The sequence below is a fragment of the Burkholderia sp. BCC1985 genome, from assembly GCF_905339915.1.
Classification (GTDB): domain Bacteria; phylum Pseudomonadota; class Gammaproteobacteria; order Burkholderiales; family Burkholderiaceae; genus Burkholderia.
On the sequence record NZ_CAJPGY010000022.1, the window covers coordinates 1 to 112,555 of the forward strand.

107 protein-coding genes, 1 tRNA gene and 1 pseudogene (1 of these 109 cut by a window edge) are annotated in these 112,555 nt (G+C 67.4%); 66 read left to right on the forward strand and 43 right to left on the reverse strand.

All coding sequences use genetic code 11. The features are described 5' to 3' along the window. The first annotated feature begins 286 nt into the window (after nt 1–286). From tauA to U4Z31_RS22310, 3 genes are read left to right on the forward strand one after another with little or no spacing between them, the layout of a single operon-like run. Complete coding sequence (gene tauA / locus U4Z31_RS22300) at nt 287–1,303, forward strand: taurine ABC transporter substrate-binding protein (RefSeq protein ID WP_321811393.1); 1,017 nt, start codon at nt 287–289, stop codon at nt 1,301–1,303. Nucleotides 1,304–1,331: 28 nt separating this feature from the next. Next, complete coding sequence (locus U4Z31_RS22305; RefSeq protein WP_044846750.1) at nt 1,332–2,129, forward strand: taurine ABC transporter ATP-binding protein; 798 nt, start codon at nt 1,332–1,334, stop codon at nt 2,127–2,129. Next, nucleotides 2,129–3,094 carry an ABC transporter permease subunit gene (locus U4Z31_RS22310; RefSeq protein ID WP_044846749.1) on the forward strand — a complete coding sequence of 322 codons (966 nt, stop codon included), beginning with the start codon at nt 2,129–2,131 and terminating at the stop codon, nt 3,092–3,094. The genes U4Z31_RS22305 and U4Z31_RS22310 overlap by 1 nt, the downstream gene beginning before the upstream one ends. Before the next feature lie 50 nt (nt 3,095–3,144). Here U4Z31_RS22310 and ggt read toward each other — a convergent pair whose 3' ends face one another. Further along, nucleotides 3,145–5,028, reverse strand: a complete 1,884-nt coding sequence (ggt, locus tag U4Z31_RS22315; RefSeq protein ID WP_321811394.1) for a gamma-glutamyltransferase — start codon at nt 5,026–5,028, stop codon at nt 3,145–3,147. Between the two features lie 71 nt (nt 5,029–5,099). Further along, nucleotides 5,100–6,062 carry a LysR family transcriptional regulator gene (locus U4Z31_RS22320; protein WP_124486547.1) on the reverse strand — a complete coding sequence of 321 codons (963 nt, stop codon included), beginning with the start codon at nt 6,060–6,062 and terminating at the stop codon, nt 5,100–5,102. Nucleotides 6,063–6,306: 244 nt separating this feature from the next. On the opposite strand from U4Z31_RS22320, the gene U4Z31_RS22325 reads away from it, so the two are divergent. From U4Z31_RS22325 to U4Z31_RS22365, 9 genes are all read left to right on the forward strand, one after another. After that, nucleotides 6,307–8,442 (forward strand): 3-hydroxyacyl-CoA dehydrogenase NAD-binding domain-containing protein, encoded by a 2,136-nt coding sequence (locus U4Z31_RS22325; protein WP_321811395.1) that lies wholly within the window; start codon nt 6,307–6,309, stop codon nt 8,440–8,442. A 29-nt stretch (nt 8,443–8,471) separates the two neighbouring features. Further along, nucleotides 8,472–9,668, forward strand: a complete 1,197-nt coding sequence (locus tag U4Z31_RS22330; protein WP_321811396.1) for an acyl-CoA dehydrogenase family protein — start codon at nt 8,472–8,474, stop codon at nt 9,666–9,668. Between the two features lie 14 nt (nt 9,669–9,682). Further along, the gene (locus tag U4Z31_RS22335) at nt 9,683–10,828 is read left to right on the forward strand and encodes an acyl-CoA dehydrogenase (RefSeq protein WP_321800692.1); all 1,146 of its coding nucleotides are present in this window, start codon (nt 9,683–9,685) and stop codon (nt 10,826–10,828) included. 30 nt (nt 10,829–10,858) lie between these two features. Beyond that, complete coding sequence (locus tag U4Z31_RS22340; protein WP_321811397.1) at nt 10,859–12,064, forward strand: CaiB/BaiF CoA-transferase family protein; 1,206 nt, start codon at nt 10,859–10,861, stop codon at nt 12,062–12,064. A gap of 97 nt (nt 12,065–12,161) precedes the next feature. Continuing rightward, complete coding sequence (locus tag U4Z31_RS22345) at nt 12,162–12,467, forward strand: DUF485 domain-containing protein (RefSeq protein ID WP_014895931.1); 306 nt, start codon at nt 12,162–12,164, stop codon at nt 12,465–12,467. An 11-nt stretch (nt 12,468–12,478) separates the two neighbouring features. Continuing rightward, nucleotides 12,479–14,164, forward strand: coding sequence for a cation/acetate symporter ActP (actP, locus tag U4Z31_RS22350; RefSeq protein ID WP_321811398.1), 1,686 nt, complete (start codon nt 12,479–12,481; stop codon nt 14,162–14,164). 355 nt (nt 14,165–14,519) lie between these two features. Further along, nucleotides 14,520–15,809 carry a dicarboxylate/amino acid:cation symporter gene (locus tag U4Z31_RS22355; protein WP_044846742.1) on the forward strand — a complete coding sequence of 430 codons (1,290 nt, stop codon included), beginning with the start codon at nt 14,520–14,522 and terminating at the stop codon, nt 15,807–15,809. A 4-nt stretch (nt 15,810–15,813) separates the two neighbouring features. Further along, complete coding sequence (locus U4Z31_RS22360) at nt 15,814–17,838, forward strand: sensor histidine kinase (protein WP_321811399.1); 2,025 nt, start codon at nt 15,814–15,816, stop codon at nt 17,836–17,838. A 72-nt stretch (nt 17,839–17,910) separates the two neighbouring features. After that, entirely contained in the window at nt 17,911–19,266 is a 1,356-nt protein-coding gene (locus tag U4Z31_RS22365) for a sigma-54 dependent transcriptional regulator (protein WP_321811400.1), read from the forward strand. A gap of 103 nt (nt 19,267–19,369) precedes the next feature. Here U4Z31_RS22365 and U4Z31_RS22370 read toward each other — a convergent pair whose 3' ends face one another. Next, nucleotides 19,370–19,906 (reverse strand): peroxiredoxin family protein, encoded by a 537-nt coding sequence (locus U4Z31_RS22370; RefSeq protein WP_044846739.1) that lies wholly within the window; start codon nt 19,904–19,906, stop codon nt 19,370–19,372. 163 nt (nt 19,907–20,069) lie between these two features. Here U4Z31_RS22370 and U4Z31_RS22375 point away from each other — a divergent pair, with 163 nt between their 5' ends. Next, entirely contained in the window at nt 20,070–20,642 is a 573-nt protein-coding gene (locus U4Z31_RS22375; RefSeq protein WP_044846738.1) for a hypothetical protein, read from the forward strand. 334 nt (nt 20,643–20,976) lie between these two features. Here U4Z31_RS22375 and U4Z31_RS22380 read toward each other — a convergent pair whose 3' ends face one another. Beyond that, nucleotides 20,977–22,641 carry a YifB family Mg chelatase-like AAA ATPase gene (locus U4Z31_RS22380; RefSeq protein ID WP_321811401.1) on the reverse strand — a complete coding sequence of 555 codons (1,665 nt, stop codon included), beginning with the start codon at nt 22,639–22,641 and terminating at the stop codon, nt 20,977–20,979. A 320-nt stretch (nt 22,642–22,961) separates the two neighbouring features. Continuing rightward, the gene (locus U4Z31_RS22385; RefSeq protein WP_006398174.1) at nt 22,962–23,213 is read right to left on the reverse strand and encodes an accessory factor UbiK family protein; all 252 of its coding nucleotides are present in this window, start codon (nt 23,211–23,213) and stop codon (nt 22,962–22,964) included. Nucleotides 23,214–23,578: 365 nt separating this feature from the next. On the opposite strand from U4Z31_RS22385, the gene U4Z31_RS22390 reads away from it, so the two are divergent. From U4Z31_RS22390 to ptsP (U4Z31_RS22420), 7 genes are all read left to right on the forward strand, one after another. Then, the gene (locus U4Z31_RS22390; protein ID WP_006398175.1) at nt 23,579–23,917 is read left to right on the forward strand and encodes a P-II family nitrogen regulator; all 339 of its coding nucleotides are present in this window, start codon (nt 23,579–23,581) and stop codon (nt 23,915–23,917) included. Nucleotides 23,918–23,950: 33 nt separating this feature from the next. Then, complete coding sequence (locus tag U4Z31_RS22395; RefSeq protein WP_124486541.1) at nt 23,951–25,468, forward strand: ammonium transporter; 1,518 nt, start codon at nt 23,951–23,953, stop codon at nt 25,466–25,468. Between the two features lie 241 nt (nt 25,469–25,709). Beyond that, nucleotides 25,710–26,999 (forward strand): glutamate--cysteine ligase, encoded by a 1,290-nt coding sequence (gene gshA / locus U4Z31_RS22400; protein WP_044848231.1) that lies wholly within the window; start codon nt 25,710–25,712, stop codon nt 26,997–26,999. 25 nt (nt 27,000–27,024) lie between these two features. Next, nucleotides 27,025–27,981, forward strand: coding sequence for a glutathione synthase (gshB, locus tag U4Z31_RS22405; RefSeq protein WP_321811402.1), 957 nt, complete (start codon nt 27,025–27,027; stop codon nt 27,979–27,981). 231 nt (nt 27,982–28,212) lie between these two features. Beyond that, entirely contained in the window at nt 28,213–28,683 is a 471-nt protein-coding gene (locus tag U4Z31_RS22410; protein ID WP_044848229.1) for a PTS sugar transporter subunit IIA, read from the forward strand. A 74-nt stretch (nt 28,684–28,757) separates the two neighbouring features. Next, a complete protein-coding gene (locus U4Z31_RS22415) occupies nt 28,758–29,027 on the forward strand; it encodes an HPr family phosphocarrier protein (protein WP_006752075.1) in 270 nt (89 codons plus the stop codon). A 208-nt stretch (nt 29,028–29,235) separates the two neighbouring features. Then, on the forward strand, nt 29,236–31,008 hold the full coding sequence (gene ptsP, locus U4Z31_RS22420) for a phosphoenolpyruvate--protein phosphotransferase (protein WP_044848237.1): 1,773 nt from the start codon (nt 29,236–29,238) through the stop codon (nt 31,006–31,008). Nucleotides 31,009–31,108: 100 nt separating this feature from the next. On the opposite strand, the gene U4Z31_RS22425 is transcribed toward ptsP (U4Z31_RS22420), so the two are convergent. The 3 genes from U4Z31_RS22425 to gpmA all read right to left on the reverse strand — a co-directional run bounded on the left by U4Z31_RS22425 (nt 31,109) and on the right by gpmA (nt 34,526). Continuing rightward, the gene (locus tag U4Z31_RS22425) at nt 31,109–31,861 is read right to left on the reverse strand and encodes a HesA/MoeB/ThiF family protein (protein WP_044848228.1); all 753 of its coding nucleotides are present in this window, start codon (nt 31,859–31,861) and stop codon (nt 31,109–31,111) included. Between the two features lie 132 nt (nt 31,862–31,993). Continuing rightward, a complete protein-coding gene (locus U4Z31_RS22430; RefSeq protein WP_321800708.1) occupies nt 31,994–33,535 on the reverse strand; it encodes a S41 family peptidase in 1,542 nt (513 codons plus the stop codon). Nucleotides 33,536–33,779: 244 nt separating this feature from the next. Next, the gene (gene gpmA / locus U4Z31_RS22435; RefSeq protein ID WP_044848226.1) at nt 33,780–34,526 is read right to left on the reverse strand and encodes a 2,3-diphosphoglycerate-dependent phosphoglycerate mutase; all 747 of its coding nucleotides are present in this window, start codon (nt 34,524–34,526) and stop codon (nt 33,780–33,782) included. Nucleotides 34,527–34,662: 136 nt separating this feature from the next. On the opposite strand from gpmA, the gene U4Z31_RS22440 reads away from it, so the two are divergent. The 5 genes from U4Z31_RS22440 to U4Z31_RS22460 all read left to right on the forward strand — a co-directional run bounded on the left by U4Z31_RS22440 (nt 34,663) and on the right by U4Z31_RS22460 (nt 37,598). Continuing rightward, nucleotides 34,663–35,085 (forward strand): rhodanese-like domain-containing protein, encoded by a 423-nt coding sequence (locus tag U4Z31_RS22440; RefSeq protein ID WP_044848225.1) that lies wholly within the window; start codon nt 34,663–34,665, stop codon nt 35,083–35,085. Then, a complete protein-coding gene (gene grxC, locus U4Z31_RS22445; RefSeq protein ID WP_044848224.1) occupies nt 35,082–35,342 on the forward strand; it encodes a glutaredoxin 3 in 261 nt (86 codons plus the stop codon). The genes U4Z31_RS22440 and grxC overlap by 4 nt, the downstream gene beginning before the upstream one ends. 107 nt (nt 35,343–35,449) lie before the next feature. Further along, a complete protein-coding gene (secB, locus tag U4Z31_RS22450; RefSeq protein WP_011658008.1) occupies nt 35,450–35,929 on the forward strand; it encodes a protein-export chaperone SecB in 480 nt (159 codons plus the stop codon). 26 nt (nt 35,930–35,955) lie between these two features. Beyond that, complete coding sequence (locus tag U4Z31_RS22455; RefSeq protein ID WP_321811403.1) at nt 35,956–36,954, forward strand: NAD(P)H-dependent glycerol-3-phosphate dehydrogenase; 999 nt, start codon at nt 35,956–35,958, stop codon at nt 36,952–36,954. 119 nt (nt 36,955–37,073) lie between these two features. Next, nucleotides 37,074–37,598, forward strand: coding sequence for an O-acetyl-ADP-ribose deacetylase (locus U4Z31_RS22460; protein WP_321811404.1), 525 nt, complete (start codon nt 37,074–37,076; stop codon nt 37,596–37,598). Nucleotides 37,599–37,628: 30 nt separating this feature from the next. Here U4Z31_RS22460 and trmL read toward each other — a convergent pair whose 3' ends face one another. Both trmL and U4Z31_RS22470 read right to left on the reverse strand, forming a co-directional pair. Beyond that, entirely contained in the window at nt 37,629–38,099 is a 471-nt protein-coding gene (trmL, locus tag U4Z31_RS22465) for a tRNA (uridine(34)/cytosine(34)/5-carboxymethylaminomethyluridine(34)-2'-O)-methyltransferase TrmL (RefSeq protein WP_321806818.1), read from the reverse strand. 107 nt (nt 38,100–38,206) lie between these two features. Continuing rightward, nucleotides 38,207–39,019, reverse strand: a complete 813-nt coding sequence (locus U4Z31_RS22470) for a ComF family protein (RefSeq protein WP_321811405.1) — start codon at nt 39,017–39,019, stop codon at nt 38,207–38,209. Between the two features lie 83 nt (nt 39,020–39,102). Here U4Z31_RS22470 and U4Z31_RS22475 point away from each other — a divergent pair, with 83 nt between their 5' ends. The 8 genes from U4Z31_RS22475 to U4Z31_RS22510 all read left to right on the forward strand — a co-directional run bounded on the left by U4Z31_RS22475 (nt 39,103) and on the right by U4Z31_RS22510 (nt 46,177). Then, nucleotides 39,103–40,068, forward strand: coding sequence for a methyltransferase domain-containing protein (locus tag U4Z31_RS22475; protein ID WP_044848220.1), 966 nt, complete (start codon nt 39,103–39,105; stop codon nt 40,066–40,068). Between the two features lie 195 nt (nt 40,069–40,263). Beyond that, nucleotides 40,264–40,785: a DUF2244 domain-containing protein gene (locus U4Z31_RS22480; RefSeq protein WP_044848219.1), complete on the forward strand. Its 522-nt coding sequence runs from the start codon at nt 40,264–40,266 to the stop codon at nt 40,783–40,785. A 56-nt stretch (nt 40,786–40,841) separates the two neighbouring features. Continuing rightward, nucleotides 40,842–42,437 carry a cytochrome c oxidase subunit II gene (coxB, locus tag U4Z31_RS22485; RefSeq protein WP_124486532.1) on the forward strand — a complete coding sequence of 532 codons (1,596 nt, stop codon included), beginning with the start codon at nt 40,842–40,844 and terminating at the stop codon, nt 42,435–42,437. A 43-nt stretch (nt 42,438–42,480) separates the two neighbouring features. Continuing rightward, nucleotides 42,481–44,088, forward strand: a complete 1,608-nt coding sequence (ctaD, locus tag U4Z31_RS22490) for a cytochrome c oxidase subunit I (protein ID WP_044848217.1) — start codon at nt 42,481–42,483, stop codon at nt 44,086–44,088. A gap of 91 nt (nt 44,089–44,179) precedes the next feature. Continuing rightward, nucleotides 44,180–44,320: a cytochrome oxidase small assembly protein gene (locus U4Z31_RS22495; RefSeq protein ID WP_027789063.1), complete on the forward strand. Its 141-nt coding sequence runs from the start codon at nt 44,180–44,182 to the stop codon at nt 44,318–44,320. Between the two features lie 37 nt (nt 44,321–44,357). After that, nucleotides 44,358–44,966, forward strand: coding sequence for a cytochrome c oxidase assembly protein (locus U4Z31_RS22500; RefSeq protein WP_044848216.1), 609 nt, complete (start codon nt 44,358–44,360; stop codon nt 44,964–44,966). Beyond that, complete coding sequence (locus U4Z31_RS22505; protein ID WP_321811406.1) at nt 44,963–45,181, forward strand: DUF2970 domain-containing protein; 219 nt, start codon at nt 44,963–44,965, stop codon at nt 45,179–45,181. Before U4Z31_RS22500 ends, U4Z31_RS22505 begins: the two co-directional genes overlap by 4 nt. Nucleotides 45,182–45,319: 138 nt before the next feature. Next, nucleotides 45,320–46,177: a cytochrome c oxidase subunit 3 gene (locus tag U4Z31_RS22510; RefSeq protein WP_044848214.1), complete on the forward strand. Its 858-nt coding sequence runs from the start codon at nt 45,320–45,322 to the stop codon at nt 46,175–46,177. Between the two features lie 185 nt (nt 46,178–46,362). Here U4Z31_RS22510 and U4Z31_RS22515 read toward each other — a convergent pair whose 3' ends face one another. Further along, on the reverse strand, nt 46,363–46,572 hold the full coding sequence (locus tag U4Z31_RS22515; RefSeq protein WP_044848213.1) for a twin transmembrane helix small protein: 210 nt from the start codon (nt 46,570–46,572) through the stop codon (nt 46,363–46,365). A gap of 84 nt (nt 46,573–46,656) precedes the next feature. Between U4Z31_RS22515 and U4Z31_RS22520 the strand changes: the two genes are divergently transcribed. The 5 genes from U4Z31_RS22520 to U4Z31_RS22540 are packed head-to-tail and all read left to right on the forward strand — an operon-like array spanning nt 46,657 to nt 50,739. Further along, nucleotides 46,657–47,367, forward strand: coding sequence for an SURF1 family protein (locus U4Z31_RS22520; protein ID WP_321811407.1), 711 nt, complete (start codon nt 46,657–46,659; stop codon nt 47,365–47,367). 60 nt (nt 47,368–47,427) lie between these two features. Further along, nucleotides 47,428–48,054 carry an SCO family protein gene (locus U4Z31_RS22525; RefSeq protein ID WP_124486530.1) on the forward strand — a complete coding sequence of 209 codons (627 nt, stop codon included), beginning with the start codon at nt 47,428–47,430 and terminating at the stop codon, nt 48,052–48,054. A 25-nt stretch (nt 48,055–48,079) separates the two neighbouring features. Further along, nucleotides 48,080–49,192, forward strand: coding sequence for a COX15/CtaA family protein (locus tag U4Z31_RS22530; RefSeq protein WP_321811408.1), 1,113 nt, complete (start codon nt 48,080–48,082; stop codon nt 49,190–49,192). A gap of 8 nt (nt 49,193–49,200) precedes the next feature. Further along, a complete protein-coding gene (gene cyoE, locus U4Z31_RS22535; RefSeq protein ID WP_006477738.1) occupies nt 49,201–50,103 on the forward strand; it encodes a heme o synthase in 903 nt (300 codons plus the stop codon). Between the two features lie 18 nt (nt 50,104–50,121). Beyond that, nucleotides 50,122–50,739, forward strand: coding sequence for an SCO family protein (locus U4Z31_RS22540; RefSeq protein ID WP_321811409.1), 618 nt, complete (start codon nt 50,122–50,124; stop codon nt 50,737–50,739). A gap of 158 nt (nt 50,740–50,897) precedes the next feature. Here the strand turns inward: U4Z31_RS22540 and U4Z31_RS22545 are convergent, their stop codons facing one another. Beyond that, nucleotides 50,898–51,188 (reverse strand): YciI family protein, encoded by a 291-nt coding sequence (locus tag U4Z31_RS22545; RefSeq protein WP_044848209.1) that lies wholly within the window; start codon nt 51,186–51,188, stop codon nt 50,898–50,900. A 245-nt stretch (nt 51,189–51,433) separates the two neighbouring features. On the opposite strand from U4Z31_RS22545, the gene U4Z31_RS22550 reads away from it, so the two are divergent. Continuing rightward, nucleotides 51,434–52,249: a MetQ/NlpA family ABC transporter substrate-binding protein gene (locus U4Z31_RS22550; protein WP_044848208.1), complete on the forward strand. Its 816-nt coding sequence runs from the start codon at nt 51,434–51,436 to the stop codon at nt 52,247–52,249. Between the two features lie 109 nt (nt 52,250–52,358). Here U4Z31_RS22550 and U4Z31_RS22555 read toward each other — a convergent pair whose 3' ends face one another. Then, the gene (locus U4Z31_RS22555; protein ID WP_321800731.1) at nt 52,359–52,667 is read right to left on the reverse strand and encodes a VF_A0006 family four-cysteine protein; all 309 of its coding nucleotides are present in this window, start codon (nt 52,665–52,667) and stop codon (nt 52,359–52,361) included. A gap of 128 nt (nt 52,668–52,795) precedes the next feature. Here U4Z31_RS22555 and U4Z31_RS22560 point away from each other — a divergent pair. Further along, a pseudogene (locus U4Z31_RS22560) lies at nt 52,796–53,104 on the forward strand (ABC transporter ATP-binding protein); the annotation flags it as partial. A gap of 79 nt (nt 53,105–53,183) precedes the next feature. On the opposite strand, the gene U4Z31_RS22565 reads toward U4Z31_RS22560, so the two are convergent. Further along, entirely contained in the window at nt 53,184–54,563 is a 1,380-nt protein-coding gene (locus tag U4Z31_RS22565; RefSeq protein ID WP_321811410.1) for an FAD-binding oxidoreductase, read from the reverse strand. A 385-nt stretch (nt 54,564–54,948) separates the two neighbouring features. On the opposite strand from U4Z31_RS22565, the gene U4Z31_RS22570 reads away from it, so the two are divergent. From U4Z31_RS22570 to nagE, 13 genes are all read left to right on the forward strand, one after another. Further along, entirely contained in the window at nt 54,949–55,809 is an 861-nt protein-coding gene (locus tag U4Z31_RS22570; protein ID WP_044848205.1) for a substrate-binding periplasmic protein, read from the forward strand. 9 nt (nt 55,810–55,818) lie between these two features. Beyond that, the gene (locus U4Z31_RS22575; RefSeq protein ID WP_063927872.1) at nt 55,819–56,571 is read left to right on the forward strand and encodes an amino acid ABC transporter permease; all 753 of its coding nucleotides are present in this window, start codon (nt 55,819–55,821) and stop codon (nt 56,569–56,571) included. Beyond that, nucleotides 56,564–57,352, forward strand: coding sequence for an amino acid ABC transporter ATP-binding protein (locus tag U4Z31_RS22580; RefSeq protein WP_321811411.1), 789 nt, complete (start codon nt 56,564–56,566; stop codon nt 57,350–57,352). Before U4Z31_RS22575 ends, U4Z31_RS22580 begins: the two co-directional genes overlap by 8 nt. 134 nt (nt 57,353–57,486) lie before the next feature. Further along, entirely contained in the window at nt 57,487–58,623 is a 1,137-nt protein-coding gene (gene hisC / locus U4Z31_RS22585) for a histidinol-phosphate transaminase (protein WP_321811412.1), read from the forward strand. Nucleotides 58,624–58,707: 84 nt separating this feature from the next. After that, a complete protein-coding gene (gene hutC, locus U4Z31_RS22590; protein WP_321811429.1) occupies nt 58,708–59,475 on the forward strand; it encodes a histidine utilization repressor in 768 nt (255 codons plus the stop codon). Between the two features lie 252 nt (nt 59,476–59,727). Further along, the gene (gene imuA, locus U4Z31_RS22595; RefSeq protein ID WP_321811413.1) at nt 59,728–60,435 is read left to right on the forward strand and encodes a translesion DNA synthesis-associated protein ImuA; all 708 of its coding nucleotides are present in this window, start codon (nt 59,728–59,730) and stop codon (nt 60,433–60,435) included. Further along, entirely contained in the window at nt 60,368–61,876 is a 1,509-nt protein-coding gene (locus tag U4Z31_RS22600) for a DNA polymerase Y family protein (RefSeq protein ID WP_321811414.1), read from the forward strand. The genes imuA and U4Z31_RS22600 overlap by 68 nt, the downstream gene beginning before the upstream one ends. A gap of 6 nt (nt 61,877–61,882) precedes the next feature. After that, entirely contained in the window at nt 61,883–65,098 is a 3,216-nt protein-coding gene (locus tag U4Z31_RS22605) for an error-prone DNA polymerase (protein ID WP_321811415.1), read from the forward strand. Nucleotides 65,099–65,404: 306 nt separating this feature from the next. After that, entirely contained in the window at nt 65,405–66,139 is a 735-nt protein-coding gene (locus U4Z31_RS22610; RefSeq protein ID WP_321800738.1) for a GntR family transcriptional regulator, read from the forward strand. A 97-nt stretch (nt 66,140–66,236) separates the two neighbouring features. Next, the gene (gene nagA, locus U4Z31_RS22615; protein WP_321811416.1) at nt 66,237–67,340 is read left to right on the forward strand and encodes an N-acetylglucosamine-6-phosphate deacetylase; all 1,104 of its coding nucleotides are present in this window, start codon (nt 66,237–66,239) and stop codon (nt 67,338–67,340) included. After that, nucleotides 67,333–68,340 (forward strand): SIS domain-containing protein, encoded by a 1,008-nt coding sequence (locus tag U4Z31_RS22620; protein WP_124486632.1) that lies wholly within the window; start codon nt 67,333–67,335, stop codon nt 68,338–68,340. Before nagA ends, U4Z31_RS22620 begins: the two co-directional genes overlap by 8 nt. Before the next feature lie 15 nt (nt 68,341–68,355). Then, nucleotides 68,356–70,938 carry a phosphoenolpyruvate--protein phosphotransferase gene (gene ptsP / locus U4Z31_RS22625; RefSeq protein WP_321811417.1) on the forward strand — a complete coding sequence of 861 codons (2,583 nt, stop codon included), beginning with the start codon at nt 68,356–68,358 and terminating at the stop codon, nt 70,936–70,938. 87 nt (nt 70,939–71,025) lie between these two features. Then, on the forward strand, nt 71,026–72,789 hold the full coding sequence (nagE, locus tag U4Z31_RS22630; protein ID WP_321811418.1) for an N-acetylglucosamine-specific PTS transporter subunit IIBC: 1,764 nt from the start codon (nt 71,026–71,028) through the stop codon (nt 72,787–72,789). Nucleotides 72,790–73,033: 244 nt separating this feature from the next. Here the strand turns inward: nagE and cydX are convergent, their stop codons facing one another. From cydX to rpoH, 5 genes are all read right to left on the reverse strand, one after another. Then, entirely contained in the window at nt 73,034–73,156 is a 123-nt protein-coding gene (gene cydX, locus U4Z31_RS22635; protein ID WP_006483737.1) for a cytochrome bd-I oxidase subunit CydX, read from the reverse strand. 54 nt (nt 73,157–73,210) lie between these two features. After that, nucleotides 73,211–74,347 (reverse strand): cytochrome d ubiquinol oxidase subunit II, encoded by a 1,137-nt coding sequence (cydB, locus tag U4Z31_RS22640; RefSeq protein WP_321811419.1) that lies wholly within the window; start codon nt 74,345–74,347, stop codon nt 73,211–73,213. Between the two features lie 31 nt (nt 74,348–74,378). Next, the gene (locus U4Z31_RS22645) at nt 74,379–75,959 is read right to left on the reverse strand and encodes a cytochrome ubiquinol oxidase subunit I (RefSeq protein WP_321811420.1); all 1,581 of its coding nucleotides are present in this window, start codon (nt 75,957–75,959) and stop codon (nt 74,379–74,381) included. Further along, nucleotides 75,949–76,224, reverse strand: coding sequence for a cytochrome oxidase putative small subunit CydP (cydP, locus tag U4Z31_RS22650; protein ID WP_044847485.1), 276 nt, complete (start codon nt 76,222–76,224; stop codon nt 75,949–75,951). The genes U4Z31_RS22645 and cydP overlap by 11 nt, the downstream gene beginning before the upstream one ends. Nucleotides 76,225–76,554: 330 nt before the next feature. Next, complete coding sequence (rpoH, locus tag U4Z31_RS22655; RefSeq protein ID WP_044847484.1) at nt 76,555–77,490, reverse strand: RNA polymerase sigma factor RpoH; 936 nt, start codon at nt 77,488–77,490, stop codon at nt 76,555–76,557. A gap of 361 nt (nt 77,491–77,851) precedes the next feature. Here rpoH and U4Z31_RS22660 point away from each other — a divergent pair, with 361 nt between their 5' ends. Both U4Z31_RS22660 and U4Z31_RS22665 read left to right on the forward strand, forming a co-directional pair. After that, complete coding sequence (locus U4Z31_RS22660; protein ID WP_124520732.1) at nt 77,852–78,421, forward strand: acyloxyacyl hydrolase; 570 nt, start codon at nt 77,852–77,854, stop codon at nt 78,419–78,421. 45 nt (nt 78,422–78,466) lie between these two features. After that, nucleotides 78,467–78,850 carry a nuclear transport factor 2 family protein gene (locus tag U4Z31_RS22665; protein ID WP_044847482.1) on the forward strand — a complete coding sequence of 128 codons (384 nt, stop codon included), beginning with the start codon at nt 78,467–78,469 and terminating at the stop codon, nt 78,848–78,850. A 142-nt stretch (nt 78,851–78,992) separates the two neighbouring features. On the opposite strand, the gene leuA is transcribed toward U4Z31_RS22665, so the two are convergent. Both leuA and ybiB read right to left on the reverse strand, forming a co-directional pair. Further along, on the reverse strand, nt 78,993–80,639 hold the full coding sequence (gene leuA / locus U4Z31_RS22670) for a 2-isopropylmalate synthase (RefSeq protein WP_321811421.1): 1,647 nt from the start codon (nt 80,637–80,639) through the stop codon (nt 78,993–78,995). 400 nt (nt 80,640–81,039) lie between these two features. Next, nucleotides 81,040–82,023: a DNA-binding protein YbiB gene (gene ybiB / locus U4Z31_RS22675; protein ID WP_321811422.1), complete on the reverse strand. Its 984-nt coding sequence runs from the start codon at nt 82,021–82,023 to the stop codon at nt 81,040–81,042. A gap of 197 nt (nt 82,024–82,220) precedes the next feature. Here ybiB and maiA point away from each other — a divergent pair, with 197 nt between their 5' ends. Then, on the forward strand, nt 82,221–82,865 hold the full coding sequence (gene maiA / locus U4Z31_RS22680; RefSeq protein ID WP_257773578.1) for a maleylacetoacetate isomerase: 645 nt from the start codon (nt 82,221–82,223) through the stop codon (nt 82,863–82,865). A 90-nt stretch (nt 82,866–82,955) separates the two neighbouring features. Here the strand turns inward: maiA and ftsY are convergent, their stop codons facing one another. Continuing rightward, nucleotides 82,956–84,122 (reverse strand): signal recognition particle-docking protein FtsY, encoded by a 1,167-nt coding sequence (ftsY, locus tag U4Z31_RS22685; RefSeq protein ID WP_124486514.1) that lies wholly within the window; start codon nt 84,120–84,122, stop codon nt 82,956–82,958. A gap of 202 nt (nt 84,123–84,324) precedes the next feature. On the opposite strand from ftsY, the gene rsmD reads away from it, so the two are divergent. From rsmD to U4Z31_RS22700, 3 genes are all read left to right on the forward strand, one after another. Beyond that, nucleotides 84,325–84,939 (forward strand): 16S rRNA (guanine(966)-N(2))-methyltransferase RsmD, encoded by a 615-nt coding sequence (rsmD, locus tag U4Z31_RS22690; RefSeq protein WP_044847477.1) that lies wholly within the window; start codon nt 84,325–84,327, stop codon nt 84,937–84,939. 111 nt (nt 84,940–85,050) lie between these two features. Next, complete coding sequence (gene coaD, locus U4Z31_RS22695) at nt 85,051–85,548, forward strand: pantetheine-phosphate adenylyltransferase (RefSeq protein ID WP_044847476.1); 498 nt, start codon at nt 85,051–85,053, stop codon at nt 85,546–85,548. A gap of 59 nt (nt 85,549–85,607) precedes the next feature. Then, nucleotides 85,608–85,874, forward strand: coding sequence for a YfhL family 4Fe-4S dicluster ferredoxin (locus tag U4Z31_RS22700; protein WP_044847475.1), 267 nt, complete (start codon nt 85,608–85,610; stop codon nt 85,872–85,874). Between the two features lie 91 nt (nt 85,875–85,965). Here the strand turns inward: U4Z31_RS22700 and hisC (U4Z31_RS22705) are convergent, their stop codons facing one another. The 8 genes from hisC (U4Z31_RS22705) to U4Z31_RS22740 form a co-directional block, all read right to left on the reverse strand. Next, nucleotides 85,966–87,033, reverse strand: coding sequence for a histidinol-phosphate transaminase (hisC, locus tag U4Z31_RS22705; protein WP_321811423.1), 1,068 nt, complete (start codon nt 87,031–87,033; stop codon nt 85,966–85,968). Between the two features lie 129 nt (nt 87,034–87,162). After that, nucleotides 87,163–87,762 (reverse strand): aminoacyl-tRNA hydrolase, encoded by a 600-nt coding sequence (gene pth, locus U4Z31_RS22710; RefSeq protein WP_044847473.1) that lies wholly within the window; start codon nt 87,760–87,762, stop codon nt 87,163–87,165. Between the two features lie 119 nt (nt 87,763–87,881). Then, nucleotides 87,882–88,490 (reverse strand): 50S ribosomal protein L25/general stress protein Ctc, encoded by a 609-nt coding sequence (locus U4Z31_RS22715; RefSeq protein WP_044847489.1) that lies wholly within the window; start codon nt 88,488–88,490, stop codon nt 87,882–87,884. Between the two features lie 162 nt (nt 88,491–88,652). Then, nucleotides 88,653–89,615, reverse strand: coding sequence for a ribose-phosphate pyrophosphokinase (locus U4Z31_RS22720; protein ID WP_044847472.1), 963 nt, complete (start codon nt 89,613–89,615; stop codon nt 88,653–88,655). Nucleotides 89,616–89,659: 44 nt separating this feature from the next. Next, nucleotides 89,660–89,736, reverse strand: a tRNA-Gln gene (locus tag U4Z31_RS22725). 53 nt (nt 89,737–89,789) lie between these two features. Next, nucleotides 89,790–90,671, reverse strand: a complete 882-nt coding sequence (gene ispE / locus U4Z31_RS22730; protein WP_321811424.1) for a 4-(cytidine 5'-diphospho)-2-C-methyl-D-erythritol kinase — start codon at nt 90,669–90,671, stop codon at nt 89,790–89,792. 27 nt (nt 90,672–90,698) lie between these two features. Next, nucleotides 90,699–91,319: a lipoprotein insertase outer membrane protein LolB gene (gene lolB / locus U4Z31_RS22735; RefSeq protein ID WP_124894136.1), complete on the reverse strand. Its 621-nt coding sequence runs from the start codon at nt 91,317–91,319 to the stop codon at nt 90,699–90,701. Next, on the reverse strand, nt 91,319–93,142 hold the full coding sequence (locus U4Z31_RS22740; protein WP_321811425.1) for a tetratricopeptide repeat protein: 1,824 nt from the start codon (nt 93,140–93,142) through the stop codon (nt 91,319–91,321). Before U4Z31_RS22740 ends, lolB begins: the two co-directional genes overlap by 1 nt. Nucleotides 93,143–93,228: 86 nt before the next feature. On the opposite strand from U4Z31_RS22740, the gene mutM reads away from it, so the two are divergent. Both mutM and mutY read left to right on the forward strand, forming a co-directional pair. Next, nucleotides 93,229–94,056 carry a bifunctional DNA-formamidopyrimidine glycosylase/DNA-(apurinic or apyrimidinic site) lyase gene (gene mutM, locus U4Z31_RS22745; RefSeq protein WP_044847468.1) on the forward strand — a complete coding sequence of 276 codons (828 nt, stop codon included), beginning with the start codon at nt 93,229–93,231 and terminating at the stop codon, nt 94,054–94,056. Between the two features lie 37 nt (nt 94,057–94,093). Next, nucleotides 94,094–95,200 (forward strand): A/G-specific adenine glycosylase, encoded by a 1,107-nt coding sequence (gene mutY, locus U4Z31_RS22750; RefSeq protein WP_321811426.1) that lies wholly within the window; start codon nt 94,094–94,096, stop codon nt 95,198–95,200. A gap of 114 nt (nt 95,201–95,314) precedes the next feature. Here mutY and U4Z31_RS22755 read toward each other — a convergent pair whose 3' ends face one another. From U4Z31_RS22755 to kdsD, 11 genes are all read right to left on the reverse strand, one after another. After that, entirely contained in the window at nt 95,315–95,950 is a 636-nt protein-coding gene (locus tag U4Z31_RS22755) for an LON peptidase substrate-binding domain-containing protein (RefSeq protein WP_321811427.1), read from the reverse strand. Nucleotides 95,951–95,976: 26 nt separating this feature from the next. Then, entirely contained in the window at nt 95,977–96,885 is a 909-nt protein-coding gene (rapZ, locus tag U4Z31_RS22760; protein ID WP_044847465.1) for an RNase adapter RapZ, read from the reverse strand. A gap of 75 nt (nt 96,886–96,960) precedes the next feature. After that, a complete protein-coding gene (hprK, locus tag U4Z31_RS22765) occupies nt 96,961–97,929 on the reverse strand; it encodes an HPr(Ser) kinase/phosphatase (protein ID WP_006483133.1) in 969 nt (322 codons plus the stop codon). Nucleotides 97,930–98,058: 129 nt separating this feature from the next. Continuing rightward, nucleotides 98,059–98,598, reverse strand: coding sequence for a PTS sugar transporter subunit IIA (locus U4Z31_RS22770; protein ID WP_044847464.1), 540 nt, complete (start codon nt 98,596–98,598; stop codon nt 98,059–98,061). Nucleotides 98,599–98,767: 169 nt separating this feature from the next. Continuing rightward, nucleotides 98,768–99,127, reverse strand: a complete 360-nt coding sequence (gene hpf, locus U4Z31_RS22775) for a ribosome hibernation-promoting factor, HPF/YfiA family (protein WP_006477786.1) — start codon at nt 99,125–99,127, stop codon at nt 98,768–98,770. Between the two features lie 159 nt (nt 99,128–99,286). After that, the gene (locus U4Z31_RS22780) at nt 99,287–100,792 is read right to left on the reverse strand and encodes an RNA polymerase factor sigma-54 (protein ID WP_321811428.1); all 1,506 of its coding nucleotides are present in this window, start codon (nt 100,790–100,792) and stop codon (nt 99,287–99,289) included. A 157-nt stretch (nt 100,793–100,949) separates the two neighbouring features. Continuing rightward, on the reverse strand, nt 100,950–101,726 hold the full coding sequence (gene lptB / locus U4Z31_RS22785) for an LPS export ABC transporter ATP-binding protein (protein ID WP_044847462.1): 777 nt from the start codon (nt 101,724–101,726) through the stop codon (nt 100,950–100,952). Next, the gene (gene lptA, locus U4Z31_RS22790; RefSeq protein WP_044847461.1) at nt 101,723–102,388 is read right to left on the reverse strand and encodes a lipopolysaccharide transport periplasmic protein LptA; all 666 of its coding nucleotides are present in this window, start codon (nt 102,386–102,388) and stop codon (nt 101,723–101,725) included. Before lptA ends, lptB begins: the two co-directional genes overlap by 4 nt. 20 nt (nt 102,389–102,408) lie before the next feature. Then, nucleotides 102,409–103,023, reverse strand: coding sequence for an LPS export ABC transporter periplasmic protein LptC (gene lptC, locus U4Z31_RS22795; RefSeq protein WP_044847460.1), 615 nt, complete (start codon nt 103,021–103,023; stop codon nt 102,409–102,411). A gap of 3 nt (nt 103,024–103,026) precedes the next feature. Beyond that, nucleotides 103,027–103,563, reverse strand: a complete 537-nt coding sequence (locus tag U4Z31_RS22800) for a KdsC family phosphatase (RefSeq protein ID WP_044847459.1) — start codon at nt 103,561–103,563, stop codon at nt 103,027–103,029. Continuing rightward, the gene (gene kdsD / locus U4Z31_RS22805) at nt 103,563–104,546 is read right to left on the reverse strand and encodes an arabinose 5-phosphate isomerase KdsD (RefSeq protein WP_124486503.1); all 984 of its coding nucleotides are present in this window, start codon (nt 104,544–104,546) and stop codon (nt 103,563–103,565) included. Before kdsD ends, U4Z31_RS22800 begins: the two co-directional genes overlap by 1 nt. 125 nt (nt 104,547–104,671) lie before the next feature. Here kdsD and U4Z31_RS22810 point away from each other — a divergent pair, with 125 nt between their 5' ends. The 5 genes from U4Z31_RS22810 (at nt 104,672) to purU (ending at nt 109,834) form a co-directional block, all read left to right on the forward strand. Next, nucleotides 104,672–106,678: a monovalent cation:proton antiporter family protein gene (locus U4Z31_RS22810; RefSeq protein ID WP_044847457.1), complete on the forward strand. Its 2,007-nt coding sequence runs from the start codon at nt 104,672–104,674 to the stop codon at nt 106,676–106,678. Nucleotides 106,679–106,756: 78 nt separating this feature from the next. Beyond that, complete coding sequence (locus tag U4Z31_RS22815) at nt 106,757–107,323, forward strand: adenine phosphoribosyltransferase (protein ID WP_011657958.1); 567 nt, start codon at nt 106,757–106,759, stop codon at nt 107,321–107,323. Between the two features lie 33 nt (nt 107,324–107,356). After that, nucleotides 107,357–107,971, forward strand: coding sequence for a LysE family translocator (locus U4Z31_RS22820; RefSeq protein WP_257773592.1), 615 nt, complete (start codon nt 107,357–107,359; stop codon nt 107,969–107,971). 5 nt (nt 107,972–107,976) lie between these two features. After that, nucleotides 107,977–108,834, forward strand: coding sequence for an NUDIX hydrolase (locus tag U4Z31_RS22825; RefSeq protein ID WP_044847455.1), 858 nt, complete (start codon nt 107,977–107,979; stop codon nt 108,832–108,834). 115 nt (nt 108,835–108,949) lie between these two features. Beyond that, nucleotides 108,950–109,834: a formyltetrahydrofolate deformylase gene (gene purU / locus U4Z31_RS22830; protein ID WP_044847454.1), complete on the forward strand. Its 885-nt coding sequence runs from the start codon at nt 108,950–108,952 to the stop codon at nt 109,832–109,834. 137 nt (nt 109,835–109,971) lie between these two features. On the opposite strand, the gene U4Z31_RS22835 is transcribed toward purU, so the two are convergent. After that, nucleotides 109,972–111,054: an AI-2E family transporter gene (locus tag U4Z31_RS22835; protein WP_185640882.1), complete on the reverse strand. Its 1,083-nt coding sequence runs from the start codon at nt 111,052–111,054 to the stop codon at nt 109,972–109,974. Between the two features lie 255 nt (nt 111,055–111,309). Next, nucleotides 111,310–112,555, reverse strand: the 3' end of a protein-coding gene (gene uvrA, locus U4Z31_RS22840) for an excinuclease ABC subunit UvrA (RefSeq protein ID WP_044847452.1). The gene runs 1,640 nt beyond the window's last position; 1,246 of the gene's 2,886 nt are visible here — the last part of the coding sequence; its start codon lies off the right edge, out of view — the gene reads right to left on this strand; it ends in the stop codon at nt 111,310–111,312.

Below are 112,555 nucleotides of genomic sequence, written 5' to 3' on the forward strand. Positions count from 1 at the left end.
CGATCTGCAGGCGCATGGGGCCGGGGTGGTCTGAGCGTCGCGATGCCGCGATTGTCTCGCGCAGTCGAAAAAAGCCCGCAGCGATGCGGGCTTTTTCGTTGGCGCGGCGGCCATCCGCGCATGCGCACGGCAATCGTCACCCGACCGGACACGCAATCCGGTCGAGCATGGAAAGCAAAGCTGAAACGGCATCGATAGCTTCGCAGGATAAGTTCGCTCCCGCCGCGCGCAAAGCTCGTAAAGTCGGCTCTCCCGCAGCAATGTCCGCATTCCGAAGGAGAGCCGCATGTCCCGTTTCAGCTTCGTCCGCCGCGCCGTCGTCGCGCTGACCGCCTTTGCCGCGCTGGGCGCGGCGCACGCCGAATCGCGCGAGGTCGTGATCGCGTACCAGGACATGGTCGTGCCGTGGCGCTATGCGCAGGCGAGCGGTGAAGTCGAAAAGGCGACCGGCTACAAGGTCACGTTCCGCAAGCTCGACAGCGGCGCCGACGTGATCCGCGCGCTCGCGTCGGGCTCCGTGCAGCTCGGCGAGGCCGGTTCCAGCCCGATCGCGGCCGGCCTGTCGCAGGGGCTCGACATCTCGCTGTTCTGGGTGCTCGACAACATCAACGACGCCGAGGCGCTCGTCGCGCGCAACGGTTCGGGCGTGACCAGCGTCGCCGCGCTGAAGGGCAGGAAGATCGGCGTGCCGTTCGTGTCGACGTCGCATTTCCATACGCTCGTCGCGCTGCAGGCCGCCGGCGTGAACCCGAACGACGTGAAGATCGTCAACCTGCGTCCGCCCGAGGTCGCGGCCGCGTGGACGCGCGGCGACATCGACGCGACCTACATCTGGGATCCGGTGCTCGCGAAGGTCAAGCAGTCGGGCACCGTGCTGACGACGTCCGGCAAGGTTGCGAAAGAAAGTGGCAAGGCGACCTTCGACGGCTTCGTCGTGAGCCGCAAGTTCGCGCGCGAAAACCCCGAGTTCGTCGCGCGCTTCGTGAAGGTGCTCGCGGCCGCCGACGCCGACTACCGCGCGCATGCGGCGGCGTGGAAGGTCGGCTCGCCGCAGGTCGCGGCGGTCGCGAAGGTATCGGGCGCGGACGCGCAGGACGTGCCCGCGAGCCTCGCGCTCTACGCGTTTCCGACGCCGGCCGAGCAGGCGTCGCCGACGTGGCTCGGCGGCGGTGCGCAGTCCGGCGCCGCGAAGTCGCTCGCGGCCACCGCCGCGTTCCTGAAATCGCAGGGCACGATCCAGACGGTGCTCGCCGACTATTCGGTCGGCGTCGATCCGCAGTTCGTGCAGAAGGCCGCGCGCTGAACGCGGCGATCATCGCGGAGTCCCGAGCATGAGCACGCTGGAAGTCCGTCAGGTATCGGTCGACTATCCCGGCGAACGCGGCCGGCCGACGACGCAGGCGCTCGCGCGCGTCGACCTGCGCATCGAAGCCGGTGAATTCGTCGTCGCGCTCGGCGCGTCCGGGTGCGGAAAGACGACGCTGCTGAACTGCATGGCCGGCTTCGTCGCGCCGACGACCGGCGACGTGCGCGTCGACGGCGTGCCGGTCACGGGCCCCGGCGCCGATCGCGGCGTCGTGTTCCAGAAATACGCGTTGCTGCCGTGGCTCGACGTGCTCGAGAACGTCGCGCTCGGGCTGCGCTTCGCACGCGTGTCGAAGGCCGAACGCGAAGCGCGGGCGCGGGAGATGCTCGCGCTGGTCGGGCTCGACAAGCATGCGCACGCGCGCGTGTACGAGCTGTCGGGCGGGATGCAGCAGCGCGTCGGCATCGCGCGTGCGCTCGCGAGCGATCCGCGCGTGCTGCTGATGGACGAGCCGATGGGCGCGCTCGACGCGATGACGCGCGGCACGATGCAGGCGCTCGTGCTCGACGTGTGGGCACGCACCGGCAAGACGGTGTTCTTCATCACGCACGACGTCGAGGAGGCGCTGTTCCTCGCGACGCGTCTCGTCGTGATGACGCCCGGCCCCGGCCGCATCGCGGAAACGTTCGAACTGCCGTTCGCGCGGCGCTACGTCGAATCGCGCGATGCGCGTGCGGTGAAGTCGTCGCCGGAATTCATCGCGTGGCGCGAGCGGCTGATCGCGTATCTGCATCGCGACGAGGCGGTGGCGGAGCGCGCGTGATGCATGAGTTCGCGCGACAGGGCGCGTCCGTCGGGCGCGGCCGGATCAGTACTTTGCACAGGCAGGACGACATGAGCACGCAGGATTCGTTGGCAGCCGATCGAGCGGCCGCGGAGGTCGGGCAGGATCAACGCGCGACGCAACGGCGTCACGCGGTGCGTCCGGCTCGCGCATCGCATCGTTACCGGTTGCCGGGGCAGGGCAGGACGGCCGCGCTCAGCGCGGCGACGGTCGCGGCGCTGGCCGTGCTGTGGTGGGTCGCGACGCACCGGCAGTGGCTGCCGCCGCTGTTCCTGCCGGCGCCGGAAGCGGTATGGGCCGCGTTCGTCGACGCGTGGCATGGCCGCATCCAGGGCGGCCTGCCGTTGTCGGAGCATTTGTTGTGGAGCGCCGCGCGCGTGTTCGGCGCCTTCGTGTTCGCCACTGCGATCGGCGTGCCGGCCGGCATCCTGATGGGCGTGAGCCGCATCGCGCGCGGCGTGCTCGATCCGCTGCTGGAGTTCTACCGGCCGCTGCCGCCGCTCGCGTATCTGCCGCTCGTCGTGATCTGGTTCGGCATCGACGAGACGGCGAAGCTCGTCGTGATCTTCCTCGCATGCTTCGCGCCGATCGCGATGGCCGCCCGTGCCGGCGTGCGCGCGGCAACCGTCGAGCAGATCAACGCCGCGTATTCGCTCGGCGGCAGCTTCGCGCAGATCGTGCGGCATGTCGTGCTGCCGGCCGCGCTGCCGGAAATCCTCACCGGGTTGCGGATCGCGATCGGGTTCGGCTGGACGACGCTGGTCGCGGCCGAAATGGTCGCCGCGACGGCCGGGCTCGGGCAGATGGTGCTCAACGCGTCGAGCTTCCTGCGTACCGATCTCGTCGTGATGGGGATCCTGATCATCGGCGCGATCGCGTGGCTGTTCGATCTCGCAATGCGGTGGGTCGAGCGGCGGGTAGTGCCGTGGAAGGGCCGCGGGTGATGCCCGGATGAGGCCCGCGGGCGGCATGCGCGCCGCCCGTGCCGGTCGTGTCATTCGCCCATCGCGACGCCTTCCCGCCGCGGGTCGGCCCCGCCGAACCACACCGTCTGCCCCTGCACGTTCAGCCGCTGGATCCCCTGCAGTCCCGAATTCATCTCGACGACCCGCACGTCGTGCCCGCGCCCTTTCAACCCGTCGACGAGCGCGTCCGACACGCGGCCGCGTTCGAGCTGCGTCGGCCCGTTCATCGACCCGACGTTCGGCAGCGCGATCGCCTGCTGCATCGTCATCCCCCAGTCGAGCACGCCGATCATCGTCTTCGCGACGTGATTGATGATCGCGGGGCCGCCGGCCGAGCCGACGATCATCGTCACCTGCTTCGTCTTCTGGTCGAACACGAGCTCGGGCGACATCGCCGAGCGCGGCCGCTTGCCCGGCTGCACGCGGTTCGCGACCGGCCGCCCGTTCTCGTTCGACACGAACGAGAAATCGGTCAACTGGTTGTTCAACATGAACCCGCGCACCATCAGCCGCGAACCGAACGCGTCCTCGACGCTGGTCGTCATCGACAGCGCCTGGCCGTAGCGGTCGACGATCGCGATGTCGGACGTCGACGGCAATTCGGGGCTGCGGTCGTCGGCCAGCGCGAGCGTCGCGCCCTGCGGCGTGCCGGCCTGCGCGACGCCCATGCTCGTGTCGCCGATCAGGCGCGCGCGCTGCGCGAGATAGGCCCGGTCGACGAGGCTCGCCCAGCTGCCGCCCGGCAGCGGCGCGAAATCCGGATCGGCGACGTAGCGCGCACGGTCCGCATACGCGAGGCGTCCCGCTTCGCTGAACAGGTGCGCGGCGAACGGCGTCGGCTCGTAGCCGACTTCGTTGCGCACCGGCTTCTGCGCGCCGATCTGCTGCCAGTCGGGCATCGCCTCGAGAATGCCGAGCATCTGCGCGATCGCGAGGCCGCCCGATGACGGCGGCGGCATCCCGCACACCACCGAGCGCCGGTAGTCGGTGCACAGCGGCGCGCGCACCTTCGCCTTGTAGCGCGCGAGATCCTGCAGCGACAGCAGGCCCGGATTGGTCGGGTGCTTGCGCACCTTCGTGACGATGTCGCGCGCGATCGCGCCGGTGTAGAACGCATTCGCGCCGCGATCGGCGACCTGGCGCAGCACGGTCGCGAGCGCGGGGTTCTTCAGCACCGTGCCGGCCGCCTTCGGCGTGCCGTCCTTGTTGTAGAAGTACGCACGCGCGGCCGGGTCGTTCATCAGGTACTTGTCGTTCGCGATCAGCATCGCGAGGCGCGGGCTGATCGTGAAGCCGTGCTCGGCGAGCCGGATCGCGGGCTGGAACAGCCGGCGCCACGGCAGCTTGCCGTGCGCGCGGTGCGCGGCGTCGAGCATCCGCAGCACGCCCGGCGTGCCGACCGAACGGCCGCCCACGACACCTTCGTAGAAGCCCATCGGCTGGCCGGTCGGGCCGTAGAACAGCCGGTCGGTCGCGGCGGCCGGCGCGGTCTCGCGGCCGTCGTACGCCTGCGTCGCACGGCCGTCGAAGTACAGCATGAACGCGCCGCCGCCGAGCCCCGACGATTGCGGCTCGACGAGCGCGAGCACCATCTGCGTGGCGATTGCCGCGTCGATCGCGGTGCCGCCGGCCTTCAGCATCTCGTAGCCGGCCTGCGTGGCGAGCGGGTTCGCGGCCGCGATCATGAAGCGCTGCGAGGTCCAGCCCGGCTTGTCGGTCCAGCCGGACGACAGTTCGGGTGCGTGAACGCCGGGCAGCGGCACCGCGGCGCCCGATGCGGCAGCGACCGGGACGACGGCGCCCGACGGCGCGGACGGCGATGTGCAGCCGGCGCCGAACGTGGCGAGCGCGACAAGCGCGAGCGTGGCGACGAGCGTCCGGGGACGCGAATGCGGACGGATCCGGTCGAACATTGAAACCCTCGGCAACAGTGAATTCGAAGGAGGCGGCGTGTGCGCGGCACGCGCTCCGCACGGACGGCGCGCTATTGTCGCCGTGCGGCCGGCGGATTGTCATCCGACAGGAAACCCTGACGCATCCCGCCGGGCCCGCCCCGGCCGGCCTTTCCGGCCTGTTCGAGGATGAACTCTATGAACGTCGCGGTCGCGCGCGTGTGGTGCCGGTTCGGCATGTAGAGCATGTACATGTGCGTGCCGAAGATGCTGAGACGATACGCGTCGAGCGACGTGACGACCGTGCCGCGCCGCATGTCGTCCTGCATCACGTAGTCGGGCACGATGCCGACGCCGATCCCGGCGAGGATCGCCTGGCGCAAGAACAGGAAGTTCTCCGAAATCAGCGTGGGCTCGAGCAGCACCTCGTGGCGTTCGTCGCCGAGGTACGCCGCGATCCGCAGCTGCCGGCCCAGTACCGTCGCAGTGACGACCGGCGCGGCGGCCAGCGCGCCGAGGCTCGCGGGCATCCCGTGCGCGGCCGCGAACGCGGGCGACGCGCACGCGACGTAGCGCACCGCGCCCATGTCGCGCGCGACGAGGTTCTGCGGCGGCTCGGACATCACGCGGATCGCGATGTCGACTTCGTCGCGCATCAGGTCCTCCACGCGATTCTCGAACACCACGTCGAGCACGATGCCCGGATGCAGCCGCTTGAACGCGAGCAGCCAGTCGGACATCACCATCTGCCCGTAGCCGCTCGGCACCGACAGCCGCACGCGGCCCTGCAGGTCCTGGCCGAGCGTCGTCACCGATTCCTGCGCGGCGAGCAGCTCGTTGCGGATGCGCCGGCCGTGCTCGTACAGCTTCAGCCCGATTTCGGTCGGCTCGATGCGGCGCGTCGTGCGGCGCACGAGCTGCTGGCCGATCGAGCGCTCGAGCTGGTTCAGCCGGTAGCTGACGTTCGCGCGGCTCATCTTAAGCCGCTGCGCGGCCTTGCTCAGGTTGCCCGCGTCGAGGATCTCGACGAGCAGCGTCAGCGCGTTCAGGTCCATGCCCGGTGTCTCCTGATCCGTCCCGCTTAAGGACCCGAAGCGGTCCGAAAGCATTCAATGTCAAGTCAGACTTGACAGCTTGTAAAGTCGAGCGGGAATTGTCAATGAATCTCGATCAATCGAGAATCGAGTCATGCCCGGCACATGCGCCGGATCGTTTCCCGCCGCGCGGGATCGGGAAGCGGCGCCGCTCGCCGGCCCGGCGACCGGTCCCGCCCGCATGGCGCACCGCAATGGAGACACGATGAATTCAACCGCTTCCCCCGAACCCGCCCAGACCGGCACCGTCACGCGCGAACGGCGCGACAAGGTGCTCGTCGTCACGATCGACCATCCGCCCGTCAACGCGCTGTCCGCCGACGTGCGGCGCGGCCTCGCCGACGCGCTCGACGCCGCGCAGACCGACGCCGCGATCCGCGCGGTGCTGATCGTCGGCGCCGGCCGCAACTTCATCGCGGGCGCCGACATCCGCGAATTCGGCAAGCCGCCCGTGCCGCCGTCGCTGCCCGACGTCTGCGAGCGGATCGAGTCGAGCGCGAAGCCGGTCGTGGTGGCGCTGCACGGCGCGACGCTCGGCGGCGGCCTCGAAGTCGCGCTCGCCGCGCATTACCGGCTCGCGGTGCCCGGCGCGAAGCTCGGGTTGCCCGAAGTCACGCTCGGCCTGCTGCCCGGCGCGGGCGGCACGCAGCGCGCGCCGCGTCTGATCGGCGCGCAGGCCGCGCTCGACCTGATGCTGACGGGGCGTCACGCGAGCGCCGACGAAGCGCTCGCGCTCGGCCTCGTCGATCGCGTCGCGCACAGCGACGACACGCTCGCCGAAGGTCTCGCCTATGCGCAGGAACTCGTGTCGCTCGGCGCGCCGGCTCGGCGCACCCGCGATGCGCAGGGCCTCGCCGACCGCGCGGCCGCGCAGGCCGCGATCGACGCGGCGCGCGCCGAGTTGCCGAAGAAGTCGCGCGGCCTGTTCTCGCCGGCGAAGATCGTCGACGCGGTCGAGGCCGCGCTCACGCTGTCGTTCGACGCGGGGATGAAGCTCGAACGCAGCCTGTTCCTGCAATGCCTCGACAGCCCGCAGCGCGCGGGCCTCGTGCACGCGTTCTTCGCGGAACGCGAGGCCGCGAAGGCGCCCGAGGCGCGCCGCGCGAGCGCGCGCCCGGTCGAGCGGATCGGCGTGGTCGGCGGCGGCACGATGGGCGCGGGCATCGCGGTCGCGGCACTCGACGCCGGGTTGCCGGTGACGATGATCGAACGCGACGAAGCGTCGCTCGCGCGCGGCCGCGCGCATGTCGAGAAGGTGTACGACGGGCTCGTCGCGAAGGGGCGGATGACGCCGGCCGCGCACGCGGCGCGTCTCGCGCGCTTCAAGGGCAGCACGTCGTACGACGCGCTCGCGCAGGCCGACGTCGTGATCGAGGCGGTGTTCGAGGACATGGCCGTGAAAAAGGCGGTGTTCGCCGAGCTCGCGCGCGCGTGCAAGCCGGGCGCGGTGCTCGCGACCAACACGTCGTATCTCGACATCGACGAGCTGGCGGCCGGCATCGACCGGCCGGCCGACGTGATCGGCCTGCATTTCTTCTCGCCGGCGAACGTGATGAAGCTGCTCGAGATCGTCGTGCCGGCGCGCGTCGCCGATGACGTCGTTGCGACCGCATTCGCGCTGGCCAAACAGCTGAAAAAGACACCGGTGCGCGCCGGCGTGTGCGACGGCTTCATCGGCAACCGGATCCTCGCCGTCTATCGCACCGCGGCCGACTACCTGATGGAAGACGGCGCGTCGCCGTACCAGATCGATCGCGCGGTGCGCGAATTCGGCTTCCCGATGGGGCCGTTCCAGGTCGTCGACCTCGCGGGCGGCGACATCGGCTGGGCGACCCGCAAGCGCCGTGCGGCCACGCGCGACCCGCGCGCGCGCTACGTGGAGATTTCCGACCGGCTGTGCGAGCGCGGCTGGTTCGGCCAGAAGACGGGGCGCGGCTACTACCTGTATCCGGACGGCGCGCGGGTCGGCGCGCCGGACCCGGAAGTCGAGGCGATCGTCGCGCAGGAGCGTGCGAAGAAGGGCATCACGCCGCGCGCGTTCACCGACGACGAAATCCTGCGCCGCTACCTTGCCGCGATGATCAACGAAGGCGCGAACGTCGTGCACGAGAAGATCGCGCTGCGCCCGCTCGACGTCGACGCGGTGTTCCTGTACGGCTACGGCTTCCCGCGCCATCGCGGCGGCCCGATGCACTACGCGGACACCGTCGGCCTCGCGAACGTGCTCGCCGACATCCGCGCGTTCGCGCAGGAGGATCCGCTGTTCTGGAAACCGTCGCCGCTGCTCGTCGAGCTGGTCGGGCGCGGCGCGGATTTCGCGAGCCTGAACCGTATCGACTGAACGCCCACCGCATTCGCAACGGACCCACGATGGACCTCAATTTCACTCCCGAAGAGGAAGCGTTCCGCACCGAAGTGCAGCGCTTCCTCGCCGCCGAACTGCCCGCGCGCACCGCGCGCAAGGTGAAGGGCGGCCTGCACCTGACGCGCGACGACATGCGCGAATGGCACGCAATCCTGAACGCCCGCGGCTGGCTCGCGAGCCACTGGCCGCGCGAATACGGCGGCCCCGGCTGGAGCGTCGCGCAGAAGTTCCTGTTCGACAACGAATGCGCGCTCGCCGGCGCGCCGCGCATCGTGCCGTTCGGCGTCAACATGCTTGGGCCCGTGCTGATCAAGTACGGCAGCGAAGCGCAGCAGCGCCACTGGCTGCCGCGCATTCTCGACGGCACCGACTGGTGGTGCCAGGGCTATTCGGAGCCGGGCGCCGGTTCCGACCTCGCATCGGTGAAGACGAGCGCGGTGCGCGATGGCGATCTCTACGTCGTGAACGGCCAGAAGACGTGGACCACGCTCGGCCACTACGCGAACATGATCTTCTGCCTCGTGCGCACCGCAACCGACGTGCGCAAGCAGGAGGGCATCAGCTTCCTGCTGATCGACATGAACACGCCGGGCGTCGAGGTGCGCCCGATCATCACGCTCGACGGCGAGCACGAAGTGAACGAAGTGTTCTTCACCGACGTGCGCGTGCCCGTGGCGAACCTCGTCGGCGAAGAGAACCGCGGCTGGACCTGCGCGAAATACCTGCTCACGTACGAGCGCACCAACATCGCCGGGATCGGCTTCTCGACGGCCGCGCTCGAGCGGCTGCGCGCGGTGGCCGCGAAGGTCACGAAGAACGGCCGGCCGCTCGCCGACGATCCGTTCTTCGCGGCGCGCATCGCCCGCGTCGAGATCGAACTCGAGAACATGCGCACGACCAACCTGCGCGTGCTGGCGGCGGTCGCGGGCGGCGGCGTGCCGGGCGCGGAAAGCTCGATGCTGAAGATCCGCGGCACGCAGATCCGCCAGGAGATCACCGCGCTGATGCGCCGCGCGATGGGGCCGTACGCGCAGCCGTTCGTCGACGCAGCGCTCGATGCCGATTACGACGGCGAGCCGGTCGGCCCGGACGAAGCCGCGAGCGCCGCGCAGCAGTACTTCAACAACCGCAAGCTGTCGATCTTCGGCGGCTCGAACGAGATCCAGAAGAACATCATCGCGAAGATGATGCTCGGGCTGTAACGAGGGACGCGACGATGGATTTCCAGCACACAGAAGACCGCCGGATGCTGGCGGACACGTTGAACCGCTTCATCGCCGAACGGTACGCGTTCCCGGTGCGCGACCGCATCGCGCAATCGGCCGAAGGCTTCGATCGCGCGATGTGGCGGCGCTTCGCCGAGCTCGGCGCGGTCGGCGCGCTGTTTGCCGAAGCCGATGGCGGCTTCGGCGGCGCGGGTTTCGACATCGCCGTGGTGTTCGAATGCCTCGGCCGCGGGCTCGTGGTCGAGCCGTTCCTCGGCACGCTGCTCGCGGGTCGCGCGCTGGCGCTGGCCGGCGGCGACGCGCATCGCGCGCGGCTGGCCGCGCTGATCGACGGCAGCGCGAGCGCCGCGTTCGCGCACGACGAGCCGGGCTCGCACTACGAACTGACGACCGTGCGCACGCGCGCCGAGCGTGCCGGCGACGGCTGGGTGCTGACGGGCGCGAAGGGCGTCGTCGACCAGGCCGCGCAGGCGGCGTTCTTCGTCGTCAGCGCGCGCGTGTCCGGTCAGGACGACGACGCGGCCGGCATCGGCCTGTTCGTCGTGCCGGCCGACGCGCCGGGCGTGTCGCTGCGGGACTACAAGAAGATCGACGGCGGCCGCGCGGCCGAGGTGCGCTTCGAGCGCGTCGTGCTGCCGGGCGATGCGGCGCTCGGCGTGCCGGAAACGCAAGACGACGAAGCAGGCGCCGCATTGCTCGAACGCGTGCTCGGCTACGGGCTGCTCGCGCTGTCGGCGGAGGCGCTCGGCGCGATGGACGTCGCGAAGGAAGCGACGCTCGACTACCTGCGCACGCGCAAGCAGTTCGGCATGCCGATCGGCAGCTTCCAGGCGCTGCAGCACCGGATGGCCGACCTGCTGCTCGAAGTCGAGCAGGCGCGCTCGGCGGTGATCAACGCGGCCGCGCAGCTCGATGCGCCGCGCGCGGTGCGCGAACGCGCGCTCGCGGCGGCCAAGTACACCATCGGCCGGATCGGCACGCTGGTCGCCGAGGAGAGCATCCAGCTGCACGGCGGGATCGGGATGACGTGGGAGCTGCCGCTGTCGCATTACGCGAAGCGGCTCGTGATGATCGATCACCAGCTCGGCGACGAGGATCACCATCTCGCGCGCTACATCGCGCTGTCGAAACAATAAAGACGAACGACGCGAATGGAGGAGACAAGGATGACGAACGAATCGCGCGCGTTGCCGCTGGCCGGCGTGAAGGTGCTCGATTTCTCGCGCGTGCTGGCAGGCCCGTGGTGCGCGATGGTGCTTGCCGATTTCGGCGCGGAAGTGATCAAGGTCGAGCATCCGGCGCGCGGCGACGACACGCGCGACTGGGGCTTGCGGATCGGCGACACCGAAACGACCTACTTCAACAGCGTGAACCGAAGCAAGCGCTCGATCTGTCTCGACCTGCAGACCGACGAAGGGCGGCGGCTCGCGCGCGAGCTGGCCGCGCAGGCCGACGTGGTGCTGCACAACTTCAAGTTCGGCGGCGCGGAAAAACTCGGGCTCGGCTACGACGCGCTGGCCGCGCTCAATCCGCGGCTCGTGCATTGCGCGATTTCCGGCTACGACCGCTCGGGCCCGGAAGCCGCGCGGCCCGGCTACGACCTCGTCGTGCAGGGCGAGGCCGGGCTGATGGCGCTGAACGGCGAGGCCGGCCAGCCGCCGCTGAAATTCGGTGTCGCGGCGGTCGACCTGTTCACCGGCATGTATTCGGCGCAGGCGGTCCTCGCCGCGCTGTACGAGCGTCATGCGACGGGGCGCGGGCGGCGCATCGAGATGGCGCTGTTCGACTGCGGGCTGATGATCACCGCGTACTACGGGCTCGATGCACTGCTGATGGGCGAGGATCCGCCGCGCTACGGCAATGCGCATCCGTCGATCGTGCCGTACGGCGTGTTCGACGCGGCCGACGGCCCGCTCGTGATCACGGTCGGCAACAACCCGCAGTTCGCGCGTTTCTGCGAGGCGATCGAGCGGCCCGACCTCGCCGCGGACGAACGCTACAAGACCAACCTCGGCCGCTCGGAGAACCGCGCCGCGCTGCTGCCGGAGATTCGCGGCGAACTCGCGCGGCGGCCGCGCGCGACGCTGCTCGCGGCGCTCGCCGCCGGCGGCATTCCGTGCGGCGAAGTGCTCGGGCTGCACGAGGCGCTGACCTCCGAGCGCGCGACCCGGGCGGGGCTCGTCACGCGGCAGCCGCACCCGGTCGCGGGCGGCGTCGACGTGCTCGCGCCGCCGTATCGCTTCGACGGTGCGCGACTGCCGGTGCGCGGCGCGCCGCCGGTGCTCGGCGCGGATACGGACGCGGTGCTTGGCGGCTGGCTCGGGATGTCGGCCGACGAGGTCGCGCGACTGCGCGCGGATCGCGTCGTGTAACGCATTGACGTGCCGCCACGGCGCGGGCGGATCGATTGGCGCGCCGGCCATCCACAAGACACTTCTCGCGAAACGACGAGGAGACATTGGAGACACCATGGAGCTTTCCGTCATCGAATCGGTCACGGCGCGCCGTGACTACCAGCAGCTCGTGCGCGCACGGCGCCGCTTCAGCTTCACGCTCACGGCACTGATGATCGCCACGTACTACGGCTTCATCCTGCTCGTCGCGCTCGCGCCGCACGTGCTTGCGGCGCCGCTGTACCGCGGCGCGACGACCACGGTCGGGATCGCCGCGGGCGTCGCGATCATCCTGGTCGCGATCGGCCTGACCGCGTGCTACGTGCTGCGCGCGAACCGTGCGTTCGACCGCCGCGTCGACGCGATCCTGCAGCGTTCGTGACGGAGGCCGACATGCGACGCACTTCGAGCGCGCTCGGCGCGCTGGCCGTTCTCGTTTCCTCCACCGTGCACGCGACCGGTGTCGCAGGCCCGATGCCCGACAAGGTCGAGCTGAACCCGGTGGCGATCGCGATGTTCTTCGCGTTCGTGTTCGCGACGCTCGCGCTCACGCGCTGGGCCGCGCGCCGCACGCGTTCGACGCGCGACTTCTACACGGCCGGCGGTGGCATCACCGGGCTGCAGAACGGGCTCGCGATCGCGGGCGACTACATGTCGGCCGCATCGTTCCTCGGGCTCTCCGGGATGGTGTTCATGTTCGGCTTCGACGGGCTGATCTACTCGATCGGCTTCCTGGTCGGCTGGCCGTTCGTGATGTTCCTGATCGCCGAGCCGCTGCGCAACCTCGGCAAGTTCACGTTCGTCGACGTGGTCGCGTACCGCTTCGCGCAGCGGCCGATCCGGCTCCTGACGTCCGCGAACGCGCTGACGATCGTCGTGCTGTACCTGGTCGTGCAGATGGTCGGCGCGGGCAAGCTGATCCAGCTGCTGTTCGGGCTGTCGTACGGCACGGCCGAGCTGATCGTCGGCGTGCTGATGGTCGTCTACGTGTTCTTCGGCGGAATGACCGCGACCACCTGGGTGCAGGTGATCAAGGCCGTGCTGCTGCTGTGCGGCGCAACGCTGGTCGCGTTGCTCGCGCTCGCCGAGTTCGGCTTCAGCGTCGATGAGATGTTCCGTCGCGCGGTGGCCGTGCATCCGGGCGCGCTGTCGATCATGGGGCCCGGCAAGCTGATCCGCGATCCGGCCAACGCGCTGTCGCTCGGCATCGCGCTGATGTTCGGCACGGCCGGCTTCCCGCACATCCTGATGCGCTTCTTCACGGTGCCGAACGCGAAGGAAGCGCGCAAGTCGGTGCTCTACGCGACCGGCTTCATCGGCTATTTCTATCTGCTGACGTTCGTGATCGGCTTCTCGGCGATCGTGCTGCTCGCGCAGCATCCGGAATTCTTCCGGCTCGGCGCGAACGGCACCTTCAACCTGACGCACGACCTGCTCGGCGGCTCGAACATCGTCGCGGTGAAGCTCGCGCAGGCGGTCGGCGGCAACTGGTTCTACGGCTTCATCGCGGCCGTCACGTTCGCGACGATCCTCGCGGTGGTCGCCGGGCTGACGCTTGCCGGCGCGACCACGATCTCGCACGACCTGTATGCGCAGATGTGGGCGCGCGGCAAGCCCGACGAGCGGCTGGAAATGCGCATCTCGCGCGCGGCGACGATCGGCTTGTCCGCGGTCGCGATCGCGCTGTCGATCCTGTTCGAGCACGTCAACGTCGCGTTCATGGTCGGCCTCGTCGCGGCGGTGGCCGCCAGCGCCAATTTCCCGGTGCTCGTGATGTCGATCTTCTGGCGCGGGATGACGACGCGCGGCGCGGTGCTCGGCGGCGGCCTCGGCCTCGCGTCGGCGGTGGCGCTGACGGTGCTGTCGAAGTCGGTGTGGGTCGACGTGCTGCACCACGCGCACGCGCCGGTGTTCCTCGACAACCCGGCGCTCGTGTCGGTGCCGCTCGCGTTCGTCGGGATCGTCGTCGGCTCGTTCGCGGACCGCGACGAGCGCGCGCGTCGCGAGCGCGACGCGTTCGCGCAGCAGGAGTTCTATGCGCAGACGGGCGTGCTGGCCGGTGAAGCCGTGCAGCATTGATTCGTCTGATGAAACGATCGCTCCGTCCGGATCGCCGGACGGATATTTTCCGGAAATCCGGAATCCCGGATTTCCTTGCCTGCCGCATTATGAGAAATACAATGAAAACAACGGCTTGAGGGGTTCCGGAAACCTGGCATCGACCTTGCAATATGAAAAGCACGGCCATCCCCCCGGCCTGACTATTAAACCAAGGAGACAATCGATGACCAATGCCTTCCTCCCCCTCCGGATGTCCTGAGGCATCGCTTGTTGCGGCACGGCAGCCGCGCGGGCGAATGCCTTCTCCCCTGAGACATTCGCCTGCGCGCGTGACGCCGTTTCCACCGGCTCATCTACTTCAGCAGGAACCATCGTGAAGAAGAAACCCTTCTACAAAGTGCTCTATGTGCAGGTGATCTTCGCCATCATCGTCGGCGTGATCCTCGGCCACTTCTATCCGTCGCTCGCCACCGAGATGAAACCGCTCGGCGACGGCTTCATCAAGCTGATCAAGATGGTGATCGGACCGATCATCTTCTGTACGGTCGTCACCGGCATCGCCGGCATGGAGGACATGAAGAAGGTCGGCCGCGTCGGCGGCAAGGCGCTGCTGTACTTCGAGATCGTGTCGACCTTCGCGCTGCTGCTCGGCCTCGCGGCCACGCACATCCTGCGTCCCGGCGTCGGCTTCAACATCGATCCGGCGACGCTGAACGGCAAGGAAGTCGCATCGTACGCGGCGAAGGCGCACGGGCAGTCGACGGTCGACTTCCTGATGCACATCATCCCGAACACGATGGTCGATGCGTTCGCGCAGGGTGAAATCCTGCAGATCCTGCTGATCGCGCTGCTGTTCGGCAGCGTGCTCGCGCACCTCGGCGAGCGCGGCAAGGTCGTGACCGACTTCATCGACGGCCTCACGCGCGTGCTGTTCGGCATCGTGCACATCGTCACGAAGCTGGCGCCGATCGGCGCGTTCGGCGCGATGGCGTTCACGATCGGCAAGTACGGCGTCGGCTCGCTGGTGCCGCTGCTCAAGCTGATCGGCACGTTCTACCTGACGTCGGTCGTGTTCGTGCTGGTCGTGCTCGGCGCGATCGCGCGCTTCACGGGCTTCTCGATCATCCGCTTCGTGTCGTACATCAAGGAAGAGCTGCTGATCGTGCTCGGCACGAGCTCGTCGGAAGCCGCGCTGCCGCAACTGATGGAAAAGCTCGAGAAGGCCGGCTGCTCGCGTTCGGTCGTCGGCCTCGTCGTGCCGACCGGCTATTCGTTCAACCTCGACGGCACCAACATCTACATGACGATGGCCGTGCTGTTCATCGCGCAGGCGACCAACATCGAACTGACGTGGATGCAGCAGCTCACGCTGCTCGCGGTCGCGATGCTGACGTCGAAGGGCGCGAGCGGCGTCACGGGCGCGGGCTTCATCACGCTCGCCGCGACGCTCGCCGTCGTGCCGACGATCCCGCTGTCGGGCATGGTGCTGATCCTCGGCATCGACCGCTTCATGAGCGAATGCCGCGCGCTGACCAACATCGTCGGCAACGGCGTCGCGACGGTCGTCGTGTCGGCCTGGGAGAAGGAACTCGACCGCAACAAGCTGCGCCAGGCGCTGAAGGGCGGCGGCGAGGTCACGCCGACCGAGACGGCCGGCGTCTGACGTCATGAAGGAGCAGGCGGCGGCACCGCCCGCGGGCGGTGCGCCGCGCGGCGGCCGGGGCAGCGACGAGGCGCCCTATGACACAATAGGCGATCCGCATCGCCAGGAAGTCACGTCCGTGAAGCGCCGCCTGCTCATCCTCGTCGTGCTTGCCGCCGCGCTCGCGGCGGCGTGCGCGCTGACGTGGACCATCACGTGGCAGCGCGGCGTCGCCGAGCTGCAGCGCAACGCCGCGGTGCGGGTCGACCGCACCACCAACGCGCTCAAGAGCACGCTCGACCGCTACGAATCGCTGCCTTATCTGCTCGGCAGCCATCCGTACGTGCTGGACCTGCTCGCCGAGCCGAAGCGCGCCGATTTCACCGCGCGCGCGAACCGCTATCTCGAAGACCTCAACGAACACGCGCACGCGACCGTCACCTACGTGATCGGCGCGGACGGCCTGTGCGTCGCCGCCAGCAACTGGCGCGCGCCGGACAGCTTCGTCGGGACCGGATACCAGTTTCGTCCGTATTTCATCGACGCGATGAACGGCCGGGTCGGCCGCTTCTTCGCGATCGGCACGATCTCGCGCGACCCCGGCTACTACATCTCGCAGCCGGTGTGGCGCGACGGCAGGATCGCGGGCGTCGTCGTCGTGAAGCTCAATCTCGAATGGTTCCAGGGCGCCGATGCGTCCGAGCCGCTCGTCGTCGCGGACGATCACGGCGTCGTGTTCCTGTCGTCCGTGCCCGCCTGGAAGTACCACACGCTGCATCCGCTGACGGGGCCCGTCGCCGCGTCGATCTACGAGACGCGCCAGTACGCGCAGCAGCCCGTCACGCCGCTGCCGCTGCGCGTCGAGCAGGTGCTCGGCGCCGATGCGGAGATCGTGCGCCTCGGTGCGGCCGGCGTAGGCCCTGGCCTGCGCGCGCCGCGTTTCCTCGCCAGCAAGCGGCGGATCGGCGAGCCCGACTGGCTGCTCGTCACGCTCGCGCCGATCGCGCCCATCGACGCCGACGCGCGCAACGCGACGATCGTCACGGGCTTCGGCTTCGTGTCGGTCGCGTTGCTCGCGTTCTACTGGCGCATGCGCCGCGCGCGCGTGCGCGAGATGATCCGCGGCCGCGCGCTGCTGCAGCAGGCGTATGCGGAGCTGAACCGGCGCGTCGAGGAGCGCACGGCCGACCTGTCGGAAGCGAACGAGCAATTGCAGAAGGAAGTCGGCGACCGGATCCGCGCGGAGCAGGAATTGCGCGCCGCGCACGACGAACTGATCCAGGCGAGCAAGCTCGCCGCGCTCGGCCAGATGGCGGCCGGCATCACGCATGAACTGAACCAGCCGCTCGCGGCGTTGCGCAGCTTCTCGGACAACACGCGCGTGCTGCTCGATCGCGGCGAGCAGGCGGCCGCGCGCGAGAACCTCGAGGCGATCGCCGCGCTGACCGAGCGGATGGGCAAGATCACCAACCAGCTTAAGCTGTTCGTCGGCCGCGCGAAGCCGCGGAACGAACAGGCGCTCGTCGTGCGCGCGCTGCGCAGCGTGCTGTCGCTGCTCGGCGACCGGCTGCGCGGCGTCGCGCTCACGCTGACGCTGCAGGATGCGACGGTGTCGTCCGCGCAGGATGCGCCACTCGACCTGGCGCGCGACTATCCGGAACTCGTCGCCCGCTGCGAGGACCTGCGCCTCGAACAGGTGCTGATCAACCTGCTCGGCAACGCGCTCGACGCGGTCGCGGGCGTCGCCGCGCCGGCGATCGAAGTGACGATCGCGGTGTCGGTCGCGACGCTCGCGGTCGAGGTGCGCGACAACGGCTCCGGCATCGCGCCCGAGCTGCTGCCGCGGCTGTTCGAACCGTTCTTCACGACCAAGGAAATGGGGCGCGGGCTCGGGCTTGGGCTCGCGATCTCGTCGTCGATCGCGAGCGACGCGGGCGGCGCGCTGACCGCGCGCAATGCGCCGTCCGGCGGCGCGCTGTTCGTCTTGACGCTGCGACGCGCGCGCACGCATCATCCGGACGCCGTGTCCGAGCCGGCGGGCTCGCGCTAGGCACCGCACGACCGCATCAACGAGAGCCGCGCGCACCACCGCCGCGCGGTCTGTCAGGAGCAAGTGACTACGATGGCCAACCGGCTGCAAGTGATCTATATCGAAGACGATGCGCTCGTTCGCCGGGCGAGCGTGCAGAGCCTCCAGCTCGCCGGGTTCGACGTCGTCGGGTTCGAATCGGCCGAGGCGGCCGACAAGGCGATCGTCGCGGAAACCGCCGGCGCGATCGTCAGCGACATCCGGCTGCCCGGCGCAAGCGGGCTCGACCTGCTCGCGCAGTGCCGCGAGCGCGTACCCGATGTGCCCGTGATCCTCGTCACCGGCCACGGCGACATCTCGATGGCCGTGCAGGCGATGCGCGACGGCGCGTACGACTTCATCGAAAAGCCGTTCGCGGCCGAGCGGCTGATCGAGACGGTGCGCCGCGCGCTCGAGCGGCGCGAGCTCGTGCTCGAGAACCATGCGCTGCGGCGCGAGCTGGCAGGCCAGAACATCGTCGCGCCGCGCATCATCGGCCGCAGTCCGGCGATCGAACAGGTGCGCAAGCTGATCGCGAACGTCGCGCCCACCGACGCATCGGTGCTGATCAACGGCGACACGGGCGCCGGCAAGGAACTGATCGCGCGCAGCCTGCACGAGCTGTCGCCGCGCCGCGACAAGCCGTTCATCGCGGTGAACTGCGGCGCGCTGCCCGAGCCGATGTTCGAGTCGGAGATGTTCGGCTACGAGCCCGGCGCGTTCACCGGCGCCGCGAAGCGCCGCGTCGGCAAGCTCGAATATGCGTCCGGCGGCACGCTGTTCCTCGACGAAATCGAAAGCATGCCGCTCGCGCTGCAGGTGAAGCTCCTGCGCGTGCTGCAGGACGGCGTGCTCGAGCGGCTCGGCTCGAATCAGCCGATCCGCGTGAACTGCCGCGTCGTCGCGGCCGCGAAAGGCGACATGAGCGAACTCGTCGCGGCCGGCACGTTCCGGCGCGACCTGCTGTACCGGCTCAACGTCGTGACGATCGCGCTGCCGCCGCTCGCCGAGCGCCGCGAGGACATCGTGCCGCTATTCGAGCACTTCATGCTCGACGCGGCCGTGCGCTACGGGCGGCCGGCCCCCGTGCTGACCGACCGGCAGCGCGCGAGCCTGATGCAGCGCGACTGGCCCGGCAACGTGCGCGAGCTGCGCAACGCGGCCGACCGCTTCGTGCTCGGCGTCGCCGACATGCCGCAGGAAGGCGGCGCGAACGGCGGCGACGCGGAAAGCGACCAGACGCTGAAGGAGCGCATCGAGCAGTTCGAGCGCGCGGTGATTGCCGAGGCGTTGAACCAGACGGGCGGCGCGGTTGCCGCGACCGCCGACCGGCTGCATGTCGGCAAGGCGACGCTGTACGAGAAGATGAAGCGCTACGGGCTGTCGGCGAAAGGCGAAACCGAGCGCTGAAAAAGAGACGGACCGCGGAACCGGGCTGGCCGGTCGTGCGGTCCGTCATGTGGAGCAGGGCGCGGCGGGCGGCCCTGCGCGTCGTGTCGTGCGGAGGCGGCGCTCAGGCCGCGTTGCCGTCGAGCGCCTTCTTGAGCAGCGCGTCGAGTTCGGCGAATTGCGGGGCGCCGACGTAGCGCTTCAGGATCTTGCCGTCCTTGTCGACGACGAAGGTGGTCGGCGTGAGCTGCACGTTGCCGAACTGCTTCGCGACGCTGCCGTCGTCGAGTGCGACCTTGAACGGCAGCTGGCGCGTCTGCGCATAGTTCGCGACGTACATCGGCGGATCGTAGTTCATCGCGACCGCGACGAACTCCAGCCCCTGACCCTTGAAGCGATTGTAGGTATCGACCATCTGCGGCATTTCCTGCATGCAGGTCGCGCAGCTCGTCGCCCAGAAGTTCACGAGGTAGACCTTGCCCTTCAGGTCGCCAGCCGTCGACACCTTCTGACCGGACAGCAGCGTGAACGTGGCGTCCGGCACGGTGGACTTGCCGTTGAACGCGAAGAAGCCGGCAACGGCGATGGCCGCGACGACGACGGCCGCGACGATATAGCGGGCGGGGCCGGTGCGGCGCTGGGCGGGAGGCGTGGTGTTCATCTGCGGTGCTCTCGGAGTCGGTCGATGACGCGGGTCGATGCAAAGGACGTCGAAATTCGGCGGTTATTTTAGCGCGAATGCGGCGCACGCACCGGCGGCCGCCACACATCCCGGGTGTCGGCTTCGGCGGATAATGGGCCTTTTGCCTGTCCCCATCACTGCCATGCCGAAGGAAGTCATCGATTCGTTGCGCCCCCTTTTTCGTCCGCTGCGACACTTCGCCGCGCTCGCGTGCGTGAGCGCGGCGCTGGCCGCGTGCTCGCCGTCATATGACTGGCGTACGCTGCACAACGACGCCGGCTACACGATCGACCTGCCGGCGAAGCCGACCGTCGAGAACCAGCCGGTGGCGGTCGGCGGCGCGTCGATGCCGATGCGGATGCAGGCCGCGCACGTCGACGGCGCGGTATTCGCGGTCGGCACGCTGACGCTGCCCGACGACCGCGACGACACGCGCCGCGCGGCGCTCGAGTTCCTGCGTTCCGGGCTGTCGCGCAATCTCGAAGGCGTGCCGCAGACGGCCTCGGTGCCGGTGCCGCTCGCGGCCGGCGGCGCGGTGAACGGGCTCGAGCTGCGCATCGCGGGTGCGGCGAGCGGCGGCGACCGCTCGCGCAAGACGATCGTCGCGCGGCTCGTGGCGCGCGGCCGGCACGCGTACCAGGCCGTCGCGATCGCCGACGGGCCGCTCGCGCAGGAGCAGCTCGACCAGTTTTTCGGCTCGTTCAAACTCGACTGAACAGCGGCCGGCGAGGGTGCTCAGACACTTCATGACAATTGAAAGTTCATTCGCAGCTTTCGACGCTAATCGCCGGATTTTGCGGGGATTTTTCGACTATCCACAGCGCATGTGGATAACTTTGTTGAAAAGTTGACCGAATCGCCCGCAAAGCCGCGCCGGACGGCCTTCCGGCGCATTTGACGGTTGGCCATCCATTTCGGAAAAATCAATAAAAACAAAGGGATACGAATCTCATGACGAAGAGGTGCCCGCGCCGGGTGATCAGGGGCCGGATTCGTGAAATTGTGCATAAGTCAAGTCTTGACAGTCATATTTTGTCCTCCGCGGGCATTCACAGCGCCGTGAGCGCACGCCGGTAGCGGATCGCCTCGGCGATCTGCGCGGCCGTCGGCAACGGATCGCCGGCCAGGTCGGCGATCGTCCGTGCGACCTTCAACACGCGGAAATACGCACGTGCCGACCAGCCGAAGCGCTCGCCGGCCTCGCGCAGCAGCCGCTCGCCGTCGTCGGTCGGCCGGCACAGGTCGTCGGTCTCGCGCCCGCTCAGCATGTGATTGGTCTTGCCCTGCCGGTCGAGCTGCAGCGCACGCGCCCGGGCGACCCGCGCGGCGACCGCGGTGCTCGGCTCGCCGGGCGCCGTCGCGCGCGACGCGAGTTCGGCCGGCGATAGCGCGGGCAGGTCGATCTGGATGTCGATGCGGTCGAGCAACGGCCCCGACAGCTTGCGCAGATAGCGCGTGGCGAGCTCAGGGGTGCAGCGGCAGCGCCCGGACGGATCGCCATGCCAGCCGCACGGGCACGGATTCATCGCGGCGATCAGCTGGCACGCGGCAGGGAAGTCGGCCTGCTGCGCCGCGCGCGAGATCGTGATGCGGCCGACTTCCAGCGGCTCGCGCAGCATCTCCAGCACGTGCCGGTCGAATTCGGGTAACTCGTCGAGAAACAGTACGCCGAGGTGCGCGAGCGTGATCTCGCCCGGCTGCGGCGGGTTGCGGCCGCCGACCAGCGCGGCGGCGCTCGACGAGTGGTGCGGCGCGCGGAACGGGCGCCGCCGCCAGTGCGCGGGCGAGAAGCCGATGCGGCTTGCGGAAAGGAGCGCGGCCGACGCCAGCGCCTCGTCGTCGGTCAGCGGCGGCAGGAGGCCGGGCAGGCGCGCGGCGAGCATCGACTTGCCGGCGCCGGGCGGCCCGATCATCAGCATGTGGTGCCCGCCCGCGGCGGCGACTTCGAGCGCGCGCCGGGCGCCGCGCTGGCCGACGACGTCCGCGAGATCGGGGGCCGCCGGCGCCGGCACGCCGTCGAGGCCGGGCGCCTCGACCGGTGCGAGCCGCGCATCCGGCGTACCGGCCAGGTGCGCGCACAGCGCGGGCAGGTCGGGCGCGCCGAACACGGTGACACCGGGCACCAGCGCGGCCTCGGCCGCGCTGTCGAGCGGCAGGTACAGCTCGGGCGGACGGGCTGCGGCCGCCGGCCCGGACGGCGCGACGGCCGCGGCGCGAGACCCGAAGCCCGCGCCGGGCCCCGCGGCGGCGGGCCCGAAGCCGGATCCGGTCTGCGCGGCGCAGGACCCGAAGCCCGCTCCAGTCGCCGCGACGCGCCAGTCCCGTGCCGCGCCGCACGCCATCGCGAACGCGCCCCGCATCGGCCGCAGCGCGCCGGTCAGCGACAGTTCGCCCGCGAATTCGCGGCCGGCCAGCGCGTCGGCCGGGAGCTGGCCGTTCGCTGCGAGGATGCCGAGCGCGATCGGCAGGTCGAAGCGGCCGGACTCCTTCGGCAGGTCGGCCGGCGCGAGATTGACGGTGATGCGCCTGACGGGGAAGTCGAATCCGCAGTTCTGCAGCGCGGCGCGCACGCGCTCGCGGCTTTCGCGGACTTCGAGATCGGGCAGGCCGACGATCGAGAACGACGGCAATCCGTTGGCAAGATGGACTTCGACGGTGACGTCCGGCGCGCGGCCGGCCGCCGGCGCGCGACTGCGCACCACGGCGAGCGACATGGCGAGGCTCCTTTAAATGAATCGGACGGGCAACGGCCATTCGGGCCGCATGCCGCGGGAATCGGAGGAATCGGTGCGCGCTTGCCGGCGTGGCGCGGAAAAGAACGAGGAACGACGAACAGCGAAGCGCTACAAACAGCGAAGAGCGAAGAGCGAAGAGCGAAGAGCGAAGAGCGAAGAGCGAGGAACAGCGAAGAGCGAGGAACAGCGAAGAGCGGGGGATTGCGAGGAACGACGGAACGGCTGACCGGCCGACTTCGGATGTCAGGCGCGGGCCGCACGAGGCGGCCCGCGCCCGGACCTGTCGGTCGGGTTGGGCGTCAGGCCTGGGACGCTGCGAGCTTCTGCTCGAGTTCCGCGACGCGCTTCTCGAGTTCCTCGAGACGCACGCGGGTGCGGGCGAGCACCTGTGCCTGCGTGTCGAACTCCTCGCGCGTGACGAGATCGAGCTTCGAGAAGCCTTGCGACAGCATGGCCTTCACGTTGCGCTCGACATCCTTGGCCGGCGAGTTTTTCAGCAGGTCGCTGACGCGCGACTGCAGGTCGTTGAAAACATCGCTGGGTTGCTTCATGAGATTTCCTTCCTTGCACAAAAAGTGTGCATCTTCAGTTGCGTACGTGCCCATGATGCACGCATGACCGGAAATGGTGCGCGCGCGGCGCGAATTCCGGGCATGGCGCCCGCATGGGTGAATGGCCCGGAGATCCGGGACGTGCGTGCACTCTAGCAATGATCCTTTCGGCGCGCCAGCAAACCTGGGCCACGTTGGCCATTCGGCCGGGCTTCCGCATCTTTCCGTACCTTTCAGCACCCGATGCAACCCCGTCTCGGAGCCGTTCGAGGCGGTGCTCGCGCGAACATGGCATGCGAGTTGCTGAGGAGAGACGGTCACACCATTCCAACCAATTCGACGGGATCAACCTGCGAGAGGACTCCATGAAACTGATTACCGCAATCATCAAGCCGTTCAAGCTCGATGAGACGCGCGAAGCGCTCTCCGCGCTCGGCGTCTCGGGCATCACGGTCACTGAGGTGAAAGGGTTCGGGCGCCAGAAGGGGCACACCGAGCTGTACCGGGGCGCCGAATACGTGGTCGATTTCCTGCCGAAGATGAAGATCGAGGCGGCCGTGTCCGACGATCTCGTCGACCAGGCGGTCGAGGCGATCGAGCGTGCGGCCCGCACCGGCAAGATCGGCGACGGAAAGATCTTCGTCACGCCGATCGAGCAAGTGATCCGGATCAGGACCGGGGAGACCGGCGCAGACGCGCTGTAACAGACCAAGACAAGCGACAAGAGGAAACCCGAGATGCGCAAACTTCTGATGTCCCTGCTGATGGCTGGCTCGCTGATCGCGGCTGGCGTCGGTCCCGCGCTCGCCGACGACGCGGCCTCCGCCGCGGCAGCGTCCGCGCCCGCCGCCACGGCGTCCGATGCATCGGCAGCCGCGGCTCCCGCCGCTTCGGCGCCGGCCGCCACCGACGCATCGGCACCTGCCGCTGCCGCCGCACCCGCTTCGGGCGCCGCCTCCGACGCATCGGCCGCCGCCGCCGCGTCCGCGCCGGCCGCACCCGCCGCGCCGACCGAGCCGTTCTCCGTCGATTCGTCGAAGATCAGTGCCGGCGACACCGCGTGGATGCTGACGTCCACCGCGCTCGTGCTGTTCATGACGATCCCCGGCCTCGCACTGTTCTATGCGGGCATGGTCCGCAAGAAGAACGTGCTCGCGACCGTGATGCAGAGCTTCGCGATCACCGCCGCGATCACGGTGCTGTGGACGGTGGTGGGCTACAGCCTCGCGTTCACGCCGGGCAACGGCTTCATCGGCGGCCTGTCGCGCGTGTTCCTGCACGGCATGAACTACATCAAGGGCGACAAGGCGACCACGCTGACCGTCAGCCATCTCGCGACGACGATTCCGGAATCGGTCTACTTCGTCTACCAGATGACGTTCGCGATCATCACGCCGGCGCTGATCTGCGGCGCGTTCGCTGATCGCATGAAGTTCTCGGCGATGCTCGTGTTCATGACGCTCTGGTCGCTGATCGTCTATGTGCCGATCGCGCACATGGTGTGGGAGCCGACCGGCTGGCTGTCGGCCGACGGCGTGCTCGACTTCGCGGGCGGCACGGTGGTGCACATCAACGCCGGTATCGCAGGCCTCGTGTCGTGCCTCGTGCTCGGCAAGCGCGTCGGCTACGGCCGCGAATCGATGGCGCCGCACAACCTGGTGCTGACGATGATCGGTGGCTCGATGCTGTGGGTCGGCTGGTTCGGCTTCAACGCGGGCTCCGCGGTCGCGGCCGACGGCCGTGCCGGCTTCGCGATGCTGACCACGCAAGTGGCGACCGCCTGCGCGGCGCTCGGCTGGATGTTTGCGGAATGGGTCGCGAAGGGCAAGCCGTCGGTGCTCGGCATCGTGTCGGGCGCGGTCGCGGGTCTCGTGGCGATCACGCCGGCTGCCGGCTTCGTCGGCGTCGCCGGTGCGCTCGTGATCGGTATCGCGGCGGGCGTGATCTGCTTCTGGTCGGCCACGTGGCTCAAGTCGAAGCTCGGCTACGACGATTCGCTCGACGCGTTCGGCGTGCACGGCATTGGCGGGATTCTCGGCGCGCTGCTGACGGGCGTGTTCGCGGTCAAGGACATCGGCGGCGCCGACGGCAGCCTGCTGCTGCAGGCGAAGGGCGTGCTGATCACGCTGGTCTACAGCGGCGTGCTGAGCTTCGTGCTGCTGAAGCTGATCGACCTGACGATTGGCCTGCGCGTGTCCGAAGAGGAAGAGCGCGAGGGCCTCGACGTGATCCTGCACGGCGAACATGTCGAATAAGTCACAAGGATGACGGCGGGCCGCCGCGCAGACGGCGCCCGCCACGAATGAGCGCAGCGACTTCGGCCCGCCACCCGGCGGGCTTTTTTTCTCCTGCCGCGTGCTGCCGTAGCGCATAACCCTTCACGCTATCGGGTCAATAGCCGAAAACTTCCTCCATATCCTTGTGAAGCCGGGAACAATCCCCAAATGGGCAAGGCAATTGCTCTACAATCTTCATTCTCCCGCTCGCGAGTGATTCATGGTTCCCCACCTCGTTACCGCGTTGAACGGTCCGCTGCTCGAGCTCGAGCAGAAGATCCTCGACGCGACGCCTGCGATCGAACGCTGGTTCAGGCTCGAATGGCAGGAACACACCCCGCCGTTCTATTGTTCGGTGGACCTGCGCAACGCCGGTTTCAAGCTGGCGCCCGTCGACGCGAACCTGTTCCCCGGCGCGTTCAATAATCTGCCGTCCGAAGTGCTGCCGCTCGCCGTCCAGGCCGCGATGGCCGCGATCGAGAAGATCTGCCCGGACGCGAAGAACCTGCTCGTGATTCCGGAGCTGCCGACCCGCAACGCGTTCTACCTGGAAAACGTCGCGCGGCTCGCGACGATCATGCGCCAGGCCGGCCTGAACGTGCGCTTCGGCTCGCTCGACCCGAGCATCACCGACATGACGCCGATCACGCTGGCCGACGGCCAGAAGATCGTGCTCGAACCGCTCGAGCGTTCGCAGCGCCGCCTCGGCCTGAAGAATTTCGATCCGTGCTCGATCCTGCTGAACAACGACCTGTCGGCCGGGATTCCCGCCGTGCTGGAGAACCTGCACGAGCAGTACCTGCTGCCGCCGTTGCACGCGGGCTGGGCCGTGCGCCGCAAGTCGACGCACTTCTCGTGCTACGACGACGTCGCGAAGAAGTTCGCGAAGATGGTCGGCGTCGATCCGTGGATGGTGAATCCGTATTTCGCGCACGTCGAAGGCGTCGACTGGCAGGCGCATGAAGGCGAGCAGGCGCTCGCCGACGCGATCGACGGCGTGCTGAAGAAGATCGCGCGCAAGTACCGCGAATACGGCATCAGCGAAAAGCCATACGTCGTCGTGAAGGCCGACGCGGGCACCGCCGGGCGCGGCGTGATGACCGTGCACGACGCGGCCGAGATCGGCCGCATGTCGAAGGCCGAGCGCGCGCAGATGGCCGAGTCGAAGGCCGGGCTCGCGGTGCGCGACGTGATCGTCCAGGAAGGCGTCTACACGTTCGAGCGCGTCGGCGACGAAGTGGCCGAGCCGGTCGTGTACATGATCGACCGCTACGTGGTCGGCGGTTTCTACCGCACGCACGGCGGCCGCGAGCGCGACCAGAACCTGAACGCGCCCGGCATGCACTACGTGCCGCTCGGCTTCGAGCACACCGCGCTGCCGGATGCCGGCGCGAAGCCGGGCGCCGCGCCGCCGAACCGTTTCTACATGTATGGCGTCGTCGCGCGCCTGTCGCTGATCGCGTCGTCGATCGAACTGGAAAAGACCGATCCCGAAGCCATCCAGGTGTAACGGCTTCGCTACGTACAGGACCCGCATGGACATTCTCTTTATCGCCGACCCGCTCGAGCGCTTCAAGATCTACAAGGATTCGACCTACGCGATGATGGCGGAGGCCGCGCGGCGCGGGCATGCGGTGTACGCGTGCCAGCCGCACCAGCTCGCATGGACGGGCTCGGGCGTCGAGGCGGACGTGCAGCGCGTGACGATCGTCGGCGACACGGTCGACCTGCATCGCCATCCGTGGTTCGAGGCGGCCGCGCACGAATCGCGTCAGCTGACGTCGTTCGGCGCGGTGCTGATGCGCAAGGATCCGCCGTTCGACATGGAATACGTGACGGCCACCTGGATGCTCGAGCTTGCCGAACGGGCGGGCGCGCGCGTGTTCAACAAGCCCCAGTCGATCCGCGATCACTCGGAGAAGCTCGCGATCGGCGAGTTTCCGCAGTTCGTCGCGCCGACGCTCGTCACGCGCGACGCCGCGCGCTTGCGTGCGTTCCATGCCGAGCATGGCGACGTGATCGTGAAGCCGCTCGACGGCATGGGCGGGATGGGCGTGTTCCGCGTGAAGGCCGACGGGATGAATCTCGGCGCGATCATCGAGATGCTCGGCCACGACGGCACGCGCTCGCTGATGATCCAGAAGTTCATTCCGGAGATCACGGCGGGCGACAAGCGCATTCTGCTGATCGCCGGCGAGCCGGTGCCGTATTCGCTCGCGCGGATTCCGCAGGGCAGCGAGGTGCGCGGCAATCTCGCCGCGGGCGGGCTCGGCGTCGCGCAGCCGCTGACGCCGCGCGACCGCGAGATCGCCGCGACGCTCGGGCCGGTGCTCGCCGCGCGCGGGCTGCTGCTGGTCGGGCTCGACGCGATCGGCGACTGGCTGACCGAGGTGAACGTGACGAGCCCGACGTGCTTCCGCGAAATCATGGAGCAGACGGGTTTCGACGTCGCCGCGATGTTCATCGACGCGCTGGAGCGGGCGGCCGCATAGCCCGCTTTCCGCGCAAGCCCGGCGGCGGCCGCGCAGGCCCCCCGTCGCCGGAGCGGTTCGACCGGCCTGCTACAATGCCCGCTTGCCCGGTGCCGCGACCAGCGCGCCGAAGGCCCGGCGGTCGGGCCGAAACCGTTGCAAGGCTGAACATGAAACGTTTCCCATACTCGCTATGCTCGTTGCCCCGCTGCGGGGCGTCGGCCCGCCAAGGGCGGCCGGGGGCAGTCTGACATGGCCGGGATTCTGATCATCGCGCACGCGCCGCTCGCCACCGCGCTGCGGGACTGCATCGCGCACATCTACGGCGGCGTGCCCGCGCGCATCGGCTGTATCGACGTGCTGGCGGACAGCGACCCGACCCAGGTGATGGCGTTCGCGCACGCGGAGCTCGCGCGGCTCAGGGAAGAGAACGGCGTCGTCGTGCTGACCGACATGTACGGCGCGACGCCCGCGAACATCGCGGGCCAGCTCGCGAAGCTCGACAACGTGCGCGTGCTGGCCGGCGTGAACCTGCCGATGCTGGTGCGCGCCGTCTGCTACCGTACCGTGCCGCTCGACAAGCTCGTCGACAAGGCGCTGTCCGGCGGCGCGAAGGGCGTCCACGAGGTGTCTGCCGGCACGCCGCCGCCGCCTTCGGAAACCGGCTGCGGCCAGTGCGCGCCGATTCCGCCCGAGCCGCAACCGCGCACCGAATCGCACTGACCGTCCCGTTTTCCGTTTTAGACCGACCCGCCGACGCACGTCGCCGGCGGCCTCGACCGACCCGACCGAGAATCATGCTTCAACAAGAAACCACCATCGTCAACAAATTGGGGCTCCATGCGCGCGCATCGGCCAAGCTTACGCAACTGGCCGGCAACTTCCAGTCGGAAGTCTGGATGACGCGCAACGGACGCAAGATCAACGCGAAAAGCATCATGGGCGTGATGATGCTCGCGGCGGGCATCGGCAGCAGCGTGACGATCGAGACCGAAGGTCCGGACGAGCGCGAGGCGATGGACGCGTTGCTCAAGCTGATCGCGGACAAGTTCGGCGAAGGTCAGTGATCGGGGGGGCTGCCCCGCGATCGTTGCCGTTTCGAAGCAGAATGCCGCGTATGTCGCGGCATTTTTTTCGTCCGTAGCATTGATGCGGAAATCGCAATGCTGCGCTGCATGCAGCCAGCACGGAGGTGCGGAATTTATAATCGCTAACCGGGGTCATAAGCGCATCGCAGCAGTGTGCCGCGGCTTTACATGTACAGAGGAGGTGCGCGTGTCCTTCACGCTGCATGGCATTCCCGTCTCACGTGGTATCGCGATCGGGCGAGCGTATCTGATCGCGCCGGCGGCGCTCGACGTCGCCCATTACCTGGTCGAGGCGAACCAGATCGACGCCGAGGTCGAGCGTTTCAGCACGGCGCGCGAGGTCGTGCATCGCGAACTCGAGGCGCTGCGCGCCGACCTGACCGACGACACCCCGACCGAAGTGGGCGCGTTCATCGACGTCCACGCGATGATCCTGAGCGACGCGATGCTCGTGCAGGAAACCATCGACCTGGTCCGCACGCGACGCTACAACGTCGAATGGGCGCTGACCGAGCAGCTCGAGCTGCTCACGCGCCACTTCGACGATATCGAGGATGAATACCTGCGCGAGCGCAAGGCCGACATCGAGCAGGTGGTCGAGCGCGTGCTGAAGGCGCTCGCCGGTGCGCCGTCGGCGTCGCAGGCGCTCGATCGCGCGGCCAAGAACGGTACGAACGAGATGATCGTCGTCGCGCACGACATCGCGCCGGCCGACATGATGCAGTTCAAGACGCAGTCGTTCCAGGCGTTCGTCACCGACCTCGGCGGCCGCACGTCGCACACGGCGATCGTCGCGCGCAGCCTCGGCATTCCGGCCGCGGTCGGCGTCCAGCATGCGAGTTCGCTGATCCGCCAGGACGACCTGATCATCGTCGACGGCGACCAGGGGATCGTGATCGTCGATCCCGCGCCGATCGTCCTCGAGGAATATTCGTACCGCCAGTCCGAGAAGCTGCTCGAACAGCGCAAGCTGCAGCGCCTGAAGTTCTCGCCGACGCAAACCCTGTGCGGCACGAAGATCGACCTCTACGCGAACATCGAGCTGCCCGACGACGCGAAGGCGGCGGTCGAGGCCGGCGCGGTCGGCGTCGGGCTGTTCCGCTCCGAGTTCCTGTTCATGCATCAGAAGGAGATGCCCGAGGAGGAGGAGCAGTTCGCCGCGTACAAGCGCGCGGTCGAGTGGATGAAGGGCATGCCGGTGACGATCCGCACGATCGACGTCGGCGCGGACAAGCCGCTCGAGGCGCTCGACGAAGGCTACGAGACGGCGCCGAACCCGGCGCTCGGCCTGCGTGCAATCCGCTGGAGCCTGTCCGAGCCGCAGATGTTCCTCACGCAGCTGCGCGCGATCCTGCGCGCGTCCGCGTTCGGGCAGGTGAAGATCCTGATCCCGATGCTCGCGCACGCGCAGGAGATCGACCAGACGCTCGACCTGATCCGCGAGGCGAAGCGCCAGCTCGACGACGCGGGGCTCGCATACGATCCGAACGTGCGCGTCGGCGCGATGATCGAGATCCCGGCCGCGGCGATCGCGCTGCCGCTGTTCCTGAAGCGCTTCGATTTCCTGTCGATCGGCACGAACGACCTGATCCAGTACACGCTCGCGATCGACCGCGCGGACAATGCGGTCGCCCACCTGTACGACCCGCTGCATCCGGCGGTGCTGCACCTGATCGCCTATACGCTGCGCGAAGCGAAGCGCGCGGGCGTGTCGGTGTCGGTGTGCGGGGAGATGGCGGGCGATCCGGCGCTCACGCGCCTGTTGCTCGGGATGGGGCTCACCGAGTTCTCGATGCACCCGAGCCAGTTGCTGGTCGTGAAGCAGGAGATCCTGCGCGCGCACCTGAAGGCGCTCGAGAAGCCGACGGCCGACGTGCTGGCCGCGTTCGAGCCGGAGGAAGTGCAGGCGGCGCTCAAGCGCCTGTCGGTCGCGGAACCGCGCGCGGACGCGGCCGCCTAGGCGGCGCGGACTGCGCGGCGAAACCGTCGCGCGCGTCGCGAAGGTAGCGAAACGTCGCGCATGCGCCGCCCGGCGCATGCGTTCATGCATCCCGCGCGCGTCAGTGCCGGCCCTGGCACACGGGGCAGTCGGCCTGGCGCGCGATCTTCATCGTCGTCCATTCCATCCGCAGCGAATCGAGCATCATCAGCCGCCCGTTGAGCGTCGTGCCGATCGCGCCGATCACGCGCAGCGCTTCGGCGGCCTGCATCGCGCCGATGATCCCGACCGTCGGCGCGAACACGCCCATCGTCGCGCACGCGACTTCCTCGAACGGCTGGTCCTCCGGAAACACGCACGCGTAACAGGGCGCGGCCGGGTCGCGGAAGTCGAACGTGCTGATCTGGCCGTCGAAGCGCAGCGCGGCGCCCGACACGAGCGGCACGCCGTGCGCGACGCACGCGCGGTTGATCGCATGGCGCGTCGCGAAGTTGTCGGTGCAGTCGAGCACGACGGTCGCCTGCGGCACGTGCGCGTCGAGCCATGCATCGTCGACGCGCGCCGCGACCGCATGCACGGTCACTTCCGGGTTCAGCTGCGCGAGCGCGTCGCGCCCCGATTCGACCTTGCTGCGGCCGACCGAGGCCGTCACGTGCAGGATCTGCCGCTGCAGGTTCGTGAGATCGACCGTGTCGGCGTCGACGAGCGTGATCGTGCCGACCCCGGACGCCGCGAGATACATCGCGGCCGGCGAGCCGAGACCGCCGGCACCGACGACGATCGCATGCGCGTCGAGGAAGCGCTGCTGCGCCTCGATGCCGATTTCATCGACGAGGATGTGGCGGGAGTAGCGGAGGAGTTGATCGTCGTTCATGGGAGAGGTCGGGTGAGGCATGCCGCCGGCGGCGGCGCGGACGCCTCTGCGTCCATCTGCATATTCTAGGCGCACATGAAAAACGGGCCATCGCGGTCTTCCCGCGATGGCCCGTCGGATGCCGGCCGGCGCTTACTGCGGTGCCGACGCGGGCTTCGGTGCGGCGGCCTTCGCGCCCGACGCCTTCGCGGGGGACGCGGCCTTGGTTGCAGGGCTCTTCGTCGTGCTCTCGGCGAGCAGCGACTTCGATTCCTGCACCGTCTTGCCTTCGAGCTTGTTGAGCGCCTGCTGCATCATGAAGTCGTCGGCGCTGCCGAACTCGATCGGCTTGCGATCGCGGTCCTTCTGGCGTTGCTCCGGCGTCTTCTTGTCGTTCTGCTCCTCGAGGACGCGCAGCTGATCCATCCGGCGCTGCTCGCGCTCTTCCTGTTCCTTCTTCTCGTTCGGATCCTGCGTGTTCGCGAGGTGGTTCGTGTAGTCGACCTCGCGCGTCACGAGCACGTCGTCCGGATCGCCGTCCGCATACTGATCGACCGGCACGTCGGGCGTGATGCCCTTGTTCTGGATCGAACGGCCGCTCGGCGTGTAGTAGTAGGCGGTCGTCAGGCGCAGCGCGGTGTCGGCCGTCATCGGACGGACCGTCTGCACCGAGCCCTTGCCGAACGTCGTCTTGCCCATGATCTGCGCGCGCTTCGAATCCTGCAGCGCGCCGGCGACGATCTCCGACGCGGACGCCGAGTAAGCGTTCGTCAGCACGACCATCGGCACGGTCTTGAAGATCGGCGGCAGGCTCTTCAGCGGATCGCCGTCGAAGGACGGCAGGCGGTAATTGTCGTAGGTATCGCGGTAGACCTGCTTCGAATCCGGGATCTGGCCGTTGGTCGACACGACGACGGAGTCGGGCGGCAGGAACGCGCCGGCGACGCCGACCGCGCTCTGCAGCAGGCCGCCGCCGTTGTTGCGCAGGTCGACGATCAGGCCCTTCAGGTTCGGCTGCTGGCGCGCGATGTCCTGCAGCTTCGCGGCGAGATCGGGCGTCGTGCGCTCCTGGAAGCTCGTGATCCGGATATACGCGTAGCCCGGGTCGAGCAGCTTCATCTTCACGCTCTGGACCCTGATGATCGCGCGCGTGACCGTGATCGGGAACGTGCGGTCGTCGCTCTTGCGGAAGATCGTCAGCGTGACCTTGGTGCCCGGCTCGCCGCGCATCTGCTTGACGGCCTTGTCGAGCGTCATGCCGCGCACCGGCTTGTCGTTGATGCGCGTGATCAGGTCGCCCGGACGGATGCCGGCGCGGAACGCGGGTGTATCTTCGATCGGCGAGATCACCTTGACGAGGCCGTCTTCCTGCGAGATCTCGATGCCGAGGCCCGCGAAGCGGCCCTTGGTCTGCTCCTGCAGCTCGTCGTAGTCGGTCTTGTCGAGGAACGACGAGTGCGGGTCGAGGCTCGACACCATGCCCTTGATCGCCGCCGTCAGCAGCTTCTTGTCGTCGACCGGCTCGACGTACTCGCGCTTGATCTGGCCGAACACTTCCGCGAACAGGCGGAGCTGGTCGAGGGGAAGCGGTGCCGTGGCGGTCTGCTCGGCCGATGCCGAAACCTGCAGCGTGGCGAATACGCCCGTGGCGAGGCCCGCGGCAATCAGGCCGATGTTCTTCAATTTCATTCGCATAGAGAGTCTGGTGCGGTCGGGAAGCGCGTGGCGGTAGCGGGGATGTAGCGGACAAGTATAACTGTTCGCCCGATTGCTCAGTGGACCGGTGCGAAATGGTCCGGGAGCCCGGTCCCGGCGGGGGCGCCGGATGCGCAGCGGATTCGAAAGCGGGTTCGACAGCACCGGGGCCGCGAAGGTTCGCGCCCGCGCGCCGGAGCGGCCGGGCAGGCCGCGCGAGGCGGCCCGCCCGGCACGACGGGTATCAGCCCGCCTTGCCCTGCTTCGCGACGGCGGCCTGCGCCTTCGCGATCGCGTCCTGGTCGCCCAGATAGTAGTGCGTGATCGGCTTCAGGTTCTCGTCGAGCTCATACACGAGCGGCACGCCGTTCGGGATGTTCAGGCCGACGATGTCGCTGTCCGAGATGCCGTCGAGGTACTTGATCAGCGCGCGCAGCGAGTTGCCGTGCGCGGCGATCAGCACCTGCTTGCCCGCACGGACGGCCGGCGCGATCGACTCGTTCCACAGCGGCAGCACGCGCGCGACCGTGTCCTTCAGGCATTCGGTGAGCGGCAGCTGCTCGCGCGGCACCTTCGCGTAGCGCGGATCGTCGAACGGCGCGCGCTCGTCGGTCGGCTCGAGCGCCGGCGGCGGCGTGTCGTAGCTGCGGCGCCACACGAGCACCTGCTCGTCGCCGAACTTGGCGGCCGTTTCCGCCTTGTTCAGGCCCGACAGCGCGCCGTAGTGGCGCTCGTTCAGGCGCCACGAGTGGACGACCGGCAGGTACATCAGGTCCATCTTGTCCTGCACGTGCCACAGCGTGCGGATCGCGCGCTTGAGCACCGACGTGTAGGCGATGTCGAACGTGTAGCCGGCCTCCTTGAGCAATTCGCCGGCCTGGTAGGCCTCGTTGCGACCCTGTTCGGTCAGGTCGACGTCGACCCAGCCGGTGAAGCGGTTTTCCTTGTTCCACGTCGATTCGCCGTGGCGGATGAGAACGAGTTTGTACATGGATCTTGCGGTCGGTAGTGATAGGGAAGCGGGGCGCGTCGCGCGGTACCCGGCCCGGGTCCGCCATCGCGCAAGGCGGTTATTTTATAATGGCGCGATTGTCCTCATCCGATTTCTCTTTTTCCGGCGGCATTCCGTGACGTTCTTTACCAATTACACGAACCTGGCCCTTATCGCGATCCTTCTGGTTTCCGGCGGCCTGCTCGCATGGCCGGCCCTGCGCCGCGGCCGCGGCGGCCTGTCGGCCGCGGAGGCGACGCAGCTCATCAATCGCCGCAACGCGGTCGTGATCGACCTGCGTACCGCGTCCGACTTCGCCGCCGGCCACCTGCCGTCGGCGCGCCAGCTCGCCGCCGGCGAGATCGGCGCGAAAATTGCGCAGGTTGCGAAAAACAAGAGCACCCCCGTGCTGCTCGTCTGCCAGAACGGCCAGCAGTCGCAGAAGGCGGCGCGCGAGGTCGAGGCGGCAGGCTATGCCGAGGTACATGTGCTCGAGGGCGGCGTCGCCGCCTGGCAGCAGGCCGGGATGCCGGTCGTCAAACAAGGAGTGGCGAAGTGAGCAAGGTTTTGATGTACAGCACGCAGGTGTGTCCGTATTGCATTCAGGCCGAGCGCCTGCTGAAGCTGCGCGGCGTCGAGCAGATCGAAAAGGTGCTGATCGACCGCGATCCGGCCCGCCGTGAGGAAATGATGACGCGCACCGGCCGTCGCACGGTCCCGCAAATCTACATAGGCGACACGCACGTCGGCGGCTACGACGATCTGTCGAAGCTCGACCGCGAAGGCGGGCTCGTGCCGCTTCTGCAAGCGGCCTGATTAGGGCAGAATGGCCGCCGGCCGCGCCGCGGCATGAGCGCGCAGGATTCAACCGAGGCGGCCGGCGTGAAGCCGGGCCGCCGCGTCACCACTTTTAGGGAAACACCATGTCCGACGTCGAAAACCAACCGTTCTTCAACATCCAGCGCGTCTACCTGAAGGATATGTCGCTCGAGCAGCCGAATTCGCCGGCGATCTTCCTCGAGCAGGACATGCCGTCGGTTGAAGTCGAAGTCGACGTCAAGGCCGAACGTCTCGCGGAAAGCGTCTTCGAAGTCGTCGTGTCGGGCACCGTCACCGCGAAGGTGAAGGACAAGGTCGCGTTCCTGATCGAAGCGAAGCAGGCCGGCATTTTCGACATTCGCAACATTCCCGACGAACAGCTCGACCCGCTCGTCGGCATCGCCTGCCCGACGATCCTGTTCCCGTACCTGCGCTCGAACATCGCCGACGCGATCACGCGTGCGGGCTTCCCGCCGATCCACCTGGCGGAAATCAACTTCCAGGCGCTGTACGAGCAGCGTCTCGCGCAGCTTCAGCAGCAGGCCGGTGCGGCAGGCGCGCCGAACGGCACGACGCTGAACTGACGTTTTACTCCGGACCGGTGCTGGGTATGAAAGTAGCCGTTCTCGGCGCCGGTGCCTGGGGCACCGCGCTCGCGGGCCATCTGGCCGCGCGGCACGATACGCTTCTCTGGGCGCGCGACGCCGCGCTGATCGCCGGGCTGCAGGCCCGGCACGAAAATTCCCGCTATCTGGACGGCATCGCGCTGCCCGATGCGCTGCGCTACGACGCCGATCTCGTCGCGGCGCTCGCGCACGGCGCCGCGGACGACGCGCTGTGCGTGATCGCCGCACCCGTGGCCGGGCTGCGCACGCTGTTCGGCGCGATGCGCGACGCGGGCTGCGTGCCCGCGCATGTCGTGTGGGTCTGCAAGGGCTTCGAGGCCGACACGCATCTGCTGCCGCACCAGGTGATCGCGGCCGAGCTGCCGGGGCAGCACAGCAACGGCGTGCTGTCGGGGCCGAGCTTCGCCCGCGAGGTCGGGCTCGCGCTGCCCGTCGCGCTGACGGTCGCGAGCACGTCCGCCGAATGCCGCGAGCGCACGCTCGCCGCGTTCCATCACGGCGCGATGCGGATCTATACGGGTGACGACGTGGTCGGCGTCGAGGTCGGCGGCGCGGTGAAGAACGTGCTGGCGATCGCGACCGGCATCGCCGACGGCCTCGGGCTCGGGCTGAACGCGCGCGCCGCGCTGGTCACGCGCGGTCTCGCCGAAATGTCGCGGCTCGGCGTCGCGCTCGGCGGCCGCGCGGAGACCTTCACGGGCCTCACGGGCCTCGGCGACCTGATCCTCACCGCGACGGGCGACCTGTCGCGCAATCGCACGGTCGGCCTGCAACTGGCGGCCGGCCGCTCGCTGAACGACATCCTCGGCGCGCTCGGCCATGTGGCCGAAGGCGTGCGCTGCGCACAGGCCGTGCTCGCGCTCGCGCGCGCACAGGCGATCGAAATGCCGATCACCGAAGCCGTGTGCGGTGTGCTGTTCGACGGCGTCGCACCGCGCGATGCGGTCAGCGGCCTGCTGCGGCGCGACGCGCGCGCCGAATAACGCCGACGAATCACATCGACGAATCACACCGATTTTTTGCGGCCGGGCGGGCTCGCGCAAAGCGGGCGGCGCCAAAGCGCACTACGCTTGAACCGTCTCCGGCGTTTCGGGAGGGTGTCATGCTGCAGATCGGTTCCACCACGCTCGACGCGCAACGCGTCGATATCACGACGCTCGACGTCGACGTGATCGTCAACGCTGCGAACGGTTCGCTGCTCGGCGGCGGCGGGGTCGACGGCGCGATCCATCGCGCGGCCGGCCCGGGCCTGCTCGCCGAGTGCCGCACGCTCGGCGGCTGCGAGACCGGCGACGCGAAGCTCACGCGCGGCCACGGGCTGCCGGCCCGGTACGTGATTCATGCGGTCGGCCCGGTGTGGCACGGCGGCGGGCGCGGCGAGCCCGAGCTGCTCGCGGCATGCTACCGGCGTGCGATCGAGCTGGCCGAGGAGGTTGCGGCAACCTCGATCGCATTCCCGGCCATCAGCTGCGGCGTGTACCGCTATCCGGCCGAGGAGGCCGTCGACATCGCGGTCGGCACGGTCGCCGAAATGCTGCCGCAGGCGCCGAACCTCGCACGCGTGGTGTTCGCGTGCTTTTCATCCGACATCTACGACCTGTATCGCGCGCGGCTCGCGCGTACCTAGCGCGTGAGTGGATCCGGCCGCGCGGGCGCGTCAGGCGCCGCCTTCGAAGCCGGCCTGGCGCCACGCCTCGAACACGACCACCGCCACCGTGTTCGACAGGTTCAGGCTGCGGTTGCCCGGCCGCATCGGCAGGCGCACGCGTTGTTCGTTCGGGAAGCGTTCGAGCACCTCGGCCGGCAGGCCGCGTGTTTCCGAGCCGAACACGAACCAGTCGCCCGGCACGAATGCATGGTCATGGAAGCGGCCCGAGCCACGGGTCGTGAACGCGAACATCCGCGCGGGATCGGGTGCTTCGGTCGCGACGAACGCGTCCCAGTCGCGATGCACGCGCATTTCCGCGTACTCGTGATAGTCGAGGCCCGCGCGGCGCATCTTCGCGTCGTCGAGCGGAAAGCCGAGCGGCTCGATCAGGTGCAGGCGCGCGCCGGTGTTGGCGCACAGGCGGATCACGTTGCCGGTGTTCGGCGGAATTTCGGGGGCGACGAGGACGACGTTGAACATGGTTGGGTCTGGCTGGGCCGGCCGGGGCGAAGCGGCGTGCACTCCGTCCCGGCCGGCCGGTTCGTGACGGCCGGCGCCGCGCGCGGGCGGCCGGCCTCTCTATCTAATTAATCCCTGGCGGTGCGCAGCGCAACCAGATTCGTCACGCGTGCGGCGCCCGCCGCCTTCAATGCCTGCGCGGCCGCCGCGAGCGTCGCGCCGGACGTCATCACGTCGTCGACGAGTGCCACGTGGCGGCCGGTGAGGTCGCCCGCCACCGCGAACGCCGCGCGCACGTTGTCGCGCCGCGCGCGCCGGTCGAGCCGCGACTGCGGCGCGGTTTCGGCCACGCGTGCCAGCAGCGCCGCGTCGGCGCGCACGCCGAGCCGGCGCGCGAGCGGCCGCGCGATCGCCCACGCCTGGTTGTAGCCGCGCGCGACGAGCCGCCCGTGCGACAACGGCACCGGTGCGATCACGTCGAAGCCGCCGGTGGCGCGCAGCGCGTCCGTGTCGTCGATCCGCTGTGCGAGCCGGGCCGCGAATTCGGCGCCGAGCGCGAGCCGCGCATGAAACTTCAGGCCGCGCGCGAGCCCGTCGAGCGGGGCGCGGTAATCGGCGAGCGCGAGCGTCGCCTCGAACGGCGGCGGCGTCGCGCGGCATGCTTCGCACCGGTACGCGGACGCCGAACCGGCGCCGCCGTGCCGGCCGCGGGCTGCGCGCGGCCGCGGCCGCCCGACGCCCAGCGGCACCGCGCAGACGTCGCAGCGCAGCCGCGCTTCGTTCCAGTACGCGGCGTCGCAAGCGCTGCAAATCACCGGATGTGACAAATTGCCGCACAGAGCGCACCGATTCGGCAAGGCGAGTGCGACGACGCGCACGGCCAGCGCGCGAACCTGCGACAAAACGACGCGCATCGGGCGCGGGGCGGAACTGCGATCCATCGCGAACACTCCTGGCGGCCCCGTCTCGATGAAGGCTACGAGGCGAGCGAGTATACTTCGGGCTCTTCGCCAGTGTGCCCGACATGTCCCCAGCTTCGACTTCAACCGGCCGTCCGGCCAATGACGCCCGGCGTCTGCGGCGGATCTTCGATCGCCGCGCCGCCACGTTCGACGCGGTCGCGTTCCTGCCGCGCGAGATCGCGCAGCGGATGAACGAGCGCCTCGAATACATCAAGGTGAGCCCCGCGGCCGTGCTCGACGCAGGCTGCGGCCCGGGCGACGACCTGCCGGCGCTGCGCGCGCGCTTTCCCGAAGCCCCGGTGTTCGGCGTCGACCTGTCCGGCGCGATGCTCGCACGGGCGGGCCAGCGCGAGGTCGAGCAGGCGAGCTGGCGCCGCTGGCTGCCCGCGTCGCTCGGCCGGGCGCTGGGCCAGCGCGGCCCGCGCGTCGCGCAGGCCGACTTCTCGGTGCTGCCGTTCGCGGCCGGCGCGTTCGACCTGATCTGGTCGAATCTCGCGCTGCACTGGCATTCGCGTCCCGATACGGTGTTCCCTGAATGGCAGCGCGTGCTGCGCGTGAACGGCCTGCTGATGTTCAGCACGCTCGGCCCCGACACGCTGCGCGAGCTGCGCGCGGCCTGCGCAGACGCCGAAGCGGCGCTCGGCATTGCACCGCCGGCCGCGCGCGTCGTCGATTTCGTCGACATGCACGACCTCGGCGACATGCTCGTCGAGAGCGGCTTCGAGATTCCGGTGATGGACCAGGAAGTGCTGACCGTCACGTACAAGACCCCCGATTCCCTGCTGGCCGACGTGCGCCGCTGGGGCGCCTATCCGTTCGATCGCGCGGTGCCGCAGCACGCGGCGCGGCGCTTTCGCGCGGCGCTCGGCGACGCGCTGGAAGCGCGCCGGCGCGCGGACGGCACGATTGCCCTGACGTTCGAGGTGATCTACGGCCACGCATGGAAGGCCGTGCCGCGCACGACCGCCGAGGGGCACGGCATCGTGCGCATCGAAGATATCGGAAAGGGGCGTCCGAAGAATCGGTAAAGCGGTAAAGAGGGGTTTTGTTATGTCTGAAATTAGCGGCGCAAAGCGGGGTCGAATAGACGCCAAAAACGGCCGGGAAGCTTGTGGCGCTTGGCTCGCGGGCCGATAGCCGCTTGCTTGTGGATGCCATTGAACCCGCCTATAATGCGTCAGCTTGTCGTCCCGGGGTCCCCGCAATACGGGCCGACGAGTCCGATGCAGGCATGCATCGCATGCCATTCGCGTGAGGCGGCGATGGAAGCAGCAAGGGTGTCGGCGGAGACGAACGATGAACCGGTCCTCGAAGACTGGCTCATGAAACGCAACTGTTCGGTGTCGCCGCGCCAGTTCGTGCTGTTTTACGCGTCGCTCGCGGGCTTCTCGCTGGTGATCGCGGCAGTGCTGATGTGGCGGGGGGCTTGGCTCGTCATGCCCTTCACGGGAATCGAATTGCTGGCGGTCGGCGTCGCGTTTGCGATCCATGCCCGTCATGCGGTCGATTACGAGCGCATCAGGCTGTTTCCGCACCGGCTCGTGATCGAGCGGATGGATGCGGAGCGGCTCACGCAGATCGAATTCAATCCGCGCTGGGTGCGGGTCGAGCCGGGTGCGACGCCACGCGATCCGATTCGACTGGTATCGCGCGGGCAGACCGTCGTAATCGGGCAGCATCTCGCGCAGCACAAGCGTGCGCAGTTCGCCGACGAACTGCGCGTGTCGCTCAGGCGCTGCGGCTGACGAGGCGCGGGCACCGGCCGGAACAGGCCGGCGCCTTGCGACGGGGGAGGGTTTGAATGGAAATTTTGGGTAAGGATGCTATGAAAACAATCAAGCGAGCCCTCACGGGCGTGCTGGCATGCAGCGGATTGCTCTTTGCCGGCGCGGCTCTGGCGGTCGGTGATAGCCCGGGCGGCCCCCGCGTCAACGAGATCAACTTTCAGCCGCCTGTCACGAAGATCGCCGAGGAGCTCTACGATCTCCACACGATGATGCTGATCCTGTGTACGGTGATCTTCGTCGGCGTGTTCGGCGTGATGTTCTATTCGATCTTCGCGCACCGCAAATCCAAAGGCCACAAGGCCGCCAATTTCCATGAAAGCACGACCGTCGAAATCATCTGGACGATCGTGCCGTTCATCATCGTCGTGCTGATGGCGCTGCCGGCCACGAAGGCCGTCGTCGCGATGAAGGACACGACCAACGCCGATCTCACGATCAAGGTCACCGGCTACCAGTGGAAGTGGGGCTACGACTACGTGAAGGGGCCGGGCGAGGGCATCAGCTTCCTGTCGACGCTCAGCACCCCGCGTGACGAAGTGATGGGCAAGAAGCCGATCACCGAGACCTACCTGCAGGAAGTCGACAACCCGCTCGTCGTGCCGGTCAACAAGAAGATCCGCATCATCACGACCGCGAACGACGTCGTTCACTCGTGGTACGTGCCGGCGTTCGGCGTGAAGCAGGATGCGATCCCCGGCTTCGTGCGCGATACGTGGTTCAAGGCCGACAAGGTCGGCACGTTCCGCGGCTTCTGTACCGAACTGTGCGGCAAGGAACACGCGTTCATGCCGGTCGTGGTCGTGGTGCTGTCGGACGACGACTACGCGAAGTGGGTGAGCGCGCAGAAGGCCAAGCTGGCCAGCGCGTCGGTCGATCCGAACAAGGTTTACACGATGGCCGAACTCGTCGCGCACGGCGAGGAAGTCTACAAGGCGAACTGCGCGGCCTGCCACCAGGTGAACGGCAAGGGCCTCGGCGCCTTCCCGGCGATGGACGGCAGCCCGATCGTGAACGGCCCGATCGCCGGCCACGTCGAGCGTGTGCTGCACGGCAAGGGTGCGATGCCGTCGTGGGCGTCGCTGTCGGACCTCGACATCGCATCGGTCATCACGTACGAGCGCAACTCGTGGGGCAACCACAAGAACGACCTGCTGCAGCCGAAGCAAGTGACCGACGCGCGCAACGGCAAGATGCCGGAAGACGTGGCGGGCGCCGCGGCGCCGGCCGAAGCGGCCTCGGCACCGGCGCAAGCCGCGTCGGGTGCGGCCGAGCAACCGGCGGCAGCGTCGGCATCGGCGGCTGTGTCGACGATCTACTTCGAAACGGGCAAGAGCGTGCTGCCGGCCGACGCGAAGGCGGCGATCGCCGCAGCGGCCGACTATGCGAAGGCACATCCGGACGCGAAGCTCGCGCTGTCGGGTTTCACCGACAAGACGGGCTCGGCCGACGCGAACGCCGAACTGGCCAAGCATCGTGCACAGGCCGTGCGCGACGCGCTGAAGGCAGCAGGCGTGGCGGAAGACCACATTATTCTCAAAAAGCCGGAAACGATCACGGGCGGGGCTGACGCGAAGGAAGCCCGGCGGGTCGAGATCGGGCCGGCGGCTTGACGTGTCGCTGAGTTAGTCGACGTATTCGCATTAGGAGATTCTCATGTCTAGCATCGGGCACGACGTAGCCGCGGACCACGCGCACGACGACCACGCGCACGAAATGCCGCACGGCTGGCGGCGCTGGCTGTTCGCCACCAACCACAAGGACATCGGTACGCTGTACCTGCTGTTCTCGTTCATCATGTTCCTGTCGGGCGGCGTGATGGCACTCGGCATCCGTGCCGAGCTGTTCGAGCCGGGCCTGCAGATCATGCGTCCGGAGTTCTTCAACGAACTCACGACGATGCACGGCCTGATCATGGTGTTCGGCGCGATCATGCCGGCGTTCGTCGGCTTCGCGAACTGGATGATTCCGCTGCAGATCGGCGCGTCCGACATGGCGTTCGCGCGGATGAACAACTTCAGCTTCTGGCTGCTGCCGGTCGCGGCCGTGCTGCTGGTCGGTTCGTTCTTCGCGCCGGGCGGCGCGACGGCTGCCGGCTGGACGCTGTACGCACCGCTGTCGACGCAGATGGGCCCGGGCATGGACTTCGCGATCTTCGCGGTCCACATCATGGGCGCGTCGTCGATCATGGGCGGGATCAACATCGTCGTGACGATCCTGAACATGCGCGCACCGGGCATGACGCTGATGAAGATGCCGATGTTCGCATGGACCTGGCTGATCACCGCGTACCTGCTGATCGCCGTGATGCCGGTTCTGGCAGGCGCGATCACGATGGTGCTGTTCGACCGCCACTTCGGCACGTCGTTCTTCAACGCGGCAGGCGGCGGCGACCCGGTGATGTACCAGCACATCTTCTGGTTCTTCGGCCATCCCGAGGTGTACATCATGATTCTGCCGGCGTTCGGGATCGTGTCGCAGGTGATCCCGGCGTTCGCACGCAAGACGCTGTTCGGCTATAGCTCGATGGTGTATGCGACGGCGTCGATCGCGATCCTGTCGTTCATGGTCTGGGCGCACCACATGTTCGCCACGGGCATGCCGGTCACCGGCCAGCTGTTCTTCATGTACGCGACGATGCTGATCGCGGTGCCGACGGGCGTGAAGGTGTTCAACTGGCTCGCGACGATGTGGCGCGGCTCGATGACGTTCGAAACCCCGATGCTGTTCGCGATCGGCTTCCTGTTCGTGTTCACGTTCGGCGGCCTGACGGGCCTGATGCTGGCGATGGCACCGCTCGACATCCAGTACCACGGCACCTACTTCGTGGTGGCGCACTTCCACTACGTGCTGGTGGCAGGCTCCCTGTTCGCGCTGTTCTCGGGCTGGTACTACTGGGCGCCGAAGTGGACGGGCTGGATGTACAACGAGACGCGCGGCAAGATCCACTTCTGGTCGTCGATGATCTTCTTCAACCTGACGTTCTTCCCGATGCACTTCGTCGGTCTCGCGGGCATGCCGCGTCGTTATGCGGACTACCCGGCGCAGTTCACGGACTTCAACCAGGTGGCGACGATCGGCGCATTCGGCTTCGGCCTCGCGCAGGTGTACTTCCTGTTCGCGGTCGCGCTGCCGGCCTACCGTGGCGGCGGCGACCTGGAAAAGGCGTCGGACAAGCCGTGGGATGGCGCGACGGGTCTCGAGTGGACGGTGCCGAGCCCGGCTCCCTTCCACACGTTCGAACAACCGCCGCACGTCGAATAAGTTTCACCCGGCGTTCCGCCGCTGCCTGCCGCGCAGGCAGGCGCGGCGGGCGCCGGATCGATGTATCAGCGAAGTTTCAGCGAAGTTTCAGATGAACCGGAATCCACAACAAAGACGAACGCCCGAGCAGATTCGCGCGGGCAACAAGCGGCTCGGCCTCATCCTGCTCGTCATCGCCGCCGTTTTTTTTGTGGGTGTCGTGATCAAGCAGTGGTGGCTGTCCACTCACTGATATGCAGTAACTGACGCAGTAGCGAGGAAGTCGTCGTATGTCGAAGCCGGAAGAGGGCGCCGTCGATCGCGCATTCAATCGTTCGATGCTGGTGAAGCTCTTCGTCGTGGCCGGACTGATGTTCGGCTTCGGCTTCGCGCTGATTCCGATGTATCGCGCGATCTGCCAGATCACCGGCATCAACAACCTGGTGCAGCGCGATGTCAGCGAACGCGAGGTGAAGAACTCGCAGGTCGACATGAGCCGCACGGTGTCGGTCGAGTTCGATGCGAATGCGCGCGGCCCGCTCGGTTTCAAGCCGGAGCGCAACAGCCTCGACGTGCATCCGGGCGAGCTGACGACGATCGTATACGACGTGACCAACGGGCAGGGCCGGCCGGTGGTGGCGCAGGCGATTCCGAGCTACGCGCCGAAGCAGGCGACGGAGTTCTTCAAGAAGATCGAGTGTTTTTGCTTCACGCAGCAGACGCTGGCTGCGAACGAGTCGCGCAAGATGCAGGTGGTGTTCGTGATCGATCCGAAGCTGCCGAAGGACGTGAAGACGATCACGCTGTCGTACACGTTCTTCGAGCTGAACACGCCGGCCGCGCCGGCGCCGGCACCGCGCAAGACGGCGGCGCAGGGCGACGCGAAGCCGGACGCATGACGACGGAGACGGCAGTGACAGAGACCAAGCGGAGCGGGTCGTTCGGCCAGGCGTTGCGAGCGGTGTTGTGGTCGTTCTTCGGGGTGCGCAAGCGGCGCGACCTGGAGGCCGACGCGACGCAGCTCAATCCGCTGCACGTGCTGATCGTCGCGTTGATCGCGGCCGGTGTGTTCATCGGCGTGCTGATCCTGATCGTGCGTGCGGTCGTGGGCTGAGGCTCGCGGCCACGAAAGAATGCAGTGCGTAGCGCCCGGGCGCTGCGTGCGGGAAAGAGCGGCGGCGGTCGTGCCGTGCAAGAAATAAAGCCGGAGCGGTTTCCGGTACACAAATTGGACTGAAGTGGAGAATCAAGCATGAGCGGTCAAAACCAGACCCCGTACTATTTCGTGCCGCATCCGTCGCAGCATCCGATCAGCGCGGCCTGCGGCCTGCTGGTCATGCTCGCGTCGGTGGCGCTGTGGATCAACGGTCACGACTGGGCTCCGTACACGGCGCTGCTCGGCCTGCTGTGGTTGCTCTTCACGCTGTACCACTGGTTCGGCGATTCGATCGCCGAATCGGAAGGCGGTCATTACGGCAAGAACGTCGACAAGTCGTACCGCTGGAGCATGAGCTGGTTCATCTTCTCCGAAGTCATGTTCTTCGGCGCATTCTTCGGCGCGCTGTTCTACGCGCGTGAAATCGCGCTGCACCAGCTCGGCAGCCTCGACTACAAGCTGATCTGGCCGGATTTCTCCGCCGTGTGGCCGAACGAAGGCCCGGCCGCGCTCGCCGGTCACTTCAAGACGATGGGCCCGTGGCCGATCCCGACGCTGAACACGGCGCTGCTGCTGTCGTCGGGCGCGACGCTGACGGTGTCGCACCACGCGCTGCGCGACAATCATCGCAACAAGGCGATCGCGTGGCTGGCCGCGACGCTCGTGCTCGGCGTCTGCTTCCTGTTCACGCAGGGCTTCGAGTACTACCACGCGTACAACGAACTGAACCTGACGCTGAATTCGGGCGTGTACGGCTCGACGTTCTTCCTGCTGACGGGCTTCCACGGCTTCCACGTGTTCCTCGGCGGCACGATGCTCGCGGTGGTGCTGGTGCGGATGATCCGCGGCCACTTCAAGCCGGATCATCACTTCGCATTCGAAGGCGCCGCGTGGTACTGGCACTTCGTCGACGTCGTCTGGCTCGGCCTGTACGTCGTCGTCTACTGGCTGTAAATGCAACAACGGCCCGCGCACCGATGCGCGGGCCGTTTTCATTGGCGGGGACGGGGCAGCGGCCGGCTGCTTGCGCTCAACGCCAATCCGGCGCCGCCGCGACTCAGTCAGGCGGCGCTTTTGCTTGGTAGCGCCGCTGTGCGGCGAAATGTCACAGCGTTATAGAGGCCGGCGCGGTGAAGGCATCAACGCCCGATCGGCAGGCCGGTCGAATGGATCCAGCCCATCCAGTTCGCGAACAGGATGAACAGGAACAGCGAGATCGACAGCCCGACACGGGTGGCAAGCGACCACACCATGCGTTTCGTATGGCCGCGGTCTTGCATCATGAAGTAGAGCGCCGAGCCCATGCTGGCGACGATGAGGACGAAGGCGATGGGAACGAGGATGTGCATGACACGAACCGGACGACGGCAATTCGAAAGGAAGAGGATAATTATCGCACTTCGCTTTCGCGAATGCGCCTCGCGGGTGGCCCGATGAAGATCCGCTGGCTGCCTGCGCTGCTGATTCTCGTCGTCGTCGCGGTCACGATTCGCCTCGGGTTCTGGCAGCGCGAGCGCGCGCACCAGAAGGAAGCGCTGCAGGCGAACGTCGTGCGTTACGAGCACGCGGCGCCGGTCGACGTCGGCGCGCAGCCGATTCCGCTCGCGTCGATCGAGTTCCACCGCGTGCGGGCGAAGGGCCGCTTCCTGCCGGAGCAGGCGGTGTTCCTCGACAATCGGCCGTATAACGACCAGCCGGGTTTTTACGTCGTGATGCCGTTTAAACTCACGGGCGGCGGCGCCGTGCTGGTGAACCGCGGCTGGCTGCCGCGCAACATCGCCGATCGCACGGCGATCGAGCCGTTCCCGACGCCCGGCGGCGAGATCGAGATCGAAGGCATCGCGCGCGCCGACGCGTCGCGCGCGTTCGAGCTCGGCGAAGGCGGCTCGGCCGCGCACCAGAAGATCCGGCAGAACCTGGACGTCGCCGCGTATGCGAAGGAAACGGGGCTGCCGCTGCAGCCGTTCGTGATCCAGCAGACGAGCGACGACGGCGACAAGCTCGTGCGCGACTGGCCGGCGGCGACGACCGGCGTCGAGCGCAATTACGGTTACATGTTTCAGTGGTGGGCCATGGCGGCGGTCGCGCTCGGCTTCGGCCTGTACGCCGCGCGGCGTGCGGCGAAGAAGTCGGCCGGCGCGTGAGCGCCATGGCAGGACGCGGCGCACGCGCCGCGGGTTCGTTTCGAGAGGTCTGATTTGTCCATGCAATCTTCCCGTCAGGGTCCGGCCGCCGCGCCGATCTCGCCCGCGGCCCGCAAGCGCGGCCGCTGGATGCTCGTGCTGCTGGGTCTCGTGTGCGCGGCGCCGATCATCGCGTCGTACTTCACCTATTACGTGATCAAGCCGAAGGGCGGCTCGACCAACTACGGCACGCTGATCGAGCCGCAGCGGCCGATCCCTGCCGACCTGCAGGTCACCGACGAAACCGGCAAGACGGTGCCGCTGTCGTCGCTGCGCGGCGTGTGGCTGTTCGTGATGACCGACCGCAGCGCGTGCGACGATGCATGCGCGCAAAAGCTCTACTTCATGCGCCAGATCCGCGTCACGCAGGCGGGCGAGCGGCACCGGATCACGATGGTGTGGCTGCGCAGCGATGCGGGCGCGATTCCGCAGAAGGTTCTGGAAGCCTATCCGGACACGCGCCGGCTGGTCGCCGATCCGGCCGCGGTGGCTGCATGGCTGCCGGCCGACGCCGGCACGAAGGACAGCGACCACCTCTACATGGTCGATCCGAACGGCAACCTGATGATGCGTTTCCCGAAGGACCCGAATCCCAGCAAGATCAAGTCGGACGTGACCAAGCTGCTGAAGTGGTCGAGCATCGGCTAAGGCGAGACGACGAGGCAACCATTCGATGTCGTATCTACTGCAACTCGGCCTGATCGGCCTCTGCATCGCGCTGCTGCCGCTGTCGTACGTGTGGGTGAAGGCCGACGACGACAAGTTCCGCAAGCTGGTGTGGATCACCACGTTCCTGACCCTCGACCTGGTGATGTTCGGCGGCTTCACGCGGCTGACCGATTCGGGCCTCGGCTGCCCCGACTGGCCCGGCTGCTACGGCACGTCGTCGCCGTTCATCGCGCACGCCGCGATCACGGCCGCGCACCGGGCGATGCCGACCGGCCCCGTCAGCATGACGAAGGCGTGGATCGAGATGATCCACCGCTATTTCGCGATGGCGATCGGCGTGCTGATCATCGCGCAGGTCGTGATCGCCTGGTCCGCGCGGCTGCGCCGCCGCCCGCTGCACGTGTCGCCGTGGTGGCCGATGAGCCTCTTGCTGCTGATCGTCGTGCAGGGCGTGTTCGGCGCGTGGACGGTCACGATGAAGCTGCAGCCGGTGATCGTCACGACCCACCTGCTGCTCGGCCTCATGCTGCTCGGCACGCTCGGCTGGCTCGCGGCGCGGCAGACGCCGCTGCCGTCGCATGACCCGGAGGCCGGCCGCTACCGCGCGGCCGCGCTCGCGGCGCTGGTGCTGCTGGTCGTGCAGATCGCGCTCGGCGGCTGGGTGAGCACCAACTACGCGGTGCTCGCGTGTACCGACTTCCCGACCTGCAACGGTCAGTGGATGCCGCCGATGAACTTCGGTCAGGGCTTCCATCTGTGGCGCGCGCTCGGCATGACGAAGGACGGCGACGCGATCACGCAGGATGCGCTGGTCGCGATCCACTGGACCCACCGCACGTTCGCGTTCGTCGTCGTCGCGTACCTGGTCGCGTTCGCGCTGAAGATGCGCCGCTTCGAGTCGCTGCGTCGGCCCGCGAACGGCGTGCTGCTGGTGGTTCTGCTGCAGTTCCTGACGGGCCTGACCAACATCGTGCTGCAGTGGCCGCTGCCGGTCGCCGTCGCGCACAACGGCGGCGCCGCGATCCTGCTGCTGCTCGTCGTCATGTTAAACTTTCGCATCCTTTCAAGCCGCCCCGGCCGTGTCGTGCAGCCCGCGCGCGACGCCGCCCCGGCGTGACCGTCCCCATGCAAAGCACCCTTTCCCAATCGCCCGGTAGCCGGTTCTCGCAGTACATGGCGCTGACGAAGCCGCGTGTCACGCAGCTCGCGGTGTTCTGCGCGGTGATCGGCATGTTTCTCGCGACGCCGGGCATGGTGCCGTGGCATGTGCTGATCGGCGGCACGGTCGGCATCTGGCTGCTGGCCGGCGCCGCGTTCGCGATCAACTGCCTCGTCGAGCAGAAGATCGACGCGATGATGCGCCGTACCGCGTGGCGTCCGTCCGCGCGCGGCGAGATCACGACGCCGCAGATCCTGCTGTTCTCGGCCGTGCTGGGCAGCGTCGGCGCATGGACGCTCTATACCTTCACGAACCCGCTGACGATGTGGCTGACGATCGCGACGTTCGTCGGCTACGCGGTGATCTACACGCTGCTGCTCAAGCCGATGACGCCGCAGAACATCGTGATCGGCGGCGCATCGGGCGCGATGCCGCCGGCGCTCGGCTGGGCCGCGGTCACCGGCGCGGTGCCCGGCGACGCGTGGATCCTCGTGCTGATCATCTTCGTGTGGACGCCGCCGCATTTCTGGGTGCTGGCGCTCTATCGCCGCAAGGACTACGAAAACGCGGGCCTGCCGATGCTGCCCGTCACGCACGGCGAGAAGTTCACGCGGCTGCACATCCTGCTGTACACGGTGATCCTGTTCGCGGTCACGCTGATGCCGTTCATCTCCGGGATGAGCGGCGCCGTCTACCTGACGAGCGCGGTGCTGCTCGGCGCGGTGTTCCTCGCGTATGCGTGGAAGATCCATCGCGACTATTCGGACGAACTCGCCCGCAAGGCTTTCCGTTACTCGATCGTCTACCTGTCGCTGCTGTTCGCCGCGCTGCTCGTCGATCACTATGCGCGCCCGTTGCTCGGCGTGTAACCGCACGGTTTGAACGCAATGCTCCATTCATGGTTCGGGCGCCGCGCGCGCCAAGGCTGGATGCTCGCGTCCGCATTCGCGGCAGCCACACTGCTCGCCGGCTGCGACAACGCGCCGAAATTCCAGAATCTCGACATCACCGGCAACACGCAGTTCGGCAGCGATTTCTCGCTGCCGGATACGGCGGGCAAGGTGCGCACGCTCGGCGACTTCAAGGGCCGGGCGGTCGTGGTGTTCTTCGGCTATACGCACTGCCCGGACGTATGTCCGACGACGATGGCCGAACTGTCCGAAGCGCTGAAGCAGCTCGGCCCCGATGCCGCGAAGCGCGTGCAGGTGCTGTTCGTCACCATCGATCCGGAGCGCGACACGCCCGCGCTGCTCGGCCAGTACGTGCCCGCGTTCGATCCGTCGTTCATCGGGCTGCGGCCGGCCGACGAGGCGGCGCTCAAGAAGGTCACGAAGGATTTCCGCGTGTACTACGCGAAGGTGCCCGGCAAGACGCCCGGCAGCTACACGATGGATCACACCGCCGCGAGCTACGTGTTCGATCGCGACGGCAAGCTGCGCCTGTTCGTGCGCGACGGCCAGGGCCCCGGCCCGTGGGTCCACGACCTGAAGCTGCTGGTCGACTGAACGGCGTACGCCGCAGGTTCGCCCGGGCGCTCGCCTGGCGCTACGCGTGACGGCCGCGACGCGCCGTCACGCATTCCTCCTTCTTCCCCTCGATCTGCATGCGCCGCCTCGCGGGGCGGCTGCGTATGAACATTCGTGCGCTGACGCGCTTGCGCGCGTTACGGCAGCGCCGGCACGTTGAAGCCTTGCGCGGCACGCGTGATCCGGAATTCCGTCACGCGATACGTCGCGAGCCCTTCGGTCACGAACGGATCGGTCTCGAGGATCGCGTCCAGTTCGTCGCGGTCGATGCGGGCCGCGAGGATCACGCCGCCTTCGCGCGGCACCTTCGGCCCCGCCGCGATGAAGATGCCGCGCTCGAACAGCGGCTGCAGATACGCACGGTGGCGTTCGAGTGCATCGTCGATGCGCTCGAGCGATGCGTTGTAGTGGATGTCGATGACGTACATGGATGGCCCTGGAATTGTCGCCGGCGCGTGGTGTGCCGGTCGGCCGGTCTTTTTAGCACAGCGGCCGTTCCCTGTCGTGCCGGCCGTCGTCGCGCATCGTCCACCAGCACCGCCGCGGTGCATACCCATATGAGCGGGATGTATTTCACTTCCGGCCGATCCTGTGACACCATTTGCCCCTTCCTGCGAGTCCGGGGATACCCGTATCGCGCCCCATTTTCAGTTAGCAAGAAAGCGAGAAACAGATGAAGCGTCGCAGTCTCCTGAAGGTATTTTCCGTGCTGGCCACCGGTGCCGCGCTGACGCTGTCGGCGGGCGCGCACGCCGAGGACAAGGTCATCAAGGTCGGCACGGTGGCCGGCCCGGATGCGGAAGTGTGGCAGGTCGTGCAGAAGGTCGCGAAGGAGAAGGAAGGCCTGAACGTGAAGGTCATCGAGTTCAACGACTACGTGCAGCCGAACGCGGCGCTCGACTCGGGCGACCTCGACGCGAACAGCTTCCAGCACCAGCCCTACCTCGACAGCCAGGTGAAGCAGCGCGGCTACAAGATCGTCAGCGCGGGCCTGACCTACATCTCGCCGATCGGCGTGTACTCGAAGAAGTTCAAGGCGCTGAAGGACCTGCCGCAAGGCGCGAAGCTCGCGGTGCCGAACGATCCGTCGAACGAGAACCGCGCGCTGCTGCTGCTGCAGACGCAAGGCGTGATCAAGCTGAAGACGGGCGCCGGCACGGGCGGCAACAACGCGACGGTGCTCGACATCGCCGAGAACCCGAAGAAGCTGAAGATCTCCGAGCTGGACGCCGCGCAACTGCCGCGCGTGCTGTCGGACGTCGACGCCGCCGTGATCAACACGAACTACGCGCTCGCCGCGAACCTGCAGCCGACCAAGGACGCGATCGCGCTCGAATCGCTGACGAGCCCGTATGCGAACCTGATCGCCGTGCGCGCGAAGGACAAGGATCAGCCGTGGGTGAAGAAGCTGGTCAAGGCGTACCAGTCGGCGGAAGTGCGGGAATTCATCAAGAAGCAGTTCAAGGGCTCGATGGTTGCGTCGTTCTGAACGCCGCACACCGGTCGGACCGTTGAAACGAAGAGGCCTGCATCGCGCAGGCCTTTTTCGTTGGTGCGGCCGGCAGACCATTGCGCGGCGCGCGGCGTTCAGCGCGGGCTCACATCTCGCCGCGCCGCGAGCAGATCGCCATGATCTGCTGGATCGCGTAGTTGTCGCGCACGCCCGGCAGCGACTGCACGACGCACTCGTGGAAGCGCCGCTCGCGCGGCAGCAGCATCGCGTTGTTGCGGTACAGCGCGTCGCACGAGCGCTGGATCAGCTGCGCGGCCACGCCGTTGCGGCTCTCGCGCAGCGCGCCCAGCATGCAGTCGTCGTATTGCGCGTAGCCGTCGGTCAGCGCGAATGCCGCACCCGGCAGCGTTAGCGCGACGGCCGCGCATGCGATCGCACGGATCCCCCGTTTCATAGGCCCTCCGATGGTGTGGATCGGGTCGGCGGACAGCATAACGTAAAGCGGAAAGGGCGGCTGATGCGTTGCGCCGGGGGCGGTGCGGAGCGCCGCCGGCCGGGAGTCGTGCGCGCTTCGCAGTGGCGCGGCGGCAGGCGGTGAGCCTGCTGATGGCATCGCTGCGGCCGTCGCGGATCCTGCTGCTCGACGGGCGCACGGCCGCGCTCGACCCGAAGACGGCCGCGTTCGTGCTGGAGCTGACCGCGCGCATCGTCACCGAGAGCAAGCTCACGACGATGATGGTGACACACAGCGTGCGGCAGGCGCTCGACTACGGAGACCGCACGGTGATACTGCATCAGGGGCAGGTCGTGCTCGACGTGCCGGACCTGCTGCAGATGTTCGAGAAGGTGCGGCACGAGCAGTTCGACGACGACGCGTTGCTGCTCGGCTGATGTGCGGCAGGTGGGCCGGCGCGATGCAGGGGCAGCATCGCGCCGGATTCAGTCATCGGCGCTGATGTCCGATGCGGACTCAAGAAAAGAGCTTGCCGGGATTGAGGATGTCGTTCGGATCGAGCGCATGCTTGATCGCCCGCATGCATGCGAGTTCCGTATTGCTTCGCGTATAGCCGAGAAATGCGCGCTTGTGCGTGCCGATGCCGTGTTCGGCTGACACGGAACCTTGAAAGGCTCTGACGAGTTCATAGATCGCGCTTTCCACCGCGTCGGGTGGCACATCGGGGATCGTGTGCCCGTCGACGGTGATATGAAGGTTCGAGTCGCCGATGTGGCCGAAGAAATAGGCCCGACTGCTTGGCCAGCGTTGCGCGAGCACGCCGCGGCATGTGTCGACGAATTGGCCGATCGCGCCGATCGGTATGCTGATGTCGAAATTGATCGGGGCGAGCTTGACGGGAAATTCGGACGTTGCCTCACGGATCTCCCAAAGCGCGTGTGCTTGCGTATCGGATTGCGCGAGCACGGCGTCGAGCACGAGGCCCGATTCGAGGTGTTCGCCCAGCACGTCGGCGAGTCGCTCATCGTTGCCATCGGCGTGACCGGTCTGTTCGATCAATGCGTACAGCGGGTACGCAGCGGAAAGCGGGCTGTGCTTGCTGCGCGACAGCGATACACCCAGCGTGAAGAAGTCCGGCCACATCAGTTCGAACGCGCTGAGTTCCTTGCCGAAGCGCGTTCTCAGCAACTGCAACAGATCGACCGCGCCGCGATAGCCAGGCAGTGCGCACAGCACGGTGTTGCGATGCGTCGGGCGCGGCGCGAGACGCAATACCGCACGCGTAATGATGCCGAGCGTGCCTTCGGATCCGATGAACAGATGGCGCAGATCGTAGCCCGTATTGTTTTTGACCATCTTGCCCATTCCGCTCAGCACGCTGCCGTCCGCCAGGACGACCTCGAGCCCGAGCACCTGGTCTCGGACCATTCCGGACTGGATGACGCGAATGCCGCCAGCATTCGTGGCAAGGTTGCCGCCGATCTGGCAGGTACCGCGAGCGCCGAGATCGAGCGGGAATTCGAAGCCGGCCTCTGATGCGGCTTCCTGAATCGTTTGAAGCGTCGTTCCCGAAAGTACCGTCATCGTCGACGCGGACGCGTCGATCTCCTCGATGCCTGTCATCCGTTCCAGCGAAATGCAGATGTCCCGCATGGTCGGTACGGCTCCGCCCGCGAGGCCGGTCAGTCCGCCCTGGGGAACGACGCTCTGGCGTGCGTCGTTGCATAGCCGCAGCGTCGTCGCGACTTGCTCGGTCGTTCGGGGGAGCACGACCGCAAGTGGACGATGCGCGGACTTTCGACTCCAGTCACCAAGATAACGGTCGTCGATAGCCGCGCCCGTCCGTATCGCGTCGTCACCGAGTGTGGACATCAGGGTGTGCAGGATCGTTTCCATAAGTGATCGCTCGTCCTCGCGGCAAGGATGACTGGCTCGATGCATCGCCATCGCCACGGTATTCCGATCTCGGCTCCCGCGTACGGTGATGCTGCCCGGTCCGGCGTGCAGTGCCGGTACGATCTGACAGTCTAGTCCGGTTTGGATATGGGTGAAGGCCCTATGGGTGAAATCACTGACGCTAAAAACATGTATATAAATCAGTGTGTTGAGGTTTTATTTCGGTTTGTTGGTGGGTTTGCAAAGAAAACACTCTTGAAAATAAGCGGCCGCGGTCTAGTCTGGTCTAGACCGCTTGCAGAGTCACCCGGCAGAGGCGAACGCGACGTCGCATGCGGTGAACTCCTTTTGACGCCCGTCTACCCTCACGTTCGGAGTCTTTGCCATGAAAGCCATCAAGCGTCTGCTCGTCCTGTCTGCCGTCACGCTGCTACCGAATGCCGTGCCGGGCGCCCACGCGGGATGTCTCGACGATGTCAGATCCGCTGGCGTGCTGCGCTCGGGCAATGGCCTGATGGGAACGCGCCCGTTTGTCTGGCAGAACGAGGACGGCTCTTATGGCGGCTTCGAGGCGGAACTGTTCAAGGAGGTCGGCAAGCGCATCGGCGTGCCCAGGACGGAGTACGTGGTCACCGAATGGAGCACCCTGATTCCGGGGTTGAAGTCGAAGCGATGGGACGTGATCTTCTCGTCGATGTCGGCGACGCAGGAACGCATCAGGATGGCGAACGTGCAGTTCTCCCGCCCGTATTTCCTGCTCTATGACCAGATCATCGTGAAGAACGATTCGCCGATCCGGTCGCCGGCCGATCTGAAGGGGAAGAAGGTTGGCACGACGCTTGGTACGAACGATTCGGTGAATGCGCATCGCCTGATGGACGAGGGCAAGATCGGCGATGTGATGGATTTCAACTCGTTCGGCGAGCCGTTCGTCGCGCTGCAGAACAATCAGGTCGACGCGGTCCTGCTCGATCAAGGCACGCTGCTTGGTCAGCGCGAGAAAATGAAGAATCTCCGCGTGGTAGGCCAGCCGATTTTCTATCATCCCAAACCCGAATGGGTCGATGCTGAGGCGAAAGCGAACTACCGGTTCGGGGCCAGCGCAGTCGCCGTTCGGACCGAATGCGCGGACCTGCTCAACGCGGTCAATCACGCGTTGCAATCGATGGACCAGGACGGGACGCGGCAGCGCATTCTGAGCCAATACGGCGCATGGTCGGCCGAACAGGCATCGTTGACGAAGTAGGGCGGTGACATGAACGAATTCCTCTTTCACATGATCCCGCGGTACTTCCCGTTTCTGTTGAAAGGTGCGTTGATCACGATCGAGCTTTCCCTGATCAGCATGCTTTGCGCGATTGCACTGGGGCTCGTCGTTGCGATCGGCAGGTTGTCGCCGCGCCGCTGGATCGTCTGGCCACTGAATTGCTACGTGGAGATCTGGCGTGATGTGCCGCTGGTCGTCCAGCTGCTCGTGATCTATTTCACGTTGCCTCAGATTGGACTGACACTGCCGGGCTTCTGGGCCGGCGTGCTCGGCCTGACGCTCAATCTCGGCGCCTATCTGTCGGAGGTGTTCAGGGCGGCGATCCAGTCGATCGACACGGGGCAGCGTGAGGCTGGCATGACCATCGGCATGTCGAACGCGCAGATATACCGGCGCGTGATCCTGCCGCAGGCGATGAAGGTCGCGCTACCGACCGTCGGCGGCTACTTCATATCGCTAATGAAAGACTCGTCGCTCGTGTCGTTCATCGCCGTCAACGAGCTGCTTCGGCACGGCACGATCGTCATCGCGGAGACCTTCGCGAGCATGCAGGTTTATCTGATGGTCGCGATCATCTACTTCGCAATGAGTTTTGCCGCAGCGCGCGCGGTGCGATGGGTCGAACGGAAGTTTACCCCCGCGCATCGTGGGGGCCTGCGCATGGTGCCGCGCGTCCCGTCCGCAGGCGCAATCGGCACGTTCGGGACGAAGCGCGGCGCGGGGGTGACTCTTGATGGCTGACATGACTGACGGTTCGACGCCGATCATCGAGGTGCGCGGTCTGGAAAAATCGTTCGGGAATCTCGCGGTGCTGAAAGGGGTAGACCTCAGCATCCGGACCGGCGAGATCAATTTCTTCATCGGGCCGAGCGGCGGAGGGAAATCGACGCTGCTGCGCTGTATCAACTTCCTCGACGTGCCGACCGGCGGAGAGATTCGGTTCGACGGTGAAGCGCTGTGCGGGAGCGACGGCGGCTCGTTCCGGGTGAAGCCGGAGGCGCGGCTACGCGCCGCGCGCCGCAAGATGCCGATGGTGTTCCAGCAGTTCCATCTGTTCGCACATCGCACCGTTCTCGAGAACGTGATCGAAGGACCGATTCATGTGCTCGGCCGCGCGCGTGATCGGGCGATAGCGGATGCCGAAGCGATTCTCGCCGAAGTCGGTCTCGCCCAGCGCCTCGATCACTATCCGGATCAGCTCTCGGGCGGGCAGAAGCAACGCGTTGCGATTGCTCGTGCGCTCGCGATGGAGCCGAAGGTCGTGCTGTTCGACGAGCCGACGTCAGCGCTCGATCCGGAACTGGTCGCTGGCGTACTCGATACGATCAGGACGCTGGCGGAAGCCGGCATGACGCTGGCGATCGTCACGCATGAGATGGGTTTCGCGCGCAAGCTCGCCGACCGGATTCATTTCGTCGCCGACGGCGTCATCCTCGAATCCGGGGCGCCCGACATGATTCTCGCGGTCGATCATGACGTGCGGGGGCGAATCGGCCAGTTTTTGCGCGCGGTCGAGCGCTGACGACGCACCGTTAGCGGCGGCCAGGTATCGCCGGACCGGTCATTGGGCGACTGGCGCCCACCGGGGCGCGCGTTTTCGGTGGATGCGATGCGTATCGTCGTGAACCGTAAGCCCGTGCAACGACAGGAGAATCGATGGGCAACACTCATATTCAAACGAACGTGGACGGCGTGCCACCGTATATCCGGAGCTTGCCGATATACGTCGCGGGACGCTCGGCGCAATCGGTTGCCCGCGAATATGGCCTGTCGCGGATCATCAAGCTTGCGTCGAACGAAAATCCGCTGGGGTGCAGCCCGCGCGTCGCGGCTGTATTGACGGACCTGGCGTCGCGGGACGAAGCAAGTCTGGCGCGCTATCCGGAAAGCGACGCGCCGGACTTGAGGGCGGAACTCGGCCGCTATCACGGCGTGTCGCCGGACCAGATCGCGGTGACGAACGGTTCGCATGAGCTGATCGATCTGTGCGCGGCGCTCGTACTGAGTGAGGGGCGCGTGGGGCTGTATTCGCAGTATGCGTTCCAGGCGTATCCGATCAGTATCCGGATGCGTGGCGCCGAGGCATGGGCGGTCGACGCGCGGCATTATGCGCACGATGTCGATGCAATGTGCGCGGAACTCGAGGCCGACAGGGAGAGGCTGATTCGCCTCGTCTATCTCTGCAATCCGAACAACCCGACGGGAACCTTGATGACGCCGTCTGACGTCGAGCGAATCGTCGCGACGGCCGGCAAGGATCGTCTCGTCGTACTCGACGAAGCGTATATCGATTACGTGGCGCCGTCGTTGCGGGTCGATGCGATGTCGCTCGTCGCGCGTTATCCGTACCTGGTCGTCGCTCGTACGTTCTCGAAAGCTTATGGACTCGCATCGCTGCGTATTGGCTATGGTGTGATGAGCGCGGACATGGCCGATATGGTCGCGCGTATCCGGCCGACATTCAGCGTGAATGCATTGGCACAGCGCGCCGCTTCGGCGGCCCTCGCGGACCGCGAATTTCTGCGTCGCACGCAGGAGAGCAATCGCGCCGGGATCGCACAGATTGCCGGCGCGCTCGAGGCGCGCGAACTCGAATACATTCAGACGCACGCAAACTTCATCGCGATTCGTCTTCCCGATGCGAAATCCGCGACGCAGCGGTTGCTTGAGAAGGGCGTTGTGGTCCGGCCGCTTGGCGCGTACCGGCTCGACGATTTCATTCGCGTGACGATCGGAACGGACGAGGAGAATCGCATCTTCCTCGACGCGCTGTTCGGCGAGCGAAGCGATTGAATGCTGACGCCGTACGCCGCCGCCGGCGGGTCGGCACTGCGACAACCGGTTACGTTGACCATCCAGACAGGATTTCACAACACAATGCTTAAAGCAGGCGTGCCGTTTCAGCAGATCAAGACGATTGTCCGGGATAAGGTGAGGGCAGGCGAATGGAATACAGGTGATCGCATTCCATCCGAGGTCGACTTGGCGACGACGTATGGAGTCGCACGCATGACGGTCAACCGGGCGTTGCGGGAACTGACCGAAGAGGGCGTGCTCGAGCGCGTGGCGGGCATCGGCACGTTTGTCGCGGTGAGCAAGCCGAAATTGAACCTGCTGGTGATTACGCACATCCGTGACGAAATTCGGGCGTGCGGGCACGACTATTCCTGTCGCGTCGTGATGCAGCGGCCGGAATTCGCACCTCCCGAAATCGCCGGCGCGTTTGGTATCGAGCCCAACGCGCCGATCTTTCGCTTGATATGCGTGCACCTGGACAATGGCCGACCGCTTCAGCTCGAAGATCGCTATGTGAACCCGGCTGCCGCGCCGGCGTTTCTCGCGCAGGACTTTACGGTCGAGCCGCCGTCGGAATATCTGTTCAACAATATTTCCCATCACGAACTCGAGATCGAGCACGTTGTCGATGCGGCACATCCGTCGGAGGCGCAGGCGCTTCTGCTGGAGATCGAGGTCAACGAACCGTGTCTCATTCTTACGCGCCGAACCTGGACTGCTGGCGTTCCCGTCACGTTCGCACGCTTTTTTCATCCGGCCCATCGCTATAGCCTGGGATCGCGATTCAGGCCTGGCCCATTGAACCCGCAAGCGCGGGCGACAGGCCGGCAGCCCGATGTTTCGAAGTGAAAGGGATGCAGCAGGCGGCGGATTCGAGCGGACGGTTTGCGCCGCAGGCTGCCGCATCCGGTCGGCGATCGCGTGCCCGAGGCCCGCATCAAGCTCACGCCGTGCGCGTTTGTGCGGCGGGCGCGCCGGATCATGATGAACGTCCTGGCCGCCTCCATGCTTCCCTCTGACAAAACCCCCGTTTCGTACTAGTACTGTGCGACATGAACGCATTGCCATATACTGTATATCCATACAGTTGTGGGTGGCGTCATGCTCGCATCCTCCATTTCTCCCGAATCCCTCCATCCGTCCCTCTGGCGCGGCTCGCAGCTCGCGCGCGGCGGTTCGCGCACGATCGACACGGGTTTCGCGCCGCTGTCCGCCGAGCTGCCGGGCGGCGGCTGGCCGGTCGGCGGGCTCGTCGAACTGCTGGCCGCGCAGCCGGGCTGCGGCGAGATGCGGCTGCTCGCGCCGGCGCTCGCGCGCACTGTCAGCGCGCGGCGGCCGCTCGCGCTCGTCGCGCCGCCGCAGTCGCCGCATGCGACCGCGCTGGCCGCGCTCGGCGTGCCGGCCGACGCGCTGCTGTGGCTGCGCGCCGGCAGCCGTACCGATGCGTTGTGGGCCGCCGAGCAGGCGCTCAGGACCGGCTGCTGCGGTGCGCTGCTGCTCTGGCAGGACGCGCGGCCCGATGCGCTGCGCCGCCTGCATCTCGCGGCCGCGCGCACCGGCGACACGCTGTTCGTGATGCTGCGCCCGCTGTCGGCGGCCAAACAGCCGTCGCCGGCCGTGCTGCGCGTCGCGCTGCATCCGGTGCCGGGCGGCGTGTCGCTCGACATCGTCAAGCGTCGCGGGCCCGCGCGCAGCGAGCCGCTCGCACTCGATTTGCCGTCGCCCATCGTGGAGAGCCGCTATGCGCGTCTTGCTCGGCATCCATCTGCCGCGCCTGCCGCTCGACGTGTGCGCCCCGCCGCCGTCTGACGGCGCGGCGGACGGCGCAAACGGCGCGGCAGACGACGCAGGCTGCGCGGTGCTCGAACAGGGTGTCGTGCTGATTGCCGATGCGCCGGCGCGCCGGCAGGGCGTGCGCGCGGGCATGAAGCGCGGCGGCGTGCTGACGCTTTCGCCCGACACGCGGCTCGTCGAACGCGATCCCGCCCGCGAGGCCGATGCGCTGCGCGCGGTCGCGCTCGCGTTGCTGCGCTTCTCGCCGTGCGTCGCGCTCGACGACGAAGCGACGCTGATCGTCGACGTCGGCCCGAGCCTGCGCCTGTTCGGTGGCCTGCCGTCGCTGTGCCGCCAGGTGCGCGCGACGCTCGCGGCGCTCGGCTATGCGGCGCGCCTGTCCGCCGCGCCGACCGGGCGCGGCGCGTGGCTGCTCGCGCGCATGTCGGCGCGTGCGCGTATCCGGCGCCGCGTGGCCGGGCCGGCTTCGCTCGTTCGTACGCTCGATCGCTTGCCGTGCGTGTTGCTGCCCGACGCGCGCCCGTATGCGGGCTGGTTCGACGGCCTCGGCTGCCGCACGCTCGCCGATCTGCGCCGCCTGCCGCGCGCGGGGTTGCAGCGGCGCTGCGGTCCCGCGCTGCTGGCCGCGCTCGATCGTGCGTACGGCGATGCGGTCGAGCCGCTCGCGTGGATGGCGGTGCCGCCCGTGTTCGACGTGCGGCTCGAATTGCCGGAGCGCGTCGAATACGCGGAAGCCGTGCTGTTCGTCGCGCGGCGGCTCGTCGTGCAGCTCTGCGGGTGGCTGGCCGCGCGGCAGCTGTCGCTGGCCGCGATGACGCTCGATCTCGAGCACGAGCGCGGCCGCCAGGCCGTGCCGCCGACGCCGCTCGAACTCGCGTTCGCCGCGCCCGTGCGCGACGAGACGCACTTCATGCGGCTGCTCGGCGAGCGGCTCGCGCGCGTCGAATTGCCGGCCGCGGTGATCGCGGTGCGGCTGAAGGCCACGCGCGTCGAATCGGTCGCACCGCCGGCCGACGATCTCTTCCCCGAGCCGGGCGGCACGCGCGAGACGCGCGCGCGGCTGTTCGAACTGCTGGTCGCGCGGCTCGGCGCGGACAACGTGCTGCGCGCGGCGCCGGTGGCCGACTATCGGCCCGAGGCCGCGAACCGCTGGCTGCCGCTCGATGCACCGGCGGGCAAGCCGGCTGACGGACTGCCGGCTGCGCCGCCGCGTCCCGCGTGGCTGCTGGCCGAGCCGCTGCCGTTGCTGATGCGCGGGGAGCGGCCGGTATTTCATACGCCGCTGCGAATGATGTCGTCGCCCGAACGGATAGAGGCAGGGTGGTTCGACGGTCAGCACGTGGCGCGCGATTATTGCGTCGCGCAGGACGAAGAGGGCGCGTGCTATTGGGTGTTCAGGGAGCGGGCGGGGAGCGAGGCCGAACCGCACTGGTTCCTGCACGGCCTGTTCGGGTGAGCGGCGATGGTTGCGGAATTCAGTTTGTTGCCCGATTACGCGGAGTTGTTCTGCCGCTCGAACTTCTCGTTCCTGCATGGCGCGTCGCATGCGGAGGAACTGGTCGAGCGCGCGGTGGAACTCGGCTATCGAGGGATCGCGATCACCGACGAATGCTCGCTCGCCGGCGCACCGCGCATGCATGTCGCGGCAAAAGCGCAAGGGCTGCCGCTCGTCATCGGTTCGTATTTCGACGTCACGCCGGATGAGGTCGCACCGGGCCACGATCCGGGCCCCGGTGCGTTCGGGCTCGTGTTGCTTGCGCAGAACCGCGAAGGCTACGGCAACCTGTCCGAGCTGATTTCATGGCGGCGGATGGAGGCGCCGAAGGGAACCTACCGGCTGACGTCGAGAATGTTGTCGAGGCCGCCCGAGGCTTTCGCTCATCTGCGCGGCATGCCCGACTGTTTCGCGATTCTCGTGCCCGCGTATCCGGTGCGTGCGGAGGTACTCGATGCGCAGGTCGCATGGTTTCGCGCGACCTTCGGCGAGCGTGCGCGGCTCGGGCTCGTGCAGTTGCAGCGCGCGCTGGACGGCCCGCAGCGCGACGAGATTCGGGACGCAGGCGAGCGGCGCGGCGTACCTGTCGTCGCGCTCGGCGACGTGACGATGCATCGGCGTTCATGCAAGCCGCTGCAGGACGTGATGACGGCGATCCGCGTCGGGATGCCGGTGTCGGAATGCGGCTATGCGCTCGCGCCGAATGCGGAGCAGCATCTGCGCGCACGCGGGCGGATTGCGAAGCTGTTTGCGCCGGACGAGATCGCGGAGACCTGCGCGATCCTCGATGCATGCGATTTCGAACTCGACTCGCTGCGCTACGAGTATCCGGACGAGATCGTGCCTGAAGGTCATACGCCGACGAGCTATCTGGAACAGGAAACCCTGGCGGGCGCGCGCCGTCGCTATGCCGGGGAGCCGCCGGCTCATGTCATGGAGCGGATCGGCTACGAGTTGACGCTGATCGCGAAGCTGAGCTACGAACCGTTCTTCCTGACGGTGTACGACATCGTCAAGTTCGCGCGTAGCCAGAACATCCTGTGCCAGGGACGCGGCTCTGCGGCGAACTCGGTCGTCTGCTATTGCCTCGGCATCACCGAAGTCGATCCCGACCAGAGCACGATGCTGTTCGAGCGCTTCATCAGCGAGAAACGTGGCGAGCCGCCCGATATCGACGTCGACTTCGAGCATCAGCGCCGGGAGGAAGTCATTCAGCATATCTACGAAAAATACGGCAAGCATCGCGCCGCGCTCGCGGCGGCCGTTTCGACGTATCGCCCGCGCGGCGTGCTGCGGGAAATCGGCAAGGCGCTCGGCGTCGATCCGATGCTGGTCGATCGCGTTGCGAAGGGGCATCGCTGGTTCGACGGCAGCCGCGACCTGCTGCAGCAATTCGCGTCGACCGGGCTCGATCCGGCCACGCCGATCATTCGCGCATGGGCCGAACTCGCGGGGCGCTTGCTCAACTTTCCGCGCCACCTGTCGCAGCATTCGGGCGGCTTCGTGATCAGTCGCGGCAAGCTCACGCGGCTCGTACCGGTAGAAAACGCGGCGATGGACGGGCGGCGCGTCATTCAGTGGGACAAGGATGATCTCGAATCGCTCAAGCTGATGAAGGTCGATGTGCTCGCGCTCGGCATGCTGTCGGCGCTGCATCGCGCGTTCGACATGCGCACCGCATGGCGCGGGCCAGAGCAGGACGGCGAGCCATTCACGCTGAAGCATATTCCGCAGGATGACGAAGCAACCTACGACATGATCTGCCGCGCCGATACGGTCGGCGTGTTCCAGATCGAATCGCGTGCGCAGATGTCGATGCTGCCGCGGCTGAAGCCGCGCAACTACTACGACCTCGTCGTGCAGGTGTCGATCGTGCGGCCGGGGCCGATCCAGGGCGGCGCCGTGCATCCGTATCTGAAGCGGCGCAGGATCGTGGCCGGCGAAGAGGAGGGGGAAGTCACGTATCCGAGCGAGGCGCTCAAGGAAGTGCTCGTTCGCACGCTCGGCGTGCCGATCTTCCAGGAGCAGGTGATGCAGATCGCGATGGTCGCGGCCGGATTCACGCCAGGCGAGGCCGACCAGTTGCGTCGCGCGATGGCGGCGTGGAAGCGCAGGGGCGATCTCGGCCCGTATCACGACAAGATCGTCGACGGCATGCTCGAACGCGGCTACACGCGCGAATTCGCCGAGCAGATCTTCGAGCAGATCAAGGGCTTCGGCGAATACGGCTTCCCCGAGAGCCACGCGGCCAGCTTCGCGAAACTCGCGTACGCGAGCAGCTGGCTCAAATGCCACGAACCCGCGATCTTCGTCGCGTCGCTGCTGAACAGCCAGCCGATGGGGTTCTACGCGCCCGCGCAGCTCGTGCAGGACGCGAAGCGCCACGGCGTGAAGGTGTTTCCGGCCGACGTCACGCGCAGCGGCTGGGAAGCGTCGCTCGAAGCGCTGCCCGGCCAGCCGCCGCCGCACGGCCAGCCCGCGGTGCGGCTCGGCCTGTCGCTCGTGCGCGGTCTCGGCGAGGCCGCCGCGCGGCGCATCGAGGCCGCGCGCGCGGCCGGCCCGTTCGAGAACGTCGACGCGCTCGCGCGCCGTGCGCAGCTCGAACGGCGCGATCTCGAAGCGCTCGCCGCCGCGAACGCGCTCGCGACGCTCGCCGGCCATCGCCGCGATGCATTATGGCAAGCCGTCGCCGCGGCCCCCGAACGCGACCTGCTCGCCGCCGCGCCGATCGACGAAACGGAGCAGCCCGTGCTCGGCGCGCCGTCGGAAGCCGACGACATCCTCGCCGACTATCACACCACCGGCCTCACGCTGAACCGCCACCCGGTCGCGCTGCTGCGGCCCGCGTTGCGCGCGCAGCGGCTGTCGTCCGCGGCCGAGTTGCGCGACCGTCCCGACGGCCGGCTCGCGCGCGCGTGCGGGCTCGTGATCGCGCGGCAGATGCCGGGCACCGCGAAGGGCGTGATGTTCATGACGCTCGAGGACGAGACGGGCTGCGTGAACGTGATCGTGCGGCCCGAACTGCTCGCGCGGCAGCGCCGCGAAACGCTCGATTCGCGGCTGCTCGCGGCGTCGGGCGTGTGGCAGGTCGTCAGCGACGTGCGGCACCTCGTCGCGCAGCATTTCGAGGACCTGACGCCGCTGCTCGGCGGCCTGCGCACGTCGAGCCGCGAGTTCCACTGACGCGGCGCGCCGGCACGCCGCCGGATGCATACCAGTCGGCCGAACTGGTTCTATTCAGGTATCGTTTTCAGCGCCCCAAACCCGTCAAATCCGGCACCGGAACTGTCCCCTTGGATACCAATCCGGGTAAATCCCTATCCTGCATCATGTTGTAAACAAAGGTTTTCCCGCTACTAAACCGCTTGCCTGGCAAGGCTTCCGGCGATTTTCACCTCTCTAATACCAGTTCGTTGACTGGTATTATGGTGGTTATATAATGCGTTCACTTTCGACGGTCCGAGATCGTCGTCCGACACCCGGAGGCACATGGAAACCGGCTGGTCCGAACTGGCGCCCGATCCCCTCGACGACACGCCGCTGTATCTGCAGCTCGCCCGCAACCTGGCGCGCGCGATTCACGCCGGCGCGTGGCGCGCCGGCGAGGCGCTGCCGTCGGAGCGGCTGCTGTCGGGGTCGGTCGGCGTGTCGCGGATCACGGCCCGCCGTGCGCTCGCGCTGCTGGTGGAGCAGGGGCTGATCAAGCGGGCGCGCGGGGCGGGCAGCTTCATCACGCCGCGCGTCGCCGATCCGCTGTCGCGTCTCGTTGGCTTCACCGCGAAGATGCAGCAGCGCGGTTTCGTGCCCGATTCGGTGTGGCTGTCGCGCACGCTGCGCGCCGCGCGCCGCGACGAGATCACGCGTCTCGGCCTCGCGCCGGGCGCGACGGTCGCGCGGCTGGAGCGGTTGCGCCGCGCGGACGGCATCGTGATGGCCGTCGAGCATTCGACGCTGCCGGCCGCGGTGGTGCCGGATCCGCAGGCACTCGGCGCGTCGCTGTACGAATACCTCGACGCCCGCGGGATGACCGTCGTGCGCGCGCTGCAGCACTTTCGCGCGTCGAACGCGACGCACGACATCGCGAAGTGGATGGCGGTGAAGCCGGGCTCGGCCCTGCTCGTGATCACGCGCATCGGCTACGGCGTCGACCAGCGCGCGATCGAAGTGACCGAAACGTATTGCCGCGACGACTATTACGACTTCGTCGCCGAACTGAAACGCTGACGCGCGAGACTGCCCGCGCGCCACGTGCAACGAAGCACAACGCATTTGCAAATCGCGACGCGGATGTCCGCGTCACCAGATCATCAAGAGAAACGTCATGCTGACTGGAAACATCCTCACCCCCGACGGCTGGATTCACGGCTCGCTCGACAGCGAGAACGGCCGCATCACCACGCTCGACGGCACGCCCGCCGATCCCGCGAAGAACGACGCGCCGTACATCCTGCCCGGCTTCATCGACCTGCACGTGCACGGCGGCGGCGGCGCCGACGTGATGGAAGGCGGCGACGCGATCGAGACGATCGCGCGCACGCACGCGCAGTTCGGCACGACGAGCCTGCTCGCGACGACGATGACCGCGCCGCGCGACGAACTGATGCAGGTCGTCGCGAACCTCGGCACCGTCGCCCGCACCCGCACGCAGGGTGGCGCGCGCGTACTCGGCGTGCACCTCGAAGGGCCGTACATCAACCCCGGCAAGCTCGGCGCGCAGCCGGACGCGGCCGTGTCGGCCGTGCTCGACGAAGTGCTGAAGTACCTGTCGATCGCGCCGATCCGCGTCGTCACGCTCGCGCCGGAGATCGCCGGCCACATCGAGATCATCGGCGAGATGGCCGCGCGCGGCGTGCGCGTGCAGCTCGGCCACTCGCTCGCGACCTACGACGACGCCGTCGCCGCGCTCAAGCACGGCGCGTGTGGTTTCACGCACCTGTTCAACGCGATGTCGCCGCTGCATCACCGCAATCCGGGCCTCGTCGGCGCCGCGCTCGCGCATGCCGAGTACGCGGAAATCATTCCCGACCTGCTGCACGTGCATCCGGGCGCGATTCGCGCGGCGCTGCGCGCGATTCCGCGCCTGTACGTCGTGACCGACAGCACGTCCGCCACCGGCATGCCCGACGGCGAATACCGGCTCGGCAGCCAGCACGTGACGAAGTGCCTCGGCGGCGTGCGGCTCGCCGACGGCACGCTCGCCGGCTCCACGCTCACGATGGACCAGGCGCTGCGCAACCTCGTGTCGCTCGGCCTGCCGATCGCCGACGTGTCGAACCGGATGTCGCGCTATGCGGCCGACTACCTCGGCGTCGCCGATCGCGGCCGCCTCGAGCGCGGCGCATGGGCCGACCTCGTCGTGTTCGATCGCGACCTGAACCTCACCGCGACCTACGTCGAAGGAGAATCGATTGTCGAATATGCTTAAGGAAGCGCGCGAGTCCGCCCAGGTCGTCGCCGCGCAACTCGCCGACACGACGCGCGTCGAAACGCTCGCCGCGCAGCTGCTCGATCACCCGCCGGCCGTCGCGCTGACGGTCGCGCGCGGCAGCTCGGATCACGCCGCGAGTTATTTCGCGAGCCTGACGATGAGCCGCCTCGGCGTGCCGGTCGCGTCGCTGCCGATGTCGGTCGCGACGCTGCAGCAGGCGCCGCTGAAGGTGCAGGACCAGCTCGCGCTCGCATTCTCCCAGTCGGGCAAGAGTCCCGATCTCGTCAACACGATGGCCGCGCTGCGCGAAGCCGGCGCGCGCACCGTCGCCGCCGTCAACGTGCTGCCGTCGCCGCTCGCCGACGCGTGCGAGCACCAGCTGCCGCTCTTGGCCGGCCCCGAACTGTCGGTCGCCGCGACCAAGAGCTACATCGCGATGCTGTCGCTGTCCGCGCAGATCGTCGCGTACTGGCAGCGCGACGCCGCGCTGATGACGGCGTTGCGCGGCCTGCCCGACGTGCTCGCGCAGGCCGGCCGGCTCGACTGGTCGCCGGCCGTCGCCGCGCTCGCGGGCGTCGAGCGGATGATCGTGATCGGCCGCGGCCTCGGGCTTGCGATCGCGCAGGAAGCCGCGCTGAAGCTGAAGGAAACCTCCGGCATCCAGGCCGAGGCGTTCTCGAGCGCCGAAGTCCGTCACGGCCCGATGGAGCTGATCGACCGCGACTATCCGCTGCTCGTGTTCGCGCCGCCGGGGCCCGAGCAGGCCGGGCTGCTGCAGCTCGCGCAGGACATGCGCGCACGCGGCGCCGCCGTGCTGCTCGCGGCGCCCGCCGGCACGCCCGGCGCGACCTTGCCGCTCGCGCAGTCCGCCCATTCGGCGCTCGACCCGATCGCCGCCATTCTTTCGTTCTACGTGATGGCGGCGGATCTCGCCGTCGCGCGCGGCCGCAATCCCGACACGCCGCGCCACCTGAACAAAGTCACCGAAACGCACTGATAGCCGAGACAGCCGATGAGACGCGCCGAGGAGTCCCAGTTGAAGAGTTCCACCCATGATCAGATCGTCCTGCTCAGCCCCTTGACCGGGCCGATCGTCGCGCTGGCCGATGTGCCCGATCCGGTGTTCTCCGGCGGGATGTTCGGCGACGGCATCGGCATCGACCCGCTCGCGGGCCAGCTCGTCGCGCCGTGCGCCGGCGTCGTGTCGCATCTCGCGCGCACCGGCCATGCGGTGACGATCACGACGCCGCAAGGCGCGGAAGTGCTGCTGCACATCGGCATCGACACCGTCGAGCTGAACGGGCAGGGCTTCACCGCACACGTCGAAGCCGGCGCACGCGTCGACGCGGGCGACCTGCTGATCGAGTTCGACCAGGACGCGGTCGCGCGCAGCGCGCATTCGCTGGTTTCGGTGATCGCGATCGCGAACTCCGACGCGTTCGACGTCGTCGAGCGCGCGAGCGGTTTCGCGACGGCCGGCGAGACGCCGCTCCTGACGCTGCGCGGCAAGGGCGAAGCGGCCGCGCAGGCGGCGCAGGCCGGCGCCGCGGCGATGAACGAAGTGCGTCGCGAACTCGTGCTGACGCAGCCGGGCGGCCTGCATGCCCGCCCGGCCGCACGCGCACGTGAGTCCGTGCGCGGCTTCGACGCGACGGTCGACGTGCAGTTCGACGGCCGCAAGGCGTCGATCGCGAGCGTCGTGGGCCTGCTCGCCCTCGGTGCCGGCGAAGGCGCGACGATCGAGCTGATCGGCCGCGGCGCGCACGCGCAGCAGGCCGTCGACGCGGTCGAGCACGAGCTGCTGCGCGAAGCGCACGGCGAAGTCGAGGAGAAGCCGGCGCGGCTGCGTTCGCCCGCACCGCAGCCGATCGTGCACGACACCGGCGCGACACTCGATCCGAACACGCTCGCGGGCGTGTGCGCGGCGCCCGGCATCGCGGTCGGCACGCTGGTGCGTCTCGACGATGCGGAGATCGTGCCGCCCGAACAGGCAACCGGTACGCCGGCATCGGAAAGCCGCCGGCTCGACCAGGCGCTGACGGCGGTCGACGCCGAACTCGACGAAACGGTGCGCAACGCATCGGCGCGCGGCGCGGTCGGCGAGGCGGGGATCTTCGCGGTGCATCGCGTGCTGCTCGAAGACCCGACGCTGGTCGACGCGGCGCGCGACCAGATCAGCCTCGGCAAGAGCGCGGGCTTCGCGTGGCGCGCGACGATCCGCGCGCAGATCGACACGCTGTCGAAGCTCGACGATGCGCTGCTCGCCGAGCGCGCGGCCGACCTGCGCGACATCGAGAAGCGCGTGCTGCGCGCGCTCGGCCACACGAGCGGCGCGACCCGCACGCTGCCCGCCGAGGCCGTGCTCGCCGCCGAGGAATTCACGCCGTCGGACCTGTCGTCGCTCGATCGCCAGCGCGTGACCGCGCTCGTGATGGCGCGCGGCGGCGCGACGTCGCATGCGGCGATCATCGCGCGCCAGCTCGGCATTCCGGCGCTCGTCGCGGTCGGCGACGCGCTGTATGCGATTCCCGACGGCACGCAGGTCGTCGTCGATGCGAGCGCGGGCCGTCTCGAACACGCACCGACCGCACTCGACGTCGAACGCGCGCGCCACGAGCGCCAGCGCCTGGACGGCGTGCGCGAAGCGAACCGGAAGCTGGCCGGCGCCGCCGCCGCGACGGTCGACGGCCGCGCGATCGAGGTCGCCGCGAACATCGCGACGCTCGACGACGCGAACACCGCGGTCGACAACGGCGCGGACGCGGTCGGCCTGCTGCGCACCGAGCTGATGTTCATCCATCGCCAGGCCGCGCCGAGCGTCGTCGAGCACCAGCAGAGCTACCAGTCGATCGTCGATGCGCTGCAGGGCCGCACGGCGATCATCCGCACGCTCGACGTCGGCGCCGACAAGGAAGTCGACTACCTGACGCTGCCGCCCGAGCCGAACCCGGCGCTCGGCCTGCGCGGCATCCGCCTCGCACAGGTGCGCCCCGATCTGCTCGACGATCAGCTGCAGGGCCTGCTCGCGGTGAAGCCGTTCGGCGCGGTGCGCATCCTGCTGCCGATGGTGACGGATGCCGGGGAACTCGTGCGGCTGCGCCAGCGCATCGACGAATTCGCGCGGGCGCAGGGCCGCACCGAGCCGATCGAGGTCGGCGTGATGATCGAGGTGCCGTCGGCGGCGCTGCTCGCCGACCAGCTCGCGCAGCACGCGGATTTCCTGTCGATCGGCACCAACGACCTGACGCAGTACACGCTCGCGATGGACCGCTGCCAGGCCGATCTGGCCGCGCAGTCCGACGGCCTGCATCCGGCCGTGCTGCGCCTGATCGACATCGCGGTGCGCGGTGCCGCGAAGCACGGCAAGTGGGTCGGCGTGTGCGGCGCGCTGGGCGGCGATCCGCTCGCGGTGCCGATCCTCGTCGGCCTCGGCGTGACCGAACTGTCGGTCGACCCGGTGTCGGTGCCGGGCATCAAGGCGCGCGTGCGCCGTCTCGATTACCAGCTGTGTCGCCAGCGTGCGCAGGATCTGCTCGCACTCGACTCGGCACAGGCGGTAAGGGCAGCAAGCCGCGAGGTCTGGCCGCTCGACTGAACGTCGACGGCGGGCGCGCGACCCGTTTCACTACGCAAGCAATTAGGTCAACGACGCTTAATGACGAGACATGGATTGGAGGATTGAATGGACGGGAATCCGTTTCTGAAGATACAGGGCCTGGGCCGGGCGCTGATGCTGCCGATCGCGGTGTTGCCGGTCGCCGGCATCCTGCTGCGGCTCGGGCAGCCGGACGTGTTCAACATCAAGATGATCGCCGACGCCGGCGGCGCGATCTTCGACAACCTGCCGCTCCTGTTCGCGATCGGCGTGGCGGTCGGTTTCGCGAAGGACAACAACGGAGTGGCGGCACTCGCGGGCGCGATCGGCTACCTGATCGAAACCGCGATCATGAAGGACATCGATCCCAAGCTGAACATGGGCGTACTGTCCGGGATCATCGCGGGTGTCGTTGCGGGCTTGCTGTACAACCGCTACAAGGACATCAAGCTGCCCGACTACCTCGCGTTCTTTGGCGGCAAGCGGTTCGTGCCGATCATCACCGGGCTCGTGTGCGTGGTACTCGGCATCGTGTTCGGATACGTGTGGCAGCCGGTCCAGCATCTGATCGACGCGGCCGGCCAGTGGCTGACGACGGCGGGCGCGATCGGTGCGTTCGTGTTCGGCTTCCTGAACCGCCTGCTGCTCGTCACGGGCCTGCACCACATCATCAACTCGCTCGCGTGGTTCGTGTTCGGCAACTTCACGCCGCCGCCCGGCGGCGAGCTCGTGCACGGCGACCTGCACCGCTTCTTCGCGGGCGATCCGACCGCGGGCACCTTCATGGCCGGCTTTTTCCCGATCATGATGTTCGGCCTGCCGGCCGCGTGTCTCGCGATGCTGCACGAAGCGCCGAAGGAGCGCCGCGCGATGGTCGGCGGCCTGCTGTTCTCGATGGCGCTCACGTCGTTCCTGACCGGCGTGACCGAGCCGATCGAATTCAGCTTCATGTTCCTCGCGCCGGTGCTGTACGTGATCCACGCGGTGCTCACCGGGCTGTCGCTCGCGATCTGCCAGGTCCTCGGCGTGAAGCTCGGCTTCACGTTCTCGGCCGGCGCGATCGACTACGTGCTGAACTACGGGCTGTCGACGAAGGGCTGGATCGCGGTGCCGCTCGGCATTGCATACGGCGTCGCGTACTACGGGCTGTTCCGTTTCTTCATCCGCAAGTTCAACATGGCGACGCCCGGTCGCGAGCCGGCCTCGGCCGACTCGGCAACCGAGTCGTTCGCATCGGGCGGCTTCGTCGCACCGGCGGCCGGTGCCGCGGCGGCAGCGCCGCGTGCGCAGCGCTACATCGCCGCGCTCGGCGGCGCGGGCAACCTGACGGTCGTCGACGCCTGCACGACGCGCCTGCGCCTGAGCGTCGTCGATCCGGAGAAGGTGTCGGAGCCGGAACTGAAGTCGATCGGCGCGCGCGGCGTGCTCAAGCGCGGCGGCAACAGCGTGCAGGTGATCATCGGGCCGGAGGCGGACATCATCGCCGACGAGATGCGTTCGGCGATCGGCAGCGGTGCGGCCGGTGCCGCGGCGGCGGCCCCGGTCGCGGCCGCGCAGCCGGTCACGGGCGCGGCGGCCGGTCCGCTCGATCCCGATCCGCTGCGTTGGCTTGCGGTGTTCGGCGGCGCGACCAACGTCGCATCGCTCGATGCGATCGCGACCACGCGCCTGCGCGTCGTCGTGCGCGATGCAGCGGCGGTCGATCGCGATCGGCTCGGCGCGCTCGATGTCGCATGGGTGACGCCGGACACGTTCCATATCGTCTGCGGCAACGCGGCGGCGCGCTATGCGGAACAGATCGGCGCCCGCCTGACGTCGACGGGCGGTGGTGCGGCCGTGCAACCGGCATGATGCGATGAGACCGACCCGATCCGCGTCGCGGATGCGGGCCGCCGGTCGGTAAAACGAAAACGGCTTGCGACGCGTGTGTCGCAAGCCGTTTTTCATTGGTGGCGCGCGGTTGCGATGCGTGCATTGGCATCGACGTGCCGCGCGTGCCGAACGAATGACCCGGACGAAAAAAACCTCGCACGTAGCGAGGTTCCGTTCCCGATGGCGCGCGGCGGGGCGATCAACCGCCGCCGCATATGAGCGGTCAGTCGCGGCGTGCGCGCACCGGCGCTTCCTGCGGCTTCTGCCGCGCTTCGAGCCACATCGCGTTGACGATGCCGAACGACAGCGCGACGCCGATACCGAGAATCCAGCTGAAGTACCACATGATCCGACTCCTTGCGAAACGGTGGGCGAGGGCGCGTGCGCGCCCCGGCCGGGTTCAATACATCGAGTGCTTGTTCTCTTCGAGCGACTGGTGCGTGACCTTGCCGCGCATCACGCGATACACCCAGCTCGTATAAAGCAGGACGATCGGCAGGAACACGATCACTGCGAACAGCATCACCTGCAGCGTCATGTGGCTCGACGTCGAATCCCACACGGTCAGGCTGCTGCGCGGGTCGAGCGACGACGGCATGATGAACGGGAACATCGAGAAACCCGCGGTCAGGATCACGCCGGCGATCATCAGGCCGGTGCAGAAGAACGCCGTCTTTTCCTGCTTCGAGCCGGCGAGCAGCAGCGCGAGCAGGCCGCCCGCGATCCCGACGACCGGCGCCGCAATCATCCACGGATACTCGCCGTAATTCGCGAGCCACAGGCCCGAGCCGGCCGCCACGTCCTTCAGCAGCGGGTTCGCGACCGTGTCGGTCGGCGCGGCGTGCGTGATGTGGAAGCCGCCGATGGTCGACGCGATCAGCACGCCGGCCAGCACGAACAGCACGACCGCGACGAGCGCCGACACCCGCAGCGCGATCGACGCGCGGCGTGCGATCACGCCGTCGGTCTTCATCTTGATGAATGCCGCGCCGTGCGCGATCAGCATCGTGAGGCTGACGAGTCCGCAGAGCAGCGCGAACGGGTTCAGCAGCGCCCAGAAGCCGCCGTAGTAGGTGACGCGCAGGTCGCTGTCGAACTTGAACGGCACGCCCTGCAGCAGGTTGCCGAACGCGACGCCGAACACCAGCGCCGGCACGAAACCGCCGACGAACAGGCCCCAGTCCCAGCCCGCGCGCCAGCGCGGGTCGGGCCGCTTGCTGCGATAGTCGAAGCCGACCGGCCGGAAGAACAGCGCGAACAGCACGAGCAGCATCGCGAAGTAGAAGCCGGAGAACGACGCGGCATAGACGAGCGGCCAGGCGGCGAACATCGCGCCGCCGGCCGTGATCAGCCACACCTGGTTGCCTTCCCACGTCGCGCCGACCGTGTTGACGATGATGCGGCGTTCCTCGTCGGTCTTGCCGAGGAACGGCAGCAGCGCGGTCGCGCCCATGTCGAAGCCGTCGGTGACGGCGAAGCCGATCAGCAGCACGCCGACGAGCAGCCACCAGATCAGCTTGAGAGTTGCATAGTCCATAGCGATTCCTTGTTCCGTTGCGGGGGCGTGCTCAAACCGCGGCACGCTCGCCGGCTGCGGCGAGTTCGTGGTGATAGCGGCCGGTATGCAGCGACGACGGGCCGAGGCGCGCGTACTTGAACATCAGCTTGATCTCGATGACGAACAGTGCCGTGTAGAACGCGATGAAACCGGCGAGGCTCAGGTACAGGTCCGTCGACGTCAGGCTGGACGCGGACAGATGCGTCGGCAGGATGCCCGCGATCGTCCACGGCTGGCGACCGAGCTCGGCGACGACCCAGCCGAATTCCGCGGCGAGCCACGGCAGCGGGATCGCCCACACCGCATAGCGCAGGAACCATCGGCGGTTGTCCTGCAGCAGCTCGCGGCGCGCGCAGAACCAGAACGCGGCGACGAAGGTCGCGAGGAACAGGAAGCCGAGGAACACCATGATCCGGAACGAGAAGAACACGGGCGCGACCGGCGGAATGGTCTTCTTCGCGGCGGCCTTGATCTGCTCCGGCGTCGCGTCGATCACGTTCGGCGTGAACTGCTTGAGCATCAGCCCGTAGCCGAGATACTGCTTGTGCTGGTCGAACAATGCGCGGGTCGCGTCGCTCGTGTCGCCCTGCTCGATCTTCTGCAATGCGCCGTACGCGATCATCCCGCTCTGGATGTGCTCCTCGCTGCGCTTCGCGAGCTCGCGCAGGCCGATCACCGGTTCGTCGATCGAGCGCGTCGCGATCAGGCCGAGCGCGTACGGGATCTTGATCGCGTAGTCGGTGCGCTCTTCCTTCTGGTTCGGAATGCCGATCAGCGTGAACGACGCCGGCGCCGGCTGGGTTTCCCATTCCGATTCGATCGCGGCGAGCTTCATCTTCTGCACTTCGCCGGTCGTATAGCCCGACTCGTCGCCGAGCACGATCACGCAAAGCGTCGACGCGAGACCGAAGCCGGCCGCGACCGCGAACGAGCGCAGCGCGAAATCGGTGTCGCGCTTCTTCAGCAGATACCACGACGAGATGCCGAGCACGAACATCGCGGCCGTCACGTAGCCGGCCGACACGGTGTGCACGAACTTTACCTGCGCGACCGGGTTGAACAGCACGTCGAACAGGTTCGTCAACTCCATGCGCATCGTCTGGTAGTTGAACTCGGCGCCGACCGGGTTGTTCATCCAGCCGTTCGCGACGAGGATCCACAGCGCGGACAGGTTCGAGCCCAGTGCGACGAGGAACGTGACCATCAGGTGCTTGACCTTCGACAGGCGGTTCCAGCCGAAGAAGAACAGGCCGACGAACGTCGATTCGAGGAAGAACGCCATCAGGCCCTCGACCGCGAGCGGCACGCCGAAGATGTCGCCGACATAGTGCGAGTAGTACGACCAGTTCGTGCCGAACTGGAATTCGAGCGTGATGCCGGTCGTCACGCCCATCGCGAAGTTGATCCCGAACAACTTGCCCCAGAACTGCGTCATGTCCTTGTAGACCTGTTTGCCGGTCATCACGTAGACGGCTTCCATGATGACGAGCAGCCAGGACAGGCCGAGCGTCAGCGGCACGAACAGGAAGTGGTAGAGCGCCGTGATGCCGAACTGCAGACGCGACAGATCGACGACTTCGCTACTTATCATGGTGGTCTCCCTCGGTGGATGCAGGCGCCGGCACCGAGAGCAGCTTCTCGGCGACGACGGCAGGCGGCAGCGACATGTGCTCGGCCTGCGGATGATTGAAGAATGCGTATTTGAGCGACATCAGGAGGATCAGCTTGACGATCAGCACCAGCGTGATGTCGCGCATGAGGGTCGGCCCGCGCGCCCACGCGGCGATGCGTGCGCGCCAGCCGCAGCCTGTGGCCTGCGGGGGACGCGGCGCAGGCGCTTTATTGATCGAGATCAAGGTGATTATCCTGAATCGATTTACATCGGTTTTGGGGCGACTTTACGTCGGATTTATGACGGCAGTTAAGCTGTTTTAATCCTTTTGAGCCGACATGCCAATTTTAAAATGCCGGCTTTCCGATGCCGAGTGCTGCGATGCGGCAGACCGTCGCGAAGCGCGTGTCGAAACTTGAGGCAGATCAAGGTTATGCGGAAGGGGCCGGAATTCGCCCGATACCCGATCAACAAGGTCGATTAATCAGACACGATCGAGGCTAAAAACGACAGACGAAAAAAAACCGCTGCCGGGCGGGCAGCGGTTTTGGGTGAAGCGCTCTAAATCGCGGATTCAGGCGTATTCGGCAAGCGCGGTGCGCATCTTCTTCATGGCGCTCGCTTCGATCTGGCGGATGCGTTCCGCCGATACGCCGAACTCCGCCGCGAGATCGTGCAGCGTCGAGCCGCCCGAGCCGTCATCGTCGACGTTCAGCCAGCGCGCCTCGATGATCCGGCGGCTGCGTGCGTCGAGCGCCTCGAGCGCCTGCGCGATGCCGTCCGTCTGCAGCATGTCGCGCTGACGCGCGGCGAGCACGGCGGTCGGCTCGTTGTGCGAATCGGCCAGGTAGGCGATCGGCGCGTACGACTCCTCGCCGTCTTCCACTTGGCCCTCGAGGGCGATGTCGCCGCCCGACAGGCGCGTTTCCATTTCGGTCACGTCTTCGCGCTTGACGTTGAGCTCCTGCGCGAGGCCGTCGATTTCCTCGGGCGTCATCGCCTGCATGCTCTTCTTGTGGCTGCGCAGGTTGAAGAACAGCTTGCGCTGGGCCTTCGTCGTCGCGACCTTCACCATCCGCCAGTTGCGCAGGATGTACTCGTGGATCTCGGCCTTGATCCAGTGGATCGCGTACGACACCAGACGCACGTTTTGCGCCGGGTCGAAACGCTTCACCGCCTTCATCAGGCCGATGTTGCCTTCCTGGATCAGGTCGCCGTGCGGCAGGCCGTAGCCGAGATAGTTGCGCGCGATCGACACGACGAGCCGCAGGTGCGACAGCACGAGGCGGCGTGCCGAGTCGAGGTTGTTGTCTTCGCGGAATTCGGTCGCGTACTGGCGTTCTTCTTCGGCGCTCAGCAGCGGGATCCGGTTGACGGCCTGGATATACGCGTCGATGTTGCCAAGCTGGCCCGGCAACATCGATTGAGTCGCGAGCGCCAGCGAGCCTGCCGATTCGGCCTTGGCCGGCGTCGGGCTCAGGGTATTCGGAAGGGTCAGGGCGTGGCTCACTAAAAAACTCCTTTGGAATCAGGGACAAACCCCTGGTCTCGGATGAGATTCCGGGGCCCATCTTAGCACTCCCGTAATCCGAGTGCTAATTCCTTAGAGGGCACGGGGGCATCCAAGTTCCCGGTTTTCTATCGAACTTGTCGAGTCGATAGTCTAATTTGCGACCTGGCTGGCGGAGGGAAGTTCCGTAAGCCATTGTTTCTGATGGTAATCAGTAGACGGTTTCGATTTTTGTAGTTTTGGAAGCAAACAATTTCGCTTCGCGGTGCCGATCCGAAAAGTCCTTTACCATACCATTCAGTTCGCTCGGGCCCCGCCGCTGCGGCAAGGCTCCATTCAACCCACAAAGTTGGAGTGTCAGATGAACAATAAGAAGAATCGCCGGCCCCATAGTCGGCTTGCGCTGCACGCGCTGCTGGCGGCGTCGCTGCTGGGCGGATCGGGTGCCGCGTTCGCGGATCGATGGGGAATTCAGGCCGGCGGCGGGTTTTCCGATCGCCACGGGATCGACAAGGGCGATCTCGGCGTCGTGTGGGATCCGGGCTGGAACTGGTGGGAAATCGGCGGCTGGCACTTCGCGTTCGTGGTGGAAGGGCACGCCGGCTACTGGCATACGGGCGGCAATGTTCATGGCAGCATCGGCGAATTCGGCGCGCAGCCGATGTTCCGCTTCATCAAGAGCGCGGGCCAGGTGCGTCCGTTCATCGAGGCCGGTGCCGGCATCCGCTTCCTGACTTCCCCGACGATCTCCAACAATCTGTCGCTGGCGACGTCGTTCCAGTTCGTGGACGTCGCCGGCGTTGGCGCCCAGTTCGGAGAACGGCAACAGTATCAGGTCGGTTACCGTTTTCAACATGTGTCTAACGCGGGTATCAAAGAGCCGAATCCTGGTATAAATTTCCACCAGTTCTACGTGCAGTACAACTTCTGATCCGCACGCCGGCGCACGGCGGGCGCGTTGCCGAGGAGTCAGGCGATGGCGAAGGTGGTCGATGCGATTCGCGCGCTCGAGCGCGAACGGTTCCGGGCGATGGTCGACGGAGACGGCGAGGCGCTCGATGCGCAATTGTCGGACAAGGTGTTCTTCGTGCACACCAACGGCAAACGCGAAACCAAGCAGCAGTTCATCGACGCCATCGTCGCCGGCCGCCGCCGCTATCGCCAGATCGAAATCCAGTCGCAGGACCTGCTGCCCGTCGGCGACGCGACCTGCGTCGTCACCGGGCGCGCGTTGATCGAGATGGAAACGAACAACGGCGGGCTGGTGTTTCCGATCGCCTATACGGCCGTCCACACGCATGAGCAGGGCCACTGGCGCCTGCTCGCGTGGCAGGCGACGCGGTGCGCGACCGAGACATGAGCGCGCCTGGCGCTCCTTTTCATGTCCCGACCGAAGCGGCCTTCTGGGCCGCTTTTCATTGGCCCGTGCGGCGCGGATCGCGCGGCGCACGGGCGGTCACGCACCGCTCGCTGACGTTCGAACCCTGAAGCGAAACCTGCCGTCAGGCCGCCGCACGGCGGTCGGCGCAATGCCAGGCCGAGCGGTTGATCGCGCTGACGACCGCATCGAGCGCGGCGCTCGCGGCGTCGTCGTGCACCCCGACACCATGCCGCAGCGGCGCGTCGCCGACCCGGCAGCCGACCGATACCGCGATCCGGCCGTCCGTCGTGCGCGCGTGTTCGCACGAGGCGACGTCGATCGTCGCGCCGGCTGCCGTCGCGAAGGCCGCGGCCACGCGTTGCACGGCGTCTTCGGGCGTCGCATCGGCCGGCGGCGCGCTCGCGATGTCGCGGTTCTGCCAGCGCGCGCCGTTGCCGTGGCGCGCGGCCGGGCCGTCGGTCTCGAAGAATTCGCGTGCGAACAGCGCACAGATCGCGTCGCCGGTCACTTCCTCGCCGGATGCGTCGGCGAGCGTCTGCACCGCGTGGCTGAATTCGATCTGCACGCGGCGCGTCGGCGTGAAGCCCATCCCGCGTTCGAGCAGGAACGTCGCGCCGCCCTTGCCGGACTGGCTGTTCACGCGGATCACCGCGTCATAGCTGCGGCCGAGGTCGGCTGGGTCGATCGGCAGGTACGGCACTTCCCACACCGCGTCGGGGCGCTGCTGCGCGAAGCCCTTGCGGATCGCGTCCTGGTGCGAGCCGGAGAACGCGGTGAACACGAGGTCGCCCGCGTACGGATGGCGCGGATGCACCGGAATCTGGTTGCAGCGCTCGACCACGCGGCGCACCGCGTCGATGTCGGAGAAATCGAGGCCCGGGTCGATGCCCTGCGTATAGAGGTTCAGCGCGAGCGTGACGAGGTCGACGTTGCCGGTGCGCTCGCCGTTGCCGAACAGGCAGCCCTCGATGCGGTCGGCGCCCGCGAGCAGCGCGAGTTCGGCGGCGGCGACCGCGGTGCCGCGATCGTTGTGCGGATGCACGGACAGCACGATGCTGTCGCGATACGCGAGGTTGCGGTCCATCCACTCGATCTGGTCGGCGAACACGTTCGGGCTCGCGGCTTCGACGGTCGCCGGCAGGTTGACGATCATCTTGTGATCGCGGGTCGGACGCCACGCCTGCGCGACCGCGTCGCACACTTCGCGCGCAAACGTCAGCTCGGTCATGCTGAAGGTTTCAGGAGAGTACTGATAGGTCCAGTGCGTGTCCGGGCGAGCCGCCGCGTGTTCCTTGATGAGTCGCGTGCCCTCGACCGCGAGCGCCTTCACGTCGTCCTTCGACATCCCGAACACGATGCGCCGGAACGACGGGCAGATCGCGTTGTACAGGTGCACGATCGCGCGCGGCACGCCTTCGAGCGCGTCGAAGGTGCGCGCGATCAGGTCTTCGCGCGACTGCACGAGCACTTCGATCGTCACGTCGTCGGGGATCCGCTTCTCGTCGATCAGCTTGCGGACGAAATCGAAGTCGGTTTGCGACGCCGACGGAAAACCGACTTCGATCTCCTTGAAACCGATCGCGACCAGCATGTCGAAGAACTCCAGCTTCTGTTCGATGCTCATCGGCTCGATCAGCGACTGGTTGCCGTCGCGCAGGTCGGTGCTCATCCAGACCGGCGCACGCTCGATGGTGCGGGTCGGCCAGCGGCGGCCATTGATGCGGACGGGTTCGAACGGACGATACTTGTCTTGCGGGTTGCGCTTCATCTTCTGGACCTCGGGTCTCAAGTCGCGAGCGAAGACGGGCGGCATGGGCGACGGTAGGCGCTGCCTCGCACCGTGGCGCCGGAAACGCGCTGCGGATGCGGATGATCTTCGCGAATCGACCGACGGATAGACGGACGAATGCTGACGACTTCGGGTTGTAAAAACTGCGAGAAGGGTGCTGCGAGGAACTGCAGGGAGGGACCGTGCGGACAGCACACGGCGCTAAGACAGCCTTAGGCTAGTCGTAGCGATAGCGATAGCGACCGCGCTAGGCGGCCGGAGGTAATTCGGAGGGTGTTCGGAAAGGAACGCATGGCGACAACTCTATGCCAGGATGCGGGTGCGTGTCAAATGGTCGGTTGAAAGGCCGGCGCGACAGCACGCCGGCCCGGGATGCCGGTCACGGTGCGATCCGGGTGATCCGGGTAATCCGCACGATCGTGTCGACCTGCCGCGCAAGCGCGTCGGGCACCGGAACTTCGCCGCGCAGCACGGCGTCCGTCCACGCGGCCGTGGTCGCCGCGTCGCGCGATTCGGGCAGCGCGACGGGCGGTGCGTCGCTCGACGAGCGCTCGGGCTCGATCAGCGTGTCGCACACGCCGTCGTGCAGCCAGTCGACTTGCACCTGGCGCCGCGTGTCGGCCACCGCTTCGCCTTCGGTGCCGCGCGCGAGCAGCGCACCGCCGAGCGCGGCGTCCGGATGATCGCGGAACAGTTGTGCGAGGCTGTCGCGGTACGGCGGATGCGTGTAGTTGACGAGCCGCAGCCCGGCCGGTGCGAACGGCTGCAGGATCTTCACGAGCGTGTGCGTGGAGTTGCGCACGCCGAGCACGCCGCGCAGCGCCAGCAGACGCGCGATGCGCGGCGCCAGCGCGTCGATCGGCGCGAACGCGACGCGGCGCTCGGCGAGCATGTCCTCGATCGCGTCGTGCGACTTCGACGGCGCGATCGACAGCGCCGAGAAGATCTCCGCGCTCGTCACGCGGCCCGGATCGCGCTCGACGCCGTGCACGAGCACCGGCACGCCTTCGCGCGCGAGCAGCAGCGCGAGCAGCGGCACCAGGTTCGGCTGCTTGCGCGCGCCGTTGTAGCTCGGGATCGACACCGGGCGGAAGGCGGCGTCCTGCACGTGCACCGGTTCGAACGACGCCTGCGCGGCGGCGAGCATCGCGGACAGTTCGTCGGCGCTTTCGCCCTTCAGGCGATACGCGATCAGGATCGCGCCGAGTTCGACGTCCGACACGCGTGCATCGAGCATCGCGCGATAGAGCTCGAACGTGTCTTCGGCGGACAGCGCGCGTGCGCCGTTCGGGCCGCGGCCGATTTCCTTGATGAAGCGGGCGCAAGGGAACGGCGAGGCGGCGGAGTCGTGGGGAGCGGTCATCGGGGCGTGGGGCGGGCGGCCGGCATCGGGCCGCGCGGTGAGCGGTAAGGAATGCCCCGAGTATCGCATGGGCGCGGCTCGCCCAAGCGCGACTGCGCGTCACCGCCGCGCGGCGCGCTAAACTCGGGTTCCCGGCGGTGCCGGGCGTGCGCTGCAGGCGCCGTTACCGGCCGAATACGACCAACAGAGAGACACCCATGAAGCTTTACAGCTATTTCCGCAGTTCCGCGTCGTACCGCGTGCGGATCGCCCTGAACCTGAAGCAGCTGCCGTTCGACACGGTCCCCGTGCACATGCTGCGCGACGGCGGCGAGCAACTGAAGGACGCGTATCGCGCGGTGAATCCGGATGCCGTCGTGCCGACGCTGATCGACGGCGATGCCACGCTGCAGCAATCGCTCGCGATCATCGAATATCTCGAGGAAACGCATCCCGAACCCGCGCTGCTGCCGAAGGCGCCGGTCGACCGCGCGTATGTGCGGGCGATCGCGCTGCAGGTCGCGTGCGAGATCCATCCGCTGAACAACCTGCGCGTGCTGAAATACCTGAAGCACACGCTGAAGGTGCCGGAGGAAGCGAAGAACGAATGGTACCGGCACTGGATCGAGGCGGGTTTCGCGTCGCTCGAGACGCGCCTCGCGAACGATCCGCGCACCGGCAAGCTGTGCTTCGGCGACACGCCGACGCTCGCCGATATCTGCATCGTGCCGCAGGTGTTCAACGCGAACCGTTTCTCGATCGACACGACGCGCTTTCCGACGATCCAGCGGATCGCCGATCATGCGTCGACGCTCGATGCGTTCAAGGCCGCCGAGCCTGGCGTGCAGCCCGACGCCGAATGAGGGCGAATGACGCCGCGGAGCCGCAGGCTTCCGGCCGCGCATGAAAAAAGGGCGCCCGGAGGCGCCCCGTGCGATGCGGGCCGGCGGCGTTCAGCCGAGCAGCGCGTCCGCGAATTCCACTGCGTTGAACGGCTGCAGGTCCTCGACCTTCTCGCCGACGCCGATGAAGTAGACGGGCACCGGGCGCTGCCGCGCGATCGCGGCGAGGATCCCGCCCTTGGCGGTGCCGTCGAGCTTCGTGACGATCAGGCCCGTGAGGCCGAGCGCATCGTCGAAGGCCTTCACCTGCGTGAGCGCGTTCTGGCCCGTGTTCGCGTCGATCACGAGCAGCACCTCGTGCGGCGCGCCGTCGTGCGCCTTCGAGATCACGCGCTTCACCTTCTTCAGCTCTTCCATCAGGTGCAGCTGCGTCGGCAGGCGGCCGGCCGTGTCGGCCATCATCACGTCGATCTTGCGGGCGCGCGCGGCGCTGACCGCGTCGAAGATCACCGCGGCCGGGTCGCCGCTTTCCTGCTGGACGACCGTCACGTTGTTGCGCTCGCCCCAGACCGCCAGCTGTTCGCGCGCGGCCGCGCGGAACGTGTCGCCCGCGGCCAGCAGCACCGACTGGTCGAAGCTCTGCAGGTGCTTCGCGAGCTTGCCGATGCTGGTGGTCTTGCCCGCGCCGTTCACGCCCGTGATCATCATCACGAGCGGTTGCGCGCGACCGAGCATCAGCGACTTCTCGAGCGGCGTCAGCAGTTCGACGAGCAGGTCGTGCAGCGCGCCCTTCACCTGCTGCGGATCGGTCAGCCGGCCCGCGCGCACCTTCTCGCGCAGCGCGCCGAGCAGGTACTCGGTCGCGTCGACGCCGGCGTCGGACATCAGCAGCGCGGCTTCGAGCTCCTCGTACAGATCCTCGTCGATCTTCGTGTTGACGAACACGCCGGTGATGCTCGAGCCCGTCTTCGCGAGCCCCGACTTCAGGCGCGCGAGCCACGACTTCTTCGCGGACGCGTCCTGCGTCGGCGGCGGCACGATCTCGACCGCTTCGACGACTTCGTCGCTGCCGTCGTTGGTCGGCGTGACCGTCATCACGACGGCCGGCGCGGCCTGTCGCGGCTGCGCGGGCGCTTGCGGTGCTTCGACCGCCCGGCGGGGCTCGGGGGCGGGCGCGGGCGCGTCGGACGGCTCGTCCGGTTGCGGCGCGTCGGCTGATTGCGATTCCGCGGAGTCGGGCTCCTGCGTTTTCTTGAATCGTTTGAAGAAGCTGAACATGGTCTGACGTCGGGAAGAGGGCGGGGCGCCGCCAGGGCGGAGCGCCGGAGAGGCCGTCGCGCGTGCGCACGGCGGCCGAAACCGTGCATTTTATCAGTGCGGCGAGGCACTCGCGTCAGTCGGTGCCGCCGCTGTGGTAACGTGCGCCTGTTTGGCGGTGCGCCCGCGTGCGCACCCGTTCCCTCCGTTGTCGATATTCCGTATGTCCCGTTCCTCTTCCGGCCGCCCGGCGGCCCCCGCCGGCCGTGGCAAGCCGCACACGATCCGCATCATCGGCGGTGACTGGAAACGCACGCCGCTCGCCGTGCTCGATCTCGACGGCCTGCGGCCGACGCCCGATCGCGTGCGCGAGACCCTGTTCAACTGGCTCGGCCAGGATCTCGAAGGCCGGCGCTGCCTCGACCTGTTCGCGGGCACCGGCGCGCTCGGCTTCGAGGCCGCGTCGCGCGGCGCGACGAGCGTCGTGATGGTCGAGCGCCACCCGCGCGCGGCGCAGCAGCTGCGCACGATCAAGGACAAGCTCGGCGCACGCTCGGTCGAGGTCGCGGAAGCCGACGCGCTGCGGCTCGCGGCCGGGCTGACCCCGGGCGCGTTCGACGTCGTGTTCCTCGATCCGCCGTTCGGCGAGCCGGCCGTGCTCGATCGCGCGATCGCGCTGGCGGCGCCGCTCGTCTCGCCGGATGGCGCGCTGTACGTCGAAACGGGGGCGGAGCTCGACCCGGCCGCGCACGACGCACTGGCCGGCTGGCAGGTGGTGAAGCACGGCAAGGCCGGTGCGGTTCACTATCATTTGCTGCGGCGCGAAAATGATGAATAATGCGCGTTCCATACGAGGCGGCGCGCGGCAAAGGCGACGCATGCCCATCTCGGCAGTGGCGTGCGCGTCGCACGGCTGCCACCCCGTTTGCGTGATGACAGGAGGAGCGACATGGTAGTCGCCGTGTATCCCGGTACGTTCGATCCGCTGACGCGCGGGCACGAAGACCTCGTGCGGCGTGCGTCGAGCATTTTTGATACGCTGGTGGTGGGTGTCGCCGACAGCCGCGCGAAGAAGCCGTTCTTCTCGCTCGAAGAACGTCTGACGATTGCGAACGAGGTGCTCGGTCATTATCCGAACGTGAAGGTCATGAGTTTCACGGGCCTGCTGAAGGATTTCGTCCGCATCAACAACGCGCGCGTGATCGTGCGCGGCCTGCGTGCCGTGTCCGATTTCGAATACGAGTTCCAGATGGCGGGGATGAACCGCTATCTGTTGCCCGACGTCGAGACGATGTTCATGACGCCGTCCGATCAGTACCAGTTCATCTCGGGGACGATCGTGCGCGAAATCGCGCAGTTGGGCGGCGATGTCAGCAAGTTCGTGTTCCCGTCCGTCGAGAAGTGGCTGACCGAGAAAGTCACTGCGATGGGAGGCCCGGCCGCGTGACGCGGCGCCGGCCGGTTTCGTCGTGAAGCCGGCCGCCGGCCTGAAGAAGTGAGATCAGTATGTCTTTGATGATTACCGACGAGTGCATCAATTGCGACGTGTGCGAGCCCGAGTGCCCGAACGGCGCGATTTCGATGGGCCCGGATATCTACGTGATCGACCCGAACAAGTGCACCGAGTGCGTCGGCCATTTCGACGAGCCGCAGTGCCAGCAGGTGTGTCCGGTCGAATGCATTCCGCGCGATCCGCAGCACGACGAATCGCACGCGCAGTTGATGGCGAAGTATCACGCGTTGACCGCCGCGAAGGGCGACGACGCGCAGTGACGCGCTGGTGACGTCGCGCGCGTCACGACGTCACGATTTCCTTGGCCGGCGCCGTTCGGCGCCGGTTCCGTTTCAGCTTCCGCTACGTTTTTCAGCCGATCAGCTCGCGCAATGCCGCGACGAGCGCGTCGCATTCGGCGTCGGTGCCGACGGTGATGCGCAAGTGCTGGTCGATGCGCGGTGCCCGGAAGTGCCGCACGAAAATTTCCCGATCCTTCAGCTGTGCCGCGATCGTCCCCGCATCGTGCGCGGGATGGCGCGCGAACACGAAGTTCGCGGCCGACGGCACGACCTCGAAACCGAGCGCCTCGAGCGCGTGCGTGAGCCGCGTGCGGCTGTCGATCACGCGCCGGCAGGTCGCGCCGAAATAGTCGGTATCTTCGTATGCCGCCTGCGCCGCGGCCTGCGCGAGCCGGTCGAGCGGATAGGAATTGAAGCTGTCCTTCACGCGGTTCAGTGCGTCGATCAACCCGGCATCGCCAAACGCGAAGCCGACGCGCATGCCCGCGAGCGAGCGCGCCTTCGACGTCGTGTGCACGACGAGCAGGTTCGGATGGCGGTCGATCAGCGTGATCGCGGATTGCGCGCCGAAATCGACATACGCCTCGTCGATCAGCACGACCGACGACGGGTTCGCGGCCGCGATCCGCTCGATGTCCGCGAGCGGCAGCGCGCGCCCGGTCGGCGCGTTCGGGTTCGGGAACAGCACGCCGCCTGCGTCGTCGAGATAGTCTTCGACCCGGATCGAGAAGTCGTCCGCGAGCGGCACGATCGAAGTTTCTACGCCATACAGGCGCGCGTAGGTCGGGTAGAAGCTGTACGAGATGTCGGGAAAGCGCAGCGGCCGGTCATGCTTGAGCAGGGCCTGGAATGCGTGCGCGAGCACTTCGTCGGAGCCGTTGCCGACGAAGACCTGCTCGGGCTTGATGCGGTGATGGGCCGCGACCGTCTCGCGCAGTGCGCGCGCGAGCGGATCGGGATAGCGGCGCAGCGTGTCGCCGGTATCGCCGAGTTCGCGTGCGATCGCCGCGACGACGCGCGGCGAAGGCGGATAGGGATTCTCGTTGGTGTTCAGCTTGACGGGGTGTGCGAGCGCGGGCTGTTCGCCCGGCACGTAAGGCACGAGTTGCTGAACGACGTCGCTCCAGTAACGGCTCACCGCTTGGCTCCTGACGGGCAAAAGCGACCAGATTACCGCATGTGGGCGTTGCAGTGCGCAATTGCGCGGCAGGGCGGCGCTGGCCGGCGCAACCGGCGGCACATTGCACCGCACCGGTGCAGCGCGGGTTCAGTTGCGATGCAGCTGCATCGTCGCGCGGTCGAGTTCGCCCTTGACGACCATCGGCATCACGGCGAGCGCGCGTTCGATCGATGCGTCGATCACGTCCTGTTCCTCGCGGCGCGGCGGCTTCAGCACGAAGTTCGCGACGTCGGGTTTCGCGCCGGCGCGCGCGCCTTCCGGAATCAGGTCGCGCGGATGGCCGATGCCGATGCGCAGGCGCCAGTACTGTTGCGACGACAGATGCGCGGAGATGTCCTTCAGGCCGTTGTGGCCGCCGCTGCCGCCGCCGAGCTTCAGCTTCACGGTGCCGGGCGGCAGATCGAGTTCGTCGTGGGCGACGAGGATCTGGTCGGGCAGGATCTTGAAGAAATTCGCGAGCGCGACGACCGACTGGCCGGAGCGGTTCATGTAGGTTTGCGGCTCGAGCAGGTGGACTTCTTCGCCGTGCAGGCGCGCTTTTGCGTAGAAGCCGTGAAAGCGGCGCTCGTCGCGCAGCGTCGTGCCGGCTTCGCGGGCGAGCTGGTCGATCAGCCAGAAGCCGGCGTTGTGGCGCGTCGCGGTGTATTCCGCCCCGGGATTGCCGAGGCCGACGATCAGTTTGATCATGACGTTTCGTAGGCGGCAGCGCCCGCCTGGGCGCAGAAAAAGAAAAACCCGCCGGGCAAGCCGCGGCGGGTTGCATCGACCGTTTCGCGAAACGGATCGAATGGCGCGTGGGCAGCCGCTTAGGCAGCCGGCGTTTCGCCTTCGCCTGCTGCGTCCGACACGGCACCAGCCGGGACCGTCGCCGATGCGACAACCGGGTTTTCCGCGTCGACGTGCGCGACCAGCGTCACGCCCTTCGGCAGTGCGATGTCCTTCGCGTGCAGCGACTGACCTGCTTCGATCTTCGACAGATCGACTTCGAGGAATTCCGGCAGAGCCGACGGCAGGCACTCGACTTCGATTTCCGTCGCGACGTGCGAGACGATTGCGCTCGACAGCTTCACTGCCGGGCTGACTTCAGCGTTCAGGAAGTGCAGCGGCACCTTCGTGTGCAGCTTCTTCTTCGCGTCGACGCGCTGGAAGTCCACGTGCAGCACGAGTTGCTTGAACGGGTGGTATTGCACGTCGCGCAGCAGAACCTGTTGCGACTGGCCAGCGACTTCCAGGTCGAGGATCGACGAGTGGAAGGCTTCCTTCTTCAGGGCGTGCCACAGCGCGTTGTGATCCAGTTCGATCTTTTGCGGGGCTGCTTCGCCACCGTAGACGATACCCGTGGTCTTACCGGCGTTGCGCAGGCGGCGGCTCGCACCCGTACCTTGCTGTTGGCGCTCGAAAGCGACGACTTTCATGTGATTCTCCATTTGCTGCCCGCGACCAGGCAGTAAAACGGGGCCGGCGAAATGGCGGCCCCCGATGAAACGGACGGGGTTTCGTCTATCCCGTCCGATTGTGCAAAAAGCGAAGCGTTGCCGCTTCGCTTTCTGCGCATGCTATATCGTGTCGTTCCGCGATCAGGATTCGGCGAACAGCGACATCACCGAGTCGCCGCGGCGAATCCGCGAGAACGTTTCTGCCAGCAGGCTCGCGCTCGTCAGCGAGCGGATCTTCGAGCAGGACAGCGATTCGGCCGACAGCGGGATCGTATCGGTGACGACCAGCTCGTCGAGTGCCGATGCGGCGATACGCTCGGCGGCGCCACCCGACAGAACCGGGTGCGTCGCGTACGCGAACACCTGCTTCGCACCGCGATCCTTCAGCACTTGCGCGGCCTTGCAGAGCGTGCCGGCCGTATCGACCATGTCGTCCATGATCACGCAGGTGCGGCCTTCGACTTCACCGATGATGTTCATCACTTCGGCGACGTTCGCCTTCGGGCGACGCTTGTCGATGATCGCGAGATCGCAGTTGAGTTGCTTCGCGAGTGCCCGGGCGCGGACCACGCCGCCGACGTCCGGCGACACGACGAGCAGATCCGAGTAGTTCTGCTTGCGCAGGTCACCCAGCAGGATCGGCGTTGCGTAGATGTTGTCGACCGGGATGTCGAAGAAGCCTTGAATCTGGTCGGCGTGCAGATCCATCGTGATGATCCGCTCGACGCCGGCGATTTCCAGCATGTTCGCGACGATCTTCGCCGAGATCGCGACGCGCGCCGAACGCGGGCGGCGGTCCTGGCGGGCATAGCCGAAGTAGGGGATGGCAGCGGTGATCCGGCCGGCGGATGCGCGCTTGAGCGCATCGACCATGATCATCAGTTCCATCAGGTTGTCGTTGGCCGGCGCGCACGTGGATTGCAGGACGAAGACGTCCTTGCCGCGCACGTTTTCCTGGATCTCGACCTGGATCTCACCGTCGGAGAAACGGCTGACCATTGCTTTGCCGAGGGGGATTCCAAGGATATTGACGACTTCCTGGGCGAGCGCGGGATTCGCGTTGCCAGTAAAGACCATCAAGCCATCATGGCTGTGGCTGCTCATCGTGCACCTGCTTCAGGCTTAGGCGGGAAATGCGGGAAAATTTTTGGCAGGGGAGGAAGGACTCGAACCCTCGCATGCCGGAATCAAAATCCGGTGCCTTGACCAACTTGGCGACTCCCCTACACTCAACTGATAACTTCACCGGACTTGTAGGCCATCCGGCAAAGCAAAACTTCATGACGCGAAAGCGAAGAGCGGATGCTCGTTCAGGCTCTCGGCAACTGCACCGTTCCAACCGGTGGGCAGCTTGGCTTGCGCCGCTTCTGCCTCGTGCTTGCTGTGAAACGCTGCAAACACGCTTGCTCCGGAGCCGGTCATCCTCGCGGGGGTCACATTATACGACCATTTGACCACCTGCGCAACTTCCGCGTACTTACTTGTCACAACTTGCTGCATATCGTTCCGGCCGAAGCTGTCTGGCCATCCCGCATCGCGGTTTTGCTGTGCAAGAAAGTCTGTAATTGTGACTCGCTTTGTATCTCTTGTCAACAACTCATCTGAAAAAATTTCAGCGGTGGGGACATGAACTCGCGGCGTCACAACCAAAAACCAGCGAGTCGGCAATTCTACCTCAGCTAATTCTTCTCCGATACCCTCTGCGAACGCATTTTTTCCAAAAACAAAAAACGGAACATCGGCACCGAGTTTCACCGCGAGCGACTGCAGTTCCGCGCGCGGCAGGTTCAGTTGCCACAGGCGATTCAGCGCGAGCAGCGTCGTTGCCGCATCCGAGCTGCCGCCGCCGAGGCCCGCGCCCATCGGCAGGCGCTTGTCGATCTCGATGTCGACGCCGGCCGCGGTGCCCGTGTGCGTTTTCAGCAGGTTGGCCGCGCGCACGACGAGATCGCTTTCCTCGGGCACGCCCGGCACGTCGGTGACGCGTGCAACGCGACCGTCGTCGCGCAGCGTGAAATGCAGCGTGTCGCCCCAGTTCAGCAGCTGGAACACGCTCTGCAGATCGTGATAGCCGTTGGGGCGGCGGCCGGTGATGTGCAGGAACAGGTTGAGTTTCGCGGGCGCAAGGCAGTTGCGCAGCGAGCGGATCGAATCGGTCATGCGTATGTCGGGGCTAGGTTCACGTGCTTACTGGTCGAGCACGAGCTTGATGTCGAGCGGCGGCGTCGCGCGCACGAGGTTGACGCGTTTGACGCCCGTGGCCGGTGCGTCCGCGTAGGCGAGATAGTCGATCGTCCAGCCGTCCTGGCGGATCTGCTTGACGTGCGTCGTGTCGGCCGGGTCGCGCACCGTCTGCGCGGGCGTCGCGGGCGCGGGCGTCGGCAGCAGCCAGTAGCGCAGGCCCGCCAGCGGCAGCGAGAAGCCGAGCGTGTTCTGCATCAGCTCGCCGACGTCCGTCGCGTATTGCGGCTGACGGTTCGGCAGTTCGAGCGACGCGGCCTGCGGTGTCGATTTCACGACCGCGAGCGTCTGGCCGAGCGGGCTGCGCAGCTCCAGCGACACGTCGTCGCCGTACTCCTGCCAGTCGAAGTTGCCGTACACGTTCTGCGGTCGGCCGAGGCGATCGTTGTACTGCACCGCGAAACGGCCGTGGTACGCGTGCGTCGCGGCCGTCTGCAGCACCGCGCCCGCCGGCGCATTCGCCGACGGCGGCGTGCTCGCGCAGCCGGCGAGCGCAAGCGCGGCGCCGGCCGCGGCCAGCGTGCGCAGCGCGCGGGAAGACAGGGAAAGCATCGGGAACATTCGCATCAGAGGCCGTTGATCTGCAGGCGCTTGAGCGTCTGCACGAGCGTGTCGTTGTCGGGCTCGAGCTTCTGCGCGGCACGCCACGCGGTGCGCGCGTCGTCCTGCGCGCCGCTCTTCCACAGCACTTCGCCGAGGTGCGCGCCGATTTCGGCGTTCGGCTGCAGCTCGTACGCGCGCCGCAGCACCTTCGCCGCGCCGGCCGCGTCGCCCATCCGGTACTTCACCCAGCCGAGGCTGTCCATGATGTACGCGTCGTTCGGCGCGAGCGACAGCGCCTTGTCGATCAGCTTGCTGGCTTCGGGCAGGCGCTGGTTGCGATCGGCCAGCGAATAGCCGAGCGCGTTGTACGCCTGCGGGTTGTCGGGCTGCGTGCGCATCAGCTCGCGCAACTGCTTTTCCATTGCCGCGTAGTGGCCCGTCTTCTCGGCTGCCATCGCGTAGTCGTAGCGCAGGTCGGGATCGTCCGGGAAGTCCTGGACCGCCTGCGCGAGTCGCGCCTCGGCTTCCGGATAGCGCTTCGCGGTAAACAGGATCGACGCGTCGGTGCGTGCGACCACGGCCGCATCGCGCGGATCGCTGATCGGCAGGTCGTCGAGCACCTTGCGGGCCTCGTCGGTCTTGCCCTGTTTCTGCAGGAGCTGCGCGCGCGTGATCTGCGCGGGCAGGTAGTGCTGGCTCGTCTGGTCGACCTTGTCGAGCCATTGCGACGCCTGCGCGTCATTGCCCTGTTCGATCGAGATCTGCGCGAGGTAGATGTAGCCCTGGCCGACGTCGAGGTTCGGCTGCTTGTTGCCGAGCTGCACGTACTGCTTCAGGTACGCGTTCGCGTCGTCGAGTTTCTTCTGCTGGATCTTGATCAGCGCGAGCGCCATCAGCGGCGTCGGGTCCTTCGCGTCGAGCTTGCGCATCGTCTCGAACTGCTTCTGCGCGTCGTCGAGGCGGTCGTCGGCGAGGTAGAGCTGCGACAGTGCGAGGCGCGCATCGCGCGACTTCGGATTCTGCTGAACATATTTCTCGAACGACGTGATGCCGGCCGCGCGCTCGGCAGGCCCCATCTGCGACAGCATCAGCGCCGCCGGCAGATAGTCGGGGCGGATCTGCAGCGCCTGCTTCAGCGACTGCGCGGCGCCTTCCTTGTCGTCGACCGCGAGCTGCTGCCGCGCGATCGCGAGCTGCGCCTCGGGACGGTTCATGTCGTTCTTCAGCATGTCCTTCAGCACCGCGAGGCCGCCGACGCGGTCCGCGCCGCGCACCAGCAGCGCCTGCAGCGCGAGGATCGCGGGGCCGCGCGTTTCGCCGGTCGCGCGGGCCAGTTCGCGCGCGAGCATCGGCTGCGCGTCGGCCGGCTTGCCGGCGAGCACCAGCAGCGCGGCGTCGACTTGCGATGCGCGGTTCGAATCCGGTGCGTACTGGCGCCAGAGATTGGCGGCGGACAGCGCGTCGGCCGGGCTTTGCGCGCCGAGCGCGATCTCGGTCGCACGCTGCGCCATGCGCGGATCGCGCGTGTCGCGGGCGAGCGCGAGGTAGGTCTGGTAGGCCGGCGCCGGCTGGTTGCGCTGAAGCGCGACTTCGGCGGCCAGTACCTGGTAGACGATCTGGCTCGTCAGCGGGACGCCCGGGAGATTCTTCTGCTCGTCCGGCATCACGTGCTCGAACGCGCCCTGCGGCTCCGCGTCGTCCGATGCCGGATCCTGCGCGTGAGCCGGGAAGGCGGTGAGGGTCCAGGCGGCGAACAGCGCGGCGCCGAGCGCACGGCGGACCGGGAAGGCACGCACGCCGCGCTCGGCGGCGGGGCGCTTCAGAAGCAGCTTCGAGGGCAGGGTCATGGAAATCCGTTCGATGTTTCAACCGATTGTAACGCGCTCGCTACAATACACGCACGATCGTGAATCCAGTTTCGGACCCGTAGAACATGCCAGAGTTGCCAGAAGTCGAAGTCACGCGCCGGGGCATCGAGCCCTTTGTCGCGGGCCGCCGCGTCGAGCGTGTCGACGTCCGTACCGCGATGCTGCGCTGGCCCGTGCCGGCGGGGCTCGCCGAGCAGTTGCGCGCGCGCGAGGTGCTCGCCGTCGAGCGTCGCGGCAAGTATCTGCTGTTCGAGGTCGACGCAGGCTGGTTCATCGTCCATCTCGGGATGACGGGCACGCTGCGTGTGCTGCCCGCGGCCGGCGTGCCGGTGGCCGCGAAACACGACCACATCGACTGGATCTTCGACGAATTCGTGCTGCGGTTCCGCGATCCGCGCCGTTTCGGCGCCGTGCTATGGCACCCGCGCGAAGCCGGCGACGTGCATGCGCATCCGCTGCTCGCGAGCCTCGGCGTCGAGCCGTTCTCGCCGGCGTTCACCGGCGCGCTGCTGCACGCACGCACGCGCGGCCGCACGGTGTCGGTCAAGCAGGCGCTGCTCGCGGGCGACATGGTCGTCGGCGTCGGCAACATCTATGCGTCGGAGAGCCTGTTTCGCGCGGGCATCCGGCCGACGACCGCCGCCGGCAAGGTGTCGCTGCCGCGCTATGAGCGGCTGGCCGACGCGGTGCGCGCGACGCTCGCCGACGCGATCGAGCGCGGCGGCAGTACGCTGCGCGATTTCGTCGGCAGCAACGGCGAAAGCGGCTATTTCCAGCTCGACTGCTTCGTCTACGACCGTGCGGGGCTGCCTTGCCGCGTCTGCGGCACGCCGATCCGCCAGATCGTGCAGGGTCAGCGTTCGACCTATTACTGCCCGACCTGCCAGCGTTGAGCCCCGCGTTGCAACCTTTTTCCGAAGATTCGAACACTTGAAGCCGCCCCGCATCGCCCCCGCTCCGTTCCCAGTCACGCCGCTGCATCGCACGTTCGCCACGCGCCTGATCGCCTGGCAGCGCGAGCACGGCCGCCACGACCTGCCGTGGCAGAACACCCGCGATCCCTACTGGATCTGGCTGTCGGAAATCATGCTGCAGCAGACGCAGGTCTCGACCGTCGTCCCGTATTACACGCGCTTTCTCGAGCGTTTTCCCGACGTCGCCGCGCTCGCGGCCGCGCCGTCCGACGACGTGATGGCGCTGTGGGCCGGGCTCGGCTACTACTCGCGCGCGCGCAATCTGCACCGCTGCGCGCAGGTCGTCGTCGCCGAGCATGGCGGCGTATTCCCGTCGACGCCGGAAGCGCTCGCTGAACTGCCCGGCATCGGCCGTTCGACAGCCGCGGCGATCGCGTCGTTCGCATATGGTGCACGCGCGACGATCCTCGACGGCAACGTGAAGCGCGTGCTGGCGCGCGTGTTCGGCGTCGAGGGCTTTCCGGGCGAGAAGCGCGTCGAGAACGACATGTGGGCGCTGGCCGAATCGCTGCTGCCGGATGCCGCGAACGCGGCCGACGTGAGTGCCTATACGCAGGGGCTGATGGATCTCGGCGCGACGCTGTGCGTGCGCGGCAAGCCGGATTGCGCGCGCTGCCCGTTCGCGGGCGACTGCGTTGCGCAATCGACGGGCCGCCAGCGCGAACTGCCGGCCGCGCGGCCGAAGAAGGCCGTGCCGACGCGCAAGACCTGGATGCTCGTGCTGCGCGACGGCGACGCCGTGCTGCTCGAACGGCGTCCGCCGGCCGGCATCTGGGGCGGCCTGTGGTGCCTTCCGCAGGCGGACGGCGATGCGGCGCTCGCGGAACTCGCACGTGGCTTCGGCGGCGGCGGCCCGGTGCCGCTCGCGCCGTTCACGCACACGTTCACGCATTTCCGGCTCGAGATCGAGCCGCGGCTGAGCGACATGACCAGCGGCGGGCTGCCGCTCGCGCACGCACAGGATGCTGAGACGGCGTGGGTGCCGCTCGCCGGGCTCGATGCGTACGGCGTGCCGGCGCCCGTGCGCAAGCTGCTCGATGCGCTGAGCGGGCCGCTGCTGTAACGAAGGGGAAGGGGCGCGGGGCGTGCCTACGGAAGTGCCGGGCCGATGCGGTCGGCTCGCCCGCAGGATGATCCGCCCGGCGACGCCGGTGCGACGCGGCTGGCCGGCCGCGCCTTACAGCCAGCCGTGCCGGTCGAGCACGTGGTGCACGGCGTCGATCCGCGCGCCGACATCCGGAAACTCCATCAGCTTCTGCCGTGCGCGCAGGTCGAGCGGCAGCAGTTCCGCGAGGCGGTTCGACACCCAGCTCGGGTCGTCGAGGCGGAACGGTTCGCCGAACGGCATCTTGTCCGGTTCGGACTTCTTCAGCGCTTCGATGATGCGCTCGAGCACCTCGGCGCACGAGCCGAATTGTGCGAGCGCCTGTTCGCCTTCGAGCGGGATGTCGTCGGGCAGCGGCTCCGCGATCCCGACCAGCAGCCCGTTGCTTTCGACGCGATACGACAGCAACTCGAATCGCTGCGTGCCGACCGCCTGCAGGTACAGCATCCCGAATTCGCCGGTGTCGCACTCGGTGATGCGTGCCATGCAGCCGATCGTCTCGGGCACCGACACGGCGCCGTCCTGCGCGACTTCGGGCCCGCTCTTCAGGAGGCACACGCCGAACGGTGCGTCGTCGCGCAGGCACGCGCGCGACATGTCGAGATAGCGCGCCTCGAATACCTTGAGCGGCAGCAAGCCACCGGGGAACAGCACCGTATGCAGCGGAAACAGCGGCAGGTCGATCAGGGTGGTCGATAGAGTGGACATGGCGCGCCGGCGAGAGGGCGGTGTCGCTAAGGTCGTTCGACCTCGGTGACGAGCCGCGACGACGCGTCGACATCCACCGGCGCGTCACGATGCCGCACGATCACGTTCGCATCGTGCACGAGGCGCGCGGCGAGCGTTTCCGCGATGAACACCGAGCGATGCTGACCGCCCGTGCAGCCGATGGCGACGGTCAGGTAGCTGCGGTTGTCTTCACGAAAGTGCGGCAGCCATTTCATCAGGAACGCATGGATGTCGTCGATCATCTGGTGGACGATCGGCAGTGCGTCGAGAAAGGCGATGACCGGCTGGTCCAGCCCGGTGAGCGGGCGCAGCTCATGGTCGTAGTACGGGTTGGGCAGCGCGCGCACGTCGAACATCAGGTCGGCATCGAGCGGCACGCCGCGCTTGAAGCCGAATGACTCGAACATCACCATCAGGTCGTTGTTCTTCTGCTCGATGAAGCGCTTGACCCACGTGCGCAGCACGTTCGCGCGCAGCGTGCTCGTATCGATCTGGTGGCCGAATTCGGCGAGCGGCGCGACCAGCTCGCGTTCGCGCTCGATCGCTTCCTCGAGCGACGACAGCAGCCCGACGTTCGCGTCGTGCGACGGCGAGCCGGACAGCGGGTGGCGCCGGCGCGTTTCGGAGAAGCGCTGGATCAGCGCCTGCGTGCTTGCGTTGAGGAACAGCACGCGGACATCGTGCTCGAGCGACAGCGAGCGGATCAGGCCGGGCATTTCGTCCAGCGATGCGCTCGAACGCGCATCGATCGCGACCGCGAGCCGGTGCTGGCCGCCGTCGGCCAGGTAGCGGGCGAGTTCGGGGAGCACGTGCGGCGGCAGGTTGTCGACGCAGTAGTAGCCTGCGTCTTCGAGCGCGTTCAGCGCGACGGACTTGCCTGAGCCGGAGATGCCGGTGATGAGGACGATGCGCATGGGAAGCAGAGAATCCTGACGTTTCATCATAGCACCGGCTCGACGCGTCGGCGCTGCGAGGCCGGCGCGGGGCGGTTACACGAGCTTGCCGGGGAACTGGCTGTCGGGATCCTGCATCGCGAGTCGTTGCCGATCCATGAAATCGCGCAACGTGTCGATGCCGCGCAACTGCAGGATCGTGTTCCGCACGGCCGCCTCGACCAGCACCGCGAGGTTGCGGCCGGCCGCGACCTGGATCGTGACCTTGCTGATCGGCAAACCGAGCACGTCGACCGTCTGGCTTTCCAGCGGCAGCCGCTGGAATTCGCCGTCCGGGCGGCGCACGAGCTGGACGATCAGCTTCAGCTTCATTTTCCGGCGCACCGCGGTTTCGCCGAAGATCGTCTTGATGTCGAGCAGGCCGAGGCCGCGCACTTCGAGCAGGTTCTGCAGCAGCGGCGGGCAGCGGCCTTCGACGAAATCGGGGCCAAGTCGGACGAAGTCGACGGCGTCGTCGGCGACGAGGCCGTGGCCGCGGCTGATGAGTTCGAGGCCGAGTTCGCTCTTGCCGAGCCCGGAGTCGCCGGTGAGCAGCACGCCCATTCCGAGGATGTCGAGGAACACGCCGTGCAGTGTCGCGCGCGGCGCGAGGATGCGCGACATGTAGAGCCGCAGGCTGTCGATCACGGCGGCGGCCGACATCGGCGTCGTGAACAGCGGCGTGGACGAGCGCGTGCAGCGCAGCACGAGCTCGGGCGGCGCGGCGGCGCCGCCGGCGACGACGAGGAACGGCGGTTCGAGCGCGATCAGCTCGGCCATGTGGCGCGAACGGTCTTCGTCGGTCTGCCGCTGGTAGTAGTCGATTTCGGCTTCGCCGAGCACCTGGATCCGGTTCGGGTGGATCAGGTTCAGGTGGCCGACGAGGTCGGCGCTCGACGTGGCGTTGCCGACGGTGTCGGCCGAAAAACCGCGCTCCCAGCCTTCATGCCCCGTCAGCCAGCTCAGCTTCAGCGTGGCCGCGTTGTCGTCGAAGATGCTCTGGGCGTTGATGCTGGACGTATCCATGACTCTCGTCACTCCAATGAGCCGGTGCATGCGCGCGGCGACGGGCGTCGCCATGCCGGACCGGCGCCGGGCGGCCCTGGTCGGCGGCGTGTGCCGCCTCGTTCGGGAAAATAATCCGCCCGGATCAACTCAAGGTTGCCACTGAGTGAGCAGGCGATGCAACTCGGCGAGATCCGTTTCGTTGTGCAGACGCTCTCGCGCGTCGCGATCGGACAGCAGTTGCGCGATTTCCGACAGGATCTCGAGGTGCTGCTGGGTGGCTTGCTCGGGGACGAGCAGGAAAATCAGGAGACCGACCGGCTGGCCGTCGGGCGCTTCGAACGGGATCGCGTCGGCGAGCCGCACGAAGGCGGCGAGCGGATGCTTGAGCCCCTTGATGCGCCCGTGCGGAATCGCGACGCCTTCGCCGAGCCCGGTCGAGCCGAGGCGCTCGCGCGCGAACAGGTTGTCCGTGACGGTGCTGCGGGCGATGCCGTTCTGATTCTCGAACATCAGCCCGGCTTGTTCGAAGACGCGTTTCTTGCTGGTGACGGAGAGGTCGATGACGACGTTCTCTATGGGCAGGATTTTGGCTAGGCGATTCATGTTGGCAGGCGATTGGGCGGCCTGGGGTCTCCTTGCGGCGGCAGACTGATTTTCCATGTTCGGCGATATCAAGGCGTTCGGCATCGGAAACCTGCACGACAGCTACCGCACCCAACGCCCCCCGGCGATAACCGGAACATTATAGAGCACAGCCGCGTGCGTGGCGCGGCATGGACGGACCGGTCGCACCACTGCCGCGTGGACGCAAAAAAAACGCCCGGCGAACCGGGCGGCGTGTGTGTTGCGGTGAACGTTATTGCGGCGGCAGTTCGATCTGGTCGATCGACGGCTGCAGCTTGATCGGGTCGTGCGCATGGGTCTGCAGACGCTCCATGTGCTTGACGACCTGGCGATCCAGCTTGTCGATCAGCAGATCGATCGCAGCGTACAGGTTGCCGTTTGCGCTTTCGACGAAGATGTCCTTGCCCTTCAGATGCAGGTTGATTTCCGCGCGCTGCTGCTTGTCCTTTTCCTTGTGATTGTCGACCGAGAGGATCACAGTGCCATCGATCACCTGATCGCTATGCCGTAGCACCCGGTCCAGCTTGGTGATCACGTATTCGCGAATTGCAGGCGTGACTTCGAGATGATGTCCACTGATCTTCAGGTTCATAGTGCTTCTCCAAGCGAGTGACCACGCGGCCGCATCGAGGCGGCGCTCCGGTCGACTTGCCCCTGCCGCATGGCGCGGCAAATTCGCGGACAAGTCGCCCGGCCTGTTCCCCGAGTGCGCGGTGGCCGGAACACGCCTGCCGCCGGGCAGGCAGCAGGCTTAAAGAGACTTGCGCAGATTCACTGCCGGGATCTTGAGGGCTTCGCGGTACTTGGCAACCGTGCGGCGCGCAACCACGAATCCCTGTTCTGCCAGCAGCTCGGCAATGCGGCTGTCCGAAAGTGGCGATTTTGGGTCTTCAGCTCCTATCAGTTGCTTGATCAGGGCTCGGATGGCGGTCGACGATGCGGCGCCTCCGGTGTCGGTCGAAACGTGTGATCCGAAGAAGTACTTAAATTCCAGCGTCCCGAACGGGGTCAGCATGTACTTCCCGGTTGTCACACGGCTGACAGTCGACTCGTGTAGGCCCAGCGTATCAGCTATTTCCCGCAAAACCAAGGGGCGCATGGCAATTTCGCCATGCGCAAAGAAGTTCTTCTGACGTTCGACAATAGCCTGCGCGACACGCAGGATCGTGTCGAATCGCTGCTGGATGTTCTTGATCAGCCAGCGTGCTTCCTGGAGCTGTTGTTTCAACGATCCGGCCGACGGGTCGCCGCGGCTGTTGCGCAGGATGTTCGCGTACAGGTTGTTGATCCGCAGGCGCGGCATCACTTCCGGATTGAGTTCCGCGAGCCAGCCCTGGCCGGCCTTCTTCACGATGATGTCGGGCACGACGTAGTCGGCCTCGGCCTTGCCGTAGGCAGCACCGGGGAACGGCTCCAGCGAGCGGATCAGCGCGTGCGCGTCGCGCAGCGCGTCGTCGGTCGCCTTCAGCTGCTTGCGCAGCCGCGTGAAGTCGCGCGCGGCGAGCAGTTCGAGGTGCTGCGACACGATCTCCAGCGCGAGCGTGCGGGTGGGGGACGGATCGAGGCGCAGCAACTGCAGCTTCAGGCATTCGGACGCCGAGCGGGCCCCGACCCCGGCCGGATCGAAACTGTGCAGCAGCGCGAGCGCCGCATTCAGTTCGTCGCAGTCGATTTCCAGTTCGGGCGGCAGGTCGGCGAGCACTTCGTCGAGCGTGGCGGTCAGGTAGCCGTCGTCGTCGAGCGATTCGATCAGGAACATCACGAGCGCGCGGTCGCGCGGCCCGGCCTGCGTGACGCGCAATTGCGCGGACAGGTGGTCGCGCAGCGACGTCGCGGCTTCCTGCACCTGCAGCGGCGGGAGGTCGTCATCGTCCGAGGCGCCGCTCGAGCGGCCGAACTCGTCGAGATTCCACTGCGGGCCGTCGCCGGCGTCGCCCGATGCGTAGCCGTCGTATTCGTCGGCGCCGGCCGGCTCGTCGCGCTCGGCGCGTTCGCTCGACTGGCTGCTGCCGTTCGTGATGCCCGGTTCGGTGTTCTGTCCGGGCGGCGTCTGCGCGATCAGCGATCCGTCCGCCGCGACGCGCAGCGGGCTCGCGATCCATTCGTCATCGTTCTCGAGCAGCGGATTCTGCGCGACGGCCATCGCGACTTCCTGCTGCAGTTCGAGCGTCGACAGCTGCAGGAGCCGGATCGACTGCTGCAGTTGCGGTGTCAGCGCCAGGTGTTGCGACAGGCGGAGTTGAAGGCTGGCTTTCATGGCAGAGAGGGAGTCATACCGGCAGTTTGCCACGACCCAGGCGCCTTGAGCCATCCGCGATTACGCGCGGCGCGGCGCCCGGCCGCGGCGGGGCCGCAGGACACGCGGGCGCGCCCCGCGCGGCGATGCCGGGCGGGGGCGGCCAGCCACGGGGGATTTACATGCGGAAGTGTTCGCCGAGGTACACGCGGCGCACGCTTTCGTTTTCGATGATTTCGCTCGGCGCGCCGGCGGCGAGCACCGAACCGTCGCTGATGATGTAAGCGTGGTCGCAGATGCCGAGCGTTTCGCGGACGTTGTGATCGGTAATCAACACGCCGATGTTGCGCTGCTTCAGGAACTTGACGATCTTCTGGATCTCGAGCACCGCGATCGGGTCGACGCCGGCGAACGGCTCGTCGAGCAGGATGAAGTTCGGATTGGTCGCGAGCGCGCGCGCGATCTCGACGCGACGGCGTTCGCCGCCCGACAGCGACAGCGCCGGGTTCTCGCGCAGGTGGCCGATCTGCAGTTCGTCGAGCAGCGCCTCGGTGCGCGACGCGATCGCGTCCTTCGACAGGCGCTTGCCGTCTTCGCCGTGCTGCAGCTCGAGCACCGCGCGGATGTTTTCCTCGACGGTCAGCTTGCGGAACACCGACGCTTCCTGCGGCAGGTACGACAGGCCGAGCGACGCGCGCTTGTGGATCGGCAGCAGGCTGATCGAGCTGCCGTTCAGCGAGATTTCGCCGGCATCCGTCGGCACGAGGCCGACGATCATGTAGAACGACGTCGTCTTGCCGGCGCCGTTCGGGCCGAGCAGGCCGACGACCTCGCCGCTCTTCACGTCGAGCGACACGTCCTTGACGACGGTGCGCGAGCCGTAGCGTTTCTTCAGGTTGCGCACGACGAGCGAGCTCGTCGTGCCGGCCGGCTGGCGGTTCGGAAGCGCGTTCATTGGGCCGGCGCTCCCTGGATCGTGGTCGACGGCGACAGCTTCGCCGGCGCGCCGTTCAGCTGCCCGGGGCCGCCGTTCTTCGGCGACAGCATCGCGCGCACGCGGCCGTTCGGGTTGCCCGGCGCCGCGACGTCCTTGCCGCCCTTCGCGGTGTAGAAGTCGCGCTGGCCGTCGTACGTGATCACGCTGCCGTGCACGGTGTCGGCGATCGTCGACGTGCCCTGCAGGCGGCGCACGGTCGCGGCGGTCGTCAGCGTCGTCAGGTCCTGCTTGCCGTCGTAGTCGATGCGCTCGGCGTCGCCGTCGATGTATTCGTCGAGGCCTTCGCGCTTCTGGCGGAACGTCGCGTGCTTCTTGCCGCTGCCGAACGACGTCGCGTACTGATAGCCTTCCGGATCCTGGCGCACTTCGACGCGGTCGCCCTTGATGATGATCGTGCCCTTCGTGATCACGACGTTGCCGGTCGCGACCGTCACCTGCTTCAGGTCGTCATAGGTCAGGTTGTCCGCCTCGACGTTGATCGGCTTGTTCTGGTCGGCCTTCTCGGCATGGGCGAGCGGCGCCAGCCCGACGAGCGGGAGCGCCACGAGCGTCGCGGCGAGCGCGGCGCGGACGGCGCGCGCAGCGCCGCCGGAATTCTGTCGAGGGAACGGTTCGTTCATGCAGTCACGTGAGGGATGCGTCACCTGGATTGACCTTTCGAGCCGCCGGACGTGTCCGCCGCGGCGATCGTGCCGCGCACGTTGCCGTAAAGCTCGATGACCCGGGTGACGTTGTTGTACTTCATGCCGTCGGTCGCGTTGACGAGCGACAGGCCGCGCTGAAGTTTAACCGGCTTTTCGGTCTGGATCACATCGTCATTGACGAAGATCCGGAAATGCTGGGAATCGGCCTGCATCTGCGGATCGCCGCCGCCGGCCACGCGCAGGATGCGCGCATCGTCGTACAAGTCGACGATCGACACGTCGCCGTTGACGGTGCCGCGCTTCGCGGTGGTCGTCACGACCGGCTTGCCGGGCTGGAACGCGCGCATGGCCGGATCGGTCAGGTCGCTGTTGTCGGTGTCTTCGTAATGGATCAGCTTCGCGGCCGTCAGCCGGTACTGGGTCGAGCCCGACTGGTCGAGCTCGGTGACCGAGAAGTTGTCCGCGAAATAATCGGGCGTGTGGCGCTTCGGCCGCACGGCACCCTCGCCGGGCGGCGGCAGCGTCGCCTGCAGCAGCCACCACGTGATGCCCGCGAGCGCGGCGACCGCGACGAGCGGCAGCAGCTGGGTCCAGCGGAAATGCGTGTTCATCCGTCAGGCTCCGCAGGCAGCCGCGAGCAGCGCGTCGTAGCGGCGCTGCGCGCGCAGGATCGCGTCGCAGACCTCGCGCACCGCGCCGTGGCCCCCGCGGGCCTCGGCCACCCAGTGCGCACGCGCGATCACCTCGGGGTGCGCGTTGGCCGGTGCCGTCGCGAAGCCGCAGCGCAGCATCACCGGCAGGTCGGGCCAGTCGTCGCCCATGTAGCCGCAGGCGTCGGCGGTGATGCCGAGCGATGCGATCAGGTCGGCGAACACGGCGAGCTTGTTCTCGACGCCCTGGAACAGGTGCGCGATCTTCATTTCCTTCGCGCGTGCCGCGACGATTTCCGAGCGGCGGCCGGTGATGATCGCGGTCGCGATGCCGGCTTCGCCGAGCAGCTTCACGCCGTGGCCGTCGAGCGAATTGAACGACTTCATCGCGTCGCCGGCCGCGGTAAACAGCAGCCCGCCGTCGGTCAGCACGCCGTCGACGTCGAAAATCATCAGCTTCACGCGGCTCGCGCGTTCGGCCGCAGTCAGCGCTGCGCTCATCAGATCACCTTCTTCGAAAACAGGTCGTGCATGTTCAGCGCGCCGATCAGCGCGCCGTCGGCATCGACCACCAGCATCTGGTTGATCCGGTGGCGCTCCATCAGTTCCACGGCCTCGACCGCGAGATGGTCGGGGCCGATCGTGCGCGGCTCGCGCGTCATCACGTCGACGATCGGCAGCGTTCGGAAATCGCCGTCGCGCGCGAGCACGCGGCGCAGGTCGCCGTCGGTGAAGATGCCGGCCACGCGGCCGTCGGGCCCGACCACGGCGGTCATGCCCAGCCGCTTCGCGGTGATCTGGAACAGGGCGTCCGACAGCGTCGCGTCGAGCCCGACGCGCGGCACGTCGTCGCCCGAGCGCATCACGTCGCGCACGTGGGTGAGCAGGCGCCGGCCGAGCGCGCCGCCCGGATGCGAGCGCGCGAAATCCTCGGAACCGAAGCCGCGCGCGTCGAGCACCGCGACGGCGAGCGCGTCGCCGAGCGCGAGCGCGGCGGTCGTGCTCGCGGTGGGGGCGAGGTTCAGCGGGCAGGCTTCCTTCGACACCGCGGCGTTCAGGTTCACGTCGGCGAGCGTGCCGAGGCTCGATTCCGCACGGCCCGTGATCGCGATCAGCTTCGCGCCGATCCGCTTCACGAGCGGCAGGATCGCGACGAGTTCTTCCGACTCGCCGGAATAGGAGATGCCGATGAAGACGTCGTCCGACGTGACCATGCCGAGGTCGCCGTGGCTGGCCTCGGCCGGATGGACGAAGAAGGCCGGCGTGCCGGTGCTGGCGAGCGTGGCCGCGATCTTGCGGGCGATATGCCCCGATTTGCCGATGCCGGATACCACGACGCGGCCGCGGCAGCCGAGCAGCAGCGCGACGGCCTGAACGAAGTCGCCGTCGAGCTGGTCGCGCAGCGCGCGCACGGCGTCCGCCTCGATGTCGAGCACGTCGCGGGCGAGCGCGAGCGCCCGATCATCATTGATTTTCGCTATCATGCGCGGAGTATAGCAAAGGCGTTTGTTCGCCGCGCCGCGCCTTCGGACTCGTCCGATGCCGCTTGCCTACCGCCACCACCCCCGCCCGCCTTGCCGTGGCCCCGACGAACGAGGACGCTTCGCCCGTGATTTCCCCGCTCGAAATGACCCTGCTGCTGCTGCTGGCCTCGGTAGTGGGCGTCGTCGTATTTCGCTCGCTGAACCTGCCGCCGATGCTCGGCTACCTGACCGTCGGCATCCTGGTCGGCCCGCACGCGTTCGGCATCGCCGCGGACCTCGAACGGGCCGAGCATCTCGCGGAATTCGGCGTGGTGTTCCTGATGTTCTCGATCGGCCTCGAATTCTCGCTCGCGAAGCTGCGTGCGATGCAGCGGCTCGTGTTCGGGCTCGGGCTGCTGCAGGTGGTCGCGACCCTCGCGCTCGCGGTCGTGCTCGGCGCGCTGTTCGAGCGCTGGGTGCACATCACGTGGCAGGGCAGCGTCGCGCTCGGCGGCGCGCTCGCGATGTCGTCGACGGCGATCGTGTCGAAGATGCTCGCCGAGCGGCTCGAGATCGAGACCGCGCACGGCCGCAACATCTTCGGCGTGCTGCTGTTCCAGGATCTCGCGGTGGTGCCGCTGCTGATCGTGATCGCCGCGTTCGGCGCCGAGTCGTCGAAGGATCTCGCGCTCACGCTCGGGTTCGCGGCCGTCAAGATCGTGATCGCGCTGGCGCTGCTGCTGATCGTCGGCCAGCGTTTCATGACGCGCTGGCTCAACGTCGTCGCGCGGCGCCGCTCGCAGGAACTGTTCGTGCTGAACCTGCTGCTCGTCACGCTCGGCGCCGCGTTCATCACCGACCGCTTCGGCCTGTCGCTCGCGCTCGGCGCGTTCATCGCGGGGATGCTGATCTCCGAGACGCCGTTCCGGCATCAGGTGGAAGAGGACATCAAGCCGTTCCGCGACGTGCTGCTCGGCCTGTTCTTCGTGACGACCGGGATGCTGCTCGATCCGCGCGTGATCTGGGAGCATCCGTTGCTGGTGCTCGGCTTCTTCGTCGGGCAGATCCTGTTCAAGGGGACGATGATCGCGGGGCTCGCGCGGCTGTTCGGCGCGACGCCGGGCGTCGCGATGCGCACCGGCATCGGCCTCGCGCAGGCCGGCGAATTCGGCTTCGTGCTGCTGAACCTGATCCTCGACCGGCATCTCGTCGATTCGACGCTGCTGCAGGCGATCCTCGCGTCGATGCTGCTGTCGATGCTCGCCGCGCCGTTCCTGATCCAGAACGCCGACCGGATCGTGATGCGGCTGTCGTCGACGGAATGGATGCAGCAGTCGCTGCAGATGACGCGGATCGCGACGCAAAGCCTCAAGCAGCGCGGCCACGTGATCATCTGCGGCTACGGCCGCGCCGGGCAGAACCTCGCGCGCATGCTCGAGCAGGAAGGCATTTCGTACGTCGCGCTCGACCTCGACCCCGATCGCGTGAGCGCGGCCGCGACGGCCGGCGAATCGGTCGTGTTCGGCGACGCGGCGCGCCGCGAGTCGCTGCTCGCGGCCGGTATCCATCGTGCGGCGGCCGTCGCGATCACGTATGCGAACACGCCGTCGGCGCTGCGCGTGCTGCACCACGTGCACGAGCTGGAGCCGACGCTGCCGGCGATCGTGCGCACGGTCGACGATGCCGATCTCGAGAAGCTGCTCGCGGCCGGCGCGACCGAGGTGATTCCGGAGATCGTCGAGGGCAGCCTGATGCTCGCGTCGCACACGCTGGTGCTGGTCGGCGTGCCGATGCGCAAGGTCGTGCGGCGCGTCGAGGAGATGCGCGACGAGCGCTACAGCCTGCTGCGCGGCTATTTCCGCGGCGCCGACGACACGGACGACGACGATCACGAGCAGGTGCGGCTACAATCGGTGCCGGTCGACGCGCGCGCGGATGCGGTCGGGCGCTCGCTGGAGGAACTCGGGCTGTATGCGCTCGGGCTGGAAGTCACGGCGATCCGCCGGCACGGCATCCGCGGCGTCGAACCCGACCCGCAGACCAAGCTGCGCGCGAGCGACATCGTCGTGCTGCGCGGGCTGCCCGAAGCGCTCGCGCTCGCGGAGGAACGGCTGTCGCGGCATCGGCGCGAGCCGCCGGCCGCGCTCGCCTGAGTGGCGCTTCGATAACCTGACCCGTATTTGTTCGAAACGGTGCCCGATCTTCGCGCACCGTTTTTTTCGGAGAGTTTCATGCCGCATTCGTCGCCGGGCGCACCGCTCGATCCGGTCGCCTTCATCCACAGCCAGATCCGCACCGTGCCCGACTGGCCGCAGCCGGGCGTACAGTTCCGCGACATCACGACGCTGCTGCAGAGCCCGAAGGCGCTGCGCATCCTCGTCGACCTGTTCGTCGAACGCTATGTCGATGCGAAGCTCGACTACGTCGCGGGGCTCGACGCGCGCGGCTTCATCATCGCGCCGATCGTCGCGTACGAGCTGAGCGTCGGCTTCGTGCCGATCCGCAAGGTCGGCAAGCTGCCGTACAAGACGCGCTCGGAATCGTACGACCTCGAATACGGCAGCGCGACCGTCGAGATCCACGAAGACGCGTGCCGCCCCGGCGACCGCGTGATCATCATGGACGACCTGATCGCGACCGGCGGCACGATGATGGCGGGGCGCAACCTGCTGCAGCGGCTCGGCGCGGTCGTCGTCGAAGGCGCGGCGATCATCGACCTGCCCGATCTCGGCGGCTCGACGCTGCTGCGCAACGCGGGGCTGCCCGTCTATACCGTCACCGAATTCGCCGGCCACTGAACCACCGGAGCCGGCCCACGCCGCGAGGTCACGATGCCCAACTTCATGCTGTTTCTCGCCACATCGATCGCGATCACGTTCGCGCCGGGTCCCGACAACCTGCAGGTGCTCGCGCGCGGCATCTCGCAGGGCCGCGCGGCCGGCTTCGTCGCCGCGCTCGGCTTCACGGCCGGAATCCTGTTCCATACGACGCTCGCGGCGCTCGGCGTCGCGGCGGTGCTGCGCTCGTCGCCGGTCGCGTTCCAGACGCTGAAGCTCGCGGGCGCCGCGTACCTCGTGTGGATCGGCATCAAGGCGCTGCGCAGCCAGGGCCTCGCGAACGCGCACGAGCGCCCGCCGCAGCCGCTTGGCGCGATCTTCCGGCAGAGCGTGATCGGCAACCTGATGAACCCGAAGGTCACGTTGTTCTTCGTCGTGTTCCTGCCGCAGTTCGTCGATCCGCACGGCGTGCAGGGCGTGACGCTGCAGATGTTCGAGCTCGGCGCGCTGTTCATGCTGCAGACGGCCGCGATCTTCTCGCTGTTCGGCATCGGCGCGGGCGCGATCGGCACATGGCTGAAGCGCCGCCCGAAGGCCGGTGTGTGGCTCGACCGGATCGCCGGCGCGACCTTCATCGCGATCGGCATCCGCGTTGCGCTGAAGGACTGAGCCCGATGACGTTTCCGTGCATTGCGGCCGCGCGCCGCTTCGATCCGGCCGCGCACCTGCGTTTCGAGATCGCCGGCGTGGCCGTGGGCTGGGTGCGCCGCCAGGACATCGCGAAGCTCGCGCGCTGGCCCGACGTGTTCGAGCTGACGGACGCGCGCGTCGTGCTGTCGGCGCGCTATGACACGGTCGACGCGCGCAGCATGGCGCTCGCGAGCGCGATCGGCGCGCTGGCGGCCGAAGGCGCGATTCCCGGCTGGCGCGACGAGATCTATGCGATCCGCAACCGCTTCGACGATCCGCCGCTCGCGTACATCGAGCGCGCCGCGTCGCGCTTCTTCGGCACGCAGACGTATGCGGTGCACCTGAACGGCATCGTAGAATATGCGGCTGCGCCGGGTTCGCCCGCCGCGCCGCAGATGTGGCTCGGCCGCCGCAGCGCGACCAAGGCCACCGACCCCGGCATGCTCGACAACGTCGTCGCGGGCGGCATCGGCTGGGGCCTGGGCGTTCACGAGACGCTCACGAAGGAATGCTGGGAAGAGGCCGGCATGCCGGCCGAACTGGCGGCACGCGCGATCGCGGGCCGCGCGGTGCAGGTACTGTGTTCGCTGCCGGAAGGCACGCAGTCCGAACTGATCTTCGTGTACGACCTGCCGCTGCCGCGCGACTTCGCGCCGCACAACCAGGACGGCGAAGTGGCCGAGCACCTGCTGGCCGGCGTGCCCGAGGTGATCGGCTGGCTGCGCGAAGGCCGCGCGACGATGGATGCGAGCCTCGCGATGCTCGACACGCTGCTGCGCCACCGCTGGCTATCGGCGGCGGACGCCGCGGGCATCGACGCGCTGTTCGCGCCGGCCGCCTGACGCGCCACCTGGCGAGCCACCTGAAGGCGCCGCCTGCCTGCCCGGGCTCGGGCCCCAGGGTGAGGCCGGACGAACGGCCTATTTGACGAATACCGAAACGAAGGGAGTAGCGGTCATGTCGACCGATCACAGCTTTATCTTGAAACTGTCGTGCCCCGACCGGCATGGCATCGTCCACGCGGTCTCGGGCTTCCTGTTCGAGCGCGCCAACAACATCCTCGATTCGGCGCAGTTCGGCGACAGCCGCACCGGCGAGTTCTTCATGCGCGTGCACTTCGTGCAGGACGGCGACGGCGCGGATGCCGCGTCGGCGCTCGACACGCTGCGCGAGGAATTCGCGCCGCTCGCCGAGCAGTTCGGGATGCGCTGGGAAATGCACGACGCGGCCGTGAAGCCGCGCGTCGTGATCATGGTGTCGAAGATCGGCCACTGCCTGAACGACCTGCTGTTCCGCTACCGCACCGGCCAGCTGCCGATCGAGATTCCGGCGATCGTGTCGAACCACAAGGAGTTCTACCAGCTCGCCGCCAGCTACAACATCCCGTTCCATCATTTCCCGCTCGTCGGCGGTTCGTCCGATGCGGCGAAGGCCGCGCAGGAAGCGCGGGTGCTGGAAGTGATCGACGAACACCAGGCCGATCTCGTCGTGCTCGCGCGCTACATGCAGATCCTGTCGCCGAACATGTGCCAGCAGCTCGCCGGCCGCGCGATCAACATCCACCATTCGTTCCTGCCGAGCTTCAAGGGCGCGAAGCCGTACTACCAGGCGTTCGACCGCGGCGTGAAGCTGATCGGCGCGACCGCGCACTACGTGACGACCGACCTCGACGAAGGCCCGATCATCGAGCAGGAAGTCGAGCGCGTCGACCACAGCATGACGCCCGACCAGCTCACCGCGATCGGCCGCGACGTCGAGTGCGTGACGCTCGCGCGTGCGGTGAAGTGGCACGTCGAGCACCGGATCGTGCTGAACGGGACGAAGACCGTCGTGTTCCGCTGATCGGCTGATCGGTGACGCGCGCCGGCCGGCCTGCGCAGGCCGTCGGTTGCCGCAAACAAGAACGCCGCGCCCTTGACGGGGCGCGGCGTTTTTTATCGCGTGATGCGCGGGGAGCGGGTTGCGTCGGGTACGGCGCGTCAGATCAGCCGCAGCATGTACAGCTCGCGCTTCATGTACGCATAGAAGATCGGCGCGGCGATCACGCCCGGCAGCCCGAACGCGGCTTCCATGATCAGCATCGCGAGCAGCAGCTCCCACGCGCGCGACTCGATCTGGCCGCCGATGATCTTTGCGTTCAGGAAGTATTCGAGCTTGTGGATCACGACGAGGAACGCGAGCGACGCGATCGCGGTGCCCATGCTGACCGACAGCGACACCGCGACGATCAGCGTGTTCGAGATCAGGTTGCCGATCACCGGCAGCAGGCCGACGATGAACGTGACGAGCACCAGTGTTTTCGACAGCGGCAGCCGCTGGTGGAAGATCGGCAGCGCGACGAGCAGGTAGATGCCGGTAAAGGTCGCGTTGATCGCCGAGATCTTGATCTGCGCGAACACGATCCGGCGGAACGATTCGGCGAAGCGCGACACGCGCGTGACGAGCGCGGTCGACAGCGGCCGGCGCACCTTGCCGTGCTCGACGCCGATCGCGATCATCGCGCCGATGATCATCCCGAACACCACGTGGCCGAAGCCGCGCGCGACGCTCTTGCCGCCTTGCTGGAGCTGGTCCATGTGCGAATGCATCAGCAGCGCCGCCTTGGTCTTCATCTGTTCGACGTCGACCGGCAGCAGGTTCGCGATCCAGGCCGGCGTGCGGGCGCGCGTCTGCTCGACGATCTGCATCAGCTGGCCAAGGAGGCTCTGCAGGTTCGGCACCGTGTGCTCGAAGTGCTCGATGATGCCGATCGTGAGGCCCGTGAGCCCGCCGACGATCGCGATCGACAGCAGCACGACGGCGACCCAGCGCGCGCGCATGCTCGTGGTGTGGCGTTCGATCACCGGGGCGATCGTGTGGATCAGCTGATAGACCAGCATGCCGGCCAGCAGCCCGCCCAGCAGCTTGAGTTCGATGACGAGCACCATCGCGACGAGGGCGAACAGGTAGCTGCCGATCTCGATCGCCGACAGCTTCGGCAGGCTGAAGTCGCTCGTCAGCCGCACGCTGCGCAGGTGCGGCTCGCGGTTCTGCGCGTCGCGCGACTCTTGTTGCTTCTCCATCATGGATTCCTGTCGTTCGTGTGCCGTGCCGCGCGGTGGGCGACACGGCGGCGATCGCCCGGCGCCGCACCGGATTGGTGCGGATGGCGAACCTTACGACCGTAAAGTATAGCTGCCATTATGGTCCGCCACGGGGCTGTTTGGCTCGTGGTGTAAACGCAGAGGGGAAAACCGCAGAAGGGAAAACGAGGAGGCCGGCGCCGCCCCGCTGCCGGGCGCGCGCGGCCGGGCAGCCGCGCGCGGGAACGGAAAGTGTCAGCCGGCCGCCGCCTTGCGGGCCGGGCGCTTGAGCAGCGGCGCGAGGTACTTGCCGGTGAAGCTCGCCTTGGTCTTCGCGACCTGCTCGGGCGTGCCCTGCGCGATGATCTGGCCGCCGCCGGCACCGCCTTCGGGGCCGAGGTCGATCACCCAGTCGGCCGTCTTGATCACGTCGAGGTTGTGCTCGATGATCACGACCGTGTTGCCCTGGTCGCGCAGCCGGTGGATCACCTCGAGCAGCAGCGCGATGTCGTGGAAGTGCAGGCCGGTGGTCGGCTCGTCGAGGATGTACAGCGTGCGGCCCGTGTCGCGCTTCGACAGCTCCAGCGACAGCTTCACGCGCTGCGCCTCGCCGCCCGACAGCGTCGTGGCCGACTGGCCGAGGCGGATGTAGCCGAGGCCGACGTCGAGCAGCGTCTTCAGCTTGCGGGCGATCACCGGCACCGCGCTGAAGAATTCGTACGCGTGTTCGACCGTCATGTCGAGCACTTCGCTGATGTTCTTGCCCTTGTACTGCACTTCGAGCGTTTCGCGGTTGTAGCGCTTGCCGTGGCACACGTCGCACGGCACGTAGACGTCCGGCAGGAAGTGCATCTCGACTTTCAGCACGCCGTCGCCCTGGCACGACTCGCAACGGCCGCCCTTCACGTTGAACGAGAAGCGGCCCGGATCGTAGCCGCGCTCCTTCGCGGTCGGCACGCCCGAGAACAACTCGCGGATCGGCGTGAACAGGCCCGTGTAGGTGGCCGGGTTCGAGCGCGGCGTGCGGCCGATCGGCGACTGGTCGACGTTGATCACCTTGTCGAAGTGCTCGAGGCCCTCGATCGCCTCGTGCGGCGCCGGCTCGGCCGACGAGCCGTACAGGTGGCGCGCGACCGCGTGATACAGCGTGTCGTTGATCAGCGTCGACTTGCCGGAGCCCGACACGCCGGTGATGCAGGTCAGCAGGCCGACCGGCAACTCGAGATCGACGTGCTTCAGGTTGTTGCCGTGCGCGTCGACGATGCGCAGCATCCGCTCGGGATCGGGCGCGAGCCGCTCGTCCGGGTATTCGATCGTGCGCTTGCCGACCAGATACTGGCCCGTCAGCGACTGCGGGTTCGACTGCACCTGCTTCGGCGTGCCTTCGGCCACGATCACGCCGCCGTGCTCGCCGGCGCCCGGGCCCATGTCGACGACGTAGTCGGCCGTGCGGATCATGTCCTCGTCGTGCTCGACGACGATCACCGAGTTGCCGAGGTCG

Bases quoted from the DNA above. Each gene is read 5' to 3' on its own strand.
- tauA (WP_321811393.1), top strand. From the start codon at position 287: ATGTCCCGTTTCAGCTTCGTCCGCCGCGCCGTCGTCGCGCTGACCGCC.
- U4Z31_RS22305 (WP_044846750.1), top strand. From the start codon at position 1,332: ATGAGCACGCTGGAAGTCCGTCAGGTATCGGTCGACTATCCCGGCGAA.
- U4Z31_RS22310 (WP_044846749.1), top strand. From the start codon at position 2,129: ATGCATGAGTTCGCGCGACAGGGCGCGTCCGTCGGGCGCGGCCGGATC.
- ggt (WP_321811394.1), bottom strand. From the start codon at position 5,028: ATGTTCGACCGGATCCGTCCGCATTCGCGTCCCCGGACGCTCGTCGCC.
- U4Z31_RS22320 (WP_124486547.1), bottom strand. From the start codon at position 6,062: ATGGACCTGAACGCGCTGACGCTGCTCGTCGAGATCCTCGACGCGGGC.
- U4Z31_RS22325 (WP_321811395.1), top strand. From the start codon at position 6,307: ATGAATTCAACCGCTTCCCCCGAACCCGCCCAGACCGGCACCGTCACG.
- U4Z31_RS22330 (WP_321811396.1), top strand. From the start codon at position 8,472: ATGGACCTCAATTTCACTCCCGAAGAGGAAGCGTTCCGCACCGAAGTG.
- U4Z31_RS22335 (WP_321800692.1), top strand. From the start codon at position 9,683: ATGGATTTCCAGCACACAGAAGACCGCCGGATGCTGGCGGACACGTTG.
- U4Z31_RS22340 (WP_321811397.1), top strand. From the start codon at position 10,859: ATGACGAACGAATCGCGCGCGTTGCCGCTGGCCGGCGTGAAGGTGCTC.
- U4Z31_RS22345 (WP_014895931.1), top strand. From the start codon at position 12,162: ATGGAGCTTTCCGTCATCGAATCGGTCACGGCGCGCCGTGACTACCAG.
- actP (WP_321811398.1), top strand. From the start codon at position 12,479: ATGCGACGCACTTCGAGCGCGCTCGGCGCGCTGGCCGTTCTCGTTTCC.
- U4Z31_RS22360 (WP_321811399.1), top strand. From the start codon at position 15,814: ATGAAGGAGCAGGCGGCGGCACCGCCCGCGGGCGGTGCGCCGCGCGGC.
- U4Z31_RS22365 (WP_321811400.1), top strand. From the start codon at position 17,911: ATGGCCAACCGGCTGCAAGTGATCTATATCGAAGACGATGCGCTCGTT.
- U4Z31_RS22370 (WP_044846739.1), bottom strand. From the start codon at position 19,906: ATGAACACCACGCCTCCCGCCCAGCGCCGCACCGGCCCCGCCCGCTAT.
- U4Z31_RS22375 (WP_044846738.1), top strand. From the start codon at position 20,070: ATGCCGAAGGAAGTCATCGATTCGTTGCGCCCCCTTTTTCGTCCGCTG.
- U4Z31_RS22380 (WP_321811401.1), bottom strand. From the start codon at position 22,641: ATGTCGCTCGCCGTGGTGCGCAGTCGCGCGCCGGCGGCCGGCCGCGCG.
- U4Z31_RS22385 (WP_006398174.1), bottom strand. From the start codon at position 23,213: ATGAAGCAACCCAGCGATGTTTTCAACGACCTGCAGTCGCGCGTCAGC.
- U4Z31_RS22390 (WP_006398175.1), top strand. From the start codon at position 23,579: ATGAAACTGATTACCGCAATCATCAAGCCGTTCAAGCTCGATGAGACG.
- U4Z31_RS22395 (WP_124486541.1), top strand. From the start codon at position 23,951: ATGCGCAAACTTCTGATGTCCCTGCTGATGGCTGGCTCGCTGATCGCG.
- gshA (WP_044848231.1), top strand. From the start codon at position 25,710: ATGGTTCCCCACCTCGTTACCGCGTTGAACGGTCCGCTGCTCGAGCTC.
- gshB (WP_321811402.1), top strand. From the start codon at position 27,025: ATGGACATTCTCTTTATCGCCGACCCGCTCGAGCGCTTCAAGATCTAC.
- U4Z31_RS22410 (WP_044848229.1), top strand. From the start codon at position 28,213: ATGGCCGGGATTCTGATCATCGCGCACGCGCCGCTCGCCACCGCGCTG.
- U4Z31_RS22415 (WP_006752075.1), top strand. From the start codon at position 28,758: ATGCTTCAACAAGAAACCACCATCGTCAACAAATTGGGGCTCCATGCG.
- U4Z31_RS22425 (WP_044848228.1), bottom strand. From the start codon at position 31,861: ATGAACGACGATCAACTCCTCCGCTACTCCCGCCACATCCTCGTCGAT.
- U4Z31_RS22430 (WP_321800708.1), bottom strand. From the start codon at position 33,535: ATGCGAATGAAATTGAAGAACATCGGCCTGATTGCCGCGGGCCTCGCC.
- gpmA (WP_044848226.1), bottom strand. From the start codon at position 34,526: ATGTACAAACTCGTTCTCATCCGCCACGGCGAATCGACGTGGAACAAG.
- secB (WP_011658008.1), top strand. From the start codon at position 35,450: ATGTCCGACGTCGAAAACCAACCGTTCTTCAACATCCAGCGCGTCTAC.
- U4Z31_RS22455 (WP_321811403.1), top strand. From the start codon at position 35,956: ATGAAAGTAGCCGTTCTCGGCGCCGGTGCCTGGGGCACCGCGCTCGCG.
- U4Z31_RS22460 (WP_321811404.1), top strand. From the start codon at position 37,074: ATGCTGCAGATCGGTTCCACCACGCTCGACGCGCAACGCGTCGATATC.
- trmL (WP_321806818.1), bottom strand. From the start codon at position 38,099: ATGTTCAACGTCGTCCTCGTCGCCCCCGAAATTCCGCCGAACACCGGC.
- U4Z31_RS22470 (WP_321811405.1), bottom strand. From the start codon at position 39,019: ATGGATCGCAGTTCCGCCCCGCGCCCGATGCGCGTCGTTTTGTCGCAG.
- U4Z31_RS22475 (WP_044848220.1), top strand. From the start codon at position 39,103: ATGTCCCCAGCTTCGACTTCAACCGGCCGTCCGGCCAATGACGCCCGG.
- U4Z31_RS22480 (WP_044848219.1), top strand. From the start codon at position 40,264: ATGCAGGCATGCATCGCATGCCATTCGCGTGAGGCGGCGATGGAAGCA.
- coxB (WP_124486532.1), top strand. From the start codon at position 40,842: ATGGAAATTTTGGGTAAGGATGCTATGAAAACAATCAAGCGAGCCCTC.
- ctaD (WP_044848217.1), top strand. From the start codon at position 42,481: ATGTCTAGCATCGGGCACGACGTAGCCGCGGACCACGCGCACGACGAC.
- U4Z31_RS22495 (WP_027789063.1), top strand. From the start codon at position 44,180: ATGAACCGGAATCCACAACAAAGACGAACGCCCGAGCAGATTCGCGCG.
- U4Z31_RS22500 (WP_044848216.1), top strand. From the start codon at position 44,358: ATGTCGAAGCCGGAAGAGGGCGCCGTCGATCGCGCATTCAATCGTTCG.
- U4Z31_RS22505 (WP_321811406.1), top strand. From the start codon at position 44,963: ATGACGACGGAGACGGCAGTGACAGAGACCAAGCGGAGCGGGTCGTTC.
- U4Z31_RS22510 (WP_044848214.1), top strand. From the start codon at position 45,320: ATGAGCGGTCAAAACCAGACCCCGTACTATTTCGTGCCGCATCCGTCG.
- U4Z31_RS22515 (WP_044848213.1), bottom strand. From the start codon at position 46,572: ATGCACATCCTCGTTCCCATCGCCTTCGTCCTCATCGTCGCCAGCATG.
- U4Z31_RS22520 (WP_321811407.1), top strand. From the start codon at position 46,657: ATGAAGATCCGCTGGCTGCCTGCGCTGCTGATTCTCGTCGTCGTCGCG.
- U4Z31_RS22525 (WP_124486530.1), top strand. From the start codon at position 47,428: ATGCAATCTTCCCGTCAGGGTCCGGCCGCCGCGCCGATCTCGCCCGCG.
- U4Z31_RS22530 (WP_321811408.1), top strand. From the start codon at position 48,080: ATGTCGTATCTACTGCAACTCGGCCTGATCGGCCTCTGCATCGCGCTG.
- cyoE (WP_006477738.1), top strand. From the start codon at position 49,201: ATGCAAAGCACCCTTTCCCAATCGCCCGGTAGCCGGTTCTCGCAGTAC.
- U4Z31_RS22540 (WP_321811409.1), top strand. From the start codon at position 50,122: ATGCTCCATTCATGGTTCGGGCGCCGCGCGCGCCAAGGCTGGATGCTC.
- U4Z31_RS22545 (WP_044848209.1), bottom strand. From the start codon at position 51,188: ATGTACGTCATCGACATCCACTACAACGCATCGCTCGAGCGCATCGAC.
- U4Z31_RS22550 (WP_044848208.1), top strand. From the start codon at position 51,434: ATGAAGCGTCGCAGTCTCCTGAAGGTATTTTCCGTGCTGGCCACCGGT.
- U4Z31_RS22555 (WP_321800731.1), bottom strand. From the start codon at position 52,667: ATGAAACGGGGGATCCGTGCGATCGCATGCGCGGCCGTCGCGCTAACG.
- U4Z31_RS22565 (WP_321811410.1), bottom strand. From the start codon at position 54,563: ATGGAAACGATCCTGCACACCCTGATGTCCACACTCGGTGACGACGCG.
- U4Z31_RS22570 (WP_044848205.1), top strand. From the start codon at position 54,949: ATGAAAGCCATCAAGCGTCTGCTCGTCCTGTCTGCCGTCACGCTGCTA.
- U4Z31_RS22575 (WP_063927872.1), top strand. From the start codon at position 55,819: ATGAACGAATTCCTCTTTCACATGATCCCGCGGTACTTCCCGTTTCTG.
- U4Z31_RS22580 (WP_321811411.1), top strand. From the start codon at position 56,564: ATGGCTGACATGACTGACGGTTCGACGCCGATCATCGAGGTGCGCGGT.
- hisC (WP_321811412.1), top strand. From the start codon at position 57,487: ATGGGCAACACTCATATTCAAACGAACGTGGACGGCGTGCCACCGTAT.
- hutC (WP_321811429.1), top strand. From the start codon at position 58,708: ATGCTTAAAGCAGGCGTGCCGTTTCAGCAGATCAAGACGATTGTCCGG.
- imuA (WP_321811413.1), top strand. From the start codon at position 59,728: ATGCTCGCATCCTCCATTTCTCCCGAATCCCTCCATCCGTCCCTCTGG.
- U4Z31_RS22600 (WP_321811414.1), top strand. From the start codon at position 60,368: ATGCGCGTCTTGCTCGGCATCCATCTGCCGCGCCTGCCGCTCGACGTG.
- U4Z31_RS22605 (WP_321811415.1), top strand. From the start codon at position 61,883: ATGGTTGCGGAATTCAGTTTGTTGCCCGATTACGCGGAGTTGTTCTGC.
- U4Z31_RS22610 (WP_321800738.1), top strand. From the start codon at position 65,405: ATGGAAACCGGCTGGTCCGAACTGGCGCCCGATCCCCTCGACGACACG.
- nagA (WP_321811416.1), top strand. From the start codon at position 66,237: ATGCTGACTGGAAACATCCTCACCCCCGACGGCTGGATTCACGGCTCG.
- U4Z31_RS22620 (WP_124486632.1), top strand. From the start codon at position 67,333: ATGCTTAAGGAAGCGCGCGAGTCCGCCCAGGTCGTCGCCGCGCAACTC.
- ptsP (WP_321811417.1), top strand. From the start codon at position 68,356: ATGAGACGCGCCGAGGAGTCCCAGTTGAAGAGTTCCACCCATGATCAG.
- nagE (WP_321811418.1), top strand. From the start codon at position 71,026: ATGGACGGGAATCCGTTTCTGAAGATACAGGGCCTGGGCCGGGCGCTG.
- cydX (WP_006483737.1), bottom strand. From the start codon at position 73,156: ATGTGGTACTTCAGCTGGATTCTCGGTATCGGCGTCGCGCTGTCGTTC.
- cydB (WP_321811419.1), bottom strand. From the start codon at position 74,347: ATGGACTATGCAACTCTCAAGCTGATCTGGTGGCTGCTCGTCGGCGTG.
- U4Z31_RS22645 (WP_321811420.1), bottom strand. From the start codon at position 75,959: ATGATAAGTAGCGAAGTCGTCGATCTGTCGCGTCTGCAGTTCGGCATC.
- U4Z31_RS22660 (WP_124520732.1), top strand. From the start codon at position 77,852: ATGAACAATAAGAAGAATCGCCGGCCCCATAGTCGGCTTGCGCTGCAC.
- U4Z31_RS22665 (WP_044847482.1), top strand. From the start codon at position 78,467: ATGGCGAAGGTGGTCGATGCGATTCGCGCGCTCGAGCGCGAACGGTTC.
- leuA (WP_321811421.1), bottom strand. From the start codon at position 80,639: ATGAAGCGCAACCCGCAAGACAAGTATCGTCCGTTCGAACCCGTCCGC.
- ybiB (WP_321811422.1), bottom strand. From the start codon at position 82,023: ATGACCGCTCCCCACGACTCCGCCGCCTCGCCGTTCCCTTGCGCCCGC.
- maiA (WP_257773578.1), top strand. From the start codon at position 82,221: ATGAAGCTTTACAGCTATTTCCGCAGTTCCGCGTCGTACCGCGTGCGG.
- ftsY (WP_124486514.1), bottom strand. From the start codon at position 84,122: ATGTTCAGCTTCTTCAAACGATTCAAGAAAACGCAGGAGCCCGACTCC.
- rsmD (WP_044847477.1), top strand. From the start codon at position 84,325: ATGTCCCGTTCCTCTTCCGGCCGCCCGGCGGCCCCCGCCGGCCGTGGC.
- coaD (WP_044847476.1), top strand. From the start codon at position 85,051: ATGGTAGTCGCCGTGTATCCCGGTACGTTCGATCCGCTGACGCGCGGG.
- U4Z31_RS22700 (WP_044847475.1), top strand. From the start codon at position 85,608: ATGTCTTTGATGATTACCGACGAGTGCATCAATTGCGACGTGTGCGAG.
- pth (WP_044847473.1), bottom strand. From the start codon at position 87,762: ATGATCAAACTGATCGTCGGCCTCGGCAATCCCGGGGCGGAATACACC.
- U4Z31_RS22715 (WP_044847489.1), bottom strand. From the start codon at position 88,490: ATGAAAGTCGTCGCTTTCGAGCGCCAACAGCAAGGTACGGGTGCGAGC.
- U4Z31_RS22720 (WP_044847472.1), bottom strand. From the start codon at position 89,615: ATGAGCAGCCACAGCCATGATGGCTTGATGGTCTTTACTGGCAACGCG.
- ispE (WP_321811424.1), bottom strand. From the start codon at position 90,671: ATGACCGATTCGATCCGCTCGCTGCGCAACTGCCTTGCGCCCGCGAAA.
- lolB (WP_124894136.1), bottom strand. From the start codon at position 91,319: ATGCGAATGTTCCCGATGCTTTCCCTGTCTTCCCGCGCGCTGCGCACG.
- U4Z31_RS22740 (WP_321811425.1), bottom strand. From the start codon at position 93,142: ATGACCCTGCCCTCGAAGCTGCTTCTGAAGCGCCCCGCCGCCGAGCGC.
- mutM (WP_044847468.1), top strand. From the start codon at position 93,229: ATGCCAGAGTTGCCAGAAGTCGAAGTCACGCGCCGGGGCATCGAGCCC.
- U4Z31_RS22755 (WP_321811427.1), bottom strand. From the start codon at position 95,950: ATGTCCACTCTATCGACCACCCTGATCGACCTGCCGCTGTTTCCGCTG.
- rapZ (WP_044847465.1), bottom strand. From the start codon at position 96,885: ATGCGCATCGTCCTCATCACCGGCATCTCCGGCTCAGGCAAGTCCGTC.
- hprK (WP_006483133.1), bottom strand. From the start codon at position 97,929: ATGGATACGTCCAGCATCAACGCCCAGAGCATCTTCGACGACAACGCG.
- U4Z31_RS22770 (WP_044847464.1), bottom strand. From the start codon at position 98,598: ATGCCGAACGCCTTGATATCGCCGAACATGGAAAATCAGTCTGCCGCC.
- hpf (WP_006477786.1), bottom strand. From the start codon at position 99,127: ATGAACCTGAAGATCAGTGGACATCATCTCGAAGTCACGCCTGCAATT.
- U4Z31_RS22780 (WP_321811428.1), bottom strand. From the start codon at position 100,792: ATGAAAGCCAGCCTTCAACTCCGCCTGTCGCAACACCTGGCGCTGACA.
- lptB (WP_044847462.1), bottom strand. From the start codon at position 101,726: ATGAACGCGCTTCCGAACCGCCAGCCGGCCGGCACGACGAGCTCGCTC.
- lptA (WP_044847461.1), bottom strand. From the start codon at position 102,388: ATGAACGAACCGTTCCCTCGACAGAATTCCGGCGGCGCTGCGCGCGCC.
- lptC (WP_044847460.1), bottom strand. From the start codon at position 103,023: ATGAACACGCATTTCCGCTGGACCCAGCTGCTGCCGCTCGTCGCGGTC.
- U4Z31_RS22800 (WP_044847459.1), bottom strand. From the start codon at position 103,563: ATGAGCGCAGCGCTGACTGCGGCCGAACGCGCGAGCCGCGTGAAGCTG.
- kdsD (WP_124486503.1), bottom strand. From the start codon at position 104,546: ATGATAGCGAAAATCAATGATGATCGGGCGCTCGCGCTCGCCCGCGAC.
- U4Z31_RS22815 (WP_011657958.1), top strand. From the start codon at position 106,757: ATGCCGCATTCGTCGCCGGGCGCACCGCTCGATCCGGTCGCCTTCATC.
- U4Z31_RS22820 (WP_257773592.1), top strand. From the start codon at position 107,357: ATGCCCAACTTCATGCTGTTTCTCGCCACATCGATCGCGATCACGTTC.
- U4Z31_RS22825 (WP_044847455.1), top strand. From the start codon at position 107,977: ATGACGTTTCCGTGCATTGCGGCCGCGCGCCGCTTCGATCCGGCCGCG.
- purU (WP_044847454.1), top strand. From the start codon at position 108,950: ATGTCGACCGATCACAGCTTTATCTTGAAACTGTCGTGCCCCGACCGG.
- U4Z31_RS22835 (WP_185640882.1), bottom strand. From the start codon at position 111,054: ATGGAGAAGCAACAAGAGTCGCGCGACGCGCAGAACCGCGAGCCGCAC.